Consider the following 113153-nt stretch of genomic DNA (forward strand, 5'->3'; position numbering starts at 1 on the left):
TCACCCCCGGAACCGCCGCCCCGAGACCCGCGACAGTTGGCTTTGCCACTGCCGCTGAGCTGAACCGGACAGCAGTGGGACAAGCCCGAGCATGACGGCGGCGGCAGGTATGGTCTTTTCAGCGGCAACGGCCTGCACAGCCCCTCATCCCCCTGCCGGGACCTTCTCCCCGCGCGGGCGGGGCGAAGGCGGATGTGGCAAGGACGGCGCTCCATCGCCCTTCTCCCCGCAGGCGCGGGGAGAAGGTGGCGGCAGCCGGATGAGGGGCCGCGCACAACGCTTCAACGCATCCTCAATAACTAGCTCAGCGCCTCGATCCCCTTGCGCCTGATGAGATCCAGCAACACCAGCGCCGGCCCCGACGGCGTCTTCACGCCGCGTTCGAGCTGCGACACATAGCCGGTGCTGACATTGAGCCGCCGCGCAAACACCGCCTGGCTCAGCCGCGCCTTCTCGCGCATCGCCCGGATGTCGGGTCCGGAGGGAATATCGATGCGGATCTCCCGCTCCTCCTCCGGCAGATGGCGCAGCGTGATCTGCGCCAGCGTCTCGTCGTCGATGATCCCGCCGCGGTGAAAATCCTGGGCGGTTTCCAGAATGGCCTCGCGCAGTCGCCTTCTCTCGTCGTTACGCATGATCGATCTCCTTGAGCCGTTCTTCCGCCATCGCGCGTTCAAGCCCAGCCGCATCCAGCGCCAGCAGGTTGCGGGCCAGGTCGCGAAGGGTTTCCAGCTCATCCTCCCCGATATTGCCCCGATCGCTCTTCTCGAAGCCATACACGAACCCCGCCCGGTCGCCGCGCCGGATGGCGATCAGCGTCCGATAGCCGCTCGCGCGCCCCTGACCGACGCGCTCGACCCGCTGCTTGATCACGCCGCCGCCGAGATCGGCGTCGATGAGCCCGCGTTCAGCGCGCAGGATCGCCTCGATCAGCGCCGCTTCCGCAATCCCGACGCGCCGAACGAATTTCGCCATCCACCGGGTCATGAAGACGCGCCTGCCGACCTCCGCCGCTCCCGGAACGATAGTTCATTGTGCGACAGTTTCAAGCCGCCGCGTCGCCGCGCGGATGCGTCCGGCAAGCCCCAACGCCTTCACAGCATTCACCCGCGCGCCCGGCAGCATGGGAAAGGTGACGATGGAAATCTCCCAGAGATCCGCTTCGAGGATCCGCCGCACGCCGCTTTTCGCATCCGCTTTGGCCCGCACCGTTTCGAAACCGATCGACAGCCCGTCGAGCGCCTTTGAGCGCATCAATTCGCGCACCTCCCGCGCCCGCGCCACGCCGTCGGACAACAGTCCCTCGACATAAAGCCCGCGCGCATCCTCCCGGATCGTCCGCCACACGCCGATCGGCTCGGCCGGATCATGCTGGTAGAGCATCCGCACGCCGCCCGCCCCGCGCCGCGCCAGCGATTTCAGAAAGGCCCCGTGCTCGACGCTGTCGCGGCCGAGATCGGTCTCGCCAAACAGGCTGGCGTAACCGGAAAACGCGCCGCCTGCATCCAGCATCTTGAGTTCGGGCGAAACGAAGCGTCGCCCGTCGCATCCGCAGATCGCGGTCCTGATCATGACAAACTCCTGGATTTTGAAAAAAGTCCCGCAGACTGCACTGCCACGACAGACCTGTGGTCGAACACCCTGATAAAGGCGGCTTTGATCATCGGGGAAGAAGAAGGTTTCAGCCTTCTTCCTCTTGGACAAGACGATCCCGGCGCGGATGTCGCGAAGCGCCTTAGGACGCGTCCGCCTAAAGCAGGAAGTCGCTCTTGGACAAATCGTCGAGGTCCACGCCGGTCAGCACGATGGTCTCGCTATGGGTGAGCCGGATGACCGTATTCTCGCCGCTTTGCGCCATCAGGCTCTTCAACGCGTCGTAGCTGGCCAGGTCGAAATCGGAGATGTCGATGACATCATGCGCCGAACCCTTGACCTGGAAATCGGATATGGTGTCGCGCGATCCCGCTGTCGCGACGGTGAAGATGAACCGGTCTGCCCCGCCGCCGCCGCTCATCAGATCGCGGCCCAAACCGCCATTGATGCGATCCGCGCCCGATTCCCCGGCGATCGTGTCGGCTCCGGCGCCGCCATAGACGGTGTCTTTGCCGCTGCCGCCGTAAATGGCGTCGCTGCCCGATCCGCCGTCGATGATATCTGCGCCGCTGCCGCCGATCAGCGTATCGTTTCCACCGCGACCTTCTATCTTGTTGTCTGAAGCATCCCCGACGATCACGTCGCTCTTGCCGGTGCCCACCATATCAATCGGCGAAACCGGTTCGGTGATGACCAGGTTGAACGCGTCACTCGCCGTGAGCGCGCCGTCGCTCGCGGTTATGACAATCTCATAGCTGCCGACCTGGCTTTTCGTCGGCGCGCCCGTGATCAGGCCGGTCTCGGCGTCGAAACTCAGCCAGCCCGGCTTTTCGGCGCCATTGACGGTGATAGCGTAGTCGAGATCCCCACCTTCGGGATCACGAAAATGGCCGTCGCCGACGGTGAGCGAAAGAGCCGTGCCCGATGTCAGCGAGAGGTCGGAATTCGGATTGGAAAGGATCGGCGCGGCATTGGCCGTGCTCTCGTCGACGTCGGCGACCGCGACCGTGAAACTCTTCGTGACCGCGAGATTGCCGGCGTCCACGGCCGTGACCTCGATCGTCACCGAACTCGCGGCCTCGTAGTCGAGCGACAGGCCGGCTTTCAGCTTGAGCTCTCCGTTGATCACTTCGAACCTGACGTCGTCGACCGAATAGGTGAAGCTGCTGTCGTCGACATCGCTTGCCGTCACCGCGCCGAGGCTCGCGCCAACGGCATTCTCGGCGACCGTCAGCACATCGCCGCTCGGCGGCGTGACGACGATATCGGTCGGCGCGTCGTTGACCGCCGCCACCTGCACCGTGGAGGAGAGCGCGAACACGGCTGTGTCGGCGCCGCCGCCATCGTCCGAGAGACCGGTGATGCGGATGATGCGATCGTTCGTCGTCGGCTTTTCGCTGGTGTTGGCATAGGCGAGGCCGTCGATCAGGCTTGCGGCCTCCGCTTCGCTGAGCCCGCTGGCGGTGAGCGTGACCGTCGCCACGCCGGAAGCGAGGCTGACCGTATAGCCAATGCCGCTGCTGGTGACGCCGGCGCCCGCTTTGAGGACAATCGTCACGCCGTCGAGCGTCAGCTGTTCCGCATCGCCGTCTTTGAGCCCGCTTACAGTCAGCGTCATCCCGGTGATCGTCTGGCCGCTCTCGATGGTGTCGACGCTCACGTCGTCGAAGATGTCGGCGGCAGCCTGGCCTTCGGTGAAAACGGCGTTCGCGGCTGTGGCGGCGAGCGTCGGAGCGTCGTTCACGCCCGTGACCGTCATTGCATAGGACTGGTCGGTCAGCGTGTTGCCCTGGCCGTCCGACACCGAGAAGCTGAAGCTCGCGGCGCCGGTTTCGCTGCCGTCGTGGCGGAAGGCGATGACGCCCTGGTCGATGTCGTCCTGGGTGAAAGTCCCGCCCTTGCCGAGCACGACGCCGTTCTTGAGCACCGCGCCGTTGGCGACGGCGCCGAGTTTGTAGGTGAGGTTGTCGGCCGTCTGGTCGAGATCGGCATAGAGCAGATCCGCCGCCGTCAGGGTGATCGTGTCGCCCTCGGCCAGGGTCGTCGCCACATTCGCGAGAGCATGAGGCGCCAGCGACACCGTGGTCAAAACGACGTCGTTGCCGTCGCCTCCGGCGTAGCTGATCTGGAAACCGGCGCCGGAGACGGTGAAGACCGCCCCTTCCGCCAGTCCGTCGAAGACGCCGCTCACGGCGTCGTCCTGCCCGTCATTGGCGATGATCGTGAAACTGTCGCCGACGTCGGGCGAAAAGCGCTTCAGAAGGGCGACGTCGAGGACGCCGTCGAGCGAGACGCTGCCGATGACGGTCACTTGGTCGAATTTGCCGACCGCCGTCCCGGCGATCTCGATCTCGAGCACGCCGTCCGCGCCGAAGCTGAGGTTGCCGGTCGTGAGCGCGCCGCAATCGGCGCCCGGCCCGAGCGCGCCCTCGACCGTCACCGCGCCGACCGTGCCGGCGCCGCCGAGCGTGGCGTCGGCCTCGATGACGAAAGCGGTGTTGGCGAGAGCGCCATTGACCAGCAACCGCCCCGAACTCGCCGTCCAGGTCTGCACGTCGCTGTTGGCGCCGGTCAGGGTCCAGGCGGCAGTCCCGGCCGATTCCAGCGTCTCGAAGGAGGAGACCGTCGACATGTCGAACGCACCGCCCGTGTCGCCGCTGAGCCGGAGCGTGTCGACGCCGCCGCCGATGATGTCGCCGATGATCGTTCCCCCCTGGACATCGAGGAGATTGACGCCGCTCTCGAAATAGATCGCCGCGGCCCGGACGCCATCGCCGCCGATGCCGCCAGTGACGACGCTGCCGCCGGCGAGCGTGATGGAGAGGTTCACGCCATAAATACCCTCTCCCCCGGCGCCGGCATAGCCGTTGAACGGAGACCCACTTTCCCAGCCCAGGCCGGCCTTGCCGCCGCTGCCGCCGGCGACGGAGCCCGCGAGGGTGAAGGATACGCCGCTCGTGTCGTTCAGAAAAAGGCCGATGCCGCCGCGGCCGCCGCTGCCGCCATAGTAGGACTGCGAACCGCCGCCGTCGCCGCCTGAAGCTCCCGTCAGGGTCGCCGTGATCGTGCCGAGGTCGCCGCTGCTCGTGATGACGGCGCCATAACCTCCGGCTCCGCCGCCGCCGCCGTCCAGGCCATACATTCCATATTGCCCGGCCGCGCCCTGACTCCCCGTCGCGGAGATCAGATTCTGAACTAGGCCAACATAACCGTGGATGCCGCCGTCACCGCCCGAGTCGCCGCCGCCCTGGCCGCCCTGGACAGCGCCGGCGCCGCCGCCGCCGCCTGAAATCCCATTATACGCCCCGTTCCCGCCAATCCCGGTCGCAGAATTCACTCCGCCGACTGACGGAAATGCCTTCACCCCGCCTGTGCCGCCGCCTGTAATGGTTGTCATGTGAGAGTCTCCTGGCTTCAACCGCAGGGGCCGAGGTCAGGCCAGCAAGAGGTCGACGAAAAAATGCTGCAATATCGGTCAATTTCCGGCGATATCGCGCACAACCTTAGCATGCCGCAGCACCGCTTGAGACTGCAGATTTTTGGTCCAGCTTGGATCCATGCCGACAACAGCAATGGCTTTTCCGGCTCGGGTTACGTGACTGGGCATCGGCCAAGACCGGAGATGATGGCGCCGCCGAGGCAGAGGCGGGCATCGCAAAGCCGGCCTCACCGCGCCGATCGCGGCCCCATCTCCGCCAGGGCTGCCGTCGACAGTTAGAGCTGAGCGGCCCCGCCCCCGTCTCGCTGCACACGCCACCATCCTCTAGATTGAAATGTGTTCATCTGCGCGCCAGAAATATCTGGAGCGACCCTCATGAGGACGATTCTGCCCATGCCAGCCTGCCCTGAAGAAAAGATCTGGGACGAGATCAATACTGGCTGGTCGCGCATGTCGTTCCGCCAGCGTCATCTCTGGGAGGCGATCAAGCGGCCGCCCGAAGAATGGACCCTGTCCAGCTACGGCCCGTGCTGGGTCGTGGCGATCATCGGTGCGACCGTGGTCTATTACAATTCCTATGAAGGCGGCTTCGATCTGTCGCCATGGACGCGCTATGGCGTCATCGACGCCTATCAGGGCCTGCAATATGATCTGGCAGGGGCCGTCGAGCGCCTGCAGACCATGATCGAAAGCGGCGTCGAAGCGGGACCGCATGGCAGCCGCCCCAGTGCAAGAGAATTCCAGCCGCGCCGCGACCGCTAAAGCACTGACGCAGTCACGACGCCGCCAGCGCTCTTGTGGTCGGGATCGGCGCCGCGCGCCCCAAGGCCCGGCTCTCGTCCAGCCAGTCGTCTATCGCCTCGCGCACATTGGCGATCGCCTGCTCCGGCGTCTCGCCATCGCTCATGCAGCCCGGCAGGTCGGGAACCGTCGCCAGAAATCCGCCTCCATCCTCTGCAGAGAGGGGCGTGACGATCACGGTGTCAATCAGCGGCGTCATGGCGTGGTCCTCGCTTCATGGATCAGTGCTGCGACTTTTCAGACGATACCATATCCGCCAACCACAGAAAACCTCACCCCTTCTCCCTCCCCCACCGTCTCGCCAGCCGCTCGATCAGCCCCAGCCCCCACCAGGCGGTCACGCTCACGCTGGCCGCCCCCGTCAGCATCACCTCCGAGGGCGAGAGCGCCGTGGTCACGCCCAGGCGCTGGGCCAGCCACACCCCGGCCGGGCCGCCGAAGATGACGCCGGCGATCAGGCCGGTGCCGAAGCGGGCGGCGGCTTCGCGGGTTCCGCGCGGCAGCATATAGACGAGCGACAGCGCCGCTCCCGCCGAGGCGCCGGCGGCGCGCTCCATCCAGAAGCCGGGGTCCTGGGTCAGGTCAGCCATCGTTAACAGTTTCACCGTATCATCCCCCCAATAGTCCAGGCTGATCATCGGCCTCTCCTCCCGGTCCCGGGCGGGTCCGCAACAGCAAAAAGCCGAGTCTTCAGAATCGCTTGGCTGAGGTCGTTGAGACGCCGAATCCGTTTCAAGGCGCCCAATAAGACTGAGCCTTCACACGCCTCATGAACCGCCTGCCGGCGTCAGTCCGACATCCTCCGGAACACCCTGATTTCATTGCATTCTTCACCCGCCGCGCCTTTCTCGCCGCCGGTTTCGGCCCCGCTGAGGCCTCTCTCATTTTGAGTCAATCGCTCTGGACAAGCCCCTCGAAACGCTTAGCTTTAGGCTTGAAGCATCAAGGAGCCGCCCATGTCCGATTTCCCCGTCATCGATCTCGCCGGTTTCGAGGCCGCCGATCCTGATAAAAAGCGGCAGATGGGGCGGGAGGTGGACCGCATCTGCCGCGCGTCCGGCTTCCTCGCGGTCGTCAACCACGGGATTTCGGACGAAACCATTGCCAATGTCTGGGCCGCCGCCCGCGCCTTTTTCGATCTGCCCTATGAGCTCAAGGATCAGGCGCGCGCGCCCTATCCCGGCTATCCCTACGGCTATCTCGGCCCGGGCGCCGAGGCGCTCGCCCGCTCCAAGGGCGTGGAAAGCCCGCCCGATCTCAAGGAAAGTTTCAATGGCGGCCCGCTCTCGGCGCCCGAAGGGCTGACCGATGAGGAGGCGCTGAATTTCTGCTATGCGCCGACCATCTGGCCGCGCGATCCCCAGGGTTTCCGAGGCGATTGGGAGGCCTATTACACTGATGTCACCGATCTCGCCGCCCGCATCATGCGCGTCTTCGCCGTGGCGCTCGATCTCGATGAAGCCTATTTCGAACCCTTCATCGCCAATCCCATCTCAGCGCTCCGGGCGCTCAATTATCCCGAACTCTCCGCCCCGCCGCCCGAGGGCCAGTTGCGCGCCGGCGCGCATACAGATTACGGCAGCCTGACCATCCTTCTGCCGCAGCCCGGCTCGCGGGGGCTGGAAATCCTCACGCCCGAAGGCGCATGGCGCGAAGTGCCCCCCGTCGACGGCGCCTTCGTCATCAATATCGGCGATCTCATGGCCCGCTGGACCAATGACCGCTGGGTCTCCACGCTGCACCGCGTCGTCAACGTCCCCCCCGACCAAGGCGGCCTCGACCGCCGCCAATCGCTCGCCTTCTTCCATCAGCCCGACTGGTTCGCATCCATCGAAACCCTGCCCTCCTGCCTGGAGGCAGGCGAGACGCCGAAATACGAGCCGGTGCTGTCGGGGCCGTATTTGATGGGGAAGTTTAGGAAGACGGTGGTGTGACGTCGAGTTTATATTTGGTCGGATTTCTTCCCTATGCTTGAAATAGATAGCAGACGCGCGATCGACCCCAAAAGCGTTTCACCAAGTGAGGTGGCAGCGGCAGTCGAAAAGCTTGGACGCCTTACGATCCAGTTCAGCCGCCCTGAGGCATATACGCCTGAGCTTCTCCGCTCGGTCAATGAAGCTTGCCGCATGGTCCGCGATGGCCTGGAAATTCGCTTCTATGGCCACTATGGGCAGAGCTTCGACGCCAAAGTCCTCCGTCACTTGCCGGATGTCTATAACCTCAGCGTCGATTGCCTCACAGTCATCGAGAACGAGGACGAAATCAGCGCCCTGACCAATCTGAAAGAGCTCAGTATCGGCATCTTCGAGCTGAACCGTCCCGATTTTCTGAAAACCCTGCCACTTGAACACTTGCAACGCTTGTCCATTTCCGAAAACAGAAAACGCAACTTCGACCTGTCGCCGCTGGCGGCGTGCAGCCAGCTCAAAGAGCTTTTCATCGAAGGTCATTCAAAAGGCATTGAAGCAATTGCAACCCTGCCGCATCTCAAGGAATTGCGATTGCGAGCCTACGCCAAGAAGCACGGGCTGGCGTTCCTCAAGGACGCGCCCGCACTTGAGGAACTGACGTTGATCTTGGGAGGACGCGACGACATCGACGACCTCTCGAGCAAGACGCTGACTCTGATGCAGATCATCCTCGTGAAAGGCCTCGCGTCCCTCGGCGACCTCTCGCGCCTGCCGGCGCTCAGGGCGCTTCGCATTGAGGACCAGATTCAGTTGAAACATCTGGATTTGAACGGCGCGAACCTCGAACGATTGGACGTGATCAACTGCAAGAACCTGTCGGCGATCGAAGGGCTGGACCGGCAACGACGGCTCCAGGAATTCGTGGCAAGTCGGGTCGCACTCGACCTGAATGGTCTCCGCGACCGCGATTGGCCGGCCTCCACGCGGGCGGTATGGCTTTACTCCGGCAGCATGAAATGGAATGACGCCACAGAGGCAAAGCTCGCGGCGCGAAATCTCGCTGGCGATCGTGGAAGATGGCCGTGATGAGATTTACTCACAACTATTTGATCCTGAACGCTTTTTCCCGAACCTTCGCCCCGATCATGCTTCCGCCGGAAAACACGCCGCAAATCTTGGGATGCGCCGCATAATAGTCCGCCGGCATATAGAGATATCCTACGACTGGGTCAGGCAAAGCAGCCTGCCAGCCATCGAAATCGGCATCCTTCATTGTCGACAATTGGGCTGTGGAGACGCCATTCACGTACAGTTCCTCGAAGGAGCGGTCGCGGCTGCCACAGTCATCGATGACAACGAAAAATGTCGATTCCCGGGCCCGCAGCTGCTGAACTGCGCTTTTCCCCAGCGTCACCGCGACCTTGCGCCATCCATCTGACGACGACGGCGTAAGGCCAGTTATCGTCGATGTCGGCCGGGTCGCGACGGTCTCCCTTGCAGTGACCGCGCCCGGGGCGATGCCGATAGCGCAGGAGGCGACCAGCGACGCGAGCCCCAATCCCATGATGACGAAAACGCGTCGCCGCATCGATGTTCCGTTCCTAAAATGTCGCCCTGTGGAACCCTCGATAGCATCTCTGCCGTGTATGGCAATCCTTTATGCGCTTGGGGGACTGCCAGCGCTCTCGGGTCTTGTCCGATAGGCAAGTCTGCATAAACGAGGCCGGGAAATGTCGAGCAAGAAACCCCCTCTGGCCTGCCGGCCATCTCCCCCACAAGGGGGGAGAGAGCCCGCAGCAAGCGCCAGCCCGGATCGAGCCGCGCCGGCGCCGCAGATTAAGCCCCTCCCCCTCGTGGGGAGGGGTTTGGGGCGGGGTCTTCCATTTCAAAGCAAGGTCGCCCCCCTCAATACCCCACCGCCTCCCGCTTCTCCGCATCCGTCAAAAACCCCGCCGCGCCCAGCCTCGCCCACAGCGCATCCCGCTCGGCCGCCAGCCCCGAAGCCTGGTCGAGATCGTGGCTCAGCCTGATGTCCTCGCCATAGATCTCCGACAGAAACCCTGAAAAGGCCGAGGCCGTGCGGGCGGCGAGCGGCAGCACGGTCAGCCGCCAGAAGGCGCGGTTGGCTTCGGCGTAATTGGCGTAGGTGTTGTCGCCGGGCAGGCCGAGAAGCAGCGGCGGCACGCCGAGCGCCAGCGCGATGTCGCGGGCGGCGCCGTTCTTGGCCTCGAAGAAATCCATCTCGCGCGGCGTCAGCGCCATGGCCTTCCAGTCGAGCCCGCCTTCGAGCAGCATCGGCCGCCCCGCCCGCGCCGGCCCCGAATAGCCCTCGGCAAGCTCCGCCTTGAGGCGCTCATATTGGTCGGGGCTCAAATTGCCGCCCTCGCGCGGCTGATAGACCAGCGCGCCCGAGGGCCGGGCGGAATTTTCGATCAGCGCCGCGTTCCATTCGCCGGCGCGGTTGGAGAGGTCGAGCGCCGTCAGCGCCGCCGACAGCGGCGCAAAGCCGAGGTGATCGTCGAGCGGATGAAAGAGTTTCAGATGCAGCAGCCGCCCCTCGCCTGTTGCCGGATAGCGCCGGGCGCGGCCGCCGGCACTGTAGTCATAGGCCTCCGCCCAGCCGTCTGCGCCCTCGATCACCCTGATGCGATCGGGCCTGAGCAGATGCAGTTCGGCGAGCCGCGTCCCGGCCTTCACCGGCAGCGCATAGCCATTGCCGGAGATCAGCAGATGCCCGTACAGCGCCTCGAAAAACTCCGCCCCCGACTGGCGCGGATTGGGCGCCGCGATCAGCGACAGCGCCGGATGCTCCACCGTTTCCCGCCCTCCGACATGGCAGAGCCAAGCGAGCGAGGCTGCGGCTTCTGCGATCAGCCGCACGCCGCGATGGGCGATCGGGTTCTTCATGAAACCCTCGCGGGCGAGCGCGGCGTAGGATTTCTCCCGCCACACCAGCCTGCCCTCGCCGGCAAAGGCGATCAGGCTTTCGAGCCCCTTGCGTTCCGCCGGCGCGGTCTCTTCCCGGCGTCGCCGCCAAGGCAAGAAAGATGCATTTTTTCGCATGAGATTTACCTTATGTTCAATGCGTCATGGCAGCTTCGCGAGAGGGAAAGGAGGTCCACCGGCCATGGCAAATTTCATCCACGCGCGTCAGGGGCTCAACAAGGGCGACATCGTCGTCGTCCAGTGCTCGCATCAATGCAATGTCTTCCTGATGGACGATCAGAATTTCGAGGCCTACAAAAAACGGGCCAAATTCACCTTCTTCGGCGGCCACGCCAAGCTGTTCCCGGTCAAGCTGCCGGCGCCCGCCTCGGGCCATTGGAACGTGGTGATCGATCTCGGCGGCAAACAGGCCGAAATCAAGCACCAGATCAGCTATATCCGCCAGCCGCAGCCCGCCGCCGCCCAGGCGTGACGGGGGCTCGCTCAGGCCCGGAGGCGCGGTTCCCGGCTTCGGGATCGCGCTCCACGGCGTGTCCGCGTGACGCCGCGCAGACGCCGCCCCGTTCCCCGCCTTATCTCGCCAGGGTCAGCGCGTCTTCGGCGGGCATCGGCCTGCCGAAGCGGTAGCCCTGCCCCGAAGGGCATCCCATCTCCAGAAGCGCCTGCATCTGTTCTGCGGTTTCGATCCCCTCGGCGATCGTGTCGAGTTTCAGGTCGCCGCTCATCGCCACCAGCGCCTTGATGATCGCGGCGTTGGACGACTTGCTTTCGATGCCCGCCACAAAGGCCCGGTCGATCTTCAGCGTCGTCAGGGGAAAGCGCTGCAGCGAGCTCAGCGAGGCGAAACCGGTGCCGAAATCGTCGAAGGCGAGCCCCACGCCCATGTCGCGGATGCCGGCGAATGTCTGGAACGTCCGCTCGTCGTCGCCGAGCGCCACCTGCTCCGTCACTTCGAGCTCCAGCCATTCGGGCTTGAGCCTGTGGCGGCTGAGGGCGTCCTCGATCTTGTCGGTCAGGTTCAGCGCCCGAAACTGCGCCGGAAACAGGTTGACCCCGACCTTGACATTGCCGCCACCGGCATTGAGCCGCGCCGCCATGTCGGCGGCCTGGTCCAGCGTCCACCAGCCGATGTCGAGCGCCAGCGCGCTCTGCTCCAGCGCCGGCAGGAAGGCGGCGGGCGGCAACAGGCCGCGAACCGGATGCTGCCACCGGATCAAGGCTTCGAAGCCGATGATCTCGCCTGTCTTCAGATTGACCTGCGGCTGGTAGAACAGCCGCAGCTGGTTTGCGCCCAAAGCGGTGCGCAGCTCGTCGCAAGTCGATCGCCGCCCCTGCGCTTCGCTGCGCATGGAATGTTCGAAGAAGCGGAAACAGGCGCCCGACGCCGCCTTGGCGCGATAGAGGGCGAAGTCGGCGGAGGCCACCAGTTCGTCGGCGTCCGCGCCATCCCGGGGCGCAAGCGCAACGCCCAGGCTTGCGGAGAGTTCGAGGGCGAGCGGTCCGAGGAAAAACGGTTTGCGGAACGCGTTCAGGATCGCCAACGCCTCCCCTTCCACCGTGATCCGGTCCGATGCGGGCAACAGCGCGGCGAATTCGTCGCCGCCCAGTCGCGCCAGCGAGACGTCGGCGCCCAGCAGATAGGAGAGCCGCACGCTGACCGCCTGCAAAAGGCTGTCGCCGACGGCATGGCCATGGATGTCGTTGACCTCCTTGAAGCCGTCGAGATCGATCAGGATCACGCCCGCCGGCAGGCCGGAGACCAGCCTGTCCTGCAACAACAGCATGAACTGGTGCTTGTTTGCGAGGCCGGTCAACGTATCCTGCGAGGCCAGCCGCAACAGGCGCGTCTCGCGTTCGCGGCGCTCGGAAATGTCCTTGATCACCGCGCCGGCGCAATAGCCCTGTTCGCCTTTCCAGACCGACAGCGTGATCTCGATCGGAAATTCCGAGCCATCCTTGCGGATCGCGAAAACCTCCACCGTCTTGCCGCCGAGATTGGGCTGGTGCCCCGCCGCGACGCGGGCGAAGCCCGCCATATGGGCGCCGCGCATGCGCTCGGGCACGATGAGCGTGATCGGCTGTCCCAGCATCTCGTCGGCCGAATAGCCGAACAGGCTGCAGGCCGACGGATTGACGAATTCTATCCGCCCGTCGCTGTTGATGGAAATCAGCGAAAGATTGCTCGCTTCGACGAAGGCGCGCACATTCCTGAGGATGTAACTTGCAGCCATGCGATCCGATACACCCGTGTAGACCAGTCTCGACATGATCGTATCAAACAACGGTTGCGGACTTCTAAATCGCTAAATTAGGGGCACCAGGCGCCCAGCGCCGCCGGGCTCATGTATGCAGCCGCAGTTTTCCCGTGACGGCGTCGCGCTCCACGCCGGGATTATGCGTCAGCGCCGGCCAGAGTTCGGCATAGCCGTCCGGCGTCGTAAACAGCGCGTTGCACATCACCTCGCCGGTAAATTGCATGCCCGGCGCGAGATATTGCGGCGGCCGGCCGTCGAAATAGAGCACGAAGCACAGATAGCCCCTGCCCGCCATCTCCGTGAGCAGCCCGTCGAGCCCGCCGCCCAGTTGCGCCAGTCCCTTCTGGTGCAGTTCGGCGACGACGAAGCGGATCGCCTTGCGGTCGAGCAGGCCGCGCGCGCCCCTGAGGATCAGCTGTTCGGCGCCTTCTGTGTCGATCTTCACCAGCCGAACGCCGTCGAGGCCGCGGTCGGCGATCACCGCGTCGAGCGTCGTGGTCGTCATCGTCCGGGCTCCGCCGCGCATGCGCTCGTCGCCGTTGAACGCCACCGGGTCCCATAGCGCATTGCCGCCCGAACTCCGGGCGTTGAAGAAGAACTCCGCCTGCCGCTCGGCCTCCGCCAGCGGTCGGTCGACGATATCAGGTGTCTCCAGCCCGTTCAGCCGCGCCTGCAGCCGGATGCGTTCGATATTGGCGGGGTCCGGCTCCACCGACACCACCCGGCCCTCCGGCCCGACCAGCAAGCCGCCCAGCACCGAGAAATAGCCGACATTGGCGCCGATATCGACGAACACGTCGCCGGGCCGGAGTGCGAGCCGCAGCAGATTGGTGACGTCGGGTTCATAGGCGCCGCCGGCGCGCAGAAATTCGAAAATATGGTTCTCGTTGACGTTTTCGTCGTCATGCCGGAAATAGACTTCGGTCACCGGCCGATCCATGCCCCTGATGCGAAATTTGTAGTCGGTTTCCATGCCTCACTCCGGCGCTTGTCTCGTCGGAGAGAAGCATGCGGAGCCTGCCCGGAGCCATCGCCGCATGCGGCAGGGAACATGCCGCCGCCACCGGCGTTAGACGTTTCAGAAATGGCCGGAGTAAACATGCAGCGCGTTCTCATCGTCGAAGACGAAATCTTCGTGGCTCTCGAATTGGAATCCATTCTCGAAGAACTGGGCCACGTGGTCGTGGGCATAGCCGCAGACACCAGGAAGGCCATCGAGCTCGCGGCACTGTCGGTCGACGTCGCTCTGGTCGATTACAATCTTCGCGACGGGGCGACCGGCGCTGCGCTGGGCCAGAGGCTCGCGCGCGAATTCGGCATAAAAGTCATCTTCCAGACCGCCAATCCGACATCGCTCGGCAAGGGCGTGCCGGGCACGATCGGCGTGCTGTCGAAACCCCATGACGCCGACCAGGTGGAAAACGCGATCGACTTCGTGACCGGGCGCAGCCCATCGGCGCCGCGCGCATTCGTCGTCTTCTCTCGCGACGCCTCGGCCTGAGCCCGGTTCAGGTCCGGCTGAAACTCGAGGCCGGGCACTCGATCTCCACCGCGAGCCCTTCCGGCAGCCAGCGGCGCGACAGGCTGCCGCCGAGCTGACCCTCGACGCTCACCGCCGACAGCTTGGTGCCGAAGCCCCGGTGTTGCGGCTCTTCGTCGATCCTCGGTCCGCCCTGCTCCAGCCAGGCGATGCGGCAGACATCTCCTTGCGTCGACAGCGCGATGTTCACCCTGCCCTCGAGCGTCGACAGCGCCCCGTATTTGGCGGCGTTGGTGGCGAGTTCGTGGAACACCAGCGCCAGTGGCGTGGCGGCGCGGTCGTCGATCGCCACGTCGTCGCCGTCGATCTGGATGCGGTTCTCTTCGAGCGCCCGGTAGGGCCGCAGGATTTCCCGCAACAGGTTGCGGATGGTCGGCAGCATCGACAGCGACGCCTCGCTATGCGGCCGCACGAAATCATGGGCGCGGCCCAGCGCCGCCAGCCGCTGCTGCACGTCGGAGGCGAAGGCCTTGCTTTCGGGATACCAGCGGGCGGATTGGCCGATCAGGCCGTTGATGATCGCGAAGATGTTCTTGATCCGGTGGCTCAACTCCTGGCTCAGCAAAGCCAGGTTTTCGCTGGTCTCCTTGGCAGCGTGAATATCGGTGCAGGTGCCGTACCAGCGGTCGATCGTTCCATCTGCCCCGCGCAGCGGCAGGGCGCGACCCAGCACCCAGCGATAGTCGCCGGAATGATGCTTGAGCCGGTATTCGATCTCGTAGGGCTCTCCGCTCGCCAGCGAGCGCCGCCAGGTCGCCCAGGCGCGCTCCTGATCGTCCGGATGGAACAGCGCATTCCAGCCCTCGCCGTCGGTGCTGCCGTCCGCCATGCCGGTGAATTCGTACCAGCGGGCGTTATAATAGTCGTGATATCCATCCGGCAGCGTCGACCACACCATCTGCGGCATGACGTCGGCCAAAAGGCGGAAGCGGCGTTCGCTCTGCCGCGCCTCCTCGATCAGCCGGACGATTTCGAGATCGGCGGAGCGCAGTTCCGAAACATCCCGCGAAATCGACAGCAGATGCGACGGCCGGCCGCTGTCGTCGAGGACGGGCAGCACCTGCACGTCCCAATATTTCATCGTCCCCTTGGCGGTGCCGGTATAGCCGCGAAAGCGCGAGGCCTTGTTGTCGCGCCCGGCGGCGACGGCGTCGGCTGCGGCGCGGCGTTCGTCGCCGTTCCAGAAATCGGGCCAGGGGCAATGCTGGATGGCCTGGAAATCGTCGACCTCCATCACCCGCCTGCCGCCTTCGCTCATGAACAACAGCCGGCCGTCGAGATCGAGGAGTTTGACGCAGTCATTGCTGGCGAACAGCAAGGTGCGCAACAGGGCGGAGGCTTCGAGCCCGGGTGGAAGATCAAGTGCGCCGACGCTGCGTAAACCTTGATCCGGGCCGATAGTCTCGCTCATAAACTTGCACCGCTCGCGATAAATCTAAGGAGATCCACATAGGTCATCCGCCCATGGATTTCACCCCCATCAACGAGCAACGCGTCGTTTTTGTTCAATCGCCAGCAAAAACATTGTCTTCAGGCGACTGGGGCGCGCGCTGGCCGCCCCCTCGCCTGCGGCACAATCTGCGGCGTTTGTGTCGTAGACGCCGCGTGTCCGGCCCGTCACCGAAGCCGCCGATCCTGATCGCCACTCTCGACATGCATCTCGATGATGACAGACGGATGACATGACTTCGGCATCTGCATTTGGACCATTGAGAACATGCCATCTGAAGATATATCGATACTTCGCAGCAAATGGATCGAGATCGATGGCTCCCTTTCCCACCCGGCCCAAGCTCAGTCTTTCGCGCCTGCGTGACATCGGCTGGTCGCTGTGGGACCCGATAGGATTGCTGGGTCCCGAACAGCGATGGAACGAGGGCGACGCGCAAGATTTCGCAGACGAATATGATTCCTATCTGATCGAGGCCGCCGGCCTCCTGCGCCGCGGCGCGCCCGATCAGGAAGTTGTAGACCTGCTCGTCAGCAGAGAGACGGTTCGCATGGGCGCGCCCCTGCGGACCGATACTTATGAACGCGCCCGCTCGACGGTGGCCGCCATCAAGGCGGACAAAGAGCTTTGGACAAACTCAGTATAGGCGTACGCTTTCCGGAAGAAGCGACCTTCAGCCCATGCTTCTCATGATCTCCGCAACACTGTCTTCGACAGAGAGACGGGCGGTGTCGATCCGCAGATCGGCTTTCCAGGGCTCGTAATGCCTGTTCTGGATGACCTCCCACGAGGGCGGCGACAGTCCAACGACAGAGGGCGATCTCGTCTCGGCGCGATGGCGGTGGACCGCAGCATCGGAGCAAACGATTTCAACTCCAAAGAATCTTCTGCCGCACTCGTCAGCGACATCTCGAAAGGCCTTTCGGGTTTCAGGCAAAGGGTTCACGGAGTCCGCAACCACCGTCTGCCCGAGCCGCAGGTTATCCGCCGCCAGTCGATAGAGCGTCACATAGCCGCTTGGGCCGACATCCCTTCCCTCCGCCAGTGGCGCGGATGTGCGGATCGCCTGTTCGACCGTGTCCACCCGCAGATAGACAGCACCTATTCTCCGCGCCAAGGCCTGCGCCACCGTGCTTTTTCCTGATCCAGGCAGTCCGCCGAAAGCAATAAGCATCCTTCATCCTCGCTCTGCGACGCCACTCTGGACTTGGCGTTCGACGTCTCCTCTTGGCGCCAAATGACTATTCGACATCGTCGTTCTGGATGGTATTGGAGTCAACGATACGATGGGAGCCCGAAGGACTCTATGTTTATGAAGTGGGCCTATCTTGCCTTTGTAATTCTGATGATATTCCTTTTCGTTACCGGTCTTTGGAAGCCAGTATGGTACGCCATCATTGTATTTTATCTCGCCTTATCCGGCAAATCGATGTGAAGGACATGAGTTACGGCCGATCGGTCTACTCTTGACGCAAAATCTCCCCCTCACGCCAAACTCCCCCTCGCCGCCTCCTCCACCCGATAATCCGCCGCAATCCGCAGTTCCCTCAGCGGCCGGACAATCTCGATCGAGCGCTGATAGTTGGGATGCGCCTTGTAGGCGGCGAGCTGGGCTTCGCTTTCGAATTCGCCATAGACGATCAGGTCCGCCTCGCCGCCCAGCTGGTCGGTCTTCAGATTGGTCCCGAGCGGACAAGAACACACGATAGAACAGATCATGCGGGCCTCTGGCGATGCGGGCTGGCCGCCATTGGCCCAAAGTGGTCACCTCGCTCTCGGCGAAAGGTAGCGAAAATCCTAAATTTCGCAACAATTTGGTGTCTTGTGGCTCTGCGGTTCCCCCCACTTGATTCCGAATGAGAGATTGAATGAGACGATTTTTCAAGCTCGCAGGCCTTTTCTTGGGCCTCCTGATCGTTGCGGCCTTTTTGTATGGTGGAAAAGGATATTGGGACGCCCTGTCGGATGCTCCGCAACTACGTCGGCATGCGGACGAGTTGATAGCGCAGGGGCGAGGAAGAGAGTCGCTTGGTGCGGAGCATCTGGCGATATTGCTGAAGGTGGAAGATCCAAATTTTGAGAGTCATTTCGGAGTAGATTTTTCCACCGCCGGAGCTGGAGCGACAACAATAACGCAGTCGGCTTCAAAGCGCCTGGCTTTCAAGAAATTCCATCCGGGACTCGGCAAGATTCGTCAAACCGGCTACGCGATGGGGCTGGAAAGCCGGCTTTCCAAAGAACAAATCGTTGCCTTATGGCTCGACACGTTGGAGATGGGCGAAGGCCCGGAAGGATGGATGACAGGCTTCCACAAGGCGAGTTCCGCGATCTATGGGCGGCCGCCCGCTGAGCTGAGCAACACGGAGTTCATTCGACTGGTAGCCGTTCTTATCGCGCCGGGATCGTACAAGCTCAGAGAGAACGATGCTGCGCTTGATGAGCGTGCCGGTCGAATTGAACGCCTGGTGGCAGGATCGTGTGCGCCCGAAGGATGGAGCGATGTATGGCTTGAAGGCTGCCGGAAAGCTTCAGATATCGAACCAGAATAGCATTGCAGCAGCTCTTGGAAGCATGACACTTGGTGAAGAACCCCATGACCGCAGATGGCGCAAAGCAGCCCCCCTCACGCCAAACTCCCCCTCACCGCCTCCTCCACCCGATAATCCGCCGCCATCCGCATCTCCCTCAGCGGCCTGACGATCTCGATCGAGCGCTGATAGTTGGGATGCGCCTTGTAGGCGGCGAGCTGGGCTTCGCTTTCGAATTCGCCATAGACGATCAGATCCGCCTCGCCGCCCAGCTGGTCGGTCTTCAGATTGGTCCCGGGCGGAGAAGAACACACGATAGGACGGATCAAGCGGGTCTCCGGCGATGCTGGCCGGCCGCCATTGGTCCAAAGCCGCCTAATGGTTCGGGTTGGAGCCGGACCCGTCCAACCTGCGACGGGGTCATGAGATTAAAGGCCTTACTCTGACCCCGCCGGTTCAACCGCAAATAATGCCGATATACTCTCCACTTATGAATTTCCTGTCGCCACGCCAATAGACGCTATGAACCCAGAAGCCGTAGGCATCGGCAACTTCATCGTTGGATATCAATACAACCGACACCCTCTCGTCATTGCGAGCGGCTTCAATTTTTTGTCGAGCTTTATCCAACGTATCGTAGACCATGGCGACATGTTCTTTGCCGTCGTACCCGACGAGGATAAAGCGCTTCTGGTGGGCCTCGACACCCCGCAGTCCGATCCCGAGTGGAACGCCGGTGATCGACACGCAGTTTCTTTCACCGTTGCAGGCCTCATATGCATGGCAGGACCAAGGGGGAGGTTCTGGATCCTTAAAAGCGCCAGCAGGAGAGGAGATCAACAGAAACAAAGCAATCCCAGTGAGTCTCTTCAAGAAAGCTCTCATTCGCGGCGCCTGTGAAAACACAACTGTCTGATTGCTACCGAAAAAGGCTCTTGTGTCAACGATAACAGGCTATTCTCCATTGACCGCGAATGACGCAAAGCAGCCCACCCCTCACGCCAAACTCCCCCTCACCGCCTCCTCCACCCGATAATCCGCCGCCATCCTGAGCTCCCTGAGCGGCCGGACGATCTCGATCGAGCGCTGATAGTTGGGATGCGCCTTATAGGCGGCGAGTTGGGCTTCGCTTTCGAATTCACCATAGACGATCAGGTCCGCCTCGCCGCCCAGTTGGTCGGTCTTCAGGTTGGTCCCGATTTCCAGCAGGATCTTGTCGGGGATCTCTGTGAGGATCGACAGCCCTGCCCGGATGCGGTCTAGATCGGCCCTGTCGCGGGCGGAAAAGAAGACGATGTGGCGGATCATTGGGGCCTCCGGCGATGCTGGCCCGCGCTTAGCACGGCCCACGCCCGGCGGGCAATCGCCTCACACCGTATAGGTGATCGCCCGGTAGAAGGCGCGGCCGAGCGCCGAGACCGTGTCCGGCACGCTGCCGGGATTGACGATCGCGCGCGCGCCGTCCCAGTCGCTATGCTTGCCGTGGAAATAGTCCTTGAGCGCCTCGCCGGTGAACAGGCCGGCGATCATGCCGTGAAACAGGATCGTCACGCTCTTGGCTTCGTCCAGCGCATCGTCGGGCGTGTCCTCAATGCCGAATTTGCGGTAATTGTCGCGTCCGGTGATCTGCACCAGGCCGCGGCCGCGATAGCGCCAGCCGTCGCCGCTCTCCTCGGAACCATTGCCCAGCCGGTCGCCATAGCTGCGATTGGCGATTTTTTCGGGCTTGCGCGCATAGTCCTCGGCAATCTCGGGCGGGTAGCGCCTCGGCCAGACCTGGGTCAGCCGCGCGGCGGAGTAATTGAGATTTTCATGCACCGGCTGCATGGTGTGGGCGGATTCGTGGTAGGCGGTCGCCAGAATATAGGCCAGCCAGCGGTCGTCCTCCTGCGCATGGTCGCGCTCCCAGGCGTCGAGCACCGTGTTGAAGCCGTGCCTCTGGTCCGGCGTCGGCGGTTTCTTGAGAACATTGCGCTCCACCTCTTCGAAAAAGAAGATGCGATTGATGCTCATGCCGGCCCCCTTGCGGTCTGTCTGGCGCGATGCGGCGCGCCGCGATTGCGTGATCGGATGAATGCTCAAAAATCTGCCTTTCGTCGAGACCATAGCCCAAGCACCTCTAATTGCAGCATTTAATGTATACAACCTAATTCACCTAGACGTTGCGCACCCTCGGCTCGCCCGCCCCGGTCAGCATCAGCGCCGTCAGCGCCCAGACCAGCGCATCGAGCCGGTCGGGAGAGGCGCCGGTCGACAGCCCGTCGGGGCCGAAATCGCACATCTGGTCTTCGAGCGCCGGAAAGGCGCCGGCATGGGCGACGCGGCCCTGTTCATAGAGCGCGGCTGCCGGTTCGGCGCGGGCCCGTTTGCCGCGCCGGGCCGAGACGGTGGAAATGGGCAGGTTGGCGTCGGCGGCGCGCAGCACCGCCGTCACCATGTCGCCGCCCTGGTTGATCTCGGCGATCACCCGGTCGGCCTGGAAGCGTCTGTAGGCGCGGACGACGGCGTCCGCCCAGCGCGCCGGCGAGGCCCGCTCCACCGAGCAATCGGCCAGCACCACCGCGCGGCCATCCTCGCCGAGCCCGGCCACCACGACGCCGCAGCAACTGTCGCGCGCGGCTTCCGACGCCGGCGGATCGACCGCCACGACAATGCGCCGCATCGGCCCGGGCGCGCGGATGCGGCTCCGTTCGATCAGCGCGCGGCTCCACAGCGCATCGTCGCGATCCTCGATCAGCTCGCCGTCGAGCTCCTGCCGGCCCAGCCGCGTGCCGCCATAGCGCTGTTCCAGCGCCGCGATGAAGCCGGGGGCGAGATTGTCGGCATTGTCGCGCGTCGCCAGCCGGGTCAGGACCGCGCCGGGCTCGGCGATCAGCCGCTTCAAGAGCGGCGTCGCGCGCGGCGTCGTCGTCGCCGCCTGCCGGGGTAGAGAGCCCAGCCGGAGGCCGAATTGCAGCATGTCCCAGGTTTCCTCGGCATGTTTCCATTTGCCGATCTCGTCGGCCCAGGCATAGTCGAATTGCGGCCCGCGCAGGCTTTCGGGATCTTCCGAGGAGAAGAGCTGCGCCGTCGAGCCGTTCGGCCAGACGAGCCGCTTTCGGCTCACCTCGAAGGCCGGCCTGTCGACCCGGGCGATGCGCCAGATCCCGGAGACGCCATCCACCATCACCTCGCGGGCGTCGCCCAGCGTCTCTGCGATCAGCGCAATCCGCACCGGGCTGTCGCCTGTCGCCAGCGCCTGCACCCATTCGGCCCCGGCCCGGGTCTTGCCCGAGCCGCGCCCGCCGAGGATCAGCCAGCTCCGCCAGTCGCCTTTGGGCGGCCGCTGGTCGCGCCTCAGCGCATGCCGCGCTTCGAGCCTGAGCAGCGCCGGAACCGGCAGAGCCAAAAGCCCCTCGGCGGTCAAAGGCGGCAAGGCGACTTGTTCGGCCTCGACCGTGGCGTCTTCCCCACCCTCGGTCGCGATCGTCGCCGGAGCGCTTGCGGGCTCCGCCGCCGATGCCGCGTCCGCTATTGCCGCGCCGCTCCCGGCGGCCAGCACGGTCTCGGCGACGCGCTTGTCCTCGTCGCGCGCGTCCTTCAAATTATGGAGCACCGTTAGCTTTTTGCTCACTCGCTGCAATGTCCTCGTCTTCGCCTTGACGGTTTTGACGGCCTGTCTCGCGGACGCCGCGACAGCCAACCGACGCGTCCTGAGCGACGGTCCCCGATTGGTCCGTCCATACCTGTAAGGGCCCGGCGTCATTCCGCCCGCGCCGCCCCGGTCTCTGCAGCGGCGCAGCTTTGCGCGCCGTCGCGCGTGGACAGGTCGGCATCGTCAGGCCCATCCCGCGCCTCGCCCGGCTCATGCCGCTCGCGCATCTCCGCCGCCAGTTCGCGGGCGCGGGCCTCGATCAGCCGCTCCACCCGCGCCGCCAGCGCCTTATGCGCCCCGGCGCCGAAACTCGCCTCCTCGCGCGCCGCCCGTTCTTCGGCGAGCGCCCGCTGCAGGCTGTCGAGCTTCTCGATGGTGCGGACAATCTGCTGGATCGCCTCGCTCGCCGCCTTGGCGTCGGCCTTGGCGGTCTTGTGGTCCTCGCCCTCGGTCTCCATCAGCTGTTGCGCGCGGGCCCGCATGGCGCGGAACATTTTGAGCTCTTCGCCGAGTTCGGTCACGATCTCGGCGAGCATCCGCGCGAGCTCCCGCGCCTCATCCTCCGCCGCCTTGGTCTCCGGCGCCATCTCCGGGTTCTCACCGCCCAACAGCGCCCGCCCGATCAGAAACTCCGCCTCAAAACCCTCGAAACCGTCGCCCAGATCGCCCGTCATGGAAAATTTTCCCAACAAAAAAGGCGCGAGCCTCACGCCCACGCCTTGTCCTACCAACGATGTTTCCCGGCCTTCGCCGCCTCCGGGAGCCAGTCCCGAGCCGCATTTACCGGATCATGTCATAACCCTACCAAATCACCGTCACGCCGTCAAGGACTTTTTTCCTATTTTTGTACCGACACGCCCAATTGACTATGCGATAATTTTACTAGCTAATGTCTCACAAGTTGCATGGGGGCGCTATGGCATTCGGGAGGAAGTACGATCACACGCCATTGTTGGCGCCGGGGGCACACTATCTTGACCTTCAGGAGATAAAGGCCCTTACGGTCGATCGATTTGACTCATCATATCAACTGCATCGACTTAAGCTATTCCATCAACTTGAGCAGTTTATTCAACTTTTACTCGCAAGTGGCATTCGTGGTGACTTAGCAGTCGACGGAAGTTTCTTTACCGAAAAGCCAGATCCTTCCGATGTAGACGTACTGCTTACCTATGATTTTGATATAAGTGGATCGTTGACGCCCCAGCAGGATGACCTGATTAACCAAATAAACTCAACTTATGTATTTGATAAAATTGACAGTTTCGCGGTTGTAAGATACCCTCGTGACCATCGGTTGTTTGGTTCAACAATTGATGTCGCCAGCATGAATAATCATTACGGCATTGAAAATGGCGAGCAATGGACCAAGGGTTACGTCATTATGAGATTGTGGGAGACAAAAATTGGCTGTCGCATCCGCAATTGAACGGGCAAGGCAAGCTTTTGCCGTTGTGACCCAGATTGAAGAGGAGCTGGTGCGCGATCCGAAGGCGCGCCATCTTCAGGTCAATCTAGCCGCCGCCCGGAAAATGGCTCAACAGGCTCAGGACAGGTTGTTGGTGCTCGCTGAGAATGACCATGTCGAAGTGTGCAACTACCGGCTCGTTCCTGTCGACAGTAGACCCTACGCTCTGGCAGCGGTCTCGTTGTCAATGCTGTATTTCCAAAACTTGTTTACTCAAATTCATGATGCTGTACGAAACGGGGCGAAGCGGATCTCGGTTGTGGGCTCCGAGGCTCAAAGAGAGAGCTTGTTGGAGTTTGGCTATTCCTATAGCGGATCATTGGGAGTTATGCTGTTCGTTCCCAGCGAGAAGACCCTCTTTGATGGTTCGCTCGACACATCCATTACGGCCTTGTTCCAAGTAGTTGAAATTGCCAATCAAGACGACGTCAGGGATGTGGCCAAGACGCTCGGAACACCTGTTATCAAACGAGTCTATGATTGGTCCTCCAGCAACGTCAATGGCGGCTTTTCTACCGATTTAAAGTGGCGTCGGTCGGATGGAAAGTTTTTTGGCGAAATGATTACCCGGGACAGAATGGCGCGGATTGTCGAAATTATCGGAAGAACTTCCGATGTGGAGACAATCGACCATTATGTCACCGGGGTTTTGGTCGGAATGGACGTCAAGAGTGGTAGATTTAGGCTTACAGTTCCAGACGGTGAGGACTTCGCTGGTGTGTTAGCCAGCCAATTTCCACGCGAACTGCGCTTTACTGTCAATCGTCCGTATGAAGCTCACATTGCAGAGAGCAAGACGATTAAGTATGCAACTGAATCAGTTGAAAGAAAATTTGAACTTGTTGACCTTCGAGAGCCACGCGAGAAATCTCTGATTGAGCATTGAGGTAAAGTAATTCTCTGAGACTACCATGGGAAGCAACATGCGGCCGGAATTCTATATTGGATAGTAGACTCAATTCCCCTATCACTTCGCACAAAACAAGCTGGTGCTTTTATCTGCTTAGTTATTCTCTCCGCCGTCGCCGTTTAGTTTGCGCGCTCAATACGAAATAATGCGGACAGCCCTCACCCCGCCTCCGCCACCGTCTCCGGCGCCTTCAACGCCGGCGCCGCCTTCATCTTCTCGCCCAAATCCCTCAACAACCGGCTGGTCGCCGTCGACAGCAGCCGCGGGCGCTCGAACACCGGCAGGCCGGCCTGGGCGGCGTCTTCGGCCTTTTTGCGGGCTTCCTCGGCCACCACGGCCGGGTCGCGCTTTTCGGCTTCCGGGAACGGGTTTTCGACGCCGGGAATGGCGCGGAGCTCGACGCCCTGATGGGCGTAATCCATCAGCATCTTGAAGGTCATGGCGGGCAGCGAGCCGCCGGTCATGTTGTTGGTCGAGGTGTAGTCGTCATTGCCGAACCAGATGGCGGCGGCGTAGTTGCCGGTATAGCCGCAAAACCAGGCGTCGCGATAGGCTTGCGTCGTGCCGGTCTTGCCGGCGGTCAGCACGCCGTCGACGGCCGCCTTCCGCGCCGTGCCGACGTAAGGGATGCGGGTCAGCATCTGGTTCATATAGGCGGCTGCCTGTTCCGACAGCACGCGTTTGGCCGGCGGCGCATCGCGGTTGAAGTCGTAAAGCACCTTGCCGTCGTAATCCATGATCTGCTCGATGCCGTGGCGGCGCGATTCGAAGCCGCCGGTCGGAAACACCGCGTAAGCCGTCGCCTGGTCCATCACGGTCACTTCGGAACTGCCGAGCGGGATGGTCACATCCTTGCGGATCGGGGTCTCGACGCCGAATTTCTTCGCCTCGTCAATGATCTGCTGGATGCCGTTCTTGCCGAACTTCTCCTTGGCGAAGCGCACCGGAATGGTGTTGATCGATTTGGCGATCGCCGTCTGCACATCGATGCGGCCGGCATAGGAATTGCCGTAATTGCCCGGGCACCAGTTGCCCCAGCAGATCGGCGCGTCGGTGATCGCCGTGGTCGGCGTCAGCCCTTTCTCCATGGCCAGCGAATAGGTGTAGATCTTGAAGGACGAGCCCGGCTGCCGCAACGCGCGGGTGGCGCGATTGAACTGCGTTTCGCCATAGTCGCGGCCGCCCACCATGGCGCGCACGGCGCCGCCGTTTTCGATCATCACCAGCGCGCCCTGGCTGACGCGGTAGCTCTCGCCATATTGGCGAAGCCCGGTTTCGACAGCCTGTTCGGCGGCGTGCTGCAGGCCCATGTCGATCGTGGTGCGCACCACCAGCGAATGGTCGGAATAGTTGCGCGCCTGTTTCAACACCTCGTCATAGGCCCAGTCGAGGAAAAAGTCGGGCGCCTCCTGCTTGCCGCGATCGACCACCGTCGCCGGGTTGCGCCGCGCCTCGATCACCTCGCCTTCGGTCATCAGCCCGCCCTGGACGAGATTGGTCAACACTTCATTGGCGCGGGCGCGGGCGGCCGGCAGGTTCACATGCGGCGCATATTTGGCCGGCGCCTTGAACAGGCCGGCCAGCATGGCGCTTTCGGCCAGCGTCAGATCGGTGATTTCCTTGCCGAAATAGAAACGCGCCGCCGCCGCAGCCCCGAATGTGCCGCCGCCCATATAGGCGCGGTCGAGATAGAGCGAGAGGATTTCCTTCTTGGAATAATTGGCCTCGAGCCAGAGCGACAGGAAGGCTTCCTTGATCTTGCGGTCGAAGGTCCGCTCATTGGAGAGAAACAGGTTTTTCGCCAGCTGCTGGGTCAGCGTCGAGCCGCCCTGCACCACGCCGCCGGCGCGGGCGTTTTCGCTCATGGCGCGGATCAGGCCGAGAAAATCGATGCCGAAATGGTCGAAAAACCGCCGGTCCTCGGTCGCCAGCACGGCTTTGACCAGCGCGTCCGGCAATTCGTCGATCGGCACGGAATCCTCATGAATGATGCCGCGATGGCCGATCACATTGCCGTAGCGATCGAGAAAGGTGACGGCGAAATCCTGCTTCTTGCGCCAGTCGCTCTTGGCGATCTCGAAGGCGGGCTTGGCGAGCGCCAGCATGGCCACCATGCCGACCGCGCCCCAGGTGAGCGCCTCGCCGGCCAGCTCCACCGGCAGCCGCTTCCAGCCCTTCACCTTGAATTTGCGGAAGAAAATCGTAACGTCTTCCCACCAGTCGACGAAATTGAACGAGGCGTTCCACAAGGTCGAATCGATCCAGGCGTCGATGCGCAGCAGGATATGCTTCTTGAGGCGCGGTTCTCGTTCTTTCTGCGGGTCGTCGGCCATGGAAACTCACGCGTGCGTCAAAGCGATGGAAAATCAAGCCACGGGCATTTCGGATATTTCTAAACCGGGCGGCTTTCTCTATACCACCGCGATGACCGACACAGAACTGGAAAATACGGCGCCATTTTGGAAGACCAAGACGCTGCGCCAAATGACCGATACGGAATGGGAAAGCCTGTGCGACGGCTGCGGCCGCTGCTGTCTCAACAAGGTGGAGTTCGAAGACACCGGCGAGATCGTCTTCACCAATATCCGCTGCAAGATGCTCGATCCGCATAGCTGTCGTTGCATGGATTACGTCAATCGCCAGAGCCATGTGCCCGATTGCATCCGGCTGACCATCGAGGAAGTCGAAACCCTCACCTGGCTGCCCCCCACCTGCGGCTACCGCATCGTGAAAGAAGGCCGCGACCTCCCCTGGTGGCACCCCCTCATCTCCGGCGACCCCGACACCGTCCACGCCGCCGGCGTCTCCGTCCGCGACCGCACCGTCAACGAGGAGGAGGTCGACTGGGAGGATTACGAGGAGCACGAAGTGGACTGGCCGATGCAGGATGTGGAGGGGACGTGATCAAACATCCTCCACACATTGAAGAGTGATACAAAACCCGAAATATATACCCTTCCAAACCAGGTATTTGCCTGCATATTTATTTTTATTTTTTTCGTGAATTTAACTGCGGGATTTCTAATAGAACGATAGGACTCTCGTATCCATTTGCGCTATGTCACAGAACCAACATTGACCTTTCCGCCAAATTGTTAATAGTTTCCTAATCGCTTTTCAGGAGATGATTATGGCAACACCAGAAATTTCCGTGTCACGCGTCGATTCAACAGAACTCTACGGCGAGTATGTGACATTCCAGATCAGCCTGTCCGAAGCCTCCGACGAGGAGGTGACGATGCGTTTTCGCAGCATCGAAGGCACGGCGACAGGCGATGATTTCAGCAACGGATTGGAAAGCGGAACCGTCGCCATCGCTGCCGGCGAGACGACCGGACTGGTGTCGCTGCGGATGTACAGCGACAGCACCGACGAAGTCGACGAGTCGATCTGGCTGGAGTTGTTCAACGCGCAGAACGCGATATTTTCGGGCGGCGAAGCAACGCTTCGCACCCTCGGCGTCATTCGCGACAACGACGGCAGCGGCTCCAATCTCAGCCTCTTCGTCTCCAGCCCCACATTCGTGGAAGGCGATAGCGGCTCGAAGACAGCGGTGTTCGAGGTCCATCTGTCGCAGCCCTATGGCAGCGACCTGAGTTTCAGCTACACCACAGTGGACGGAACGGCCAAAGCCGGTTCCGATTACACGGCAGAGACCGGCACCGTCACTTTCCTCGCCGGGCAGACGGTCGCGTCGGTCGAGATCGAGGTGAAGGGCGACAAGACGATAGAGGCGAGCGAGTTCTTCTCCCTCGTCGTCACCCCGACCAGCGACATCGCCAGTGGCACGGCGGGCTCCACCGGCATCGCCGCGATCCACGACAATGACACGGGCGCCGCCGGCGCGCCGGAAATTTCCGTGTCACGCGTTGATGCGACCGAGCTCTACGGCGAATATGTCACCTTCCAGATCAGTTTGTCCGAAGCCTCCGACGAGGAGGTGACGATGGATTTCCGCAGCATGGAAGGCACGGCGACCGCCGCCGACTTCAGCAATGGCATGGAAAGTGGAACCGTCACCATCGCAGCCGGCGAGACAACCGGACTGGTGTCCTTTCGGATATATAGCGAAAGCGAAGACGAAGTCGACGAATCCGTCTGGCTGGAGCTCACAAATGCGCAAAACGCCGTGTTCGCCGGCGGAGACACCAGCCTCCGCGCCCTCGGCGTCGTGCGCGACAATGACGGCAGCGGCTCCAATCTCAGCCTCTTCGTCTCCAGCCCCACATTCGTCGAGGGCAACAACGGTAAGAAGGCGGCCGTGTTCGAGGTCCATCTGTCGCGACCTTACGCCAGCGATTTGAGTTTCAGCTACACCACCGTCGACGGAACTGCGACATCCGGATCGGATTACACGGCCGAAACCGGAACCGTCACCTTCCTCGCCGGGCAGACCGTCGCGTCGGTGGAAGTCGACGTCAAGGGCGACAAGACCATCGAGGCGGGCGAATTTTTCTCGCTCGTCGTCACGCCGACCAGCGAGATCAAGAACGATGCGACCGCGTCGACCGGCATCGCCACGATCCTCGACAACGACACCGGAGGGGCGGACACGCCGGAAATCTCCGTCAGCCGCGTGGATGCGAACGAGCTCTACGGCGAATACGTCACGTTCCGCATGTCTCTGTCTGAAGCCGCCGACGAAGATGTCACGATGAATTTTCGCGGCATCGAAGGCACGGCGACCGCCGGAGACTTCAGCGACAGCCTGCAAACGGGAACAGTTACGATCGAGGCGGGAGACACCACCGGATTTGTGTCCTTCCGGATGTATAGCGACAGCGAAGACGAAGTTGACGAGTCCGTCTGGCTGGAGCTTTCAAACGCCAAGAACGCCGTGTTCGCGGGCGGGGAAACCAGCCTCCGCGCCCTCGGGGTCGTGCGCGACGATGACGGCAGCGGCTCCAATCTCGCTTTGTTCGTCTCCAGCCCCACCCTCAAGGAAGGCAATAGCGGCGTCACCAAGGCAGTCTTCGAAGTGCATCTGTCGCGGCCCTATGACGACGACCTGAGCTTCAGCTACAAAACGGCGGATGGAACCGCGAAAGCCGGTTCGGATTACATAGCCGAGACGGGCAAGGTCAAGTTCCTCGCCGGCCAGACGATCGCCACGGTGGAAATCGACGTCAAGGGCGACAGCGCGGTCGAGAAGAACGAAAACTTCTCGCTCGTCATCACCCCGACCAGCGAAGTCAAGAACGGCTCGCCCGCCCATGTCGGCACGGCGACGATCCGCAATGACGACACCATTCACCAGACGATCTACGGAACCGCGCGCAACGACACGCTCTACGGCTATGACGGCAACGACAAGCTCTATGGCCGCGCCGGCAACGATCTGCTCGACGGCGGCGCCGGCGCCGACAAGCTCTATGGCGAAGCCGGGGCGGACAGGATTTATGGCGGAGCCGGAGCCGACAAGCTGAACGGCGGCGACGGCAAGGACATCTTCCTTTTCAAATCCGCCAAAGACTCCACGGTCGCCGCCTCAGGCCGGGATTCGATCCTCGACTTCAACCGGAGAGAGGGCGACCGCATCGACGTCTCGGACATCGACGCCAACTCGAAAACCAAAACCGACGACGACTTCAGTTTCATCGGCGCGAAGGATTTTGCGAAGACGGCGGGCGAATTGCGCGTCGAGAAAAAGTCCGGCGACGCCTACGTCTATGGCGATGTCAACGGCGATGGAAAGGCGGATTTCTCATTGCATATCGATGGCGCCGCCAGCGTCGAAAAGGCATTTTTCATCCTATAACGGTGGGGGCTTTACCCGCCCTTCTCCGCCGTCCTGCTCGGGCCTGTCCCGAGCATCTGCAACGTGTTGATATTGCTCGGTGTCGAGGATCTTCGGCACAAGACCGAGGATGACGTCGAGCAAGGGGCCCCCTCACACCAACCACTCCCCCGCCGCCCTGTCGCTCGCCGTAAAATCCCCCGTCGCCAGATCCACCACGCCGTCGTCAAACACCGCCAGTTCCACGCTTTTCAGCGTGTCGCGCCCCTCGCCGCCGCCGGAGATCACGAGAGTATCGAGGTCGATCACATAGTCGTCATGGTCGCCGGAATAGAGCGCGCGGTCGCGGCCGGCGCCGCCGATCAGCGTGTCGGCGCCGGCGCCGCCTTCGAGACGGTCATTGCCGGCGCGGCCTTCGAGCGTGTTGCGCCCGCCATTGCCGGTCAGGATATCGGCGAAGGCGGAGCCGATCAGGCCTTCGATCGCGCTGTAGCGGTCGCCCTTGGCTTCGCCGGAATTGTGCGCGGCGTCGGAGAGATCGGCGGTCACGCCCTTGGCGGCCAGTTTGTAGCTCGCATAATCGAAGCCGTCGCCGCCGAACAGCCTGTCGGCGCCGAGCCCGCCCGCCAGCCGGTCGGCCCCCTTGCCGCCCAGGAGCTGGTCGGCGCCCTTGAGGCCGTAGATGAAGTCGTCGCCGGCGCCGGTCTTCAGCACGTTTGCCGCGTCGCTGCCGATCACCAGGTCGCGATAGGCCTTGGTGATCTTGCCGCCGTCGGTCGTGTCGTAGTCATCGGGCAGATCGCTCCATTTGTGCACCCAGGCATTGTCGATGCGCTGGCCGTCGGTATAGCTCACGCCCTCCTTGATGATCTTGCCCGAGGCGTCATAGGCCATATAGGCGAGCTGCTGGGTATAGCCGGCCTGGGCGTAGATCGTGTTGACGAAGGCCTGGTTGTCGCCGGCCGGGCTCTGGATGGTCCAGTTGTCCTCATAGCCTTCGAGCGCATGGCCGAGTTCGTGGATGATGGCGGTGAAAGGCGTATCCTTGACGGCGTTTCCATGCCTGTCGACGTAATGGGCGTGGTCCAGCTCGCGCATGTCGATATAGATATCGCCGGAATTGAGATAGGCGCTGAAATCGCCTTCGGAATAATGGACCGTGATGTCCTCGCCCTTGGTCGTCACCCAGTTTTCCAGCATGTCGCGGCCGATCGACGATTCCCGCCAGGCCTCTCTGATCACCGCGACAATGGCCTTCTCGTCGGCGTCGGAAAAGGCGGCGTCGATCTTCACGGCGGCAAGGACTGACTTCAGCGACATGCGATGTTCTCCGGTCCGGCGGCCGGCGCGGCCGCGTCTGGATGGGAGACTATGGCGCCGTCTCCGTTACCGTCAATGCGGCTCCGGCGCCGCAAAACTATTGAGAAGCAGGCGCTTTCGACATACTGCGTCGCACTCTCCGACAGTTTCGCGAAAGTTTGCCCCCATAGGCTGGGACCAAGGTTTGCTTAGTGGGGATTCTGCATGGATAATCTGGCGCGCAAGGAAGATGTGGATCAGCGGATCCGGCAGACGATGGCGGATATCGCCCGCATCGGCGAGCGCAAGCGGCTGATGGAGGTCGCCGACAGCCTGGTCTATTCCATGCCGCCCGAGCGGGGCGTGGAAATGGCGGGGCTGATGAGCTACGCCAATCCCTTTTACCTGCCCGAGATGCCCGATGACGCCGCCGAGCGCATCGCCATTCATCTCGCCACGCTGGCCGAATACGCCATGCGCGCCAAATTGACGGCCAACCGCTCCGGCAAGCGCAATATTCTCTTGGCCTGCGCGCCGAAATCGGCGTCCACCTTCATCCAGGGCGCCCTGCGCGCGGCGCTCGACCTGCCCACCGCCAGCCTGTTCACCGCCACCACCGATCCGATGTCTGGTTCTGCGCTCGGCGCCAATCTGCGCGAGCAGGAGCCGGACGAACTGGCGCTGTTGCGCGCCGGCCTCAATGGCCGCGGCTACGTCACCCAGCATCACGCCCGCTGCTCGCCCTATCTGGCGCGACTGATGGAAACCTATCGCATCCGCCCGATCGTCACCTATCGCAACATCTTCGACACGCTGGTGTCGATGGACGACATGGTGATCGAATGGCGCAAGGGCCTGCCGTCGACGGTCAGCAATTTCTTCAACGACGCCATGCCGCAGAATTACCATCTCCGCGACCGGGAAGCGCGGCTGATGATGCTGGCGCGCCGTTGGGCGCCCTGGCTGACGCAATTCTATGTCAGCTGGCGCAAAAGCGAGGCGATGGGCTTCGTCGAGCCGCTATGGATCAGCTATGACGCCGATTTCCTCGGCGACAAATCGGCGCTCGCCGCCCGCATCGTCGACTATGTCGGCGCATCCGGCGACGCGGCGCTGCGCCTGACCGCCGCCTTCGAAGACCGCTCCGACGCCTCCGCCAAGCGCCTCAACAAGGGCGTGGCCGGCCGCGGCCGCGACATTCCCGACGCTGTCCGCGCCCATGTTCTGGCGGTCGCATCCGCCTATGCCGACGATGTCGATCTCGCGCCGCTGGTCGGCGGCTGAGCTGAACCCGTTTCGAGGATAAACGCATGCACGCACACGCCGCCAATGATGTCGAGAGCCAGATCCGGCCGATGATGACCTGGATGTCGCGCAATCCCAATGGCCGGGAAATGCTCGACGTCGGCAACGAATTCATCCTGCGCTTTCCGCCGCAGCGGGCGCTGGCCGTCGCCACCGCCATGAGCCTCGCCAATCCGTTCTTCCTGCCGAAAGTGCCGGATCAGGCCGCCAACGATCTCGCCGTGCCGCTCGAGGATTTCGCCGAAATCATCATGCGCGCCAAGCTGACGGCCCAGAAGGCGCGGCAGAGCAATGTGCTGATCGCGGCGGCGCCCTTTTCCGGCGCCGACCTCATCCTGAGCGCGCTCACCCGCGCCGCCGGTCTACCCGAAGCCTGCCTCTACGCCACCACGCTCGATGGTCAGGCGGCAACGCTGCAGGGCGCGGAACTGCGCGAACAGGAGCTCGACGAACTGGCGCTGATCCAGAACGGCCTCAACATGCGCGGCTATGCCGCCTCGCATGCGGTGCGCTGCACGCCGTACATGTCCCGGCTGATGTCCACTTACGGCGTCAAGCCGATCGTCACCAGCCGCGCCATCGCCGATACGATCGCCGCGCTCGACGAGGCGGCTCTCGCCGCCCGCACGGCGCATGACGGTCTCTATCCCGCCTATTTCACCGACGGCCTGCCGGGAAATTTCCACCAGCTCACGCGCGACGAGCGGCTGACGCTTCTCGCCTATCGCTGGACGCCCTGGCTTGTGCAGTTCTTCGTCAGCTGGCAGACCTGCGCCCGCGAAGGTTTGGCGCAGCCGCTGTTCCTCGGCTATGAGGAAGACATGCATGGCGATCTCGATCTGCTTGCCGCCCGCATCGCCGATTTCGTCGGCTATGAGGTCGCCGACATCGAAAAGGTGGCGATCGTCTTCGCCGACACCGAAAATCCCGCCGCCGCGCGCCTGAAGACCGACCTTGTCGGCCGCGGCGCCGATCTGCCGGCCGCGGCGCGCGACTTCATTCAGGCCTCGATCGACGATTTCCGCAACGATGTCGATCTGACGCCGCTGGTGGGCGCAGCGCTCGCCTGATTTGATCCAGAACATTGCTTTTGTCGCCTCGGGGCCTTCCTATGGGAGGCCCCGACGTCGTTTCAGGAGTTATCGCCCTTGCCCGACCTGCCGCATGGCTTTGCCGCCTTCCTTCTCGCCAGCCTGCTGATAGAGCTGACGCCCGGGCCGAACATGACCTGGCTCGCGATCCTGACGCTTGCGGAGGGACGTCTGCGCGGGCTGATGGCGGTGGCGGGCGTCGGGCTGGGGCTCGCGCTGCTGGGCGCGCTCGGCGCGCTCGGCGTCTCCGAGATCGTGCAATCCTCGCGGCTGGCCTATGAGATCCTGCGCTGGGCCGGCGCGGCGTTCCTGGTCTATCTCGCCTGGGAAGGCTGGCGCGGCGGCGAGAAGGAGGAAGGCGGCGGCGAGCGCCGCGCCTTCATGCGCGGCTTCATCGCCAATCTCCTCAATCCCAAGGCGGCGGTGTTCTACATCGCCGTCCTGCCGGGCTTCATCACCCCCGATCACGACGTCGCCGCCCAGACCTGGACGCTGACGGCGGCCTATGTCGTGGTGGCGACGTCTGTGCATGCCGGCATCGTGATGCTGGCCTCGGTGCTGCAGCCATTCTTGATGCAGCCGCGCCGGGCCGAGATCGTCCGCAAGATCCTGTCTGCCGGCCTGTTCGGCGTCGCCGTCTGGTTCATCCTGACCAGCAGCCGCGCCTGACGACGTCACATCGCGGCGGCGGGGGCGCGGCGGGAAAACAGCCAGTGATCGAGCGACACCGGTCCCGGGCCGCGCAGGACGATCAGCAGCAGGCAGGCCGCCCAGGTTCCATGCGTCGGCCAGGCGCCGGGATAGACGAAGGTCTGGATCACCAGCGTCATGCCGAGAAGCGCGAGCGCCGCAAAGCGCGTGCCCAGCCCCAGCACCAGAAGCACCGGGAAGAAATGTTCGGCGAAAGCGGCCATATGCGCGGCGAGCCAGGGATCGATCAGCGGCAGCTTGTATTCGTTTTCGAACAGATAGACGGCGCTGTCGGTGACCATGAAGCCGTCGACCTTGGTCTGGCCAGACTGCCAGAACACGGCGGCGATGGACAGGCGCGCGATCAGGGAGACAGGCCAGAGCGGCGCAGCCTCCGCCAGCCGCAAAGCGCGATCATAGAGAGACAGGGCGGATGCGGTCAGGCTCATGGCTGTGGCTCCAGTGGTTCGAGCGCGGTGAAACATCCGGCCTGGATCAGGCCGGTCAGATGCAGGGTCAGGTCGAAATCGGCGACGCTTGCAGCGGCCGTCGCATAGGCCGCGCCCAGCGTCGCCCCCTCTGCCAGCGCGCCGACGAACAGCGCCCCGCCCGGCGGCAACACGCGGGTCTCCACCAGCATATGCGGACGGCAGACCAGCACGTCCTCGCCCCGCCAGTCGGTGATCGGGGCGGGCTCGGCCTCGCCTGAGTTCATCGCCCAGATGGTTCCGATGGGATGCGGGGACCTGATCACGGCGAGCGAGGGATGGGCGCGAAAGCGGATCTCCGCCAGCCGTTCGGGCAGGACTGCCGCGAGCGCCTGCGGATCGAGGGGAGCGGCGTCCTCGGCGTGATAGGCGCGCGAGCGGGCGATCTCCAGCCGCGCGACGTCGGCAAGATAAGGCAGTTCCGCCACCGGTTCGAAACCGGCCAGAAAGTCGGGCAGGTCGTCGCCGTAGTTCAGCAGCAACGGCGAGCGCGGCGGATGGGCCGAGACGAAGACCTCGGCCATGGCGGCGAAGAAGGCGTCGCCGACCAGTTTTTCCACCACCGGAAAGCGGCTGGCGAGCACGTTTTTGAGCCCGATGGCGACATTGTCGCGGTAGACGCGGAAGCGCCGGCCCACCGGCCCGCTCCAGGCGCTGAGACCTGCAGGCGGCGTCTCCTCGGGGGCGAGCAATGCTGAGGCGAAACTCTCGTGGATCTGCATCACCGCCTCATGCCGCCCGCGCCCGGGCGCGGTCGAGGATCACGCTCGCGGCCATCGCTTCGGACCTGAGCGTCGCCCAATCCGGCACGTCATTGTCCCATTCGATCAGCGTCGGCAGCGGCCCGGTCTTCGCGATGGTTTCCCTGTAGAGCGTCCAGACCGGATCTTTCACCGGCGTGTCGTGGCTGTCGATCAGCAGCGCGGCGCCATGTTCGTCCTCGGTTTCCGAATGGCCCGACAGATGGATCTCGCCGACATGGGCGAGCGGAAAGCAGGCGAGATAGGCGCGCGGATCGAGATTGTGATTGGCGGCGGCGACGAAGACATTGTTGATGTCGAGCAGCAGTCCGCAGCCGGTGCGGCGGGCGATTTCCTTGAGGAAATCGGTCTCCTCGATGTCGCTCGCCTCGAACAGCAGATAGGTGGCGGGATTTTCGAGCAGCATCCGGTGGCCCAATGTGTCCTGCACCTGATCGACATGGCGGACGACGCCGTCGAGCGTCGCCTGGTTATAGGGCAAGGGCAGGAGATCGTTGTAGAAATTCTCGCCGTGGCTCGACCAGGCCAAATGTTCGGAAAAGCTTTCCGGCTGATAGCGGTCGCAGAGAATCTTCAGCCGCGCCAGATGATCGCGATCGAGCGGGTCGGCCCCGCCAATCGACAGGCCGACGCCATGCACCGACAGCGCGTAATCCTGCCTGAGTTTCGCAAGCCGCGCATGCGGCGGCCCGCCCGCGCCCATATAATTTTCCGCATGCACCTCGAAGAAACCGAGCGGCTGCGGCTCGCGATCGATCTCGGAAAAATGCTCCGGCTTGAAGCCGACGCCCGGCCGGGCGGGAAGCAACGTCTGTCGCATGATCGGGTGTCCTTTGGAGGTGACTGTGTTTGAATGGGTTGACGGCGTGCACGGCCCCTCATCCCCCTGCCGGGACCTTCTCCCCGCGCCTGCGGGGAGAAGGAGGATGGGGCGCCGTCCTTGCCACATCGCCCTTCTCCCCGTTTTACGGGGAGAAGGTGGCGGCAGCCGGATGAGGGGCGGAGCACGCCCTCGCCTCAGCCAATCTCCCCCTTGAGGGGGAGAAGGTCCCGGCAGGGGGATGAGGGGCTGTGCACGACGCGCACGCCTTCAAAGCGCGATCACATCGGCGCCGGGCCCTGTTCCAGCGAGCCCATGCCGTCGGGCGTCTTCATGGTGACGCAGGTGCCGGCGGGGACGAGCTTCCAGGCGTTCTTCTGGTAGTCGACCTTGGAGGTGCCGGCGCAGGTGGTGCCGGCGCCGGCGGCGCAATCGTTCTGGCCCTTCAGCGCGACGCCGTAGCATTTTTCCTTGCTGGCTGCGGCGGCGGGGGTCGTGGCGGCGGCGGTGAGAGCGGCGGCGACGGAAGCGGCGAGGACGGCGGTGTTGACGAGGTTCATATGGTTCTCCCAGTAAAAAGCGAGGTCAGGTTGATGAGGGTGGAGGCGATCAGGCCGGGGTCAGCGAACCCATGCCGGCAGGCGTCTTCATCGTAACGCAAGTGCCGGCGGGCACCAGCTTGAAAGAGGCCTTGTCGTAATCGACCTTGGAATGGCCGGCGCAGTCATGCTTGCCGGCGGCGCAATCGTTCTGGCCCTTCAGCGCGACGCCGTAGCACTTTTCCTGTTCGGCGGCGGCGGCCGGAACGGCGACGGCGGCGAGCGCGGAGGCGAGCGAGCCGGCGAGGGTCAAAGTCAGCATGGTCTTGTTCATCGATCTGTCTCCGTTGAGCGGCCATTCATCGGCCTGCATCGGGGAATACGGAGACATTTCCGGCGGTGTTACAGGCCTATCAAAATTTTTTCGGCAGAGATCCTTTTCACACCGCCCACACGCAAGCGTGATTGCGCATCGCCCATATTTGAATTTTTTCATGTTCGCGCTGTAATAAAGGCGCTGATGCCTGCGTAACGGGGGAAGAGGCGTGACGATTTCGGCGCGACAACAGCAATGGGCGGCCTGGATGCGGGCGGCGCTTTCGGGCGACGAGCGCGCCTATCACGCCTTTCTCACCGATGTGGCGCCGCATCTGCGCGCTATGGCGCGGAGACGTTGCGACATGCTCGGCGCGGATAAGAGCCTGGCCGAAGACATCGTGCAGGAGGTGCTGCTCAGCGTGCATCTCAAGCGCGGCTCGTGGGATCCGTCGCGGCCGATCGGCCCCTGGCTGGCCGCGATCACGCGCAACAAACTGATCGACGCGCTGCGCCGCAAGGGGCGTCGCGTCGACATCCCGATCGAGGACGTGGCGGAGACGCTCGCCGCCCTCGACGCGGGCGACACCGAGCAGGATCTGGGCGACGCCAGCCGTCTCCTCGACCGGCTCAAGGATCCGCAGCGCGACATCGTGCGCTCCATTTCGCTCGAAGGGCGGGAGGTGCGCGAGACCGCGGCGCGGCTGAACATGACGGAGGGCGCGGTGCGCGTGGCCCTGCACAGGGCGCTCAAAACGCTCGCGGCCCTTTATCGGAGCACGGTGGAATGAAAACCGAAGACCTGATCGCCCTGATGGCGAAAGACGCCAAGTCCGTCAAACCGCTCGGCCCCGCCTTTTCCGGCTGGCTGGCGCTCGGCGCGGCTGCCTCCGCATTGCTGCTTATCGCCACGATCGGGCTGAGGCCCGATCTCGCCGCAATGATCGCCACGCCGCGCGTCGCCTTCAAGATCGCCCTGACGCTGCTGCTCGCCTTTTCCGCCATCCTGCTCGCCCGTCGGATCGGCGAACCCGGCGCCTCGCTCCGCCCGGCCTTCACGCTGATCGGGATCGCGGGGCTCGCGCTTGTCGGCGGGGTGGTCGCCGAACTCGCCGCCCTGCCCCGGCAGAACTGGATGACCAGCCTGATCGGCCGCAATTCGAATTACTGCCTCATCGCCATTCCGACCCTGTCGCTGATGCCGCTCGCAGGCCTGATGCTGGCGCTCCGGCGCGGCGCGCCCGGCCATCCGGCGCTCGCCGGCGCAGGCGCCGGTCTCGCCGCCGGCGCGGCGGCGGCGGCCATCTATGCCTGGCACTGCCCCGACGACAGCCCGCTTTTCGTCGCCTGCTGGTACATGCTGTCGATCCTGACAGTCACCCTCGCGGGCAGCCTGATCGGCGCCCGCGCGCTCAGGTGGTGACGCGCCGGATGGCTTTTCCGACAATCAGAGATTGACGAAACCAGCGCTGCTCCATTAGTACTCAAATCATTCCCTGAGTATAATGGAGGACAACATGGGCGTGTTTACTGTAACGCCGGGTGATTTCGAATATACATTTGCGAGCTTTGTCGCGGCGGTCAACGCCTTCATCTTCGACGAGGCCGACTTCGACAACAAGACGAGCACTTCTTTCAAGTCGGTTATCACCGACGGCCTGTTCGAAGATCTGGGTTTCACCGTCAAGGGCAGCGGCTTCCGCTACAATGGCGACAGCCTGGTCGATGGCGTGATCCGCTCGATCACCCCGACCATCGACGGCGAGGCCGTCTTCCGGATCGCCGGCACACTGGATATGGATGTCTATCGTCCACTGATCATCAAGGAGCTCACCGGCGCCGACCGTCTGGCGCTGGAGCGCAAACTGTTCAGCGAGACCTGGCATTACACCGGAACGGATGTTCAGGATATCGCCACCAGGAACAGCGTCCTGGGCGGCGACGGCTATCGCTTCAACCCCAAGGGCAACGACATCATCAAGCTGATGGGCGGCAATGACGATTTCTATTCCGGCGATGGCAATGACAGGCTCTATGGCGGCTCCGGCAATGACCGGGTGGACGGCGGGGCGGGCCGCGACCTCGTCCATGGCGGAACCGGCAAGGACGCGCTGACCGGCGGGACCGGCGTCGACACATTCCTGTTCAAGACCGGCGACGGCAAGGACACGATCCGCGATTTCGACGCCAAAGGCGGAGACCACGACAAGATCGATCTCTCCGACGTCGGTTCGATCAAGGACTGGGCCGATCTCAAGGCGCATCATCTTTCCCGGGACGGCGCCGATGTGATCATCAATGCCGGTTCGGGCGACGCGTTGCGGCTGGACGATGTCAGGCTCGCCGATCTCGACAGGGGCGATTTCCTGTTCTGAACGCGGCGCTTCGCGGATCATTTTCGGGAGCATCAGCATAAAACGCTAAAATTTCGGGGCTCCCGTTCATCAGACGCTAACCAAAACCGGCTGTAACTCTCGATCGGGGGGATGCATTTGACGTCCCCCCCTGTTGTTACGGAGTGGCGCGTGTTGATGTCTGCAGATTTGGGCCTGACCTATCCTCGAACGACGGCGGCGCGCCCTGCGGTGCTGCTCGTCGAGGGATCGGAATCGCTCGCGCTGCTGCTCAAGACGCGCATCGAGGACGAGGCCGGCGTCGATGTCGTCTGCCGCCATTCGCTCGCCGAGGCGCGCGCGGCGCTGAAGACGCGGCGCTTCACGCTCCTGGTCGCCGCCCGCACCCTGCCCGACGCCCCCGACGGCGAGATCGTGGCGCTTGCGGAAAAGGCCGAGACGCCGTTCATCCTGCTGACCGCCACCTTCGATCCCAAGCTGCGCAGCCGTTTTGCCCGGCAGCATCTGGTCGATTACTTCGTCAAGGACAATGCGCATGCCGCGCAGCTGGTGACGGCGGCGATCGCCAAATTCATCGCCAATCGCGACGTGACGGTGCTGGTGGTGGACGACAGCGCCTCTGGCCGCAGCAAACTCGCCGAAATTCTCAATCGCCAGAACTTCACCGTCCTGCAGACCAGCTGCGCCGAAGACGCCATGCGCCGCATCGACGCCGGCGGCATCGAACTGGTGATCGTCGACTATTACATGCCCGGCATGAACGGCTATGAGCTGATCCGCAAGATCCGCGAGACGCATCCCTCCGACCGCATCCGGCTGATCGGCGTCTCCGCCTCCTCCGACCGCATGCTCGCCGCCGCATTTCTGAAAGCCGGCGCCTCGGATTTCCTCTACCGGCCCTTCGTGACCGAAGAGCTGCAATGCCGGCTCGACGCGCATGTGGAGACGCTCAGCCAGATCAAGCGCCTGCGCCACCTCGCCGAGCATGATCCGCTCACCGGCCTCTACAATCGCCGCGCCTTTTTCGACCATGCCCAGCGCAAGCTGCGCGAACTCAAGGCGTCGGGCCGCCGCGGCTCGGTGTTCATCGTCGACATCGATCATTTCAAGCAGATCAACGACACGCATGGCCACGAGGCCGGCGACAAGGTGCTTATCGGCGCCGCCCGGCTGATCCGCGCCCATGCCGAACTGACCGGCGCGCTCTGCGCCCGTTTCGGCGGCGAGGAATTCGTGGTGCTCTCCACCGACCTGACCGACATCGCCGCCGAAGCCTCGGCGGAGGCGCTGCGCACCCATTTCGCCGCTAGCCGCTTCGACGCCACGGACGAGCCGATCGCCGCGACCATCTCGCTCGGCCTCGCCGAACTCGATCCCGGCGAAACGCTGTCCAACGCGCTCAACGCCGCCGACCAGATGCTCTATCTCGCCAAAAGCGGCGGCCGCAACAGGGTCGTGTCGGACCGGTCGTTTGCGTGACGCGTTTTTCCTTGCGTCGGGCGGCGGCCGGGGCCTATCCTCGCCCCAACCTCCTCAACGCCGCGTCGCCCTCATGCTCGCCGCCTTTCGCGCCCTGTCCGCCACACAACGCTCGGCCCGCGCCGACCGGCATCTCGCCTATTGCCTGACCTTTACGGCCGGCGCGGCCAATGCCGGCGGCTTCATGGCGGTGGGGCAATACACCTCGCATATGTCGGGCATCGTCTCGGCCATGGCCGATCACCTGACGCTCGGACAGGCGGCGCTCGTCGGCGCGGGGCTTTCGGCCTTTCTCGCTTTCGTCGCGGGGGCGGCGACGTCGGCGATCCTGGTCAACTGGGCGCGGCGGCGGCGGCTTCACAGCGAATACGCCCTGCCGCTGATGCTGGAGGCGGCGCTGCTGGGGCTGTTCGCGCTGATCGGCCCTCGGCTGCAGACCTATGCCTGGGCGCTGGTTCCGGCGACGGTGATGCTGCTCTGCTTCATCATGGGGCTGCAGAACGCCATCATCACCAAGCTGTCGCAGGCGCGCATCCGCACCACCCATATCACCGGCCTCGTCACCGACATGGGCATCGAGATCGGCAAGGCGCTCTACTGGAACGCGCCCTCCTCGACCCTGCCGCCGGTCAAAGCCGACCGCGACAAGCTCGGCCTGCTCGCCAGCCTGATCGGCCTGTTCTTCTCAGGCGGCGTGCTCGGCGCCAAGGCTTTCCTGATCACCGGCTTTGCGGCGGCTTACGCGCTTGCGGCGCTGGTGGCGGCGCTGGCGATCGCGCCGGTGATCGAGGATCTCGCCGGAATAACCCGCCGGTTCGGCCGAGGGGGATGACGGGGCGGCGGCTCAGGCCGCCCGGCGGCTTGCGCCAGCGCGGCTCGGCGCTTCCAGCACGAAACGGCCGATGAGCACATCGAGCTTTTCCGCCTCTTCGCTGAGCGCGTGGCTGGACGCGTTGGTCTCTTCCACCATGGCGGCGTTGCGTTGGGTCATCTGGTCCATCTGGTTGACGGCGTCGGTGATCTCGGTGACGGCGGCGGCCTGCTGGCGGGCGTTATCGATGATGGTGGCGATCTCGCCGTCCATGGCGACGATGCGGCCTTCGATCTCGGTCAGGAAACCACCTGACTGCCCGACCAGCTGAACGCCGGCCGTCACCTCTTCCGACGACTTCTGGATCAGCGTCTTGATTTCGCGCGCCGCCTTGGCCGACCTCTGGGCGAGTTCGCGCACCTCCTGGGCCACGACCGCAAAACCCTTGCCGCTTTCCCCTGCCCGCGCCGCCTCGACCCCGGCATTGAGCGCCAGGAGATTGGTCTGGAAGGCGATCTCGTCGATCACGCCGATGATGTTGGAGATTTCCGTCGACGAATTCTCGATGCGCTGCATGGCGCCCATGGCGGCCTGCATCACCTGCCCGGATGTTTCGGTGCTCTTGCGCGTCGCCGTGGCGATGTCGCCGACGCGCTGGGCGCGCGAGGCGGATTCGCTGATCGCCGTGCGGATCTCGTTGATCGAGGCGGCGGCCTCTTCCAGCGCCGCGGCCTGCCGCTGGGTGCGTTCGGCAAGATCGTCGGCGCTGGCGCGCATTTCGTTGACGCCGCCGGTGACGCCGGCCGCAGTGGCCGAGACGCTTTCGAGCGCGCCCCGCAACTGCCGGAGCGACAGATTGAAGGCGGCGCGCAGCGGTTCGAGATCCTCGGCGAAGCGGATGTCGATGCCGCCCGTCAGATCGCCGCGGGCGAGACTATCGAGGCCCTTGCCGAGTTCCCCGATCGCCAGTTGCAGATCGGCGGCGCGGCGGGCGTTTTCAGCCTGCCGGGCTTCGGTGTCACGCAGCTTTTCTTCCGCCGCGCGCTGTCGGTCCTCGTTTTCGAGCCGGGCATGGCGGGCCTGATTGTCGATGCAGGTGACGATGGCCGCGCTCAGCCGACCGATCTCGTCGCGATAGCCGGTCGCCGTCACCTGTACGCCCTCTTCTTCCCGCGCGTAACGCTCGGTGGCGACGACGAGCCGTTTCAGCGGCCGCATCACGGTCAGGGTCATCGAGCCGGACACCAGTAGCGTCACGACGACCGCGCCGATGGTGATCGCCAGTCCATAGGCCATTTCCGCGAATTTCTCGGCGGCGGCGGTTTCTGCCTGGGCGCGGATGCTGCGCAGATCGGCGATCTCGGCCTCATGCAGCGCTTCGATGCGCGCCGTGGCCTTGCCGAACCAATCCGCCCCGGCGAGATCGGCCAGGGGACGGTCGCCGTCGCTCATCAACATCTTCTCGCGGATGGCCTCTAGCCCGCGGCTTTCCGGGGTGTTGGGGAGACCCGTGACGATGCGGATCGCCTCGCCATCCCCCTGCGCGGCATAACGTTTCAACAACGCCTCCTCGGCGCCTGCGAATTTAGAAAAGGCCATAAACAGATCGGCGGGGATTTTACCGGCGTTGATGAAGCCGTTGCCCATGCCGCGCTCCTGGCCGGCGAGTTCCTTGGCTTCCGCCAGATTGAGGAAATTCGACATGCGGCTGGAGATCGTGTCGGCCTTGTCCGGACGTGACATGTCGCCGGCCAGTTCGAGCAGTCCTGCGATCAACCCGGTATAGGCGGTGAAAGCCTCCTTGGGCTTGACATCGAGCGCATCGATCTTCGAGCGTAGGCCGATAAGCCCGGCGACCCCGTCACCGACACCCTTGAGCTTGTTCGTCTCCACGCCGAGCGTTATCGCATTGCTCCCGATGGCCGGCAGCGAGATAGCGGACGCATCGGTCTTGCCGCGCGCCGCAGCCAGCTTGTCGCCATTGTTTTTGCCCTTCGAACCCAGAAAACCGGCCGTCAAACCCCGCTCGATCTGGAGAAAATGCACGAGGCCACTGACCTCTTCGACATGGGCGCTGGCGACGATCATTCGTTGGGCGGCCTGATATTGCGCATATTCTCCGAGCAACATATGTGTGCCGACGACGATGAGAGCGGCGAGAGGCGCGAGCGCGGAGACCCAGAGTCTCATCGTGATGGACGTGTCGGATATGCGCATCGGGTACTCCAGCTCATGCATGATTTATTTTAGTCAATATTCACATACCTCCCTAACAAACACTTTATGGTTGGATGCAAGGAATTATGTTTCGCTCTTTTTAATTTAGATCCTTCGCGTAAAACGGCAGATTCACAGCGACACTCCCTCAAATGACGTAACGTCTGTTGCGCTTGCTCCGGTCTTGCCGCCCCTCAAATGTTAACGCTTAATTCCCATTCGTCGCCGGTAACCCTTCGTTAACCATGAAATGCAACCATTTATCCACCATGGGGGCATGGGCATCGCATTTTAAGGGGTCTCTAATATGCCAGTTATTACAATCGCGAACACCAAAGGCGGAGCAGGCAAGACGACGGCGGCGGTGCTGCTGGCGGTGGAGCTCGCCCATTGCGGCCACAAGGTCACGGTTTTCGACAGCGACGCCCAGGCCTGGTTCTCCGAATGGTACAATGTGGCGCGGCCGGCGGGCCTGCTCACACTCGTCACCCGGGTGACGCCGGCCTCGCTGGAATGTCAGATCCGCGACATGGCGCCGGATGAATATTTCATCATCGATCTCGCCGGCGAGCGCAACCAGCTGACCGCCACCGCGCTGGCCTTCGCCAATCACGTGCTGATCCCGGTGCAGGGTTCGGCGATGGACGCCAAGGGCGCGATGAAGATCCTCGACCTGATCAAGCAGATCAAGGCCGAGACCGGCTACGACATTCCGCATTCGGTACTGCTCTCGCGCGTCAACCCGATGGTGACCACGCATTCGCTCTTGGTCATCAAGGGCCTGCTCGCCCAGCGCAACGTCAATGTGCTGGCCACGCCGATCGTGGAGCGCGGCGCCTATCGCGAAATGTTCGACCATGGCGTGACGATCTACGATCTCGACCCGGCGAAAACCTCCAATCTCGACCGCGCCCAGGCCAACGCCCGCGAATTCGCCGCCGAAATCATGCGGCTGCTGCCGGCCCGCGTCATCCGCACCACCCGCCGCAAGACCTTCTTCGGCTGGGGCCGGGCGGCGTGAGGCGCGCCTATAACTGACACGATCAGCGACGCGCCACGGGCGCGTCGTTTTCGTTTGGGGCGACATCAGGGACGCGGTCGAGAATGGCGAGCGCCAGAGCGGGGTCGCCCCGCCTGGCTCGCATTTTCAACGCTTGCAGCGCATCGCGACGCGCCATGCCGTCGGAGATCAAACCGGAGAGAAGCGCGTCGAGCGTGACGCCGTCTTCGTTTGCGGCGCGCATCGCCTCCTCCATCAGGCGTTCGTCGAGCGGCAGCGGATAGGTGGTGTTCATTCGGGATTGCTCCTGTCGTGATGTCGAACAAGGTAGTCCCGCGCGTTCATTGCGACAAGTCCGAAGGCGCGCAGACTCGGATGGTCGAAATGCTTGTCCTGGCTGACGATGACGGCGGCGCCCGCAGCCAGCGCGCATTCGACGTAAAGATCATCCTTGGGGTCATTGAGAAAAGGACGAAACCGGAACCATGGGCTGGTGAGGGTCGCGCATCCAAAGACCGCATCGAGAACGATGTCCATGTCCTCAGCGTTCATCCACGAATGTTGTCCAAGCAGACCCGGGCGCTTGAGGACATCTTCATATTCAAGCGCAACCGCCGGCGAAACGGCAAACTTTATACCGCCCTCCTTTCATCTCAAGCACATCGCCCCGCACTTGCGTGTTCTGGCGCGACAGTTTGGTGAATTCCAACTCGAAACGCCCGATGGCGCTGATGTTTTCGGAAATATTGCTGTTCAGCGTCTTCATGCCGTCGAGAATGACAGAGAACTGGTGGATCAGGCGCTTCTGAAACTCAAAATCTTCAGACATCGGGCGATCTCGGCGTTGACGAGGAGGATCATACAACGTTGCGATGACCGAGACAACAAGGACAACCGGCGGGGTCAGGCAGGTCAAGCGACGGAAGCTTCTGGCCTAGCCGGAGTGATCATCCGCCGTCTCGCCGCGCCGTCTGACGCATGAGGCCAGGATATCGGCCAGAACGAAGAAGGGGGCGCCGATGAAGAGGATATTGGCGCTCACCGCCTGCCAGAGGGCGATGGGACGCTCGGTGTCTTGCACCAGTGGATTGGGGAAGCACCAGAACAGCCCGGTGATCGCCAGCACGACGGCGGCGTTGACCAGCAGCCTTTCGCCGGCCCGCGGCCAGACGGCAACCAGGTCCCTACGCATGAGCCCGACAAATGTCAGGGCGGCGAGCCCCGCGAGAATGACGAGCGTCAGTCCGGCATAGATCTCGGTCGCCGCAAGATAGGCCCGCGCGCCGGGACCTGCGGTCCGGAAGGTCTCCGGCGACAGTTCCGCGATGAATTTCGGGATATGGGCGGCGCTCCAATCTCCATAGCCGGAATGCGCCAGCGCCAGCGGGAGATCCGGCCCCCGGAGCAACGCCAGAAGACCGAGCGCGACGACCACCAGAAACGCGAAGCTCCAACCGATTGCGCTCAGGAAGGGCGAGGCATAAACCCGCGCCTTGGCGGGGGCGGATGGTGCGGGCGGCTCATTCCGCAGCGCGCGCGGCAGCATCAGCCAAAACGGGGAACGCGGCGTCCCGCCCTTATGGCGCACACGCGCATGCAGATAGGCGAACCAGTCCTGCAATCCCGACAGCACGGCCGCCAGCCAAGTGAACGCCCAGCCATTGAGATAGGCGACGAGAGCGACGATCGCAGCGAGCGCGGCCGAGGCCAGAGCAAAGAAGCGGCGATGGCCCGGCAACCGGATGAAGATCGACAGCGCCATGGCGGGGAGAACGACAAACAAGACCGCAGACAACACAATCGGACGGAATGCAAAGAGCGGGCTGCGCGTCACGATGCCGACCAGCCCGAGGGCGATGACGAAGGACAACACCGCCGGCAGCGACCGACGCGCCAGAGCCGACCAGAGAATGGAATACAAAGGAGCCTCTCACCAATGGAACAAGGCGCTTTTAGACCATTCCCCCTTCGCCATAAAGTTGATCTTCCGTGTTTCGCCCGCCGCCCCTCCCCCTTGCCCCCGCCCCGCATTCGCTCTATCCAGCCGGCTCCCTTTCCCCCGCCCCGGAGGCCTCGACCATGCTCCCCTGGATCACCCTGGATACGGCTCAGATTCCCGGCGGGGATGAGGTGTTGCGGCTCAAGCAGCGGGGGACGGAGTTTTCGATCATGCTCGGGGCCAACGAGCTGATGAACAGCCGGCTCTACGGCTCGGAAGAGGCGCTGGCGACGCTCACGCTCGACAGGCTCGCCGGGCGGCCGAAGCCGAGAGTGCTGATCGGCGGGCTCGGCATGGGGTTTACGCTGCGCGCCGCGCTCGGGCGGTTGGGGCCGGAGGCGATGGTGGAGGTGGCGGAACTCGTGCCGGAGGTGGTCGACTGGGCGCGCGGGCCGATGGCGGCGCTGCATCAGGGCACGCTCGATGATGTCAGGGTGACGATCACCGTGGGCGATGTCGGCGCGGTGATATCAGGCGGCAAGGCCTATGACGCCATCCTGCTCGATGTCGACAACGGCCCGGACGGGCTGAGCCGCACCGCCAATGACGCGCTTTACAATGCCCGCGGGCTGGGGCTCGCCAAGGCGGCGCTTGCGAAAGGCGGCGTGCTCGCCGTCTGGTCCTCGGGCCGCGATCCCGGCTTCACCAAGAGGCTCAATCAGGCAGGGTTCCAGACCGAGGAAAAGATGGTGCGGGCGACCGGCAAATCAGGCGCCAAGCACACGATCTGGCTGGCGGTGAAGCCGTAATGCCAAGTGTCACAGGTCGAAATCGGCGGCGGTGAGATTGGCGAGCTTGACGTTTTCGATAAGGATCTGATCGTCGCCGACCAGGTCGATGATCACATTCTTGCCGCTCTGACGCATGAAATCGCTCTTGAGTTCGGCGAATGTGTCGAACAGGCCTCGGTCGGCGAAGAAGCTCAGATCGATCGAATCGTGCCCGGCGCCGGTCGATTGAAACCCCTTGATGCGATCGCTGCCGTTGTCCGCGGTAAAGACGAAGATATCCTCCACCTTGTCGGCGGCAGATCCGCCGATCAGCACGTCGTCGCCCGCCCCGCCATCCATCGTATCGGCGCCGCCGCGGCCCTTGAGCAGGTTGTCGCCGTCATTGCCGAGCAGGACGTTGGCGCTCGCGTTGCCGACGCCGCGCAGGTTTTCCGAGCCTCTGAGCTTGAGGTTTTCGAGATCGGCTCCCAGGGTCCAGTTGCGGGCGACGAAGATCATATCCTCGCCATCGCCGCCGAAAATCTCGTATTGGCCTTCGCCGACAAAGATCGTGTCGGCGCCGAAGCCGGTGTCGACGCTGCCCGAAATCGCGCCGGCGGTCAGGCGGACCACGTCGTCGCCGGCGCCGAGCGTGAGGCCGCCTTGGATGACGCCGGTGTTGACGATGGTGTCGGCGCCCCCGCTCATGATCACGTCGCCCGCGATCACGCCGCTGTTGCGCAGCGTGTCATCGCCGTCGAGCGCAGTGACGCCGCCGAGGATCTCGCCGGAATTGCGGAAGAGGCTTGTCTCGCCCGTGCCGCTCAGCAGGTTGACCGCAACTTCGGCGCCCGTCGCGACCACGCCCCTGTTGGTGAAATCCGCGCCGGCGCCGATCAGTTCGACAGCGACGTCCAAAGCGCTCATCCGACCGACGTTGATCACCGTCGCATTGCTGCCCGAGATGGACATGGCTTTGCCGTCGCCTGCGGAAACCTCTCCGTGATTGACGACGATATTGTTGTTTCCATCAATATCCATGCCGTCGCTGTCGCCCCGGATCTCGCCGAAATTGGTGAAACTCGAAGAATTGGTGAAGGCGGTGATCGCGTCGGCGCTGACGGACACCACACTGCCGCTGGCGCCGATGACGACATCGTCTGTGCCGCTTCGGGTGCTCGTGCTCACGCCGATCAGCATGCCGACGTTGGACAGAACGATCACATCGCCGTGGATGACGTAGTTGCGGAAGTTCTCGTTGGACTGCGCCAGGATCGCCGTTCCCGATGTCACCAGGCTGCCGGTTTGCGTGACGACGACGCTGTCGCTGGCGGCGAGCGAAACGGCGGTGGAGGACAATGTGCTGATGTTGGTCGTGGCCATATCCGGCTCCTTTGGTTGAGGCATTGGTCAGGAAGGCGCGCCATCGGTCGCGCCTCAGGCGTCAGAAGATGAAATCGCTCGCTCTGAAGTCGGCGAGCGTGACGTTTTCCACCGTCACCTGGTCATCGCCGGGCAGGTCGATGATCACATTCTTGCCGCTCTGGCGCATGGAATTGGTGTTGAGATCGACGAAACTGTCGAAGGCTTCGTTCTCGCCGAAATCGCTGAGATCAATACGGTCGTCGCCCGCCCCCGAGATCTGAAAGCCGCGGATCCTGTCGGCGCCGCAATCGAGGTTGAAGACGAAAGTGTCGCGCGCGCCGTCTTTCGCCGAGCCGCCGATCAGCAGATCGTCGCCGCGGCCGCCATTCAGCGTGTCGGCGCCGGCGAGACCCTTGAGCGTGTTGTCGCCGCGATTGCCGGTGATGAGATTGGCGGCGCTGTTGCCGACGCCCTTGAGCGCGTCGCCGCCGCGCAGGGTCAGGTTCTCGATATCGAGGCCGAGCACCGTATTGCGGATGACCGAGAGCGTATCTGTCCCCTCGCCGCCCGAGACCTCGAAGTCGACGGCGCTCAAAAAGATGACATCGTCGCCGGGCCCGGCTGTCACATCGCCGCCGACCACGCCGGCGAGAAGCTTCAGCGTGTCACTGCCGGCGCCGAGATCGATATCGCCGGTGATGACGCCGGTGTTGATCAGCGTCGCATTGGCGAAGGTTACGACGACGGAGCCGTCGATCACGCCGGAATTGACGATGCGGGCTGTCGCGCCCGTCTCGCCTGAAATCTGCGCCGCCACGCCACTATCCACCGCGATCACACCGGAGTTGGACAGCGACAGGCTCGAACCCGACAGCTGGACGGCGACGCCGCCGGAGGTGATTTCACCGCTGTTGGCGACAGCGCCACCATCGCCGGACAGGAGTATGCCGAAGCTTGCCGAGTTGATCTCGCCGCTGTTGATCACGCCGCTGTTGATGACCGTGTTGCCGTCTCCCGTTACGATGACGCCGCGAGCGCCGGTGATGGCGCCGGCATTGTTGAGCCGCAGGAGATTGGCGTTGCCGGTGATCCCGGCATCCTCTGCCAGAATGCCGCCGCCAGCGCTGATCATGATGTCGTCGCCGGAACTGAAGATCGGGTCGAAGGTGAACTCGTCGAAGGAGCCCAGCGAGACGCCGTCGTCGCCCGCACTTATGATCCGTCCGTCGATCAGCACATTTCGCGCGACAAAGGCGCCGGCAAGCTCCACTGCGTCGAGGGACGTGATCAGCGACGCGCCGGCGGCGACCACCAGCGTGTCAGCGCTGCGCGTGAGACTGACGGCGGTGGTGGAGTTGCTGGTCAGGGTCGTCGAGGCCATCGTCGTTCTAGCTCCAGTCATTTTGCGGGATCGTCCGGCGATTGCCGGTTGCCTTCGGGTTAACAAAAGCTAAATTGAAAACCCGGCGGGCGACAAAGCCCATTCCTGGGTGCATCCGTCTCAAATCTGGGCGGATCTGACGATATCGGGGAGAGCGTGATGGACCAGATGAACCGCATGCCGAGGCCGGAAGCGCTCGCCGAACGCGCCGCGGCGCTTGCCGCCCATCCCGCCTTCTTTCACGTCGCCCGGGCCGGCGCCAAAGGCCTGCTCGCCATGTATGACCAGAACCCGGCGCTGGTGCGGCTGATCGGCAATCACCAGAAATGGCTGCTTACCGGGTTGATCTACGGCGCCTATCTCAAATCCATCGCGCCAGACGCCGCCCGCCCCTTCTGCGCCGCGCAGGTGATCGAGGATGCGCAGGCGGTGAAAATCCTCAGCCGTAACACGGTGCAGCAGACCATGGACGCGCTGTCGGCCTATGGGCTGCTCGGCAAAAGCGAGCATGGCGAGGACGGGCGCGTGACCTTGCTGCAGATTCCCGACCATATCCACGGCTCGACGCGCGGCTGGGTGATCATGCATTGCCAGGCGCTGGACGGGCTCGACGGCGGCGACCGCGCGACCCAAGTTGCGGCGCGGCCGGAGCGCTTCGCCGCGATCCATCGCGGCCTGATGACAGGCCTGACGGCGCCGGGCGGCTGGCGCGATCCGCCGGAGGACGTGGCGCTGTTCTACGACGCCCGCCACGGTTTTCTCATCGCCGAACATCTGGCGGCCGAGGCCGAGGATCTCGGCGAGCGCCATGTGGTGAAAGGCCTGACCCGCAGCGGCGTCGAACGCCGCTACGGCATCGGCCGCTCCACCGTGCACCGGCTGTTCCAGGCGGCGGAGGCGAAAGGCGTGTTTACGCCTCTCGCCGGCGGCGTCGCCGTCTCGAACGGCTTCATGGCCGACTACGCCGGCTGGCAGGCGCGGAAATTCGCAGCGCTGGATCTGGCGGTGGAGGCCGGCCTTTCCGGCGAGGCCTGAGGCCTCACCAGGATTGCAGCGCCCTCAGCGTCGGGGTCTTCTTGAAGACGTGATCGTCCATGCGGGTGAACAGCCGGTCGATCAGGCCGACGGCCTCGACCACGGCGGGGCCCTTGTTGAGCATCACGCATTCGGCGCGGGCGGCCATGGCGGCGTCGGTCATTTCGCCGCGCGAGGGCACGCCGTCCTTGACCAGATCCTCCAGCACCTGGGTGGCCCAGATCACCGGCGTTCCGGCGGCTTCGCAGATCCACAGGATCTCCTCCTGCATTTCGGCCAGCCGCTCGAAGCCGATTTCGGCGGCGAGATCGCCGCGGGCGATCATCACGCCGAAGGGCCGGCGGGCCCGGGCGATCAGCGCCGGCAGATTGCGCACTGCCTCGGGCTGCTCGATCTTGGCGATCAGCGCGAGCGGTCGGGCCGGTTCGCCGGCGCGCGAGAGCGCCGCTTCGAACAGGTCGAGATCGTCGGGACGGCTGACGAAGGAATAGCCGATCATGTCGGCGACGCCGATCACGGTCTTGAGATCGGTCTCGTCTTTCGTGGTGAGCGGCGACAGACCCAGCGCGGTGTCGGGCAGGTTGACGCCCTTTTCCGGCTTCAGCTTGGCGCCGCCGGCCTTGGCCTTGACGACGCGGAGCAGCGCCTCGGTCGCGGACTTTTCCTCCACCACCGCTTCGAGCTTGCCGTCGTCATAGCGGACGCGATGGCCGACCTCGAGCCGGGTGACGATGTCGGGCAGCGACACCGAGGCGGCGAAGCGGGCGCGACCGTCGAGCTCGGGCGGATCGATGGTCAGGCGGAAGAGATCGCCGGGGGCGAGTTTGCCCGCCTTCTTCTCGGACGCCACCGTCTCGACGCGGATCTTCGGGCCGGCGATGTCCATCAGCACCGGAATGTCGCGGCCGAGCGTCTTTCCGGCGGCGCGGACATGGGCGGCGATGGCGCGCCAGACATCCGGGCCGTCATGGGCGCAGTTGATGCGGGCGACATCCATGCCGGCTTTGGCCAGCGCCAGCACGAAATCGGCGTCATCCGCCGCCTCGCCGGGCATGGTGACCATGATGCGGCCACGGCGATAGGCGCGCGGCGGGCCGAACAGCAGATCAGTCGCCGCAATCAAACTGTTCTCGCCGGCGAAGAATTCCTCTTCCGTCGGCGCGGCGTGTTCGGTTGCGCCGCCCGTGAGCGCGGCGAGCGCATGGGCGACCGCATCCAGCGTCGGCAGCACCCGGCTTTCCATCCGCCCGAGCGAGGAAAGGCCGCGCGCCATCAGCTTGCGTTGCAGCGGCCGGAGATCGCGATGGCGCAGCGCGAGATAGGCGGCGAGATTGAAGAGTTCCGGCCTGATCGCGGCGGGGTCGACGCCGAAACCGGCGATCAGAGCGGGGGCGGCGTCCGTCGCCTCGCGTCTCAAAGCCTTGATCTCTTCGAAGAGCGCGGTGTTCGCGCCGTCTTCGGCGGCGATGTCTTGCGGGGTGACGTTCTGGGCGGGGCTGTCGACGTGAGCGTCCATGGCGGGTCTGTCCTCGTGGCGTTTGACGGGCATCCTACAGGCTCGCCGCGAAGCGCCCATGACAGGGATCAAGCGGCGCGGACGGAAAAGCCTCAGGGCGAGGCGCGGCCATGAACCGGATTTTCGAGCTTCGCCATTTGCTTGCCCCGGAATCAGTGCTAACCCTCCGATGAGACTTTCACAGGATCGCCCGCCGTCGATGTTCCGCCTGCCCTTCCTCGTCGCGCTCGCGCTCCTCGCCGCTTTCGGCCTCGGTATCGGCTCGACGGTGATGATGCTCGACGCCTCCTCCGGTTTCGGCGCGATCCGCATCGGCGCCTGGAAGGCCTTTCCGGCGGCGCAGACGGCGGATGCCGATCCTTACGCCCGCTCGCATCGCGCCCGCGCCGGACGGCTGCTCTATGGCGCGGCCGAGGGCCTGAGTTTCACCGCCGAAACCGACGACAGCGGCCAGGGGCTGACGCCCGCCTGCACCTATCTGATCACCGGCCAGACGCCGCCGGCGCGGTTCTGGACGCTCTATCCCGCCGACAGCAAGGGCGAGCCGATCGCGGTGAACGCGGCGCTGCCGGGCGCGCTGAATTCGGTGACGGCGCTGCGCCGCGCCGATGGCGGCTTCACCATCGCCGTCTCGCCGCGGGCGCAGGCCGGCAACTGGCTGGCGGCCCCGGCCGACCGGCCCTACCGGCTGGCGCTGACGCTGTTCGACACGCCGGCGGCGGGCTCTTCCGGCCTGATCGACGTGAAGATGCCGACTGTCGAGAAGGCGAGCTGCCCATGATCCGCGCCTCTCTCTTCTCCCTTTTGGTCGGCGTGGCGGGCGCGGCGCTTCTGCATGTGATCATCGTGCTGGCGCTGCCGGCCTTCACCGGCATCGACGCCTACACCAAGCTGACCAATTACGACGCCGACCAGCGCTTCGTGCGCTTCGGCGCCAAACCCGACGCGATGGGCTTTTCCAACGGCGATCCCTTCCTGCGCACCGCCGCCTGCCTGGTGTCGGTGGCCGAACGGCCGGTGCGGCTGACGGCGTCGGCGGGGCCGGTGTTCTGGTCCTTCGCCGTCTACGATTCCGACTCCAACGAGATCTTCTCGATGAACGACCGCTCGCAGGCCGGCGGCGATCTCGACGCGATCATCGGCTCGCCCGAACAACTCGCACGGCTCCGCCGCGACAACCCCGACGCGGCCTCCGACTATGTGCTGATCGAAATGCCCAGGCCGGAAGGCTATGTGGTGATCCGCGCGCTGGCCCCCACCCCGAGCCAGGACAAGGCGGCAAGGGATTTCCTCGACGGCGCGAGCTGCGAAGGCGGCTGAAGAGCGCGTCTCCCTATACTCGATACGTTGGCAGCGCGACAACAGATGAGTTTAAATCCCGATCTCGTCACTACATATTTTTTCTATTACAATGTAACGACGACGAAACTCAAACTTATAAGCTCAATACTTTTATATTAGAGATATCTATACCAAAAATGATCAGTGTTTATGCAAGATCTATATATTTAAGGTAATAATTCGGCAAGAACCGACAGGCTTTATAGCCCTTCAGAACACATAGCCGAAAACCCTGCCTGAGGACCGTCGTCGTCAGGCTCAGGCGTCGAACCAGCGATGTGGACACGGCCGCGAGGGGGCATCAGGCCCCGGCGTATTCCAGACTGAACCGTCGGCAAGCGACGGCGCGGGTCGGCCGATGCTGATGACGCAGCCACATATTCACCCCTAAACCCGACGCGCCCCGTCAAGGCGCGGCAACCTCGTCATCGCAAGCAGGAACCGACAGAGACCGCCAGCATCTTTCAGTTCCTTCAGAAATTGTCCGATGCGCAGCCAGACGCGAACTGTTTCATCAAATCCGAAAAGGCCTTTCCATGAGCACCTACTACACCACCGACGAGACGACCACGACCGATTATGTCGACGTGACGGGATATGAACTCTCCAACGAAGTGACCGAAACATCCACTTATGAATACGACCGGTGGTATATTGAATTAACAAATTCAAATTATTCATTCCAAATTTACGTTGACAATTCCTATATTTTAACTATGCCCATCACGACATCTGCAGTAAACTTTATAATTCAGCCATTTTATTTTTCAGATAAAGAACACCTAATACTTGTATACACAGATAGAACTGACTCCTACGCATACATTTATGACATAGACGGAAATTTAATCAAAAGCTATACACTCACGGGCGCAAACGATATTTCTAGAGTATCCGTCGACTCGGATACGGGTGACATCGTCATCGAGTATCAAACCTCAGCGATGAGCTCGGAACCCGAATATGCGCTGATCGATTCCGGCTACTCCGCCAACGCAGCCCCCACTCTCGCAACCAGCGCAACCGCCGCCACCGACGCCGACACTGCGCTCTCCGTTGACACCAGCCTGCTCGGCACGGACGCCGACGGCGACACGATCAGCGTCAGCACGGCCTCGGCGAGCAACGCCATCGTGATCGAAGACGGCGAAAACGGACTGCTGGTGATCTATACCGGCTCGCTTGCCGAAGGCGAGACCGCGACCGTAGACGTCACCTACACGCTGAGCGACGGCACGGCTGAGACGACCGGCGGCGCGCTCACCGTTAGCGTCACCGGAACCGGCTCGACCACGCTCAACCTCACTTTCGACCAACTCGTTACGCTCTATGAGAAGGGCTATACGACGCTTGGAGAGATCGGCGGCGTCTATACCGCCATCACCGTCAGCGCCGACAGCGACGACCTGTCTTCTATTTCCACCTATGCGACCGCCTATGGCGCCCTGACCGTCGACCTCACCGAACCGGCGAGCATCACGGTCGCGCTGGCCGAGAGCCTCATCACCGCCGGCATCGCCTTCGCCGATGGCGACAACATCACGATCTCCGACACCGCCGAAAACATCGAGGCGCTCGATGCGGACGACATCGCCGCGCTCGCAACCCTCGGCATATCGGAGATCAAGGCCAGCGATGAAAAGCCGGGTCTGAGCCTCGCCCAGATCAACGCCCTGGCCGATGCCGATATTTCCGCGAGCTATGGCTCGGGCGACTATCTCGCCACGACCTCCAGCGAGACGCAGATCGGCACGACGACATCGAATTACAACACCGATCTGACGGCACTCACCGGCGGCGGCTATGCGGTGTCCTGGACCGCTTACGATACGTCCTCGAGCAGCTATCAACTTTATGTCGAAGTGTTCGACGCCAAAGGCGCGGTCGTCAAGGAGGCCACGGCGATCGCGACGTCCGTCTACTTGTACAGCGGCGGCGCGCTGAGCGCTCTGAGCGATGGCGGCTTCGCCGCCGCCTGGGCGAATGGCAACCGAACGACGGTCACGCTCGCAACCTTTTCGGCCGAGGGCGACCCGGTCATGCAAAAGACGGTCAACGACACGACCGGTCAATATGTCTCCTATGTCTCGACCGAGGAACTCGCCAACGGCAATCTGGTGACCACCTGGACGACCTACGGACAGGATGGCAGCAGCTACGGCGCTTATATGAAAATCGTCGATTCCGACGGCGATGTCGTTTTAGCGGAAACGCGCGTCAATACCACGACATCAAATAGTCAGAACCAGCAGGAAGTCGTTGCGCTCGACGGCGGCGGTTTTGCGATTGTCTGGGTGTCCGATGGACAAGATAGTAGCGGTGCCGGCGTCTATATGAAGGTCTATTCGGCCTCGGGCGTTGAACTTCTCGGCGAAACCAGGGTCAACACGTATACAAACAGCCAGCAAACCTTTCCGGATCTGACGGCGCTGGCGACCGGCGGCTTCGTCGTCAACTGGTCTTCCGCCGTACAGGACGGCTCATACTACGGCGTCTATATGAAGGTCTATGACGCCAGCGGCAATGAGGTGCTGGCGGAAACCCGGGTCAACGACACCACGGCAGGCCCTCAGTATTACAGCGAAATCACCACACTGACCGATGGCGGCTTCGTGGTGACCTGGATGGGCTCCGCATCCGATTCTCACGTCTACGCCAAACAATATGCAGCCGATGGGACGGCGGTGACGACGGAGATCCTCGTCAGCACCGCTAGTTCAGGTGAGTTCGACTATTACCCCGGCATCATCGCGCTGAGCGATGGCGGTTACGCCATCGCGTGGTTCCATTACGAGTCGTCGAATGATGGATATATCCCTCAGCTCCGGATCTTCGACGCCGACGGAAATGCCGTGGGAGATATCCTCTCCGCATCCAGTTCGCATGGCAGCACCGACATCTCCTATAGCGAACTCTCGGATCCCTACCCTGAAATCACCGAACTCGCCAATGGCGACATCGTCGTCGCCTGGACGTCGAACGACGGCGTCTACACCCGGACTTTTGAATCGGATACCGCCAGCGCCAGCCTCGACGACACAGCCGCCGTCATCAACGGCCTGTCGGTATCCGATATCGCCGACCTCGTGGAACTCGGCGTCACGACCATCAACGTCACGGACGCAGGGGCGGTCACGTTCGAGAGCGACATCGCCTCGTCGCTGATCGCCATCGACGACATGATCATCACCGGCGCGACATCGGTGACCGTGTCGGGCGAAGGCGTCGCCATCGACGATTTCGACGCCGACGACATTGCCGCGCTCGACGCACTTGGCGTCACCGCGATGGATGTCAGTGACGACGGCAAGATCACCCTCACCCTCGCCCAGGCAAACGCCTATGTGGCCGCCGGCATCGACTTCGCCAGCGACGACACAGTGACCGTCACGCTCTCGGCGACGGAACTTGCTGCATTCGAGACCGATGATCTCGCCGATTTCAAAAGCGTTGGCGTCGACGTGTTCGATCTCACCGACGCGGCGAGCATCACGGTGACCGATGCCGAGGATCTCATCACCGCCGGCATCGCCTTCGCCGATGGCGACAGCGTGACGATCTCCGACAGCGGCGAAAACCTCGCTGCGCTTTCGACGACGACAATCGCTTCACTCGCCGGGCTCGGCGTCTCGGCGGTCGACGCCAGCGGCGACGGCAAGGTGTCGTTCTCGCTCGAACAACTGACCGCATTCGACGAGGCCTCGATCGCGCTTACCGCGGACGACGCCATTACCCTCTACGACACGGCGGACAACCTGTCCGGGCTCGACGTCGATGACGCGACGATGCTCGAAGGGTTCGGCGTCTACACGATCTCGGTCTCCGACGGCGAAGCGGTCAGCATCAGCGCATCGGTCGCGTCCGCGCTTTCCACGATCTCCGGCCTCGCCATTTCCGGCGCGGCCTCGGTGACCGTCACGGGAACCGGTTCGACCATCGACGATTTCGACGCCGACGACATCGCCGCGCTCGCAACGCTCGGCGTCACCGCCATGGATGTCAGTGACGACGGCGCGGTCACGCTCAGCCTCACCCAGGCAAACGCCTATGTGACCGCCGGCATCGACTTCGCCAGCGACGACACAGTGACCGTCACCCTCTCGGCGACGGACCTCGCCGCAGTCGAGACCGACGATCTCGCCGATCTCAAAAGCGTTGGCGTCGACGTGTTCGATCTCACCGAGGCGGCGAGCATCACGGTGACCGATGCCGGGGACCTCATCGACGCCGGCATCGTCTTCGCCGATGGCGACGATGTGACGGTCTCCGACACAGGCGACAATCTCGCCGGGCTTTCGACCACGACAATCGCCTCGCTCGCCACACTCGGCGTCACCAGCCTGAATGCCAGCGACGACGCCGTCACCCTCACCGTGGCGCAAGCCCAGGCGCTGATCGCCGCCGGCATCGCCTTTGCGACCGGCGACGCGGTCACGATCTCCGACAGCGCCGCAAACATCGAGGCGATGGATGCGGACGACATCACGGCGCTCGCAACCCTCGGCATCTCGGAGATCAAGGCCAGCGACGAGGCCCCTGCCCTCAGCCTCGCCCAGATCAACGCCCTGGCGGATGTGGATATTTCGGCTGGCTATTCCTCGGGCGCCTATGCCGCCGCGTCCTCCAGCGATACGCTGATCGGTTCGACGACGTCGAATTACAACACCGATCTGACGGCACTCACCGGCGGCGGCTATGCGGTGTCCTGGACCGTTTACGATACGTCCATAGCCAGCTATGTCCTCTATGTCGAAGTGTTCGACGCCAGCGGCGCGGTGGTCAAGGAGGCCACGGCGATCGCGACGTCCGTCTACTTGTACAGCGGCGGCGCGCTGAGCGCTCTGAGCGATGGCGGTTTTGCCGCCGCCTGGGCGAATGGCGACCGAACGACGGTCACGTTCGCAACCTTTTCGGCCGAGGGCGACCTCGTCATACAAAAGACGGCCAACGACACGACCGGTCAATATGTTTCCAATGTCTCGACCGAGGAACTCGCCAACGGCAATCTGGTGACCACCTGGACGACCTACGGACAGGATGGCAGCAGCTACGGCGCTTATATGAAAATCGTCGATTCCGACGGCGATGTCGTTTTAGCGGAAACGCGCGTCAATACTACGACATCAAATAGTCAGAACCAGCAGGAAGTCGTTGCGCTCGACGGCGGCGGGTTTGCGGTCGTCTGGGTTTCCGATGGACAAGATAGTAGCTTTGACGGCGTCTATATGAAGGTCTATTCGGCCTCGGGCGCTGAACTTCTCGGCGAAACCAGGGTCAACACGTATACAAACAGCACGCAATCCTTTCCGGATCTGACGGCGCTGGCGACCGGCGGCTTCGTCGTCAGTTGGGCCTCCGCCGTACAGGACGGCTCAAGCTACGGCGTCTATATGAAGGTCTATGACGCCAGCGGCAATGAGGTGCTGGCGGAAACCCGGGTCAACGACACCACGGCAGGCGCTCAGTATTACAGCGAAATCACCACACTGACCGATGGCGGCTTCGTGGTGACCTGGATGGACAACTCATCCGGCCCTGGCGTCTACGCCAAACAATACGCCGCCGATGGAACGGCGGTGACGACGGAGATCCTCGTCAGCAGCAGTTCGTCGATCCAGAACTTATACCCCGCCGCCCTCGCGCTGAGCGATGGCGGTTACGCCATCGCCTGGTTCCATTACGAGTCGTCGATTTCTGGATATATCCCTCAGTTGCGGATCTTCGACGCCGACGGAAATGCCGTGGGAGATATCCTCTCCGCATCCAGCTCGCATGCCAGCAACGACATCTACTATGGCGACACCTCGAATGTCTACCCTGAAATCACCGAACTCGCCAATGGCGACATCGTCGTCGCCTGGACGTCAAGCAGCGGCGTCTACACGCGGACTTTTGAACCGGATACCGCCAGCGCCAGCCTCGACGACACGGCCGCCGTCATCAACGACCTGTCCCAATCCGACATCGCCGACCTCGTGGAACTCGGCGTCACGACCATCAACGTCGCGGACGCAGGGGCAGTCACGCTCGAGAGCGACATCGCCTCGTCGCTGATCGCCATCGACGACATGATCATCACCGGCGCGACATCGGTGACCGTGTCGGGCGAAGGCGTCGCCATCGACGATTTCGACGCCGACGACATTGCCGCGCTCGACGCACTTGGCGTCACCGCGATGGATGTCAGTGACGACGGCAAGATCACCCTCACCCTCGCCCAGGCAAACGCCTATGTGACCGCCGGCATCGACTTCGCCAGCGACGACACAGTGACCGTCACGCTCTCGGCGACACAGCTTGCCGCGCTCGACGCGGACGATCTCACAGATCTCGACGATCTCGGCGTCGACGTGTTCGATCTGTCCGAAGCGGCGAGCATCACGGTGGCCGATGCCGAGGACCTCATCGACGCCGGCATCGCCTTCGCCGATGGCGACAGCGTGACGATCTCCGACAGCGGCGAAAACCTCGCCGCGCTGACGACCACCAAAATCGCCTCACTCGCCACGCTCGGCGTCACCAGCCTCGACGCCAGCGGCGACGGCGCTGTGACCTTCACCTACGCCAAGTATTCCGCCCTCGTCACCGCCCAGATCGCGCTGACCGCCGACGACACGGTGACCGTCACCGCCACCGCCGACGAGATCTCGGCGCTGTCCACCACGGAGATCGCCGCGCTCGGAACCTACGGCGTCGACATCATCGACATCGACAGCAACACGCTGACGCTGACCGACGACCAATATGCCGCGTTCATCAGCGCCGGCATCAGCTTCGACGCAGGCGACGCGATCAACCGCTCTGTCGTCGTCAGCAACCCGGATGACGCCACCGACGCCGACACCGCGCTCACGGTCGCAACCAGCCTGCTCGGCACGGACGCGGACAAGGACACGATCAGCGTCAGCGCCGCATCGGTCACCAGCGACAACGCCATCGTGATCGCAGACGGCGACGATGGTCTGCTGGTCATCTATACCGGCTCGCTCGACGAAGGCGAAACTGCGGAGGTGGATATCAGCTACACGCTGAGCGACGGCACGGCTGAGACGACCGGCGGCGAACTCACCGTCACCGTCACCGGAACCGGCTCGACCACGCTCAACCTAACCTTCGACCAGGCCGTCACGCTGTATAACGCGGACTTCACCACGCTCGCATCGATCGGCGGCCCCTATACCGACGTCAGCCTGACCGCCGACAGCGACGATCTCTCTTACGTCTCGACCTACGGAACCGCGTATAACGTCTCTTCGGTCGATCTGAGCGACGACAAGGCGAGCATCACGGTGGCGCTGGCCGAGAGCCTCATCACCGCCGGCATCGCCTTCGACGACAGCGACACAATCACCGTCGCCGACACCGCCGAAAATCTCGCCGCGCTCACGACCACGACAATCGCCTCGCTCGCCACGCTCGGCGTCACCAGCCTCGACGCCAGCGACGACGCCGTCACCCTCACCGTGGCGCAGGCCGAGGCGCTGATCGCCGCCGGCATCGACTTTGACGACAGCGACACGGTCACGATCTCCGACACCGCCGAAAACATCGAGGCGATGGATGTGGACGACATCACAGCGCTCGCAACCCTCGGCATCTCGGAGATCAAGGCCAGCGACGAGGCCCCGGCCCTCAGCCTCGCCCAGATCAACGCCCTGGCGGATGTGCATATATCCACGAGCTACGCCTCGGGCGCCTATGCCGCCGCGTCGTCTAGCGAAACGCTGATCGGTTCGACGACGTCGAACGGCAACACCGATCTGACGGCGCTCACCGGCGGCGGCTATGCGGTGTCCTGGACGGCCTACAACACGTCCAACTACAGCTACGACCTTTATGTCGAAGTGTTCGACGCCGACGGCGCGGTCGTCAAGGCAGCCACGGCGGTCGCCACATCGGCCTGGTCCAACTCTGGCGGCGCGCTGATCGCGCTCAGCGACGGCGGTTTTGCCGCGACCTGGGCGAATCGCAGCCAGACGACGGTCACTCTGGCGACGTTCTCGGCTGACGGCGATCTCGTGATGGAGCAGGCGATCAACGACACGGCCGGTTCATCTGTATCCTATGTTTCGACAGAAGAACTCGCCAACGGCAATCTGGTCATCACCTGGTCAACCTCAGGTACCGATGGCGACGCCTTCGGCGCGTATATGAAAATCGTCGAGTCCGACGGCGATGTCGTTTTAGCGGAAACGCGCGTCAACACCTATACATCAGGTAGTCAGGCTCAGCAGGAGGTCGTCGCGCTCGACGGCGGCGGGTTTGCGATCGTCTGGACCTCGAATGGACAGGACGGCAGCGGGAACGGCGTCTACATGAAGGTCTATTCGGCTTCTGGCGCTGAAATTCTTGGCGAAACCAGGGTCAATACGTCTACCAATGGGGCGCAAGAAAATGCCGATATAACCGCGCTCGCGAATGGCGGCTTCGTCGTCAGCTGGACCTCCGGCAACGAGGCCAACGTCTACATGAAAGTGTATGACTCGCTCGGCAATGAGGTTCTCGACGAGGAGACGCCGGCCAGCGACACCAACGGGAACTATCAGCCCTATAGCGAGATCACCACACTGACCGATGGCGGTTTCGTGATTACATGGATGGAATTCTCGTCCAACTATGAAATCTATGCGAAACAATACGCTGCTGACGGAACAGAGGTGACGTCGAAGACCCTAGTCAGCAGCGGCAGCTCGTCAAATGAAGAGTACTACCCCGGCGTCATCGCACTGGCCAATGGCGGTTACGCCATCGCCTGGTTCCACGTAGATAGTGCGCGGCGATACCTCATCCAGCTGCGGATCTTCGACGCGGACGGAAATGCCGTGGGAGATGTCCTCTCCACGTCAGCCTTGAATGGCTCCTCCGAAATTTACAATAATGAAAACACGAACCGATACCCGGAAATCACCGAACTCGCCAATGGCGACATCGTCGTCGCCTGGACGTCGAGCAACGGCGTCTACACCCGGACCTTTGAACCGGACACCGAAAGCGCCAGCCTCGACGATGAGGCGGCCGTCATCAACGGCCTGTCCCAATCCGACATCGCCGACCTCGTGGAACTCGGCGTCACGACCATCAACGTCACGGATGCAAAGGCGATCACGCTCTCGGCCGATCTCGCCTCGTCGCTGATCGCCATCGACGACATGGCCATCGCCGGCGCGACATCGGTGACGGTGTCGGGCGAGGGCGTCGCCATCGACGATTTCGACGCCGAGGACATCGCCGACCTCGCAACGCTCGGCGTCACCGTCATGGATGTGACAGACGACGGCGAGATCACGCTCAGCCTCGCACAGGCCCAGGCTTATGTGACCGCCGGCATCGACTTCGCCAGCGACGATGTGGTGACCGTCATCCTGACCGCGACTGAGTTTGCCGCGCTCGACACGGACGAGCTCACAGACCTCGACGATTTGGGCGTCGACGTGTTTGATCTCTCGGACGACGCGGCGACGCTGACGCTGACGGAAGCCGCAGCGCTCTCGGCCAAGGGCTTTTCATTCGCCGACGGCGACACGGTTACGATTTATGACAGCGGCGAAAACCTCACCGCGCTCTCGACGACGACGATCGGCACGCTCGGAACGCTCGGCGCCGCCAGCCTCGACGCCAGCGACGACAAAGTGTCGTTCTCGCTCGCGCAGCTCACCGCGCTCGACGCCGCCGACATCGCGCTCACCGCTGAGGATACGGTGACGCTGTCGATCGAGGCCAGCGATCTGTCGGCTCTGACCACGGCCCAAGCGACCTCGGTCGCCGGCCTCGCCGTCGACACGATCTCGGTCTCCGACGGCGAGGCGGTCAGCTTCGACGCCGACATCGCGGCGCTGCTCTCCGCCAAGACCGGCCTCGCCATTGCCGGCGCGGCCTCGGTGACCGTCACCGGAACCGGTTCGGAGATCGACGATTTCGACGCCGAGGACATCGCCGACCTCGCAACGCTCGGCGTCAGCGCCATGGATGTGACAGACGACGGCGAGATCACCCTCAGCCTCACCCAGGCCCAGGCCTATATCGCGGCGGGCATCGTCTTCGTCAGCGGCGACACAGTGACTGTCACCCTGACCGCGACTGAGCTTGCCGGGCTCGACACGGACGACCTCGCCGATCTCGACGCTCTCGGCGTCGATGTGTTCGATCTGTCCGACGCGGTGAGCATCACGGTCGCCCAGGCCGAGGACATCATCGACGCCGGCATCGTCTTCGCCGCCGACGACAGCGTGACGGTCTATGACAGCGGCGAAAACCTCGCTGCGCTCACGACCACGACGATCGGCGATCTCGGGACACTCGGCGTCTCCGTCATCGACGCCAGCGACAACGCGGCGACATTCTCGCTCGCGCAACTGACCGCGATCGACGCCGCCGACATCGCGCTCACCGCTGCGGACGCCGTCACCCTCGACGACACGGCGGCCAACTTGTCCGAACTCGACGCCGACGATGTGACGATGCTCGCCGGTTTCGGCGTCAACCAGATCACGGTCTCCGACAAGGGCGCCGTCAGCCTGACTGCCGCCGTGGCGTCTGAGCTTGCCGCGATTTCCGGCCTCGCTATTTCCGACGCAAGCTCGGTGACCGTGACGGGAACCAGCTCGGCGATCGCGGCTTTCGACGCCGACGACATCGCCGCACTCGATGCTCTCGGCGTCACCACTATGGATGTGACCGGCAACGCCATCACCTTGACGCTGGCCCAGGCCAACGCCTACATCTCCGCAGGCATCGCCTTCTCCAGCGGCGATGTGGTGACGCTGACGCTCTCGGCTGCCGAGCTGGCAGGCCTCGACGCGGGTGAGATCGCCAATCTGGACGGTATCGGCGTCGACATCATCGACATGACCGGCGACATCGCCGCGCTGACGCTGGTCCAGGCCGCCGCGCTGACCACGGCGAGCATCTCATTCGCCGGCAGCGACACGATCACGATCTATGACAGCGGCGCCAATCTCGCCGCGCTGACCACCGCGACGATCGGCGATCTCGACACGCTCGGCGTCTCCGTCATCGACGCCAGCGACAACGCGGCGACATTCTCGCTCGCGCAACTCAGCGCGCTCGACGACGCCTCGATCGCCCTCACCGCCGCCGACGCCGTCACCCTAAACGACACGGCGACGACCCTCTCGGGTCTGAGCGCGGACGACGCCACGATGCTCGCCGACCTCGGCGTCAACCAGATCACGGTCTCCGACAAGGGCGCCGTCAGCCTGACTGCCGCCGTCGCGTCCGGGCTTGCCGCGATCTCCGGCCTCGCCATTTCCGACGCGGCCTCGGTGACCGTGACCGGAAGCAGTTCGGCGATCGGCGCGTTCGACGCCGACGACATCGCCGCGCTCGATGCTCTGGGCGTCACGACGATGGATGTGACCGGCGACGCCATCACGCTCACCCTCGCCCTGGCCAACGTCTATGCGAGTTTCGCCATCGCCTTCGTCAGCGACGACGTGGTGACCGTCACGCTCACGGCCACGGAGATGGAAAACCTCGATGCCGAGGAGATCGCCAGCCTCTATGCGATCGGCGTGGACGTTTTTGACGAAACGGGCAACCCGGTCACGCTCAGCTTCGCGCAGGCCGAGGCCATGATTGCCGGCTCCATCGCGGCTGCGGACGGCGACGTGGTGACGGTGACGCTGACGACCGCGCAACTGGCCGATCTCGACGCCGACGATATCGACGACCTCGACGACATCCGTGTAGACATCCTGGATGTGATCAACAACGACGCCACGCTGTCGCTGGTCCAGGCTGCGGCACTGACCACGGCGGGCATCTCTTTCGCCGACAGCGACACGATCACGGTCTATGACAGCGGTGCCAATCTCGCTGCGCTGACGACAGCGGCGATCGGCGATCTCAAGGATCTCGGCGTCACCAGTCTGGATTCCTCCACCGAGGCCGTGGCCTTCTCGCTGGCGCAGCTCAGCGCGCTCGACGACGCCTCGATCGCGCTCACCGCGTCGGATCTCGTCTCGCTGACCGACATGGCGGCCAATCTGTCGGAACTCGACGCGGATGACGCCACGATGCTCGCCGATCTCGGCGTCGACGTGATCATCGTCTCCGACGAAGGCGCCGTCAAACTCGACGCATCGGCGGCCGCCACGCTCTCCGAGACATCCGGCCTCGCCATCATTGGCGCGGTATCGGTGACCGTGACCGGAACCAGTTCCGAGATCGGCGATTTCGACGCCGACGACATCGCTGCGCTCGCCGATCTCGGCGTCACCGCCATGGATGTCGCCGACGACGCCATCACATTGTCGCTCACCCAGGCGGAGGCCTATATCGCCGCCGGAATCGCCTTCGACAGCGACGACGCGGTGACCGTCTCCGTCTCGCTGACCGAGGCGCAATCGCTCGACAATGCCGACGAGCTCTCTGAAGCCGGCGTCGACTTTATCGAAATCGACGCCTCGGCCGCCGAGATCAAGGCTCTCACCGTCGAAGACATCGCCGCATTGGGCGCTGCGGGCGTCGACAGGATCGATATCGACGAAGACAAGGTCGTGTTGACCGCAGCGCAGATCGCCGCCTTTGCCGGCGCCGGCATTTCGTTCGACGACAGCGACACCATCACCGAATATGTGGCGATGACGCTGGTCAACGACACGACGTCCGCGTCCGAGCATAAACAGGCGAAGATCAATGTCATCGACAATGACAGCGCGCTCGACGGCCTGAGCCTGACGCTCACCGGCGCGACAGTCACCTCCGGCGACGGCGCGGTCGTTGTCAAAAGCGACGGCACGCTGTCGGTCACATATAACGGCGACGATATCGACGGCGACGAGACGGCGAAGGTTGTCGTGACCTATACCGCCACCGACGGCGAAACCAGTTCGACGGCGAAACTGACCGTGACATTCACGGCCACGGCGGAGGCCGGCGACGACATCTACGGCACCGAGAAGAAAGACACGCTGACGGGCACCAGCTCCGCAGAGCGGATCTATGGCCTCGCGGACGATGACACGCTGTCGGGCTTTGGCGGCAATGACACCCTCTATGGCGGGGCCGGCGACGACACGCTGTATGGCGGGGCCGGCAATGACAATCTGTTCGGCGGAGCCGACAACGACCTGCTCATGGGCGGCGACGGCAATGACACGCTCGACGGCAGCACGGGCAAGGACAAGATCTATGGCGGGGCCGGAAAGGACAAGATCTATGGCGGCACCGGCGACGATCTCGTCTCTGGCGACGCCGGAAACGACACGCTGACCGGCGGCGCCGGCGACGATACGCTGTCCGGCGGAAAGGGCGCCGACACCTTCGTGTTCATCGAGGAAATCGGAACCAACAAGGAAATCGTCACCGACTTCACCGCCACCGGCTCCAGCCATGACGTCATCGATCTTACCGATTTCGACATCGGCTCGTTCAAGGAGCTGAAGGCGCTGATGGATGACAGCGGCAAGAATGTCGCCATCGAATTCGAGGGCGGCGGAACCATCGTCCTGAAGAATCTCGAGATCGACGATCTGACCAAGAACGATTTCCTGCTCTGACCTGAGAGCGGGACGCCATACAAAACGCCGCCTCGCGAAGCCGGGGCGGCGTTTGCTTTAGACGGCGCCTCGGCTTAGCGAGGCGGCGCGTTTCGTCGCCATCCTGGTTCGCTGCCAAGACGGCGGTTTATTCAACAAGCACCCCCCCCAAAAAGCCACCACAATATTCATGTTAAAATATATAAATTCATAACCTAGATTTCATCCAGAACACAAAACCACAAGCATTATTTAGCATTAATTCGCGATAGCCACATCAGCGGATAATAGTTTATTAATATTTTTAATACACTTTTGGAGCGGGTAGAGTTTAACTAAAGCCCATTCTGGAGATTTTGACCTCGCTTTCCACCTATCTTTCTTTGCGAACCCACGGCGAAACATCAGACTTCGATGTGTGCTGAACAGATTTCCGGAAACAGTGGCAGAGGTCAGCCGATCCATCTTCTCGTCAATCTCGCTGGTACGGCACGGCGATGCGCCATGCCACAGCAACTCCAAAAGGCCCTTGCATGGACTCCTACTTCTCAGCTGATGCGACAACCGCGACGTCGATGGATCTTACCGCCTATGATGTCACTGACACGACTTTTGCCGTGGGGACTGACACATCCGGCCTTTGGCAAATCGTCAACAGTGAAGATTACACAACGATCTTTTACGACTCCAAACAAATTTTCCGCGTCTATTCCGGATATAACGATCCAATCAACATCACCGACATCGTGATCGACGGCAAACATTATTGTGCGACGGCCACGCAATCAGGGACGCAGGTCTACACCACCATCTTCTCTACAGATGAATCCAGCCCAACCCTGGCATTTAAAACGGTCTCGAACACGGCCAGCATTACTGCAATTTACAAGGACACCGAGACCGGCGACATTGTTTTCGAGACGGTGAACACCGATGGGGAGACCGTTTATACCGCCTTCGACTCGGGATACAGCCCCTCCACCACGGAAGACGGCGACGACATCGTCGGCACGGAAGACAGCGACTCGCTGACGGGAACGAACTCCGCAGAGCAGATCTATGGCCTCGCAGACAATGACACGCTGTCGGGCCTCGGCGGCGATGACACGCTCTATGGCGGCCGCGGCAATGACACTCTGTATGGCGGAGCCGGCAATGACAGCCTGTTCGGCGGAGCCGACAACGACCTTCTCAAGGGTGGCGATGGCAATGACACGCTCGACGGCGGCACGGGCAAGGACAAGATCTATGGCGGCGCCGGCAAGGACAAGATCTATGGCGGCACCGGCGACGATCTCATCTCTGGCGACGCCGGAAACGACACGCTGACCGGCGGCGCCGGCGACGATACGCTGTCCGGCGGCAAGGGCGCCGACACTTTCGTGTTCGTCGACCAGACCGGACCTCACCGGGAGGTCGTCACCGACTTCACCGCCACCGGCTCCAGCCATGACGTCATCGATCTCACCGATTTCGACATCGGCTCGTTCAAGGAGCTGAAGGCGCTGATGGATGACAGCGGCAAGAATGTCGCCATCGAATTCGAGGGCGGCGGAACCATCGTCCTGAAGAATCTCGAGATCGACGATCTGACCAAGAACGATTTCCTGCTCTGACCTGAGAGCGGGACGCCATACCAAACGCCGCCTCGCGAAGCCGGGGCGGCGTTTGCATTTCATCTCGCGCCAGGGCCTCTCCTTGCGCGCTCAGCCTCTCGCCAGAGGGAAACTTCGACCAAAAGAAGAGGCGCATGGAATGAAATTCGGCTCGGGTGACGCCCCCAATAATGATCACATGAAAAGCCGCTTTTTCGTTGAAGATTAACCGATCATTAGCTATAAGCGTTCAAGCTAAATCGAATTCAACCAGTTTATACAAGCGCTATACATTCTCTTCGGCGGAACTTGCGTCCCTAGGTTTTTTTAGGCCTTTTCACCAAGCCGTTTGGATGACCTAAGCCTTTTCATCCTTTCCCCCGGTTGCTGCATAGGCAAGCACCCACAGGGGACGCTTGAAGGCTTGGCGCGATCTCGTTTTTGGTGATCTCTCGGGCCCATCCTGAAAGGGCAACGGCGCGAGGTTCGAAGCGGCGTCTCTGCCGCCGGAGCTGCGCAGCGCGCCCCCTCTCGACCGCCCAAAAACCGGGTGCGCCCTAAGCCCCCTCTTTCGCCTCAGCTATTTTGCTGATCCTTATTTTTATATATTCCTAATATACCATTCGTAAACTAAGTTTGCGGTACGTTTGGCTGTGACATGAGCCAAGACGCGACCGACACCAGCCGTCGACTTTCACACATGGCGAACGCCGGCGTTGCGCGCCGGCGGATGCGACGTCGCACACAGATGCGGGTCCGGAATGTGAGAAGGTCTTCGGCATGAGAACTGGTTGAAATCGACGCCGGAGAGGCAGTTGCGCCTGCCCGGGGAAACGCCGCGCCCAAGCGTCGGCGAAAGTGAGGATGGGAATGCTCGACGGGTTGTTTGCGAAACACGCCAAGGCGAAGCTCGCGGCTTTGGATGCGCTGGGCGCGAATGTGATGCTGGCCGACGCCCAGCTGAACATCACCTATATGAACGACAGCGTGCGCGAGCTGCTACAGGAAGCGGAGAGCGACCTCAAGAAGGAATTGCCGCGCTTTGCGATGTCGACGCTGATCGGCTCGTCCATCGACGTGTTTCACAAAAATCCGAGCCACCAGCGCAACATGCTGGCGGCGCTGAAGAAGCCGCACAACGCCACGATCTGGGTCGGCAAACACGCTTTTGACCTGAAGGTCGCCCCGCTGATCGACGGCGGCAAGACCTTCGGTTTCGTGGTGGAATGGGCCAACGCCAAGGAACGCCTGCTCAATCTCGACTACGCCAACCAGATGGCCGCCATCAACCGGGTGCAGGCGGTGATCGAATTCACGCCCGACGGCAAGGTGGTGAGCGCCAACCAGAATTTCTGCGACGCGTTGGGCTACAGACTGGAAGAGATCATCGGCCAGAACCACAGCCTGTTCGTCGACAAGGACTATGCCTCCTCCCCATCCTATACGGAATTCTGGACCGCTCTCCGGCGCGGCGAAGCGCAGATCGCCGAATTCACCCGCGTCGGCAAGGGCGGCAAGAAGGTGGTGATCAACGCCTCCTATAACCCGATCAAGGATGGGCAGGGCCGCGTGATCAAGGTGGTGAAATACGCCAGCGACGTGACCGAGCGCGTGCGCGCCGTCGAGGAGATCGGCGAAGGGCTGGGACGCCTCGCCGAGGGCGACGTGTCCTTCGAACTGAGCAAGCCTTTCGCGCCGGATTTCGAAAGCCTGCGCGTCAACCTCAACAACGCGCTGAAGCGACTGTCGGAAACGCTCGGCGCCGTGGCGCAGTCGACCTCGGAAATCGACGGCGGCACGCAGGAGATCTCGCGCAACGCCAATGATCTCGCCCGCCGCACCGAACAGCAGGCCGCCTCGCTCGAAGAAACCGCCGCCGCGCTCGACGAAATCACCGCCAATGTCGGCAATTCCTCCAAGCGCGCCGAGGAAGCCCGCCGCGCCGCAGGCGAAGCCAATGACAGCGCCGCCCGCTCCGGCAAGGTGGTGGCGGACGCCGTCGGCGCCATGGCCCGCATCGAGGCCTCGTCCAACCAGATCTCCAACATCATCGGGGTGATCGACGAGATCGCCTTCCAGACCAACCTGCTCGCGCTCAACGCGGGCGTCGAGGCGGCGCGCGCCGGCGAAGCCGGCAAGGGCTTTGCGGTCGTGGCGCAGGAAGTGCGCGAACTCGCCCAGCGCTCGGCGCAGGCCGCCAAGGAAATCAAGGATCTGATCCGCAACTCGTCCGAAGAGGTCAAGACCGGGGTGCGGCTGGTCAGCGAAACAGGCGAAGCCCTGAAGACCATCGAGACCAATATCGTGGCCGTGAACGACCATATGAACGCGATCGCCAACGCCTCGCGCGAGCAATCGGTCGGCCTCTCCGAAGTCAACACCGCCGTCAACCAGATGGACCAGACCACGCAGCAGAACGCCGCCATGGTGGAGGAATCCAACGCCGCGAGCGCGACGCTGGCCAGCGAGACGGAACGTCTGCGCTCGCTGATTTCCCGGTTCAAACTGTCCGGCTCGGCCATGGCCGCCCCCCGCGCCGCAAGCCACGCGTCCCGCCCCGTCGCCTCGCCGGCCCGCGCGCTGACCGCCAAGGTGGCGAAAAGCATCGGCGGCGGAGCCGCCCAGCAGCAATGGGACGAGTTCTGAGACAGCGGATCGATCTCTTGCATGACCAGGGGCTCGCGGCGACGCGGGCCTTTTTTATGAGAGCCTGCGCCCCGCCTCCGCGTGCAGAGACCATGCGCGGTCGAGCGGGTTTCCGAGGCGCATCGGCTGCTGGTCGACGGTCTGGCGGGGCCTGAACCGTCGCCCTCGACTGCGGCAAACGGGCGCCCTTGACATCCGCTTTGTTCGAGCGCATTTCAGGCTCGACGGATGCGTCCGTCATTTTCAAAGGAACCCTCGTCATGGACCCCGACAGTCGATCGTCGACATCGCTGATACCGCGCGCGCGCTGACGGGACCGCTCCCGACGGCGTCAGGCGCGCCCGAAGGAGAAGACAATGCTCAGGACCTATTTCCGGGCGGATGACCGCCTGCGCGCCGCAGCTCTTACCGCCGACGCCGCGCCCTCTGCCGAAACCGCTATCGCCACCGATGCTCCGCCCGCCGTGATCTGGTATGATCTCGTTGAGCCCTCGCTCGCCGAAAGCCGGCATGTCGAAGCCTCGCTCGGCGTGACGCTGCCGAGCCGAGACGAGATGGAGGATATCGAGCTTTCCGCTCGCCTCTATCAGGAAAACGGCGCGGAATTCATGACCATGACGGCGCTGACCAATCTCGACGGCGACGAGCCGGTGAAGACGCCGGTGACCTTCATCCTCACCGATTGCGCGCTGGCGACGCTGCGCTATGGCGAAAGCCGGCCCTTCGCCGCCTTTGCCGCTCGCGCCGTGCGCGGCAACGGCCAGTCCTTCCAGAACGCCGAAGTGGTGATGCTCGGCCTGATCGAGGCGATGGTCGACCGCATGGCCGACGTGCTGGAGCGGATCGGCAACGAGATCGACGGCATTTCGCGCAGCATCTTCCGGGCCAAGGCCGCCCGCTCCAACAAGAAGCAGCAGGACCTGCAGTCGCTGATCGAGCAGTTGGGGCAGAAGGGCGATTTTCTCTCCGGCATCCGCGAAAGCCTGGTGTCGGTGACGCGGCTGGTCGCCTATCACGCCGCCACCGAAAATCCGGGCCGCAAGAGCGGCAAGGAAGCGCGGCAGATGATCAAGCTGCTCGGCCGCGACGCCACCTCGCTCGGCGACCACGCCGCCTTCCTCTCCGGCAAGATCAACTTCCTGCTGGACGCCACGCTGGGGCTGATCAATCTCGAGCAGAACCAGATCATCAAGATCTTCACCGTCGCCTCGGTGGTGTTTTTGCCGCCAACGCTGGTGGCCTCGGTCTATGGCATGAACTTCCAGCTGATGCCGGAGCTGCAATGGCATCTCGGCTATCCCTGGGCGATCCTGCTGATGATCGCCTCGGCGGCGCTGCCGTTTCTGTATTTCAAGCGGCGGGGGTGGTTGTAATCCCCTGCCCGCTTGCTCAAAAATCCTCGGGGACGGCTCCGTCGTGAGTTGAGAGTTGTCCTTGAGGAGGGCTGCGTTGATGAAAATCCTGGAAGGCGGCTGCCTGTGCGGCCATATTCGCTTCAGGGCGACCGGCGAGCCCGGCTTTCCGCACAGCTGCTCCTGCTCGATGTGCCGGAAACACACCGGCGCGCTGACGGCAGCCTGGGTGGAATATCCCAAGGACCATGTCGAATGGACTGGCCCCGGCGGCGCGCCCAAAAGCTACCGTTCCTCCCCCGGTTCCAGTCGCGCCTTCTGCGGCGAATGCGGCAGCTCGATCGGCGCCATCGACGACGCGCCCGTCATCGCGCTCCTCACCGGCGCCTTCGACAAGCCCCATCTCGCGCCGCTGATCCCGCAATCGCATAGCTATGTCGGCGGACGGCCAAAATGGTGGACGGTGACGGTGGAGAAGACGGGGAAGTGATGTGGGGGATGGCTTGAGAGGTTCAGGGGGCTGAGGCTTTGGGTCAGCTCGCAGGCGGCATGATGTCTACGACGCCGGATAAACTGGTTCAGGGCCTGCCCGGCCCCTCATCCGGCTGCCGCCACCTTCCCCCGCGATTAGCGGGGCGAAGGAGGATGTGGCAAGGCCGGCGCTCCATCGCGCTTCTCCCCGTTTTACGGGGATAAGCTCCCGGCAGGGAGATGAGGGGCGGAGCACGCCGTCAAGTTCTTGGACACAGCCCTCTCAATCCTCCAGCGCGCCGCCCGGCTTGCGGGGCTTGTTGGACAGCGCGGTCGAGGCGATTTTCATCAGATTGTCGCCGCGGCGGACGAAGCGGGCGGCGACGCGGGTGACGATGGCGCCGTCGACGGGGGCGAGGATGGCCACGTCGTTTTCGGGGAAGCCCGGGGTGGTGATGATGGTGGCGAGGTGGTCGCCCGCTCTCACCTGATCGCCGAAAGTCTTTTCGAACAGCACCGTGCCGGCTTTCGGCGCATCGATCATCTGCACATAGTCGAGGCCGGCGACGGGGCCGGAGAAGGCTTCGCGGCGGATGGGTTCGCCCGAGACGACGCCGCGGCGTTGCAGGAAGGCCATCAGGCCCTCGGCGTCGTGGGCGGCGAGATCGGGACGAACGTCGCGCAGGCCGCGGAACTCCATGGTGAGCGAAATGCGGCCGTCATGCCAGGCGGCGCGGGCGCCGAGATCGCCGGCCTTCCAGGCATGGGTGACGGCTTCCTCAAACGCGGTCGAGCCGCCATCGGAGAGCAGCACCGCGTCGAGGCCGAAGCTTTCGGCGAGATCGAGCGCCTCGGGCCAAAAGGCGGCTTCGAGATAGGCGTAGAGCTGGCTTTCGTCGTCGCAATGCAGATCCAGCACCAGATCGGCGCCGAGGGCGAGATGCAGGAGGCGGCGCTTGAGCTGGTCGGCGGCGGAGAGCGCCTCGATCCCGTCGAGCAGAGTTTCGCGCGCCTCGAGCGCGATCAACGGATAGTCGCGGTTGAAATTGGCGCGGCTGGCGATCTCGAAGCGGCCCTGCAATTCGCCATGCAGCCACTGGCCGGCGCCGATGGGATTGCATTTGGGGACGATGACGATATCGCCGAGAAGACGGCCCTCTCCTTCGGCGGCGCGCAACGCGGGGATGAAGGCGTGCAGGGCGGCGACGCCGGGCAATTCGCCGGCATGCAGCGCGGCCTGGATATAGACGCGCGGCGCCTTGGGATCAGAGCCCTTAAAGGTGAGAACGGGAACGCGCCATTCTCCGGCGACGTCGTCGGCGATCACGATTTCGGATGTCTGCATGGTGTGGCTCCCGTCTCGATGGGGCCTATGTGCCGCGTTTTCGCCGCGCTGTCCATGGCGTGGCGCGGGCAAAGCGCGGAAGGCTCACAAGCGGGCGGCGACTGCGCCGCAGGTCTCGATCCCTGGCGCGGAGGCCAGGATTTCGCAAGCCGCACGATCGGATTCGGCGCGCTCAGGCGCGGCCTCGGCCGGTCGTTGAAATCCGCTCAGTGCTTCTTGGCCTTGGAGCCGCTTCTGCGCTTGCGCGGGTGATCGTCCGCATCGGTCCAGCGCTCGTAGCGCACGCCGGTGAAGAGCAGGATGCGCGCTTCAACGGGTTGGTCCCGCATGCGTTTCGGCTGTTTGGCCAGCCAGGTGTCCAGTCTTATCACTTCTGCCATTCTCTTCTCCATCAACTGGATCGAGACGGATGAACTGGGAATGATCTCATCCTGCCGTATCAGGCAGGCGCTTTCCGTCGCCGCGAAGCGTCGGACATATGCGCCTTTCTCCTTTCATCAGCCGCTGCGGGCGTTGTCGAGACGTCCGAAGCGCTTTTTAGTTCCACGAGATACACGATGGATCGCGAAGGTTAACGCGACCTTATGATTTGCGATCACAACATGGCATAGTTAACACCGGCTTAACATGAGCACAAATGAATTCAACGGCTTGGATTTTCACAAGCCCGTCAGCGCCCGGCCCTGCTCCGAGCTTTCGACGACGGCGCCCCGAAGATGCGAAACGACCGGCGCGGGGGCGCGCCGGTCGTGGTCTTCGCGGATAAGTGACGTCAGTGCTGGGCGCTGGCCGGTTGCGCCGGGACGGCGGGCTGCTGGGCGCTCCAGAAGGAATATTCCTCTTCGAACACCGCATCGGCGGCGCGAGAGATTTCGAGGTCGAACACATCCCAATAGGCTTCGAAGAAATTGAAACCGTAATTGGCCTGGATGATGGCGCTGATGAAGGCCGTGGCGGCGCTTTCGTGCAGGCTCTCGCCGCGCATGGCCGAAACGCAGGTGACCACAGCCTTGCGGTAGGAGGCGCAGCGTTCGCCGGACCATTTGTCCAGCAGGAATTCGCCCGCTTCACGCGTGGTGCGGATCCTGGCGATCTCCTTGCCCGAGCGCCGATCATGAAGAACAACGCCCATTTTCCACAAACCGCTGATCATGGAGCGACCCCATTGGATGTTTCCGGACAGATTAGTTATTTAAGCTTGTCCGAAAATGCTCCCGAAAATGATCAGGAGCGGGCAGACTCCGCCGCAGCGTCGCCATAGGCCCAGAAGGGGAAATCCGCGCTGATCAGTTCTTCGGCGGCGCGGGAGATCTCGGCGTCGAAATTTTCCCAGAACGTGTCGAAGAGGTTGATCTCGTAGCGCGCTTCGACGACCGCGCTGACGAAGGTCGCGGCGGCGGCGGAATGCGGGATCTGACCCTTGAGCGCCTGGGCGCAGGCGCGCACGGCGCGCAAATAGGCGTCCTTGCGCTCGCGGCCCCAGCCGGACAGCAGAAACTCGGCGGCCGAGCGGGTGTCGGCGATGCTGACGGTCTGGCCGTCGAGGCCGGCGCCGCCCAGAAGAACTCCACTTTGCCACATGTGTTTCATCATCATCACAATCTCTCAGTTCGCAATTGCGACATCCCTAGCGCGCCAAGCTTGCGCGGGCTGAGACAGCGCCAGTGCGAGATCTTGTAATGCCGGGTTTTCGAGCGCCTGCGGGCCGATGGTTAACGGCCTGTAAACTGTTTGCCGGTAGCATTTTCGAAATGGGACAGTATTGCGTAGAGGGCGCCCAGGTGTCTGACGGATTTCGTGATTTGGAGGGTCCGCCGCTGACGCGGACCAAGGATGTCGTGCTGATGGCCACCGTGTCGAGCTTCGAGGCCATGCCGCATCCCGGGCGCAACGACGTCAGGCAGTTTTCCGAACTGTTCGAGCCGGTGTTCCGCGCCTCCAGCCTGGAAGCGCAGCGCAACGCCGCAGCCGCGCTGGCGCGCTCGCCGCATGTGCCGCGCAGCGTCGCCTGGTTTATCGCCACCCAGCCGATCGCGGTGGCCGCGCTGTTTCTCGCCGCCTCACCCACGCTCGACGACGAGCTGCTGATCGCCGCCGCCCGGCTGAAGGGCCGCGACCACGCCAAGGCGATCGCCGCCCGGCCCAATCTCTCCGTCAAGGTGGTGGATGCGCTGGTGGCGCTGCATCAGGGCCTGCCGGATCGCGCCGCCAAGCCGCAGGCGGAGCCCGTCTCCGCCGACGCCGCCCCCCGCCCGACGCGCGGCGAGCGCGAGGAAGACCTGCGCCGGACGCTGAAATCACTCGTGGCGCGCGACGCGCTGACCCGCGAGGAAGACAGCGAGGACGCCGGCGCCGCGCGCGAGGAAGCGCTTTTGATGCGCTTTGCCCGGCTGCGCGAGGCCAAGGCCTTTTCCCGCATGCTCGCCCATTGCCTGGGTTCGAGCATCTGGCTGACCAACCGCATCATGCTCGACCTCTCGGGCCTGCAGCTCGCCACCGCTCTGAAGGCGCTCGGCCTGCATGACGCCGAGACGCGCTTCGCGCTCACGCAATTCTATCCGCATCTCGCAGAAACGACCACCGCCGGCGCCCGCGCCGAAACCGTGGTCGCCACTCTCGACGCCGAGGAATGCGCCGACCGGGTCGGCGTCTGGATCCGCGCCGACGCCTTTACCGAAGGCCAGGCGGAGGAGAGCGCCGCCAACGCCAACAGCGAAACGCCCCGGCGGTTCAAAGTGGCTGAGAAGCGCGCGGCGGGGTGAGGCTTCGACCATGTCTCCGTGACGACGGCTGAGGAGGTCGCGACGGATCGCAAACCCGACGAAATCGTCCCCGCATATCGCGTCATAGCGCCAGATATAAAGCGTAACGAGGCGTCAGCCGTCGCTATCGGGCGAGGCTATCAGCGCGGCTGGAAGACGTCGCGGCTTCGGCCTCGGCCGAACGATTCACCGTCCTCCACAAACGCAAACGCCGCCCATGGCGCAGGGATTGCCATGGACGGCGCGGTCAGAAATGAAGTCCGAAGGCTTCCGTCTTCCCTTACCCGCGATCTGCGACAGTTTTGCGATGCAAAGGTAAAAAGCCGACAGAAACCGCGCGCCCGGGCCGCCGCCTCGCGGCGGCGCGACAGACGCGGAACGGGGATCAGAAGATGCGCAGGCGGCGGTGTTCGATCTCGTCGCGCGCCTCGCGCGACGACGCGATCACCGAGGAGGCGAAAGTTGCGATGAACATCGCTGAAATCAGGCTGGCGAACAGGGCAAGCACGAATGTCATGGTCTCATCCTCGTCAAAAAGGATCTCGTCCGGCGTGAAGCGCGTCGGGGTGGGGATTTTTCGGAATTTCGTCGGGGCCGGGTTCGCCTGGAGGCGCGTCCCGGAACGTCTCTGAAGTCTGGACCGACAATGACAGACTCAGATTTCCATCGCGTTGAAAAACATGGTTAACGACGGGTGAATTTTTGAAAAACACCCTCTTGCGGTTGTCGTCCGGCAAGTTTTTTTTGATCGGCGTCAAGTACAGAAGTTGCAATTTCGCAACATCACCCGATATCCCCCGGCAAGGTGTTTAGAGGTTGCTAATCTATTGATCTAGAGCAACGAAAGGCGGCGACAGGGGCAGATAGTGCGGCTGTGACACACGAAGCGGGCCCGCCCTGGGGCGTCTGGCGCTGGCCCCTCGCAACGGAAGGAAAAAGACCATGTCTCACGCTCGCGCCGCCTCGCTTCTGGCCGCAGTCGCCGCCGCCGCTCTCCTCGCCGCCATGCCGGCCAAGGCCGCCGATCTCAGCGCCGCTCCCGACGTCGCGCCGGAAGCCCAGGCCGACGTCGCCGCCGCCTTCAGCCCCTGGCAGGTCCGCCTGCGCGCCATCGGCGTGCTGCCGACCGACTCCGGCGAAGTGGACGGCATTTCCGGCTCCGATCTCAGCTATACTGACAGCGTGATCCCGGAACTCGACATTTCCTACTATTTCACCAAGAACATCTCGGCTGAACTGATCCTCGGCACCACCCAGTCCTCGATCCATGGCGACGGCTCGATCGGCGGCCTCGGCAAGCTTGGCAAGACCTGGATCCTGCCGCCGACGCTGACGGCGCAGTATCACTTCACCAATTTCGGCGCTTTCCAGCCCTATGTCGGCGCGGGCGTGAACTACACGATCTTCTACAATCAGGACGCCTCGGGCGCCGCAACCGACCTCAAGGTCAAGAACGCCTTCGGCGTCGCGCTGCAAGCCGGCTTCGACTACATGATCGACGAACACTGGGGCGTGAACGCCGACGTGAAGAAGATCTTCCTGCGTCCGGACTTCGAGGCCACCGTCGGGGGCGCCGACGTCAAGGGCACCGCGAAACTCGATCCCTGGCTGATCGGCGGCGGCGTCACCTACCGCTTCTGATTTTTACCGACGGAACATGCGAATGCGGGGCCGAAAGGCTCCGCGTTTTTTGGTTCAGCCGGCGCGTTATACTGAAATTGCAAAAACAGTATAACCAGCGAACATCCGGCCTTCGCAGCCCTTTACAGCCAGCCGGTCGCAATCGCCCGCGCCCATTGCGGGCGCCCCTTGGCGGCGGCGATGCCGGCGGCGGAGGTCCAGTCATAGGCGATGCGGCGGAACTCGACGCTCCAGCCCTGGGCGGCCTTCTCGATCACCGCATAGGCGGCGTGCGGCGCGCCGGCCTCGACCTTGTGCGGATAGGGCGCATCGTCGTCATAGCCGGGGCAGCCGACCGAGCCGGGATTGACGATCATCCGCCCATCGGTCAGACGCACAATGCGGGCGAGATGGGTGTGGCCGCAGAGGATCAGCGACTGCGGCACGCCCTCGGCGAAGGCCTCCACCTCGGCCAAGGACCGGGCATGCACGACGCCATCGGGCGAGACCGTCTCCAGCCAGTAGACATTGTCTTCCTGCGGCGTGGCGTGGCAGAGGAAGACCTCGTCTTTCCAGACGCGGGAAAACGGCAGGCTCGCCAGCCAGGCGTGATGGGCCGGGGTCAGTTCATGCCAGCAATCGGCTTCCCATTGATGCAGCGTGGCGGGATCGCCGCGCAGATAGCGGTCGTGATTGCCCGAGACCGACACCATGTCGCGGGCGAGAATGAGATCGGCCGTGCGCGCCGCCTCGAGCGGGCCCGAGAGATGATCGCCGAGATTGAGGATGTCGGCGATCCCCAGCGCATCGATATCGGCGAGCACCGCCTCGAGCGCCAGCGCATTGCCGTGAATGTCGGCGATAACGGCGAAGCGCATCACGAACCGCGATAGGTGGAGTAGCCGAAGGGCGAGAGCAGCAGCGGCACATGATAATGCTGCTTGGGATCGGAGACGCCGAAGCGGATGGGGATGATGTCGAGGAACAGCATGTCCGGCAGTTTCTGGCCGGTCAGTTTGAGATAGGCGCCGGCGTGAAACACCAGTTCATACTGGCCGCGGGTGAACTGCTCCTCCGGCAGGATCGGCCCGCCATCGACGCGGCCGTCGGCATTGGTGCGGACGGTCTTCAGATATTCGCGCACCTCGTCCTGGATCCGGAAGACATCGATCATGACGCCCTTGGCGGGTGCGCCGAGCGCGGTGTCCAGAACATGGGTGGTAAGGCCTGCCATCAAGAAATCTCCGGGATGATAAAGGGCGTTTGATAGAAATATTCCTCAAGGTTACCGCCCGGCCCCAGCCTGTCAACCACGAGAAAGTCGCAAACCCCAGCGAGCGCCATCAGAGGGTGGTGCCAGAGGCCGGCGGGATAATTGACGCCCTGATCGCCGCGGGCCAGAAATACCTGCGGTTCGCCCGGCTGACCGCCTTCATCCGCCGCCACCACCACCAGCCAGGATTTTCCCGAGAGCGGCTGGAAACTCTGGCTGCCGAACGGATGCCGCTCCATCATATCGACCGCATAGGGCAGTTGCCGCGGCTGGCCGCGAAAGATGTTGAGGATCACCTCCGCCCCTTCTCCCAAAGCTTCCGCCCGGCCGAGCCCATGATGCCGCTCGGTGTTTCCGCCATTGATGAGGCGCATTTTGGCGGGAGTGGCTTCGATGACCTGACCATAGGGCGCGAAGGCCTCGGCAGTGAGCGGGCGGATGGGGAGAATCTGGGGCAATGGGAGGGTCCTTAGGGGTGGAAGCATCATTTCAGGGATTTCGTCGCGCTCTGATGGTTGACGGCGTGCTCCGCCCCTCATCCGGCTGCCGCCACCTTCTCCCCGCGCCTGCGGGGAGAAGGGCGATTGTGGCAACGCCGGCGCGCCATCCCCCTTCTCCCCGTGTTACGGGGAGAAGGTCCCGGCAGGGGGATGAGGGGCCGGGCACGCCGTCAGCGCTCATATCGGCCGGGCTTCCCCAAGAATGCGCGATCTTAAGGCGGGAGGAATATCGCCCGGCGTAATGAGATGAATGGATGTTCCTTCGAGAAGCCGCTCCAGAGCATCCTGAAGACCGCCGAGCGTGAGAAGCGTAGAGCCGGCGAGGTCGTCCACCAGAATGTCGAGGTCGCTGTCCTCGCGGTCCTCGCCCCGCGCCACCGAGCCGAAGACGCGCGGATTGGCGGCGTTGAAGCGGCGGACTGTTTCGTAAATAGCTTGGCGGTTGGCGTTCAGGCGGTCGGACGGTTTCATCGGGCGATCCCTTTCGAGGCGATGATAGCGCGGGCCGCGAGTGTTTTGAAGGGCTTGGCAAATCTCCCCTGCCGCCTCACAACGGCCAAGCGACATCCCTTATGTGCAACCGGCTCGCATGATCTCTATTTTTGTGAGGAGATCCGGCAGTTCCAGACGCGCAGTACGCCAGATGACGGCAAGGTCGAGGTCGTAATATTCATGAGCGATGATGTTTCTGAGCCCGCGGATTTGGGCCCAGGGAATATCGGGATGAGATGCCGTCACCTCCAGATAACGCATGTTCAGACGGTTCGCGCATTCTCCCAGCAGCATGAAAGCCATCGTCACCGCCATCTGTGTTCTGGCGTCTGAGGAAAACTCCTCGAATGTGACGTGATCGGTGAAGGTGATGGCTTTCCGGGCGGCCTCAGCCATCCGATCGATCGTGTCGAGCAGGCGATCGTCGGATGCGGTCATAGCCGTTCCGCGTCGGCAAGAACCCGCGCCTTCATCGCCGAACGCAGACCGCCCGAGGTCACGACATCGACGCGGCAACTCAGGAGGGCCTGAAGCTCTTCGCGCAAGCCGCCGAGATCGAACAGGGTCATGTCGTCCGTGGCGTCCACCAGAATATCCAAATCGCTGTCCTCGCGGTCCTCGCCCCGCGCCACCGAGCCGAAGACGCGCGGATTGGCGGCGTTGAAGCGGCGGACGGCGTCGCGGATGGCTTGGCGGTTGGCGTTCAGACGGTCGGACGGTTTCATCGGGCGATCCCTTTCGCGGCGATGATAGCGCGGGGAGAGAGGGTTTTGAAGGGGCTGGGATTCCAGGCCGATGGGAGGAATGGCGATCAGTCTTTACTTCACGCCTTGACTGATGACAGGTTTTTCCATGCAGAGGCGAGCGGAAAGGGAGTGCGCCATGGGCGGATGGCTTGCAAGACACTGGGTCGCCGGCGCGGGTTTCATGGCCACGGCGCTGGTGGCGCTCTTGCCCGCGGTCAGCCTCGGCTGGCCTCCGGCTCTGTCCGCGCTCTATCTCGCTTTGCCCGCCTACATGCTCCATCAGGTGGAGGAGCATGCGGGCGACCGGTTCCGGAGCTTCGTCAACACCGTGGTCTGCGGCGGGCGCGAGGGGCTGACGACGGCGGATGTGCTGTGGATCAATATCGGCGGGGTCTGGGTCGTCGATCTCGCCGCCTTCTACGCCGCGCGTTTCATAGATCCCGGCTGGGGGCTGACGGCTGTTTATCTGATGCTGATCAACGGACTCAGCCATCTGGGCGGGGCGGTGAAATTCCCAGGCTATAATCCGGGGCTGGTCACCAGCGTCGTCCTGTTCCTGCCGCTGTCGATCGCGGCGCTTGCCGTCGTACCGGCCAGCTTGGGGCAGCATGTGCTGGGCTTGGCGGCGTCGGTGGTGATCCATGCTGTGATCGTCGTCAATCTCAGGCAACGGCTGGCGCGGATTTAGAGGCGGGCGCTTGAGACGCGCCCCCTCCCAGCCCCATAAACTCGACGTCCTCCCCTGCCCCAACGCAGAAACGCCAGCCGCGAGGGCTGGCGTTTCGAAAAGTCGTATCCGTGTCGCCGATCAGGCGGCGGCGGAGGCTTCGAGGGCGACTTCCGAGATGGTCTTCAGCACCTGGGAAGCGATCTGGTAGGGGCAGCCCTGGGAGTTCGGGCGGCGATCTTCCAGATAGCCCTTATAGTCGTTCTTGACGAAGGAGTGCGGCACGCGGATGGAGGCGCCGCGGTCGGCCACGCCCCAGGAGAACTTGTTCCACGGAGCGGTTTCGTGCTTGCCGGTCAGGCGCAGATGGTTGTCCGGACCGTAGACGTCGATGTGTTCCTTCCAGTTCTTGGCGAAAGCGGCCATGAGCGCTTCGAAATAGGCCTTGCCGCCCGTTTCGCGCATGAACTTGGTGGAGAAGTTGCAATGCATGCCCGAACCGTTCCAGTCGGTGTCGCCGAGCGGCTTGCAATGGAATTCCACGTCGACCGCATACTTTTCGCAGAGGCGGAGCAGCAGGTAGCGGGCGAGCCAGATTTCGTCGGCGGCCTTCTTGGAGCCCTTGCCGAAAATCTGGAATTCCCACTGGCCCTTGGCCACTTCGGCGTTGATGCCTTCATGGTTGATGCCGGCGGCGAGGCAGAGGTCGAGATGCTCTTCGACGATCTCGCGGGCGATGTCGCCAACGTTGGAGTAGCCGACGCCGGTGTAGTACGGACCCTGCGGAGCGGGGTAGCCGTTTTCCGGGAAGCCGAGCGGACGGCCGTTCTGATAGAGGAAATATTCCTGCTCGAAGCCGAACCAGGTGTCGGCGTCGTCGAGGATCGTGGCGCGGCTGTTGGACGGATGCGGGGTCACGCCGTCGGGCATCATGACTTCGCACATCACGAGCGCGCCATTGGTGCGGGCCGGATCGGGATAGAGGGCGACGGGCTTCAGCACGCAATCCGAGGAATGACCTTCGGCCTGCTGCGTGGAGGAGCCGTCGAAGCCCCAGAGCGGGAGCTGTTCAAGCGTCGGGAATTCCGCGAATTCCTTGATCTGCGTCTTGCCGCGCAGATTCGGAACCGGCTTGTAGCCATCCAACCAGATATACTCGAGCTTATACTTTGTCATGTCCATCTCTCGTAAAGTGACTGCGCGCATCCTGGCGCAACCGTAGTTCTGATCCGCCGGCTCGCCCGGGGCTCGAAAACAGTGATGCAGGTTCCGTGCCAGTTTCGAGCCGCATACTCGCGAACCGCGAAATTGCGACGTTTCGACGCCATTCGATTAAGCTTTTTACGCGATACTGGCGGAACTTACGGCCTTCACGCGGTGTTTCTGCTCAAAATTTAGCGGAAATTGAGAGGTCGATTAGAAAAGCGCCGCCACAAGCCCACGAACCGGTCAGACTCTGATAATTTTTTGGGCGATTTGCTGTTTTTATGTGCAAACATGTGAAGTTTCTGTTACAACCAAGATCCGGGCTCCCTGGAGCCATTGGAGGAAAGCGAGGCAGTAGCATGACAACGGGCATGATCCGGGAATCGGCGACGATCTACCAATTCCCCAAGAGAAACATCAGGGATCAACGCTTTGGCGCCAATCTTCCCAAGGTCGTGATCATGGAAAGCGGCGCAAGCTGGTACCATGAGGACGCCATCCGCGAAGCCGACGAGACGCGCAAACAGTAACCGGCGCTTGCCGTGACGGGCGCGCCCGCGCATGTTCGCGGGCGGCGACAGCGCGACTTTGCCCGTCAACGTCGAAAGCGGGCCAGACCATGGCGGACCAGACGATCGACGAGATCGTCGTAAGCGAGGCCGCTGGCGGCGAAAGCGCGGGCATACATGCTGATGTCGGTGAAACCCGGCATGGTGTTGACCTCGTTGATCACGAAGGAGCCGTCGGCGCGCAGGAAGAAATCCACCCGCGCCATGCCGTCGCAACCGAGCGACCGGAACGCCGCGCGCGCCGTATGGCGCATGACATCCTCGACATCGCCGGGAAGAGACGCGGGCGCGATCAGGGTTGCGCCCTGGGGATCGAGATATTTGGCGTCATAGGTGTAGAAGCCGTGGCTTTCAGCGGGCGCGATTTCGCCGGGGCGCGATACGACGATGTCGCCCTCCTCCGTTTCCAGCACGCTGAACTCGATTTCGCGGCCTGCGACGAATTCTTCCACCAGCACGATCTCATCATGGCGGAAGGCTTCCGCGAGCGCCGCCTGAAACGCTTCATCACTCGCAGCCTTGCCGACGCCGACGGACGAGCCCTGGCGGGCCGGCTTGACGAAAACAGGCGATCCCAGCTGCTGCGCCACGCTGGCGAAATCCGGCTGATCGCCGCGCCGGACAGTGAGATCGCGAGCGACCGGCAGGCGGCTTTCGCGCAACAGGCGCTTGGCGACGGATTTGTCGATGGCGACAGCCGAACCCAACAGCCCGCAGCCGATCAGCGGCAGGCCGACGACATCGGCGAGGCCCTGCATCGAGCCGTCCTCGCCATGCAGGCCATGCAGGACGGGAAACAGCGCCTGAAGCGGCGCAAGCTCGACCGCGCCCTCGGCGTCCAGCGCGAGCAGCCGTCCGCCGCCGCCCGGCGGCAGGCAGAGTTCGGGGCCCGTCTCCGGCGCCGTCAGCGTCTCGCCGCCCTGATCTTCGCCCAGCCGGAAACGGCCGTCGCGGGCCACGAAGATCGGCACGGGCCGATGGCCTGAGCGCATCAGCGCCCTCGCCACATTGGTCCCCGATCGCAGCGACACCTCATGCTCGCTGGAGCGGCCGCCATAGAGCACGCCGATCCGCAATTTGCCCTGTTTCCCCGTCATCTCAATGTCCCTTCGCTTGCGCCTTGGTTCGTATACCCGTATACGAGATTCATCAAGGCGAGATGCGGCGAAACTGAGGAGGCCAGGCCTTGCGACGAACAAAACCCCTTTCACCGACGCCGAATGCTGCTTCCAGCATCATCGCGCCGCGCACCGCCGCCGACGACATCGCCGACCGGCTGCGCGAGGAGATCCTGTCGGGCGCGCTCGCCGGCGGCGAGATCATCCGCCAGGACGAGCTCGCGGCGCGCTACGGCGTTTCCCGCATGCCGGCCCGCGACGCCCTGAGGCGGCTGGAAGCCGAGGCGCTGATCCAGATTCATCCGACGCGCGGCGCGGTGGTTGCGCCTTTCGATCCAGACGCGATCCGCGAGATCTATGCGCTCCGGGCGCTGCTGGAAGGCGAAGCGTTGGCGCTGTCGTGCCCGCGGCTGACCGAGAACGATCTGGAGCAAGCCGAGACCGCGCTGGCGCGGCTGGAGGCCGAGCGCGACCCGGCCCGGATCGGCGCGCTCAACAGCCGGTTTCATCTCTCGCTCTTCGCCGCCTGCGGCAATCTCCGGCTTGTCGATCTCATCGCCCGCGAACATGCGGCCGCCGAACGCTATGTGCGCCGGCTGCTGACCGGGCTCGACCATCAGGATCAGTCGCAGGCCGAACACCGGGCCATGCTCGACGCCTGCCGGCGGGGCGATGGCGACGCGGCGGTGGCGACACTCCGGCGGCATCTCGAAGACGGCGGGCGCCGGCTGCTGGCGGCGGTCCTGGAAGGCGACGCATGACAGGCGAGCCGGTGATCATCGTCGCCTATGATCCGGCCTGGCCGGAGATTTTCGAAGCGCTGCGGCGGCGGATCGCGGCGGCGCTCGGGCCGGTCGCCAAAGCCGTGGAGCATGTCGGCAGCACCGCCGTGCCGGGGCTCGCCGCCAAGCCCATCATCGACATCGACGTGGTGATCGCCGATGAAACCGCCCTGCCGGCGGCGATCAACGGTCTCGCGGCGATCGGCTATGCGCATCAGGGCGAGAAGGGCGTGGCCGGACGGCACGCCTTTGCGGCGCCGGCTGGGCTTGCCCAGCATCACCTCTATGTCTGCGCAGAGGGCTCGCCGGAACTCCGCCGGCATCTCGCTTTCCGCGACCGGCTCAGGGCGGAGCCGGATCTCGCCGCCGCCTATGGCGCGCTGAAGCAAAGGCTGGCGGCGGAGTATGGCAGGGATCGCGACGGTTACACCCAGGCGAAGACGGCGTTCATCGAGGCGGCGTTGGCGGCGGAGATCCGGCCTTCCGGGGAGGCTGGAAACCCGTCCGACGGCTGAAACTCTAGTCGAGAGCCGCCGGAGCGACGTTCTCTCTGACACTTCTGATGATCGCCGCAAGCGTCTCGATCTGGCAGCAGAAATGCCGCATGGTGCGGCAATGCCGGACGGAGACGCGGCGCTGATCGTCCATTTCCTCATAGGCGGAGCCGCCGGTGAAGATGATGCTGCCGCTGTCGACGACCTGCGCCAGTTGCCGCAGATGCTGCATGGCCATGTCCTTGGCGTCCATGCTTCCGCCCAGCACGATGATGCGAATGCCGTTGACCTTGGCGAGACGGGCCATCTCGTAGACCGGCAGCTGCGCGCCGATATACAGCGCCTCGAACCCGTGGCTTTGCGCCAGACGGCAGGCGGCGATCGCGCCGAGTTCGTGCAATTCTCCATAGGGCGTGGCCACCAGCATTTTCAGCCGCGGCTGCGTCGAAGGCGGCGGATGCGCCGCCGCCGGCTGCAACGCGGCCGCCAACGACGTGGAGACGAGATGTTCGGCCGAGACGCTGATGTCGCCCGCCGCCCAGAGATCGCCCATCCGACGCATCAGCGGCAGCGCATAGAGAAGAATAAAGTCGCCGATATCAAAATTGGCGGCGCAGGATCGCATCGTGCGATGCAAGGCGTCGATGTCGAGCGTCCGCGCCCGCTGCAACGTCTCCTCGATCTCGGCGGGGCCGCCGCGCTGCCGCGTCTCGATGTCCGCGAGCGCGGCGTCGAGCTGTTCGATGTCCCATTCGTCCGGGACGACCTGATGAGACGATGTCGCGGACAGTCGACGGACCATGACGCGGCGCGTGAGTTCGTCGATGGAGACCCGCTCATCGGCGGCGTCGCTGTCCTCCGGCTCGAGACCGCTGACGAGCGCCGGCGAAGCCCCGTCCATCCAGGCGGAGAACACGGCGCTCCAGTGCGGCAGCGGGGCGCCGGAGACGTCGGCGCAGTTTCCTGCCGCCGGCTTTCTCTCGTCGGCGTCGGTCGAAAACGTGGACGTCATGCGAGCAGGCCCAGCCGGATCGATGTGGAAATGAGATGCATGCGATTGGCGCAATTCAATTTGGCCATGCTGGATCGAATATATTCGTTCACCGTATGCTCCGATAAATCCAGGATCATGCCGATCTCGACCGAGGTCTTGCCCTCGCTGATCCATCTCGTCACTTCGAGCTCCCGCGCGGTCAGCGGTTCGAAACTGCGCCTCAAGGCGGGCGACGCGGCCACGACCTGCTGCAGCAAAGTCCATTGAAACGGCGTGCGCCCGCTCTTCGATATCCAGACCAGCAGCTTGCGGCGCGGCAGATTGGCGGGAAACACCGGCACCAGCGAAATCAGCGCCTCTCCCCGGACAAAGGCGACCGCAGGCGCGCCGTTGCGCATGTCGGCCGCGTTGAACGCGTCGAGCGCCACGGCGACCTCCGGCCGGTCGAGGCAATCGGCGATATCGGACCAGTCTCCCTGCACAAAGGCCGTGCTGTCGTTCATCAGCGCCGTAAGCAGACTGTCGTGGTCTGAGAAAACCGGAATGTCGATCAGCGCCGCAGACGCGTCCGCTCCCTGCGCGGTGAGGATTTTGACGCGCTGCGAGAATTGCTCGAAGCTGCAATTGAGGTCCTGAGTGCCGAGCTTGCAGGCCAGTGTCGTTCCTCCCCTTCGCACGACCCCCTAAAATCGGGGGGTTTACGAAAACACCAAATCAGACGAACTTCGATGAAGAATAAGGGTCGGGAACACTGGTTTTACCCAGCATGCGGCGGCACTTTCCCGACCCTTATTCAAACACTGGGCCCATAGACTGGTCATATTACATTCCGTGCGAGAGCAAGTGCGGCGGCGTCTGTCTCGCATTACGGGGATAGTTTCGGAATATTCAGGCCAGTAATTAATATTAGCAAATTAGTTTCATCTTCACAATAAAGATTCGCGACCTGAGATTGCACCCCGACCACCCATAAAGGCGTCGGAGAAATGTTTGATAGTGAAGATGATTTTCTCACTGCTCCGTTTTTTGACATCAGCCGGCGCGCCATGCGCGCCTGCAGGTCAACCGGACATTTTTCGCCGAAATCACCAGATCACGGATGTTTCCTCGGTGTGGGCCTGCTGATTCGGCGATATGTCGGCAGATGTCCGACTGATGCGCCGGCGACCAGTTTCGACCGAAGCGTTCCCAGGTTGCGCCACGAAAACGACGACCGGCGAAGGATGCCGGCTGGACAAAATCAGGAAATTGGGATTGGGATGACGCGCGCTTTCCTTATCTCATCCCCCGGCGAAAGACTTTCCATGCAATCGGATTCATCGCTCAAGCCCGTGCTGGCTGCCGCCCTCGGCGTCGGCCTGTTCTCCTTTCTGGACGCGATGATGAAGCTGATCGCCAGCGCCTATCCGCTCGCCCAGACCACCGGCATGCGCTATGCGGCGGGCGCGATGGCCGCGATCGTCTATTATGCGCTGACCGTGGGGCGGCCGCCGTCCTGGGCGGCGATCGCGCGCAGCCTGCCGCGAGCGGCCTGCATTCTGCTGGCGGGAACCTGCTTCTTCTTTGCCCTCGCCCGGTTGCCGCTGGTCGATGCGGTGGCGCTGAGCTTCCTGTCGCCCCTGTTTCTCGGCGTGTTTTCCTGGGCGCTGCTCGGCGAGAAGCTGAGGCTTTCCACCATCGCGGCCATGCTGATGGGGCTCGCCGGCGTGTTCGTGATCGCTCAGGGCCATCGATTGGACGAGAACAAGGCCTTCGAAATGCTGGGCTTTGTCGCGGCCATCGCCACGGCGGGCTTTTATGCGCTGTCCATGGTGCTGACGCGCAAGCAGGGCGCCACCGACCCGCTGCCGACGCTGGTGATGCTGCCGGTGACGATCGGGGCGCTGGTCACAGCCGGGCCGATGATCATGGTCTGGCGACCGGTCGAAGACTGGCACTGGCTGGTGCTGGCGGCGGTGGGCGTGACCGGCACCACGGCGCATCTCTGCATTTCCTGGGCCTACACCCATTCCCGCGTCGGCCGTCTCGGGCTTCTCGAATATACCGGCCTCGTCTGGGGCGCGATCCTCGGTTACCTGATGTTCCGCGAAAGCCCCTCGGCCTTCACCATCGCCGGCTCGGTGATCATCGTCGCCGCCTGCCTGCCGGCCTTCCGCAAGGAAACGGCCTGAGACGCGCGCCTCAGAAGATCCGGGCGCGGCCATACAGCGCGTAATTGCGGCTGTCGCCGGCGATGGATGCGCGCGCGCCGTAAAATACCGGCGAACCGTCGCGATTGAGCATCGAGGTTTCGAGCGCCGTCATGGCGTGGCCGAGCAATTCGGGCGGGGCGCCAGCGCCACTGGAAGCGGCGCAGCCGTAATGACCCGTCAGCACGGGGGCGGTGGCGATGGAATGCCGCAGCGTTCCGACGATCTCGCCGATCGCCTCATGCAGGCGGCGGGTGACGCCCGCGACATAGGTTTCCTCGGTGCCGAACACGATGAAGGCCAGTTGCGGCTGGCCGAGCCAGTAGCCGCCTTCCCTGCCCTTCAGCAATTTGCGGACGAAGCCGCCGAAACGGGCGAGGAAATAGGCGCGCGCCTTGGCGAGTTCCGGCCGATCGAACTGTTCGAAGCCGGAGATGCGGCAGAGGATCAGCGTATAGCCGTCGATCCCGCGATCGCCGTGGAAGATCTCGCCCATGCGCCGGTTGAAGGCGCGGCGATTGCCGAGCGCGGTCGGGCTGTCGGTGAATTTCGCGCGTTCGGACTGGTCGATCGTGTGGCGGATGGCCTTCACCGTCTCGATGCGCTCATGCACCGAGCGCATCATCCGGTTTGTGGCGACCTTCTGGGCCGCGGTCGCCTGGCTGACATGATCGATGGCGCGACGGATGGCCGAGGAATCGCGCGGATCGGCGCGGGAAAACTGCTCGCTCGCCTGATTAAGCACCATGGCGTAGGCGCTCAGCGCCTCCTGCCCGTTGGACAGCGCATCCTGAAAGCCCTGCAATTCCTCGGCGAACAGCGAAGCGGAACTGTCGAGCGCGGAATGGCCGAAATGATGCGGCAGGAAATCACGCGCCAGCCGCTCGACATCGGCAACAGTCACATGCTTGCCGAGCGCGATGAACTGATGGCGAAGCTCCGGATTGTCGCCCGACAGCACCTCATGCATCAATTCGAAACTGACCGGCGTCACCTCGAGCCCCATGCGCATGAGCTGGATGATCACCTGCTGGGCGAAATCTTGCCGACTGGGCATTGTGTTCATGGCTGCGATCCTCGGATTCTTTCCGAATCATAAGGGCTCGCGGAAAATGCTTGCTTAAGGGGAGTGGTTAAATGGGGGTTAATATGGTTTGCGGAATATCGGATCAGGCGGTTTTCTGCCGTCGACCGCCAAAACAGGCGTCGCGCACCGACAAATGGCGCGGCGGCACATTATGATGCGCTCTATACAATCAAATGTTGCACAGCGATGCGCAACAGATCATAGATAGGATAGGCGCCCGACTGAGCGAGAGCGACGATCGTGCAATCTGTCGAACACAATGCGGCGATGAGGAAACACAGCCCCCGGTGGGAGCGAATAGGCGCGCTGTTGGCCAGCCTCTGCTTCGCATTCGCCTTGGGATCGTTTTCCTATGATCTCTACAGGGCGGGATATGAGAGCTTCAGGCTGCATGAGTTTTCCGTCCGGACGAATGCGCCGCTTGCGCCGGTCGACTGCATGCAGGCGCGCGGCAAAGAAGGCGCCGACTTCATCTCCGCCTATGCCAGGTCTTACAAGGATAAAAACGCACTGAAAGAAGCATGCTGGTATCCGGTCGACCGGTTGCTGGAGCTTTATCCGGACGAGGCGTCTCAGGACGTCAACGCCGTTGTTCTCGACCATTACAAGCGCATGAGTTTCGATGTCCGCGCATTCAAGACCAAGCCTCCGCCGCGCTTCATTCTGCTGGGAATACCGTTGGCTTTCTGTGTCGCTGCGGTTGGATTTGTGATCCTGCTGACCGGACCGAAAAAGACCGTCGCACCGACGTCGGAAAACGACGAGAAGCCCGGGGTGGACCGACGGATGCTGGCCACAGAACTGACGCGTCTTCGCCGGGATCTGGAGCGCTAGACGGCTGGCGCGCGCCTGTGCGAGCCGATTGAGGCTCACCGGCTTTGAGCGGCGTGCTTCGCCCCTCATCCGGCTGCCGCCACCTTCTCCCCGCGCCTGCGGGGAGAAGGGCGATGGAGCGCCGTCCTTGCCACATCCACCTTCTCCCCGTTTTACGGGGAGAAGGTGGCGGCAGCCGGATGAGGGGCGGCGCACGCCCTCTCCACCTGCGCCAAGCGATGGCGCACACCCTTCTCAGCCGCCCCTTAGAACGCCGCAGGCGCCCAGAAATCCGAGGCCTGCAGGCGGGCGACCGATTCCAGATGCATCAGGTCGACCGCGTCTCCCGGGCCGGCGGCGCCGTCGGCGTCGAAGGAGAGGATGCGGGTGTCGACGTCGAAGATCAGCTGTTCGGTGGAGTTCAGCTGGCCGCTGGTGATGGTGAAGTCGCCGTCATGGTCGACGACGATCAGGGCGGCGGCGATGTCATAGGCGCCTTGATGGGTGTCCGGCAGATAGCGCAGGATCTCTGCCCCGAGCGCGATCAGGTCCTGGCCCTGGCGGAAATCGGTGATGCGGTCGAGCCCGTCGCCGCTGTGGAAGATGAAGATGTCGGAACCCGCGCCGCCGGTCAGCACATCGTCGCCCAGCCCGCCGCTGATCATGTCGCGATCGGAGCCGCCGTCGATCACATCGACGCCCGAGCCGCCCTGAATGTCGTCCTGATGGGCGCCGCCGAAAATCGTGTCGTTGCCCGAGCCGCCGAAGACATCATCCTCGCCCTTGCCGGCGGTGATGCGGTCGTTGCCGGAACCGCCATAGATGATGTCGTCGCCGGCGCTGGTGGCGACCACGTCATGGCCCGAGCGGGCGTTGATGCGGTAATCGGTCGAGAATTCGAAGCGCGGATTGATCACGAAACTGTCGGAACCCAGCGTCAGATTGGTGAAGCCGGCTTTCGTCGCGTCTTCGCCGAATTTGAAGATGCTGTTGAATTCGAAACTGTCAAGGCGCTTGATCAGGATTGCATTGGCTGCCGGCGTCATGGCGTGTCCCCCTCGGACCGGCGGCGCGCCCTCCGCGCCGCTCATGTGAGGGTTATGCCGGATTTCCGCCGCGCCTGATGTTCCCGGAGGAACAGGGCTCGCGGGCATTTTCAGCCGCCCCCAAAAATGACGCGTTGGCATGACGCACTCGCAACAAATCACCTCTTGAAACGTTATGCGCCGCAGCACATTTCTGATCGGCGGCGATCAAATGCCGGCTGCATATGGCAGCAGGCGGACGCGACGGGTTAGAATGACGAGCGACACCATGAGGGCGGAGCTGAAGACGCGCTGGTTCCGGCCGGCGGCATTGGCGATCCTATTGATCGGATTGGCGTTTCGTTTGCCGGAGATCGGGTCGCGCTCCCTGTGGATCGACGAGCTCTACAGCCAGTGGTTCGCTAGCCTGAGCTTTGTCGAACTCTGGCGCGACGCGCCGCAATACGAGACCCATCCCCCGGTCTATTACACGCTGCTGAAGGCCTGGTCGGCAGTGTTCGGTGACAATGAGGCGGGGCTGCGCTCGCTGTCGCTGGTCGCGAGCCTCGCGACGATTGCGGCGGTTGCGGTCTCGGGCCGGTTCATCGCGCCGTCGTCCCGGCTGGAGGCGGCGGGGCTCGTCGCGGCGCTGTTCGTCGCCGTCAACGCTGCCAATATCCGCGATGCGCAGAACGTCCGGCCCTATGCGCTGCAGACGCTGCTTCTGACGCTCGCCATTCTCGCCGCGCTCGCGCTGGTGGAACGGCTGGCGCGCCAGACCGAGAGCGCGCCGCGCGGCGACTGGATCGGGCCGGCGCTGATGATGGGGCTGACGGCGGGGGCGGCGCTTCTGTTTCACAACACCTCCTTCTTCGTCGCCTTCGGGCTCTGGGCCGGGCTTGCGGCGACGCTGCCGCTCGTTCCCGCCGGGCGGCGGCTGATGGCCTTCGGCGTGCTGACCGGCGCGGGCGTGCTGGCGCTCTTGGTCTGGGCGCCCTATGCGCCGATCCTCTTCGCCCAATCCAAGGCCTTCATGAACCTCGCCTTCTGGCTGACGCCAAAACCCCGGGATCTCTGGAGCGCCTGGGAGCTGGTGATCGGCGGGAATTGGCCCGCGCTCTGTCTCGCCGCCGCGCTTTTGCTCCTCGGCGTGATCCGCCTGGCGCAGGCGGCGCCGCGGCAGGCGATCGTGGCGGGGGTGACGCTGGTTCTGCCGCTCTATGCGCTGCTGGCGGTGAGTTTTTGGGTGAAGCCGATCTATATCCAGCGATTGTTCGACTGGATGGTTCCGCTGGCGCTGCTCGTCGCGGCCTATGGCGTCGTCTCGCTGCCGGGCCGGCTCTGGATCAAGGCTGTGCTCGCTGCGCTGGTGATCGGCCTGTCCGTGCAGAAGGTGGTCGAGGATTTCGAAAGACCGATCGACGACTGGAAGATGATCGCGCAAGTCATCGCCGACAACGCCGAGCCCGGCGACGTGGTGATCGCCGCGCCCGCCGAGGGCAGCGTGGCGGTGGAGTATTACGCCCGGCGCCACGCCGATTTCCCGCCGGTCGTCTATGCGCCCGGCCCCTATCCGCAACGCGGGCTCGACCGCACCTATATGAGCAATCTCGGCGCGCCTGAGATCGCGCCCGAGGACCGGGCGATCGTGGAGGCGGCTCTCAGGAGCCACAAGCGCGTCTGGCTCGTGCAGGTGTCGATTTCGCTTTACGACCCCAAATCCATCATCCGCTCCACCATCGCCGGCGAGCGCAGCTTCGTGCGATATTACGGCAATTCGCTGGCCAAGGTGGAACTCTTCGACTGACGCGACCTTTCTCCTGCATTCACGGAAAGACTGCTGACCCATGAGCGATTTCGACCTGATCCCGAGAAGCCAGACCAGCGCGGACGCCGCGCTCGCCCCGCCACTCGCCCGCGCAGCCGAGAGGGTGGCCGCGCCTGCGCCCCTGCCGCGCGCAGCGGTCGAGCTGACCGTGGTGATCCCCAGCTATTGCGAGCGCGACAACATCGCCGAGCTCTTCCGCCGCCTCGACGCTGCGCTTGACGGCGTGGCCTGGGAGGCGGTGGTGGTGGACGACGACAGTCCCGACGGCACCGCCGAACTCGCCAAATCGATCGGCCGGCGCGATCCGAGGCTGCGCTGCATCCGCCGCGTCGGGCGACGCGGGCTGTCTGGGGCGGTGATCGAGGGCATGCTGTCGTCGTCCGCGCCCGTGGTGGCGGTAATCGACGCCGATCTCCAGCATGACGAGACGCTGCTGCCGAACATGCTCAAGGAGATCCGCGCCGGCGCCGACATCGCCATCGCCAGCCGCTACGCCGAGGGCGGCTCGGCGACCGAAGGCTTCTCCGGCATCCGCCGCTGGGGCAGCGAGATGGCGACCAAGCTGGCGCGCCGGCTGATGGGCGTCTCCGTCACCGACCCGATGTCGGGCTTCTTCATGCTGAGGCGCGAGATCGTCGAGGCGCATGCGGGAGATCTCTCCAATCAGGGCTACAAGCTGCTCGCCGATCTCCTGTGGAGCGCCGGCCGCGACAAGCGCATCGTCGAACTGACCTATCGTTTCAGGGCGCGCCAGCATGGCGAAAGCAAGCTCGATGCGCTGGTGACGCTGGATTATCTCGGGCTGATCTTCTCCAAACTTCTCGGCGGCGCGCTGCCGGTGCGCTTCCTGATGTTCGCCGCCGTCGGCGCCTCGGGGGTCGCGGTGCATCTGATGATGCTGCAATTCGGCCTTGGTCATCTCGGCCTCGCCTTCGGCTGGGCGCAGGCGCTCGCGGTCATCACCGCCATGACCTGGAATTTCGTGCTCAACAACCGCCTGACCTATCGCGACGCGCGGCTGACCGGCTGGGGCTTCATGACCGGGCTCATCAAATTCTATCTCGCCTGCTCGATCGGCTCGATCGGCAATGTCGGGGTGGCGAGCTGGATCTACTCCTTCCACGCCACCGCCTGGCTGGCCGGATTGACCGGCGCGGTGATGGGCGCGGTGTTCAATTACGCGGTGAGCTCGGCGCTGATCTGGAAAAAGTGAGGGTTGGCGGGTGGGGTTTGCCCCCTCTGGTCTGGGACACCAGGATCGACGGCGGCCGGTTCGGAATCGGCAAGCATAGGCGGCTGTGGCCACCCCCCTCTGGTCTGCCGACCATCTCCCCCTCAAGGGGGGAGATTTGATGGGGCGCTGGCTTCCCCAAATCTCGACATCCGTGGCTGGGCGATGGTTTAGCCGCTTGCCAATCTCCCCCCTTGAGGGGGAGATGTCCGGCAGGACAGAGGGGGGTGGCCGCACACTCCGGCGCTTCACCCCACCGCCTCGATTTCAATCTCTTTCCCCGCCATCACCACCACATCGCCCTCGCCTTTGCCGATCAGCAGGCGGGCGATGGGGGAGACATAGGAGATCGTGCCCGATTTGGGGTCGGCCTCGTCCTCGCCGACGATGCGGTAGGTTTCGACGCGGCCGTCCTCGCGGCGGAAGGTGACGGAGGAGCCGAAGGCGATCACGTCGGGATCGGCGGGCGGCGGCATCAGTTGGGCGCTGGCGATGCGTTCGGAATAGTAGCGGATGTCGCGCAGCGGGATCGCCTGCTGGCGGCGGCGTTCGTTGACGTCCTCGATGTCCTGGGCCGCCTGCCAGGCCGCGCGGGCGTCGGCCAGCGCCGTCTCCAGCGCTTTCAGCCCGGTCTCGGTGACGAGATTGGCGTGCGGCGAGATCTCGCGCGGCGGCAGCAGCGTTTCCGACGCCGTCTCGGCGCTCTCTTCCTTGAGGAAGGCGACGCTCATGGGATGTCCTTTCACATAATCTGCGGCAGCGTTGAGTGGCATGCTCTTGGCGGAGGCGAAGGGGTGCTCGTTATGGCCTGATCGGCGTGCACAGCCCCTCATCCGGCTGCCGCCACCTTCTCCCCGCGCTTGCGGGGAGAAGGGCGATCGTGGCGATGTCGGCGCTCCATCTGCCTTCTCCCCGCAGGCGCGGGGAGAAGGTCCCGGCAGGGGGATGAGGGGCGGAGCACGCCGTCAACAGCCGAAAAGCAAATCACGCCGCCTGTTCATCAGCGCGCGGCAATGACAGGCGGATGCAGAACCGCCCTTACGCCTTCACGCCCAGCAATCGCAGCCGCATCACGCCGCCGTCGGGATGCATGGCGAAGCGGACATGAGTGACGGGGCCGATGGCTTCGACATCAGAACCGGCGAAGTCATGGATATGATCCATGGCCAGCTTCTTTTTCGTCAGGATCGGCGTCCAGTTTTCCGACGCCGCGATTTCTTCCGGCGTCAGCGTGTCGCCGAGATCGGGGAGATAGGCGCCGAGCAGTTCGCATGTGTCGGGGAAATTGCCCTTGTAGAAATGCGTGTCGACGGTGACCTTCTGGATCACGCCGGCATGGCCGAGGCGGATGATCGCCCAGTCATGACCGGGACCGCGGCGGCGCTTGGTTTCCCAACCGTCGCCCATATTCTTGCCGCGGCCGGGCTCGAGCATCTTGTCGGGATGGCCGTAATGGGCGTCCGACCAGGCGAGCGATTTGGCGCCGTGGAAGATGTAAGCGAGATCGATCTCCTGCTCGGCGCCGACCTTGGACCAGTCGAAGGCCGCCGTCCCATAGACCCGCAGCCGCGCCACGCCGCCATCGGGGAAGATGTGCAGGCGGAGATGCGTCCAGACGCGGGTCTTGTCGGCGTTTTCGAAGAAGTGATGCGCCGACGGTCCGAGCGGGCTTTTCGCCACCAGTTCGGTCCATTGGGCGTCGTCATTGGGATCGGGCTCGCCATCGGGCGAAAAGGCGGCTTCGATGGCGGCAAAGGGCGGATAGTTGCCGGTGAACCAATGGGTGTCGACGTCGAAACCCTGGATGCGACCGGCCATAGCCAGCTTGATCACCGCGTGGTCGTGGCCGGGAACGCGCTTGCGGCGGCTTTCCCAGCCGTCCATCCACTTGCCATTGTCGTCATAGAGATCGGGATCCCAGAGCGGCGGCTCGTCGGCGAGCATGCGGCTGAGAGGCGCGAAGAATTCGTCGGTGGAGAAGACCGCCGTCGCGCCCAGCCGGGCCGAGGCGAGATTGACGGCGCCCGCGGCGAAAGCGGGCATGTCGAGCGTTCCATAGGAGACTGGCAAGGCGTTCCTCTTTTTTCTGTCTGGCTTGCTGCTTCGGCTAGCTATAGCGCGGGCAGAGAGGGATGGGAAAGACAGAATGCCTTCAAGCGGCCAACATTGGCGCGCCGACTGCGGACAATAGCCCTGTCTCCTTAGTCGGCGCGGATAGGTGGTGCTGTACGTTTATGTATTCATAAAGAATACAAATCACCTGCATTTGCGTGCATTTGATCAGACTCGCACCAGCAAGGATTACCATACTGGGCTTCTCGCCAAAAAGGACCAGTCATGTCATCCGTCAGCCCAGCCTCATTTGCAAACGGGTATTCATTGGAAGGCTTGAAAGGCTGGACTTTTCCGGCTGATGCGCAGCCGTCCTTTTATGACACGGAAAACATCTTCGAAAAACTGCGCTTGCAGGAAGAGGCAGCTCGCAAAGCTCTCGCAGAGGCCGAGCCGACCCCTGTTTGGGGCAAAATCACCTTGCCGAGCGGGGAGCTGGTGACGGTTTATGAAGGTGGCGGGGTTCAATCGGAAAATGAGCTCGACATCGATTGGGACTTGAACGACGAGATATCGCGGACGCAGGCGATCCTGGCGAAATATGGCGGCGAACTGAAGCTCGAAAGCGCCTCGACGACAACGGATATGAGCGCATCCGATCTGCTATCGACTATTCTGGATAGTCCGGCGCTTTCGGCGCGCATGTTGGGTGTGTCTGGAAACCAAAGTCTGGCGGATGCGCTGCTTGCGGATGACGGGCTCTGATCATTGCTCGAAGATCCCCGGCGCACTATCTCGCGGCCAGTCTACGTTTGGGTGCACTGCGATCTTGTGCAACTGCTTCGGCTACCCATGGCGCGGGCAGAGAAGGATGGAAGAGACAGGATGCCTTCAAGCGACCGAAATTGGCGCGACTGCGGACAATGGTCTCCCTTCCTCGCAAGGCGCGGTAGGGTGCGAGAGCTGTTTTTGTATTCATATAAGATAGATAATATATGTCATTGCGAGTTTTCCGCTAGATTCACGCCAGCAGAGATTGCTTGGTCTCTACTCAGAAGGAGCACTCATGTCATCCGTCAGCCCAGCCTCATTTGAAAACGGGTATTCGTTGAAGGGGCTGAAGACCTGGACCGCCCCAGTCGATGCGCAGCCGTCCTTTTTTGACACGGAAAATGTCTTCGAGCAGATGCGCCAGCTGGGGGAAGAGGTAGAAAAGGTTTTTGCGGAAGCCGTTCCGACCCCTGCTTGGGGTAAAATCACCCTGCCGAGCGGGGAACTGGTGACCATCTATCAAGGCGGCGGGGTTGCATCGACGCACGACCTGCACATCGATTGGGACCTCGATGGCGAGGTGGCGCGATCACAGGCGATTCTTGCGAAATATGGCGGCACTCTGCGTCTCGAAAACCCGGCGCCGACAGCAACAGATGTCGGCACAGCCGACCTGTTTTCGACAATTCTCGACAGCCCCACACTGACATCTCTGATGCTGGGCGCGTCAGGCAACCAAAGTCTGGCGGATGCGCTGCTTGCGAATGACCGGGTCTGATGACCGGCGTAAATTCACGCGGTCATTTTCCACCAGTCGCCGGGCATTTCAGTTTTTAACGTGGGGCACGCCCTACCGCCACATCACAACGCTTGATATAGGTCTCGCAGGGCCACAACGTCAAGAGCCGATCCAGAAATCAAACCAATCGATCGGGGGAAGGACGTCAAAAACCTCACCATTCCATCGCCTCCAGCCTCAGCCGCGCGATCTTCTCCACCTCATGGGCCGCCGTGTCGAATTCGGTCTGGCGGGAATTGTGGATGCGGCGCTCGAAGGCGGCGAGGATGTCGTCCTTGGTCAGGCCCTTGACGGCGATGATGAAGGGAAAGCCGAATTTGGACTGGTAGCGGGTGTTGAGATCGGTGAAGCGGGCGAATTCGGTTTCGGTCAGGCGGTCGAGGCCGGCGCCTTTCTGCTCGGCGCGCGAGTCTTCGGTGAGCTGGCCGGCGACAGCCAGCTTGCCCGCGAGATCGGGGTGGGCGCGCAGCACGCCCAGCCGCTCCTCGTCGCCGGCGGCGCGGAATTCGGCGGCGAGCGACGCATGCACCGTCTGCGCCGACAACGGCGACGGCGCGCCCGAAGCGTCGAAGGCGCGTTCGGCGATCCACGGCGAATGTTCGAACACCCCGCCGAAACGGGCCACGAAAGCGTTCCGATCCATGATCCTCTCCCTCTTCAACCGCAAATCATCCTGAAGAGCATATAGGGCCGCCCGAGGCGAGAACAAGCGCAAACCAAGCCTCTTATCCCTAGCGATTCGTCAGTAGAACTTACAGGTCAGTTCAGCGGGTGTTTAATTTAACATTTATAAACTTTAGCTCCGCATTTTGAACGGAATTTTTAGGGCAAAGAGGGCTCGCATGAAAAATTTTTCGGTTCTTTTCCGCATTTCCATGCTGACCGGCTTCTGCCTCGTCATCCTCGCCGCAGCGCTTTTCTACCGAAACGAAGAGAGTTACGGCGACGTGGTGGCCGAGCGCAGGGCGATGCTGGCGCAGATGAACGAGAACGCCGTATCGATCTTCAAGCGTTATCATGCCCTTGAAACGGAAGGTAAAATCACCAAGGACGCCGCCCAGGCCGACGCGATCGCCCAGATCATGGCGATGCGCTACGGCGCCGACGGCTATTTCTGGATCAACGATCTCGACGCCCGGATGATCGCGCATCCGACCAAGCCCAAACTCAACGGCACCGATGTCTCCGGGCTCAAGGATCCCGACGGCGTCTATATTTTCCGCGAATTCGTGCGGACGGCGAGAGACAATGGCCAGGGTTTCGTCGATTATATGTGGCCGAAGCCGGGCTCGGAGGCGCCGGTCGGCAAGAATTCGCATGTGATGCTGTTTCAGCCCTGGGGCTGGATCGTCGGCACCGGCGTTTACAATGACGACATCGAGGCCATTCACTGGAACGGCGTGGCCAAGACCGCCGGGATCCTCGCGGCTGCGGGCCTGCTGACCATCCTGTTCTCGGTGATGATCGGTCGGTCGATTTCCGTCCCGCTCAGTGCGCTCAAACAAGCGATGACGAAGATCGCCGCCGGCGACGCCTCCGAAGAGGCCGCCCATACCGATCGTCGCGACGAGATCGGCCAGATGGCCGGCGCGCTTGTGGAACTGCGGCGCTCGGTGATCGAACGCCGGACGCTGGAAGACGGCCGCGCCGCCCAGCAGCAGGCGCTCGAAGACGCCCGCGCCCGCCAGGAAGCCGCAGACCGGGCCCAGGTCGACAAGCAGCAGGCGGTGATGGCCGAATTCGAACGCGCGCTGGCGCTGATGTCGTCGGGCGATCTCACCGTGCGGCTGACCGGTCTGCCCGCCGATTACGCCCGGCTGGAGCAGGATTTCAACCGCGCCATCGGCAATCTCGCCCAGGCGCTCAACGACATCGCCTCCTCCACCCATACGGTGACGCGCACGGCGGCGGAGATCGACGCGGCGGTGGCGCAGCTGTCGTCGCGCACCGAGGGTCAGGCCGCCAATCTGGAAGAGACCGCCGCCGCGATCGAGGAAATCAGCCGCACCATCCAGTCGTCGGCCAAAAGCATCGATCAGGCCAAAAACATGGCGGCGGCGGCCAAGACGGATGCGGCGACCTCCAGCGGCATCGTCGGCTCGGCGATCTCCGCCATGAGCCGCATCGAGGAATCCTCGCGCAAGATCGGCGAGATCATCGGCGTGATCGACGAAATCGCCTTCCAGACCAATCTCTTGGCGCTGAACGCCGGCGTCGAGGCGGCGCGCGCCGGCGAAGCCGGCAAGGGTTTCGCCGTCGTCGCCCAGGAAGTGCGGGAACTGGCGCAGCGTTCGGCCAACGCCGCCAAGGAGATCAAGGCGCTGATCACCGCCTCCGGCCAGCAGGTCGGCGAAGGCGTGCATCTGGTGGAGGAAACCGGCAAGTCGCTGTCCGGCATCGACCGGCGCGTGGCGACGATCGATGCGAGCATCGGCGACGTCGCGACGCTTGCCCGCGAGCAATCCTCCGGCATTTCCGAAATCAACGGCGCGATCAGCCAGATCGACCACATGACGCAGCAAAACGCCGCGATGGTGGAGGAAACCACCGCCGCGACGGCGACACTGCGTCAGGAAACCGAAAATCTCGCCCGGCTGCTGGGCCGGTTCAAGGTCGAGGAGGAGCGTCGTCGCGCCGCGGCGTGACGACCCGGCAGTCCGTCACTTGTTCTGCAGCAGCCACATCTTGCCGGCCATGGTGATTTCATGGGCGGCAGTGTCGGCGTCGGCGCCTTCGGCGGTGGGCTTGATGAAGCCGTAGTCGCGCAGTTGCGTGATCACGGTGGTGGTGACGGTCTTGATCGGCTGCGGGCGTTCCTTGAAGCGGTCGCGCTTCAGATAGGTCACTTCGGCGTTGAGATGCGTCCACTTGTTGCCCTCGCCGAGATGAAGGCCGCCCTCCTTGACGAGTTTCAGGGCCTTGATCTGCGTCGGGGTGAGTTCGATGGTCATGATGTTCCTTGGTGCGAAAACTGATGGCGTCGGCGAAAGCCTGGAAGGCGACCGGCCGCGCCCGGGAACGCGCGGAGACGTTCCACGAGGGCCAAGGGCGGCGGCGGGCCACGCGCCGTCAGGCGCGGGCTCGGACGCCGGCAGGCCCCTTATGACCTCATGAAGGCCGCATGGCAAGCCCGCCGCAGCGCAAAGGCCGGGCTTTCCCGCTCCCTCGAGCCGATCGCGCGCGCAAGGGCGCCCCGTTTTGCATAGATCGAAGCCTTTGACACCCCGCCTGGTTTTATAATCTATCCCTTTCGTGATTCATGATAGATGGGCAGAACGCACGAATGGCGAATGTGTTGAAGCGGACGATCGATGACGGCGGCAACGTCTTTCTCGAAAGCATTCTCTGGAAAAAAACGGATTCCGACACGATCGCCGCATGGGATGGCGAGCCCATTCAGATCTATTTCAAGAATACCGCCGCCGACAGCTGGACCTGGACGGACAAGACGTTCTTCAAATCGGTCTTCGACCAATGGACCGACGTGACCAGGCTCAGCTACCGGCAGACCAGCGACGCCAAGCAGGCCGACATGATCGAAACGATCGTGCCGCAGAAATTTTTTGGCGCTGGCAATGGCGGCGTCGTGCTGGGTGCGCATGAGACGCCGTATTCCGAGATGAAGAACGGCGTTTCCCGCGGCTGGTACTGGGACCAGATGCTCGAGGGCGGCGCGCGCGAAGGCTCGCTGATCTATTCGACCGTGCTGCACGAACTCGGCCATGCGCTGGGGCTCGCCCATCCGCATGACAAAGGCGGCGGCTCCTCGCAGTTTCCCGGCACCCGCTACGATCATTCCGTCTACACGATCATGTCCTATAACGATGGCTACCGGTTCCTGGCGAACGGCAAGATCGAGTTGCTCGAAGGCCGGCTGGGCGGGGTGGATCAGTCCTACGGTCTGCGCATCGATCCCGGCGCCTTCGACATCGAGGCGATCCAGGCGATCTACGGCGTCAAGCAGGCGGCGCGCGGCGACAATGTCTATCGCCTCTCCGACGAGAACGGCTACTGGACCACGCCCTGGGACACAGGCGGCACGGACACGCTGCGCTATGACGGCGACGGCCGCGCCGTGCTCGACCTGCGGCCGGCCTCGCTGAAACAGGGCGCCGTCGACGCTGGCGGCGGGCTCTCTTATGTCGAGGACGTCTATGGCGGCGTCACCATGGCGTCCGACCGCACGGTCAAAACCGCCGTGATCGAGCGCGCTATCGGCGGGGACGGCGACGACAAGATCATCGGCAATGACGCCGACAACCGGATTTCGGGTCGCGGCGGCGACGACACCATCGACGGCGGCGCAGGCGATGTCGATCTGGTCAATTATCGCGGCCATTATGCCGAATACTGGGTGCGCATCTTCGTCGGCGGCACGCTGGTCGATCACGAGAAGGGCTCGGCGAAGGTCGACGACGGCTTCGACCGCCTGAAGAATGTCGAATATCTCCACTTCGCCGACGGCTATGTGTCGCTGGTCAGCGGCCGCAATGATGCCGGCGCGCGCGCCGCTGGGCTGACCTTCGACGTCGACGGCGTCGAGGCCGGCAAGATGTTCTCGCTGCTGGTGGGCTTCACCGCCGGTCAGGACACGATCGCGCTGAAAGACGCGTTGTTCGACGGACTGGACAAGGGACGGCTGGACGCCGATCAGTTCGTGCTCGGCGACCACGCGATGGACGCCGACGACCGGCTGATCTTCGACCGCGACGCGCGCGCGCTCTACTACGACGTCGATGGCGCGGGCGGCGCCGAACAGGTGCTGGTCGCCGGTTTCGGCGACATGGTGGATGTGAGCGCCCGCGACATTCTGGTGGTCTGATCGGGGCTCTCGCCCACGCGGCTCGGCGCGCCGTCCCGTCCGGCGCGTCTTTTTCTGGGTGAATCGGTCGGCGACGCTTTCAGCGCCTTTCAAATCCTTTGACACAGCCGAAGGTTTCTAAATTATCTCCTCGAAAGGCAACCGATTCATGGCCCGGGGGGAAACATGGCGAGTGTGATCAGGCGCAACGTCGACGACGGCGGCAATGCATTTCTCGAAGGCATCCTGTGGAAGGGCGTCAATTCTTCGACAATCTACGCCTGGAGCAGCGATACGCCGCTGAAACTCTATTTCCAGGACACCGCCATCAACACATGGACGGCGGCGCAGAAGACATTCTACCAGAATGTGCTCGGCGAATGGACCTCGGTGACCAGGCTCAGCTTCCAGGTGACCAATGACGCCTCTCAGGCCGATCTCGTCGAAAAGATCGTGACGCAAAGCGCCTGGGGCGGCAACGGCATCGTCTATGCCGATCACGAAGTGCCTGAAGACGCCTGGTGGTATGGCAGTTCCACAGGCCGGTTCTGGAACAAGCTGGTCGAGCCCAGCGATCTCAAGGCCGGTTCCTTTTCCTACGAGACGCTGCTGCACGAACTCGGCCATGCTTTGGGCCTTGCGCATCCGCATGACAATGGCGGCGGCTCGAGCGTCTATTCCGACAAGACCTATGACCACATCACCTATACGATCATGTCGTATAACGACAATTACAGCTTCAACGCCGATGGCTCGATCAGGCTGAAAGCGGGAGAACTCGGCCCACACAGCCAGACCTATGGCTTCCGCATCGACCCCGCCGCTTTCGACATCGAGGCGATCCAGGCGATCTATGGCGTCAAGCAGTCCAATACCGGCAACAATGTCTATACGCTGTCGGACAAAAACGGCTACTGGACAACGCCCTGGGACACCGGCGGCACGGACACGCTGCGCTATGACGGCGACCGGCGCGCCTTTCTCGATCTGCGTCCCGCCTCGCTGAAGGAAGGCGCGAGCGACGCCGGCGGCGGGATCAGCTATGTCTCCGGCGTCTATGCCGGCATCACCATGGCCTCCAACCGCACGGTGAAGACGGCGGTGATCGAAAACGCCGTGGGCGGCGACGGAAATGATGTAATCACCGGCAACGGCGCGAAGAACATTCTCACCGGCAATGGCGGCGACGACAAGATCAATGGCGGCGGCGGCGCGAACGACCAGGTGGTCTATCACGCCAATCTCGACGATTACTCCATCCGCTATCCCGGCTCGGCCGTCGTCCTGACACAAACGTCAGGGACAGGCGCTTTCGACGACGGTACGGATCGGGTGACCAATATCGAATTTTTCAAGTTCAAGGACGGCGTCTACGAATATGCGCGGGCCAACGACATGGCGCGCGCCGGCGGCCACGCCTATCTTCTCGACGGCAGCCTGACCGACAAGATCGCGGCGCTGATCATCGGCTTCGCGGCCGGCGAAGACATGCTGCAGCTCGACGGCTCCGTGTTCACGGCGCTTGAAAACGGCGCAGTCAGCGACGATGTCTTCACGCTGGGTTCCGCGGCGAAGGACGCCGATGACCGTCTGATCTACAATGCCGGCCGCGATGCACTTTATTACGACGCCGACGGCGCAGGCGGGGCCCACAAGCTGCTCATCGCCCGTTTCACCGGCGACGTCGACCTCGGCGCCGGCGACATTCTGGTGGTGTGAGCCGCCGCTCTGCCGACCACGCGCCGGGACGGCCTGTCCCGGTGCGTTTTTTATTTCAGTCTCATTATTTCGGCTCCGGTCTTGCGGGCCTGTCCTGGCGACCTATATCCGACAGGCCCTTTCCTGCCCGCCGTTTTTCTTCGTCGCGGGCGCATTCATGACATCAGCCGATCAGGAGGTTATCCATGCCGATCGCCAAAGGTTACGCCGCCACCGATGCGACGAGCCCGCTCACGCCCTTCACTTTCGAGCGTCGGGCCCCCAATGACGACGACGTCGTCATCGCCATCAAATATTCCGGCATCTGCCATTCAGACATCCACCAGGCCCGCAACGAATGGGGCAACTCCATCTTCCCGATGGTGCCCGGCCACGAAATCGCCGGCGTGGTGACCGAGGTCGGCGCCAAGGTGACCAAGTTCAAGGTCGGCGACCATGTCGGCGTCGGCTGCTTCGTCGATTCCTGCACGCAATGCGCGACCCGCGACCTCGACAGTGAGCAATATCTGCCGGGCCTGATCGGCACCTACAACGGCTATGAAGCCGACGGCAAGACGCCGACCTATGGCGGCTATTCCGACACGATCGTGGTGAAGGAAGGCTATGTGCTCTCCATCCCCGAAAACCTGCCGCTCGACGCGGCCGCGCCGCTGCTCTGCGCCGGCATCACGCTCTATTCGCCGCTCAAGCACTGGAACGCCGGCCCCGGCAAGAAGGTCGCGATCGTCGGTATGGGCGGCTTGGGCCATATGGGCGTCAAGCTCGGCTCCGCCATGGGCGCCGACATCACCGTGCTCAGCCAGACGCTGTCGAAGAAGGAAGACGGGCTGAAGCTCGGCGCCAAGGAATACTACGCCACGTCCGACGCCGAAACCTTCCAGAAACTCGCCGGAACCTTCGACCTGATCCTCTGCACCGTCAGCGCCGACATCGACTGGAACGCCTATCTGTCGCTCTTGAAGGTCGACGGGGCCATGGTGCTGCTCGGCGTGCCGGAAAAGCCGGTGCCGGTGCACGCCTTCTCGCTGATCGGCGGCCGCCGCACTTTGGCCGGCTCGATGATCGGCTCGATCAAGGAAACCCAGGAAATGCTGGATTTCTGCGGCCAGCACGACATCGTCTCCGAAATCGAGACGATCTCCATCGACCAGGTCAACGAAGCCTATGAGCGCGTGCTGAAGAGCGACGTGCGCTACCGCTTCGTCATCGACATCGCCACGCTCAAGTAAGGCGACCGGGGGCGCGGCGGCGATAAGGCGGCGCGCTCCACTTTTCTCAGCCGGCGTCGATCGGACGCACGGAGAGCCGCAACCCCATCGCCTTCAGGATGGCGCACAGGCCGCGAAGCTCGGGATTGCCCTTGTCGGACAGGGTCCGGTAGAGCTGGGTCGGATTGAGATCGGCCGCCTGCGCGACGGCGGGGACGCCGCCGAAAGCCGATGTCATCTGCCTGAGTGCGATCATCAGTTCGGCCTGATCGCCGTCTGCGAAAATCTGGTCGAGCGTTTCGGCGGCGAGCGCCGGATCTTCCCTGAAGATGTCCGCCATCGCGTCGTCGTGACTGCGGTCTTTCATGACCTACTCCTCATCATTGGCTCCGGCTCTTCCAGTCTCGCCAACAGGCGCAGGCGCGGTCGATATCCGTTTCCTGACTACGCTTGTCGCCGCCGCAGAGGAGCAGGACCAGTGTATCGCCGGCGCGAGCATAATAGAGGCGATAACCGGGACCCAGGTCGATCCTCAATTCATGCACGCCATCTCAAAGCGCTTTGTGGTCCCCGAAATTTCCGAGCTCGAGACGGTTGATACGCCTGATGATCGCCGCCTTGGCCCTGACGTCGCGCAGGTCTCGAAGCCATTCGGCAACAAGATCCGCCCCGCCTTTGGTCAGATAATGGCGTATGACAAACATATATCACCTTCGTTTAAAAACGAAAAGCATGATCCGGAGATATGACAACTATGAACTGACAAAGTCTTTCGGTCGAGGCGCCAATCCGCGCCGGGAGACTGAGGCTCCAAGGCCGGGTCGGCCAGGATCGGATGGGTCCGCCTAAAATGCGGATGTAATTTCGATATATAAAACGTGCTGATGGTGCTTTGTAGCTGCTTCGGCAGCTAAGAACAGTGGACAACGAGAGGTATTTTCGAAATGCGGAGTACCACTCATCGGGCGAGTGGATATAATAACAGAGACATGCTGCGTTTCATATTGAGGTGTGCTGAATGACCAAGAAGCGTGAATGGGCGACTTTCGAAGATCGAGTAAGGGATATTGCAAGCTATATTTGGTCTAGGCCCTGCACACCGAAGCGCGTCGGCGGTGTGAACATCGACGGGGTGACCGTCCTTGACGCGGAAATTGAGTGTTTTGTTGAGATTACCGTCGAGCGCAGCTTGAACAAAGTGCGCGAAGATGTTGTGAAATTGCAGACTGCAAAATCCGCTGCCTTTATCAAGGGAGTTCTTGCACGGTGTTTCTGTGTCGTAAATGGGCCAGTTACTCCTGCAATGAAAGATGCCGGCAAAGACCACAACATTCACGTAGTTTCTTTTGAAGAATTCAGCAAACAGTTTTTCGATTTCAACACTTATGGAAGCGCTCGCTCCTCCGCACCTTTCGGTAGCTCAATCAACCCCTTAACGGGGCAAGCCGATGAGACGAAGTATGTGCCGGTGAGATACTTGGTGGACGGGAAGAAGGGAGATATTTCTTCGAAGGATGTCGCAGACCTTTTGAGAAGTGGCCGCAATGTAATACTACTTGGGGAGTATGGGAGCGGGAAAAGTCGCTGCATCCGTGAAGTTTTTAGTATTATTAGCGGGACTGCTACGGACGATTTTTGCTACCCGATCGCAATAGATCTTAGAAAGTCTTGGGGACTTCGCCAGAGTGGCGAACTCATCAGGCGTCACTTTGCGGATCTGGGTTTGGATGGGCTCGAAAGCAGCGCGATCAAAGCATTCCGCGCAAATTCTCTTGTTTTTCTGCTTGATGGGTTTGACGAAATTGGCTCGCAAGCGTGGAGCAACGATAACAGCAAGCTGAAGCTCATCAGGGCGAAATCCCTCGAAGGCGTCAAAGACATTGTGCAATCAAACGGTGGCGGCACATTAGTTGCAGGCCGAGAACACTATTTCCCTAGTATGGAAGAGATGTATTCGGCGTTAGGCATGTCACCGAACAACACCGTTGTGGTCAGGTCTAAAAATGAGTTCAGCGATAGCGAACTTCTCGAATACTTTCAAAATCGGGATATTGATGTCGATATACCGGATTGGCTCCCTCGGCGGCCTCTTATTTGTCAAACCATCAGTGAACTGGCAACAGACCAGCTCGAAAGCATGTTTGGTGAACGTGGTAACGAGATCTCTTTTTGGAACCACTTCATCAATGTCCTGTGTCAAAGAGATGCCAACATCCACGTATCTTTTGACGCCGCCACAATTTTGCGAATTTTTATACACCTCGCCCGCTTAACTCGAGCAAAGCCCTCGAACGTCGGCCCGATATCGCTTGCTGAACTCCAAGGTGCGTTCGAGGCTGCGACCGGGGCAGCGCCTGTTGAGGAAGCGTCGATTATGCTCCAACGCTTACCAAGCCTCGGCCGAGTTGGACCGGAATCGAATGATCGGCAATTTGTCGACATCTACATCCTTGACGGGCTTCGTGCAAAAGACGTCGCCCTCATAGGCGTCAACGGCGACCAAGAGATCATCGAAGCTACAAGCAACCACTGGACCAATCCATTGGACGACCTCGGCCAGCGAATCTTGGCGTCTGATCAAAATTTGAGCGAAAAGACGAAACTCCAGATCGCGAGCCGCGCAGCAAAGAACGGAAACAAGGTTCTCGCAAGTGATATCGTTGGCGCCCTATCACGAAGAGCGGAAACCCCAATGGATTTCGAGGGGCTTACGCTTAGCGGAGGAGAGTTCCTGTTTCTGCCGCTGGATGAAAGGCCTTTACGGAACCTGACAATCACAGATGGATACATTGGCGAACTTGCATTTCCAGCGAAAGGCTGCGTCAACGTCAGGATTGACGGGTGTATTTCACCTAAAGTGACTGGGATTTCGTCACAAACAGCACTTCCCTCTTGGGTGTCAAAGCTCGAAGCTGAAGAGTTTGACTCAGTTGCCAGTGTGTCGCGCATTCGCAAGATTGGCCTCAAGCCAGCACACGAAATTCTGATCACCATCATCCGCAAGACTTTTTTCCAGAAAGGCGCAGGCAGGAAGGAAGAGGCCCTGCTACGCGGGTTGGGAACGATTGCCGGTCGCGGCCTGTCCACTCGGATTCTCAATTTGATGCTGAAAGAGGGCTTGCTTACCACATTCAAAGGGGACGAGGGGAGCGTTTACTCGCCAGTTCGATCCCATACTAGACGCATGCAATCGATTCTTGATCAACTGTCGGCTAGTACCGATTCCATTTGGCAACAGGTTGACGAGTTTTAGACGATTGTGAACCGCGATTGAATCCTGGTCTAATTTAACGACCTTAAACTATGAGTTTTTTTGCAATGGTGGCCACAGCAGGCGTCTGCGGCCGGAGTTACCCCCCTCTGCCCTGCCGGGCATCTCCCCCTCAAGGGGGGAGATTGGATGGGGCGCCGGCGTGCCCAATCTCGACGGCAGTGGCTGGGCGATGGGGGAGCTTCTAGCCGATCTCCCCCCTTGAGGGGGAGATGGTCGGCAGACCAGAGGGGGGTGGCCGCAGTCGCGGCAGCACGTCATGATGACAGCCCGTCATCCTCCTTGATCTCGAAGCGCGCTTCCGCCAGGGCGGATCCGGTCGCAGGGTCGAGGCGCTGGAGAAAGAAGACGGGCACTGCGAAACTCCGAACGCACCGCCGGCAAAGCGACGGAATGGCTGTCACACGCCGCTGCTAGACAGGCGCGCGGTCATGATGACCCGCTTTTTTCAAGGAGCAAAGCCATGACGGACTGTCCCAATACATCTTCCCCGGTTATTCGCGACATCATCGCGGAACGCGTGTCGCGGCGTTCTTTCCTGTCGGGCGTGGCGACCTTCGGCGCGGTGGCGGCCAGCGGCGGTTTCGTCGGCTCGCTGTTTGCCGGCGAGAGTTTTGCGGCGTCCGCCGCCTCCTCTCTCGGCTTTACCGAATTGAAGCGCGTCTATGACAAGGACATGGCGGTGGCGCCGGGCTACACGGCCGAGGTCTTGGCCCGTTGGGGCGATCCGATGGCCAAAGACGTCGCAGAGTTCGCCGGCGCGGTTCCCACCGCCGTCGAGCAGCTCCTGCGCTTCGGCTATAATTGCGACTATATCGCCTTCATGCCGCTGCCGAAGGGATCGAACTCGGCCGATCACGGCCTGCTCTGCGTCAACAATGAATATATCTCGCCCAATGTGATCTTCGCCGGCATGACCGAAGACGACGCCGGCCAGAAGATGACCAAGGACCAGGTGGATTTCGGCATGGCCGCCATGGGCCATTCGATCGTCGAGGTGAAGATGGACGGCGAGCGCTGGGCGATCGTCACGGACAGCCCCTATAACCGCCGCCTGACGGTGGAAACCGAGATGCATCTCTCCGGGCCCGTCGCCGGCCATGACCTCGTCAAGACCAAGGCCGATCCGGAGGGCCGCGTCGTCAAGGGCACCAATTACAATTGCGGCGGCGGCGTGACGCCCTGGGGCACGGTGCTGACCTGCGAGGAAGGCGCCTCCGACACATTCGGCGGCAAGACCTCCGCCTCGCCCATCGCCGCCGTGCTCGACCGCTACGGCTTCGACGGCTCCGACATCTATGGCCGCGCCCGCTTCCACGACCGTTTCGACATGGACAAGGAGCCCAACGAGCCCAACCGCTTCGACTGGGTGGTGGAGATCGATCCCTATGATCCCCAATCCACGCCGATCAAGCGCACCGCGCTCGGCCGCATGAGCCACGAAGCCTCGACCGTGGTGCGCAACAAGGACGGCCGCATCGTGGTCTATATGGGCGACGAC

Annotated in this window: 102 protein-coding genes and 3 pseudogenes (1 of these 105 running past the window's edge); 48 read left to right on the forward strand and 57 right to left on the reverse strand. The window is 63.0% G+C overall.

Annotation, left to right across the window (positions count from 1 at the left end):
* Positions 1–299: 299 nt before the first annotated feature.
* The 4 genes from E8Q41_RS14610 to E8Q41_RS14625 form a co-directional block, all read right to left on the reverse strand.
* The gene (locus E8Q41_RS14610; protein ID WP_137156288.1) at positions 300–635 is read right to left on the reverse strand and encodes a helix-turn-helix domain-containing protein; all 336 of its coding nucleotides are present in this window, start codon (positions 633–635) and stop codon (positions 300–302) included.
* Positions 628–987, reverse strand: coding sequence for a type II toxin-antitoxin system RelE/ParE family toxin (locus E8Q41_RS14615; RefSeq protein ID WP_137156289.1), 360 nt, complete (start codon positions 985–987; stop codon positions 628–630). The genes E8Q41_RS14610 and E8Q41_RS14615 overlap by 8 nt, the downstream gene beginning before the upstream one ends.
* 42 nt (positions 988–1029) lie before the next feature.
* Entirely contained in the window at positions 1030–1572 is a 543-nt protein-coding gene (locus E8Q41_RS14620; protein WP_137156290.1) for an HK97 family phage prohead protease, read from the reverse strand.
* A gap of 178 nt (positions 1573–1750) precedes the next feature.
* On the reverse strand, positions 1751–4990 hold the full coding sequence (locus tag E8Q41_RS14625) for a cadherin-like domain-containing protein (RefSeq protein ID WP_137156291.1): 3240 nt from the start codon (positions 4988–4990) through the stop codon (positions 1751–1753).
* 417 nt (positions 4991–5407) lie between these two features.
* Between E8Q41_RS14625 and E8Q41_RS14630 the strand changes: the two genes are divergently transcribed.
* The gene (locus E8Q41_RS14630) at positions 5408–5794 is read left to right on the forward strand and encodes a hypothetical protein (RefSeq protein WP_246660197.1); all 387 of its coding nucleotides are present in this window, start codon (positions 5408–5410) and stop codon (positions 5792–5794) included.
* Positions 5795–5807: 13 nt separating this feature from the next.
* Here E8Q41_RS14630 and E8Q41_RS14635 read toward each other — a convergent pair whose 3' ends face one another.
* Entirely contained in the window at positions 5808–6032 is a 225-nt protein-coding gene (locus E8Q41_RS14635; protein WP_137156292.1) for a type II toxin-antitoxin system HicB family antitoxin, read from the reverse strand.
* Between the two features lie 73 nt (positions 6033–6105).
* On the reverse strand, positions 6106–6423 hold the full coding sequence (locus E8Q41_RS14640; RefSeq protein WP_137156293.1) for a DUF6107 family protein: 318 nt from the start codon (positions 6421–6423) through the stop codon (positions 6106–6108).
* A gap of 366 nt (positions 6424–6789) precedes the next feature.
* Here E8Q41_RS14640 and E8Q41_RS14645 point away from each other — a divergent pair, with 366 nt between their 5' ends.
* A complete protein-coding gene (locus E8Q41_RS14645) occupies positions 6790–7767 on the forward strand; it encodes a 2-oxoglutarate and iron-dependent oxygenase domain-containing protein (protein ID WP_137156294.1) in 978 nt (325 codons plus the stop codon).
* A 33-nt stretch (positions 7768–7800) separates the two neighbouring features.
* On the forward strand, positions 7801–8829 hold the full coding sequence (locus E8Q41_RS14650) for a leucine-rich repeat domain-containing protein (RefSeq protein ID WP_137156295.1): 1029 nt from the start codon (positions 7801–7803) through the stop codon (positions 8827–8829).
* Positions 8830–8845: 16 nt separating this feature from the next.
* Here the strand turns inward: E8Q41_RS14650 and E8Q41_RS14655 are convergent, their stop codons facing one another.
* On the reverse strand, positions 8846–9331 hold the full coding sequence (locus E8Q41_RS14655) for a hypothetical protein (RefSeq protein WP_137156296.1): 486 nt from the start codon (positions 9329–9331) through the stop codon (positions 8846–8848).
* Between the two features lie 317 nt (positions 9332–9648).
* Positions 9649–10806 carry a phage portal protein gene (locus E8Q41_RS14660; RefSeq protein WP_137156297.1) on the reverse strand — a complete coding sequence of 386 codons (1158 nt, stop codon included), beginning with the start codon at positions 10804–10806 and terminating at the stop codon, positions 9649–9651.
* Positions 10807–10870: 64 nt separating this feature from the next.
* On the opposite strand from E8Q41_RS14660, the gene E8Q41_RS14665 reads away from it, so the two are divergent.
* Complete coding sequence (locus tag E8Q41_RS14665; protein ID WP_137156298.1) at positions 10871–11161, forward strand: DUF1883 domain-containing protein; 291 nt, start codon at positions 10871–10873, stop codon at positions 11159–11161.
* A gap of 100 nt (positions 11162–11261) precedes the next feature.
* Here the strand turns inward: E8Q41_RS14665 and E8Q41_RS14670 are convergent, their stop codons facing one another.
* Both E8Q41_RS14670 and E8Q41_RS14675 read right to left on the reverse strand, forming a co-directional pair.
* Positions 11262–12956 carry a bifunctional diguanylate cyclase/phosphodiesterase gene (locus tag E8Q41_RS14670; RefSeq protein ID WP_246660198.1) on the reverse strand — a complete coding sequence of 565 codons (1695 nt, stop codon included), beginning with the start codon at positions 12954–12956 and terminating at the stop codon, positions 11262–11264.
* A gap of 73 nt (positions 12957–13029) precedes the next feature.
* Positions 13030–13917 carry an FkbM family methyltransferase gene (locus E8Q41_RS14675; RefSeq protein WP_137156299.1) on the reverse strand — a complete coding sequence of 296 codons (888 nt, stop codon included), beginning with the start codon at positions 13915–13917 and terminating at the stop codon, positions 13030–13032.
* 126 nt (positions 13918–14043) lie between these two features.
* On the opposite strand from E8Q41_RS14675, the gene E8Q41_RS25590 reads away from it, so the two are divergent.
* The gene (locus tag E8Q41_RS25590) at positions 14044–14445 is read left to right on the forward strand and encodes a response regulator (protein ID WP_170976489.1); all 402 of its coding nucleotides are present in this window, start codon (positions 14044–14046) and stop codon (positions 14443–14445) included.
* Between the two features lie 7 nt (positions 14446–14452).
* Here the strand turns inward: E8Q41_RS25590 and E8Q41_RS14685 are convergent, their stop codons facing one another.
* On the reverse strand, positions 14453–15895 hold the full coding sequence (locus E8Q41_RS14685) for a PAS domain-containing protein (protein WP_137156301.1): 1443 nt from the start codon (positions 15893–15895) through the stop codon (positions 14453–14455).
* 53 nt (positions 15896–15948) lie between these two features.
* Between E8Q41_RS14685 and E8Q41_RS14690 the strand changes: the two genes are divergently transcribed.
* Positions 15949–16170 carry a hypothetical protein gene (locus tag E8Q41_RS14690; RefSeq protein ID WP_137156302.1) on the forward strand — a complete coding sequence of 74 codons (222 nt, stop codon included), beginning with the start codon at positions 15949–15951 and terminating at the stop codon, positions 16168–16170.
* A gap of 80 nt (positions 16171–16250) precedes the next feature.
* Positions 16251–16580, forward strand: a complete 330-nt coding sequence (locus tag E8Q41_RS14695) for a hypothetical protein (protein WP_137156303.1) — start codon at positions 16251–16253, stop codon at positions 16578–16580.
* 27 nt (positions 16581–16607) lie between these two features.
* On the opposite strand, the gene E8Q41_RS14700 is transcribed toward E8Q41_RS14695, so the two are convergent.
* Together E8Q41_RS14700 and E8Q41_RS14705 are read right to left on the reverse strand one after the other, a co-directional pair.
* The gene (locus E8Q41_RS14700) at positions 16608–17108 is read right to left on the reverse strand and encodes an AAA family ATPase (RefSeq protein WP_137156304.1); all 501 of its coding nucleotides are present in this window, start codon (positions 17106–17108) and stop codon (positions 16608–16610) included.
* 311 nt (positions 17109–17419) lie between these two features.
* Positions 17420–17623, reverse strand: a pseudogene (locus E8Q41_RS14705) (Dabb family protein); the annotation flags it as partial.
* Positions 17624–17802: 179 nt separating this feature from the next.
* Between E8Q41_RS14705 and E8Q41_RS14710 the strand changes: the two are divergent.
* The gene (locus E8Q41_RS14710) at positions 17803–18483 is read left to right on the forward strand and encodes a transglycosylase domain-containing protein (RefSeq protein ID WP_246660199.1); all 681 of its coding nucleotides are present in this window, start codon (positions 17803–17805) and stop codon (positions 18481–18483) included.
* A gap of 74 nt (positions 18484–18557) precedes the next feature.
* Here E8Q41_RS14710 and E8Q41_RS14715 read toward each other — a convergent pair.
* The 6 genes and pseudogenes from E8Q41_RS14715 to E8Q41_RS25595 form a co-directional block, all read right to left on the reverse strand.
* Positions 18558–18758 (reverse strand): annotated as a pseudogene (locus E8Q41_RS14715) (Dabb family protein); the annotation flags it as partial.
* Positions 18759–18918: 160 nt separating this feature from the next.
* Positions 18919–19335, reverse strand: a complete 417-nt coding sequence (locus E8Q41_RS14720) for a hypothetical protein (protein WP_137156307.1) — start codon at positions 19333–19335, stop codon at positions 18919–18921.
* Positions 19336–19458: 123 nt separating this feature from the next.
* Positions 19459–19770: a Dabb family protein gene (locus E8Q41_RS14725; protein ID WP_137156308.1), complete on the reverse strand. Its 312-nt coding sequence runs from the start codon at positions 19768–19770 to the stop codon at positions 19459–19461.
* A gap of 60 nt (positions 19771–19830) precedes the next feature.
* Positions 19831–20475, reverse strand: coding sequence for a hypothetical protein (locus tag E8Q41_RS14730; RefSeq protein WP_137156309.1), 645 nt, complete (start codon positions 20473–20475; stop codon positions 19831–19833).
* Between the two features lie 142 nt (positions 20476–20617).
* Positions 20618–21829, reverse strand: a complete 1212-nt coding sequence (locus E8Q41_RS14735) for a terminase family protein (RefSeq protein WP_246660203.1) — start codon at positions 21827–21829, stop codon at positions 20618–20620.
* Between the two features lie 374 nt (positions 21830–22203).
* Positions 22204–22770, reverse strand: coding sequence for a hypothetical protein (locus E8Q41_RS25595; protein WP_170976490.1), 567 nt, complete (start codon positions 22768–22770; stop codon positions 22204–22206).
* Positions 22771–23012: 242 nt separating this feature from the next.
* Between E8Q41_RS25595 and E8Q41_RS14745 the strand changes: the two genes are divergently transcribed.
* Complete coding sequence (locus E8Q41_RS14745; protein WP_137156311.1) at positions 23013–23525, forward strand: hypothetical protein; 513 nt, start codon at positions 23013–23015, stop codon at positions 23523–23525.
* Positions 23503–24450 (forward strand): hypothetical protein, encoded by a 948-nt coding sequence (locus E8Q41_RS14750; RefSeq protein WP_137156312.1) that lies wholly within the window; start codon positions 23503–23505, stop codon positions 24448–24450. Before E8Q41_RS14745 ends, E8Q41_RS14750 begins: the two co-directional genes overlap by 23 nt.
* Positions 24451–24632: 182 nt before the next feature.
* Here the strand turns inward: E8Q41_RS14750 and E8Q41_RS14755 are convergent, their stop codons facing one another.
* A complete protein-coding gene (locus E8Q41_RS14755; RefSeq protein WP_137156313.1) occupies positions 24633–26807 on the reverse strand; it encodes a PBP1A family penicillin-binding protein in 2175 nt (724 codons plus the stop codon).
* A gap of 91 nt (positions 26808–26898) precedes the next feature.
* On the opposite strand from E8Q41_RS14755, the gene E8Q41_RS14760 reads away from it, so the two are divergent.
* Together E8Q41_RS14760 and E8Q41_RS14765 are read left to right on the forward strand one after the other, a co-directional pair.
* Positions 26899–27378 carry a YcgN family cysteine cluster protein gene (locus E8Q41_RS14760; RefSeq protein ID WP_137156394.1) on the forward strand — a complete coding sequence of 160 codons (480 nt, stop codon included), beginning with the start codon at positions 26899–26901 and terminating at the stop codon, positions 27376–27378.
* Positions 27379–27604: 226 nt separating this feature from the next.
* On the forward strand, positions 27605–30232 hold the full coding sequence (locus E8Q41_RS14765) for a Calx-beta domain-containing protein (RefSeq protein ID WP_170976491.1): 2628 nt from the start codon (positions 27605–27607) through the stop codon (positions 30230–30232).
* A 132-nt stretch (positions 30233–30364) separates the two neighbouring features.
* On the opposite strand, the gene E8Q41_RS14770 is transcribed toward E8Q41_RS14765, so the two are convergent.
* Positions 30365–31531, reverse strand: a complete 1167-nt coding sequence (locus tag E8Q41_RS14770; RefSeq protein WP_137156315.1) for a calcium-binding protein — start codon at positions 31529–31531, stop codon at positions 30365–30367.
* A gap of 204 nt (positions 31532–31735) precedes the next feature.
* Between E8Q41_RS14770 and E8Q41_RS14775 the strand changes: the two genes are divergently transcribed.
* From E8Q41_RS14775 to E8Q41_RS14785, 3 genes are all read left to right on the forward strand, one after another.
* On the forward strand, positions 31736–32794 hold the full coding sequence (locus tag E8Q41_RS14775) for a hypothetical protein (protein ID WP_137156316.1): 1059 nt from the start codon (positions 31736–31738) through the stop codon (positions 32792–32794).
* 26 nt (positions 32795–32820) lie between these two features.
* The gene (locus E8Q41_RS14780) at positions 32821–33885 is read left to right on the forward strand and encodes a hypothetical protein (protein ID WP_137156317.1); all 1065 of its coding nucleotides are present in this window, start codon (positions 32821–32823) and stop codon (positions 33883–33885) included.
* A gap of 78 nt (positions 33886–33963) precedes the next feature.
* Positions 33964–34575, forward strand: coding sequence for a LysE family translocator (locus E8Q41_RS14785; RefSeq protein ID WP_246660200.1), 612 nt, complete (start codon positions 33964–33966; stop codon positions 34573–34575).
* Positions 34576–34580: 5 nt separating this feature from the next.
* Here E8Q41_RS14785 and E8Q41_RS14790 read toward each other — a convergent pair whose 3' ends face one another.
* The 5 genes from E8Q41_RS14790 to E8Q41_RS14810 all read right to left on the reverse strand — a co-directional run bounded on the left by E8Q41_RS14790 (position 34581) and on the right by E8Q41_RS14810 (position 37538).
* Positions 34581–35045, reverse strand: coding sequence for a DoxX family protein (locus E8Q41_RS14790; RefSeq protein ID WP_137156318.1), 465 nt, complete (start codon positions 35043–35045; stop codon positions 34581–34583).
* A complete protein-coding gene (locus tag E8Q41_RS14795) occupies positions 35042–35806 on the reverse strand; it encodes a DNA-binding domain-containing protein (RefSeq protein ID WP_137156319.1) in 765 nt (254 codons plus the stop codon). Before E8Q41_RS14795 ends, E8Q41_RS14790 begins: the two co-directional genes overlap by 4 nt.
* 7 nt (positions 35807–35813) lie before the next feature.
* Positions 35814–36665, reverse strand: a complete 852-nt coding sequence (locus E8Q41_RS14800; RefSeq protein ID WP_137156320.1) for a DUF692 domain-containing protein — start codon at positions 36663–36665, stop codon at positions 35814–35816.
* A 281-nt stretch (positions 36666–36946) separates the two neighbouring features.
* A complete protein-coding gene (locus E8Q41_RS14805; RefSeq protein ID WP_137156321.1) occupies positions 36947–37225 on the reverse strand; it encodes a DUF2282 domain-containing protein in 279 nt (92 codons plus the stop codon).
* Positions 37226–37274: 49 nt separating this feature from the next.
* Positions 37275–37538, reverse strand: a complete 264-nt coding sequence (locus E8Q41_RS14810) for a DUF2282 domain-containing protein (RefSeq protein ID WP_137156322.1) — start codon at positions 37536–37538, stop codon at positions 37275–37277.
* A 211-nt stretch (positions 37539–37749) separates the two neighbouring features.
* On the opposite strand from E8Q41_RS14810, the gene E8Q41_RS14815 reads away from it, so the two are divergent.
* The 5 genes from E8Q41_RS14815 to E8Q41_RS14835 all read left to right on the forward strand — a co-directional run bounded on the left by E8Q41_RS14815 (position 37750) and on the right by E8Q41_RS14835 (position 42184).
* Complete coding sequence (locus E8Q41_RS14815) at positions 37750–38310, forward strand: sigma-70 family RNA polymerase sigma factor (protein ID WP_137156323.1); 561 nt, start codon at positions 37750–37752, stop codon at positions 38308–38310.
* Positions 38307–38942, forward strand: coding sequence for a DUF1109 domain-containing protein (locus E8Q41_RS14820; protein WP_137156324.1), 636 nt, complete (start codon positions 38307–38309; stop codon positions 38940–38942). Before E8Q41_RS14815 ends, E8Q41_RS14820 begins: the two co-directional genes overlap by 4 nt.
* A gap of 94 nt (positions 38943–39036) precedes the next feature.
* Complete coding sequence (locus E8Q41_RS14825; RefSeq protein ID WP_137156325.1) at positions 39037–39894, forward strand: hypothetical protein; 858 nt, start codon at positions 39037–39039, stop codon at positions 39892–39894.
* A gap of 156 nt (positions 39895–40050) precedes the next feature.
* Positions 40051–41352, forward strand: a complete 1302-nt coding sequence (locus E8Q41_RS14830) for a diguanylate cyclase (protein ID WP_170976492.1) — start codon at positions 40051–40053, stop codon at positions 41350–41352.
* Between the two features lie 73 nt (positions 41353–41425).
* A complete protein-coding gene (locus tag E8Q41_RS14835) occupies positions 41426–42184 on the forward strand; it encodes a YoaK family protein (protein WP_137156327.1) in 759 nt (252 codons plus the stop codon).
* A gap of 12 nt (positions 42185–42196) precedes the next feature.
* Here the strand turns inward: E8Q41_RS14835 and E8Q41_RS14840 are convergent, their stop codons facing one another.
* Positions 42197–44380, reverse strand: a complete 2184-nt coding sequence (locus E8Q41_RS14840; protein ID WP_170976493.1) for a methyl-accepting chemotaxis protein — start codon at positions 44378–44380, stop codon at positions 42197–42199.
* A 307-nt stretch (positions 44381–44687) separates the two neighbouring features.
* Between E8Q41_RS14840 and E8Q41_RS14845 the strand changes: the two genes are divergently transcribed.
* Positions 44688–45401 carry a ParA family protein gene (locus tag E8Q41_RS14845; protein WP_137156329.1) on the forward strand — a complete coding sequence of 238 codons (714 nt, stop codon included), beginning with the start codon at positions 44688–44690 and terminating at the stop codon, positions 45399–45401.
* 22 nt (positions 45402–45423) lie between these two features.
* Here the strand turns inward: E8Q41_RS14845 and E8Q41_RS14850 are convergent, their stop codons facing one another.
* Genes E8Q41_RS14850 through E8Q41_RS14865 form a run of 4 tightly spaced genes read right to left on the reverse strand, consistent with a single transcriptional unit; the run spans position 45424 to position 47301 of the window.
* Positions 45424–45675, reverse strand: coding sequence for a hypothetical protein (locus E8Q41_RS14850; protein ID WP_137156330.1), 252 nt, complete (start codon positions 45673–45675; stop codon positions 45424–45426).
* Complete coding sequence (locus E8Q41_RS14855) at positions 45672–46016, reverse strand: PIN domain-containing protein (protein ID WP_137156331.1); 345 nt, start codon at positions 46014–46016, stop codon at positions 45672–45674. Before E8Q41_RS14855 ends, E8Q41_RS14850 begins: the two co-directional genes overlap by 4 nt.
* Entirely contained in the window at positions 45982–46296 is a 315-nt protein-coding gene (locus E8Q41_RS14860) for a hypothetical protein (RefSeq protein WP_137156332.1), read from the reverse strand. Before E8Q41_RS14860 ends, E8Q41_RS14855 begins: the two co-directional genes overlap by 35 nt.
* Positions 46297–46314: 18 nt before the next feature.
* Complete coding sequence (locus E8Q41_RS14865) at positions 46315–47301, reverse strand: hypothetical protein (protein ID WP_137156333.1); 987 nt, start codon at positions 47299–47301, stop codon at positions 46315–46317.
* Between the two features lie 158 nt (positions 47302–47459).
* Here E8Q41_RS14865 and E8Q41_RS14870 point away from each other — a divergent pair, with 158 nt between their 5' ends.
* Positions 47460–48128 (forward strand): hypothetical protein, encoded by a 669-nt coding sequence (locus tag E8Q41_RS14870; RefSeq protein ID WP_137156334.1) that lies wholly within the window; start codon positions 47460–47462, stop codon positions 48126–48128.
* Positions 48129–48137: 9 nt separating this feature from the next.
* On the opposite strand, the gene E8Q41_RS14875 is transcribed toward E8Q41_RS14870, so the two are convergent.
* On the reverse strand, positions 48138–49472 hold the full coding sequence (locus tag E8Q41_RS14875) for a calcium-binding protein (protein ID WP_137156335.1): 1335 nt from the start codon (positions 49470–49472) through the stop codon (positions 48138–48140).
* A 61-nt stretch (positions 49473–49533) separates the two neighbouring features.
* On the reverse strand, positions 49534–50835 hold the full coding sequence (locus tag E8Q41_RS14880) for a hypothetical protein (protein WP_137156336.1): 1302 nt from the start codon (positions 50833–50835) through the stop codon (positions 49534–49536).
* A gap of 159 nt (positions 50836–50994) precedes the next feature.
* Here E8Q41_RS14880 and E8Q41_RS14885 point away from each other — a divergent pair, with 159 nt between their 5' ends.
* Positions 50995–51870, forward strand: a complete 876-nt coding sequence (locus tag E8Q41_RS14885) for a hypothetical protein (RefSeq protein ID WP_137156337.1) — start codon at positions 50995–50997, stop codon at positions 51868–51870.
* 4 nt (positions 51871–51874) lie between these two features.
* Here E8Q41_RS14885 and E8Q41_RS14890 read toward each other — a convergent pair whose 3' ends face one another.
* On the reverse strand, positions 51875–53386 hold the full coding sequence (locus E8Q41_RS14890; RefSeq protein ID WP_137156338.1) for a pyruvate kinase: 1512 nt from the start codon (positions 53384–53386) through the stop codon (positions 51875–51877).
* 199 nt (positions 53387–53585) lie between these two features.
* Here E8Q41_RS14890 and E8Q41_RS14895 point away from each other — a divergent pair, with 199 nt between their 5' ends.
* From E8Q41_RS14895 to E8Q41_RS14925, 7 genes are all read left to right on the forward strand, one after another.
* Entirely contained in the window at positions 53586–54167 is a 582-nt protein-coding gene (locus E8Q41_RS14895) for a DUF1214 domain-containing protein (protein ID WP_137156396.1), read from the forward strand.
* Positions 54164–54706: a DUF1254 domain-containing protein gene (locus E8Q41_RS14900; RefSeq protein ID WP_137156339.1), complete on the forward strand. Its 543-nt coding sequence runs from the start codon at positions 54164–54166 to the stop codon at positions 54704–54706. Before E8Q41_RS14895 ends, E8Q41_RS14900 begins: the two co-directional genes overlap by 4 nt.
* A 965-nt stretch (positions 54707–55671) precedes the next feature.
* Positions 55672–68247 (forward strand): calcium-binding protein, encoded by a 12576-nt coding sequence (locus tag E8Q41_RS14905; RefSeq protein ID WP_137156340.1) that lies wholly within the window; start codon positions 55672–55674, stop codon positions 68245–68247.
* Positions 68248–68843: 596 nt separating this feature from the next.
* Positions 68844–69842 (forward strand): calcium-binding protein, encoded by a 999-nt coding sequence (locus tag E8Q41_RS14910; RefSeq protein ID WP_205910391.1) that lies wholly within the window; start codon positions 68844–68846, stop codon positions 69840–69842.
* 849 nt (positions 69843–70691) lie between these two features.
* The gene (locus E8Q41_RS14915; RefSeq protein ID WP_137156342.1) at positions 70692–72467 is read left to right on the forward strand and encodes a methyl-accepting chemotaxis protein; all 1776 of its coding nucleotides are present in this window, start codon (positions 70692–70694) and stop codon (positions 72465–72467) included.
* A gap of 356 nt (positions 72468–72823) precedes the next feature.
* Positions 72824–73840 (forward strand): magnesium transporter CorA family protein, encoded by a 1017-nt coding sequence (locus E8Q41_RS14920; RefSeq protein ID WP_137156343.1) that lies wholly within the window; start codon positions 72824–72826, stop codon positions 73838–73840.
* 76 nt (positions 73841–73916) lie between these two features.
* Positions 73917–74309: a GFA family protein gene (locus tag E8Q41_RS14925; protein WP_205910392.1), complete on the forward strand. Its 393-nt coding sequence runs from the start codon at positions 73917–73919 to the stop codon at positions 74307–74309.
* Between the two features lie 264 nt (positions 74310–74573).
* Here the strand turns inward: E8Q41_RS14925 and E8Q41_RS14930 are convergent, their stop codons facing one another.
* The 4 genes from E8Q41_RS14930 to E8Q41_RS14940 all read right to left on the reverse strand — a co-directional run bounded on the left by E8Q41_RS14930 (position 74574) and on the right by E8Q41_RS14940 (position 77231).
* Positions 74574–75635, reverse strand: coding sequence for a succinylglutamate desuccinylase/aspartoacylase family protein (locus E8Q41_RS14930; RefSeq protein WP_137156345.1), 1062 nt, complete (start codon positions 75633–75635; stop codon positions 74574–74576).
* A 206-nt stretch (positions 75636–75841) separates the two neighbouring features.
* Positions 75842–76015 (reverse strand): hypothetical protein, encoded by a 174-nt coding sequence (locus E8Q41_RS25600; protein WP_170976495.1) that lies wholly within the window; start codon positions 76013–76015, stop codon positions 75842–75844.
* A gap of 392 nt (positions 76016–76407) precedes the next feature.
* The gene (locus E8Q41_RS14935; RefSeq protein WP_137156346.1) at positions 76408–76788 is read right to left on the reverse strand and encodes a DUF982 domain-containing protein; all 381 of its coding nucleotides are present in this window, start codon (positions 76786–76788) and stop codon (positions 76408–76410) included.
* 71 nt (positions 76789–76859) lie between these two features.
* Positions 76860–77231 carry a DUF982 domain-containing protein gene (locus E8Q41_RS14940; RefSeq protein WP_137156347.1) on the reverse strand — a complete coding sequence of 124 codons (372 nt, stop codon included), beginning with the start codon at positions 77229–77231 and terminating at the stop codon, positions 76860–76862.
* A gap of 185 nt (positions 77232–77416) precedes the next feature.
* Between E8Q41_RS14940 and E8Q41_RS14945 the strand changes: the two genes are divergently transcribed.
* The gene (locus E8Q41_RS14945; protein WP_246660201.1) at positions 77417–78397 is read left to right on the forward strand and encodes a DUF2336 domain-containing protein; all 981 of its coding nucleotides are present in this window, start codon (positions 77417–77419) and stop codon (positions 78395–78397) included.
* Between the two features lie 385 nt (positions 78398–78782).
* Here the strand turns inward: E8Q41_RS14945 and E8Q41_RS26135 are convergent, their stop codons facing one another.
* Positions 78783–78914, reverse strand: a complete 132-nt coding sequence (locus E8Q41_RS26135; RefSeq protein ID WP_281405308.1) for a hypothetical protein — start codon at positions 78912–78914, stop codon at positions 78783–78785.
* A gap of 425 nt (positions 78915–79339) precedes the next feature.
* On the opposite strand from E8Q41_RS26135, the gene E8Q41_RS14950 reads away from it, so the two are divergent.
* On the forward strand, positions 79340–80038 hold the full coding sequence (locus tag E8Q41_RS14950; protein ID WP_137156349.1) for an OmpW family protein: 699 nt from the start codon (positions 79340–79342) through the stop codon (positions 80036–80038).
* Positions 80039–80160: 122 nt separating this feature from the next.
* Here E8Q41_RS14950 and E8Q41_RS14955 read toward each other — a convergent pair whose 3' ends face one another.
* From E8Q41_RS14955 to E8Q41_RS14980, 6 genes are all read right to left on the reverse strand, one after another.
* Positions 80161–80895, reverse strand: coding sequence for a metallophosphoesterase family protein (locus E8Q41_RS14955; protein ID WP_137156350.1), 735 nt, complete (start codon positions 80893–80895; stop codon positions 80161–80163).
* The gene (gene uraH, locus E8Q41_RS14960) at positions 80895–81251 is read right to left on the reverse strand and encodes a hydroxyisourate hydrolase (RefSeq protein ID WP_137156351.1); all 357 of its coding nucleotides are present in this window, start codon (positions 81249–81251) and stop codon (positions 80895–80897) included. The genes E8Q41_RS14955 and uraH overlap by 1 nt, the downstream gene beginning before the upstream one ends.
* Positions 81251–81748 (reverse strand): ureidoglycolate lyase, encoded by a 498-nt coding sequence (locus E8Q41_RS14965; RefSeq protein WP_137156352.1) that lies wholly within the window; start codon positions 81746–81748, stop codon positions 81251–81253. Before E8Q41_RS14965 ends, uraH begins: the two co-directional genes overlap by 1 nt.
* Before the next feature lie 219 nt (positions 81749–81967).
* On the reverse strand, positions 81968–82261 hold the full coding sequence (locus E8Q41_RS14970; protein WP_137156353.1) for a nucleotidyltransferase family protein: 294 nt from the start codon (positions 82259–82261) through the stop codon (positions 81968–81970).
* 99 nt (positions 82262–82360) lie between these two features.
* Positions 82361–82720: a HepT-like ribonuclease domain-containing protein gene (locus E8Q41_RS14975; RefSeq protein ID WP_137156354.1), complete on the reverse strand. Its 360-nt coding sequence runs from the start codon at positions 82718–82720 to the stop codon at positions 82361–82363.
* A complete protein-coding gene (locus tag E8Q41_RS14980) occupies positions 82717–83007 on the reverse strand; it encodes a nucleotidyltransferase family protein (RefSeq protein ID WP_137156355.1) in 291 nt (96 codons plus the stop codon). The genes E8Q41_RS14975 and E8Q41_RS14980 overlap by 4 nt, the downstream gene beginning before the upstream one ends.
* Positions 83008–83164: 157 nt before the next feature.
* Between E8Q41_RS14980 and E8Q41_RS14985 the strand changes: the two genes are divergently transcribed.
* Positions 83165–83716: an HXXEE domain-containing protein gene (locus E8Q41_RS14985; protein ID WP_137156356.1), complete on the forward strand. Its 552-nt coding sequence runs from the start codon at positions 83165–83167 to the stop codon at positions 83714–83716.
* A 120-nt stretch (positions 83717–83836) separates the two neighbouring features.
* Here the strand turns inward: E8Q41_RS14985 and E8Q41_RS14990 are convergent, their stop codons facing one another.
* Complete coding sequence (locus tag E8Q41_RS14990) at positions 83837–84871, reverse strand: glutamine synthetase beta-grasp domain-containing protein (RefSeq protein WP_137156357.1); 1035 nt, start codon at positions 84869–84871, stop codon at positions 83837–83839.
* Between the two features lie 389 nt (positions 84872–85260).
* Here E8Q41_RS14990 and E8Q41_RS14995 point away from each other — a divergent pair, with 389 nt between their 5' ends.
* Positions 85261–85431 (forward strand): DUF2735 domain-containing protein, encoded by a 171-nt coding sequence (locus E8Q41_RS14995; protein WP_137156358.1) that lies wholly within the window; start codon positions 85261–85263, stop codon positions 85429–85431.
* Positions 85432–85496: 65 nt separating this feature from the next.
* Here E8Q41_RS14995 and E8Q41_RS15000 read toward each other — a convergent pair whose 3' ends face one another.
* A complete protein-coding gene (locus E8Q41_RS15000; RefSeq protein WP_137156359.1) occupies positions 85497–86567 on the reverse strand; it encodes a D-alanine--D-alanine ligase family protein in 1071 nt (356 codons plus the stop codon).
* 89 nt (positions 86568–86656) lie between these two features.
* On the opposite strand from E8Q41_RS15000, the gene E8Q41_RS15005 reads away from it, so the two are divergent.
* Both E8Q41_RS15005 and E8Q41_RS15010 read left to right on the forward strand, forming a co-directional pair.
* Positions 86657–87349, forward strand: a complete 693-nt coding sequence (locus tag E8Q41_RS15005; protein WP_246660202.1) for a GntR family transcriptional regulator — start codon at positions 86657–86659, stop codon at positions 87347–87349.
* On the forward strand, positions 87346–87885 hold the full coding sequence (locus tag E8Q41_RS15010; RefSeq protein WP_137156360.1) for a GrpB family protein: 540 nt from the start codon (positions 87346–87348) through the stop codon (positions 87883–87885). Before E8Q41_RS15005 ends, E8Q41_RS15010 begins: the two co-directional genes overlap by 4 nt.
* Before the next feature lie 4 nt (positions 87886–87889).
* Here the strand turns inward: E8Q41_RS15010 and E8Q41_RS15015 are convergent, their stop codons facing one another.
* Both E8Q41_RS15015 and E8Q41_RS15020 read right to left on the reverse strand, forming a co-directional pair.
* Positions 87890–88876, reverse strand: coding sequence for a B12-binding domain-containing protein (locus tag E8Q41_RS15015; RefSeq protein WP_137156361.1), 987 nt, complete (start codon positions 88874–88876; stop codon positions 87890–87892).
* Positions 88873–89535, reverse strand: coding sequence for a helix-turn-helix transcriptional regulator (locus tag E8Q41_RS15020; RefSeq protein ID WP_137156362.1), 663 nt, complete (start codon positions 89533–89535; stop codon positions 88873–88875). The genes E8Q41_RS15015 and E8Q41_RS15020 overlap by 4 nt, the downstream gene beginning before the upstream one ends.
* Before the next feature lie 627 nt (positions 89536–90162).
* Here E8Q41_RS15020 and E8Q41_RS15025 point away from each other — a divergent pair.
* On the forward strand, positions 90163–91029 hold the full coding sequence (locus E8Q41_RS15025; protein ID WP_170976496.1) for a DMT family transporter: 867 nt from the start codon (positions 90163–90165) through the stop codon (positions 91027–91029).
* Positions 91030–91039: 10 nt separating this feature from the next.
* On the opposite strand, the gene E8Q41_RS15030 is transcribed toward E8Q41_RS15025, so the two are convergent.
* Positions 91040–92113 carry a hypothetical protein gene (locus tag E8Q41_RS15030; RefSeq protein ID WP_137156364.1) on the reverse strand — a complete coding sequence of 358 codons (1074 nt, stop codon included), beginning with the start codon at positions 92111–92113 and terminating at the stop codon, positions 91040–91042.
* Between the two features lie 459 nt (positions 92114–92572).
* Here E8Q41_RS15030 and E8Q41_RS15035 point away from each other — a divergent pair, with 459 nt between their 5' ends.
* Complete coding sequence (locus tag E8Q41_RS15035) at positions 92573–92968, forward strand: hypothetical protein (protein WP_137156365.1); 396 nt, start codon at positions 92573–92575, stop codon at positions 92966–92968.
* 245 nt (positions 92969–93213) lie between these two features.
* Here the strand turns inward: E8Q41_RS15035 and E8Q41_RS15040 are convergent, their stop codons facing one another.
* The gene (locus E8Q41_RS15040) at positions 93214–93993 is read right to left on the reverse strand and encodes a hypothetical protein (protein ID WP_170976497.1); all 780 of its coding nucleotides are present in this window, start codon (positions 93991–93993) and stop codon (positions 93214–93216) included.
* Positions 93994–94246: 253 nt separating this feature from the next.
* Between E8Q41_RS15040 and E8Q41_RS15045 the strand changes: the two genes are divergently transcribed.
* Entirely contained in the window at positions 94247–95779 is a 1533-nt protein-coding gene (locus E8Q41_RS15045) for a glycosyltransferase family 39 protein (RefSeq protein WP_170976498.1), read from the forward strand.
* A gap of 40 nt (positions 95780–95819) precedes the next feature.
* A complete protein-coding gene (locus tag E8Q41_RS15050; RefSeq protein WP_137156368.1) occupies positions 95820–97013 on the forward strand; it encodes a glycosyltransferase family 2 protein in 1194 nt (397 codons plus the stop codon).
* 266 nt (positions 97014–97279) lie between these two features.
* Here E8Q41_RS15050 and greA read toward each other — a convergent pair whose 3' ends face one another.
* Both greA and alc read right to left on the reverse strand, forming a co-directional pair.
* Positions 97280–97762 carry a transcription elongation factor GreA gene (gene greA / locus E8Q41_RS15060; protein WP_137156369.1) on the reverse strand — a complete coding sequence of 161 codons (483 nt, stop codon included), beginning with the start codon at positions 97760–97762 and terminating at the stop codon, positions 97280–97282.
* A 307-nt stretch (positions 97763–98069) separates the two neighbouring features.
* Positions 98070–99074, reverse strand: coding sequence for an allantoicase (gene alc, locus E8Q41_RS15065; RefSeq protein ID WP_137156370.1), 1005 nt, complete (start codon positions 99072–99074; stop codon positions 98070–98072).
* A gap of 294 nt (positions 99075–99368) precedes the next feature.
* Here alc and E8Q41_RS15070 point away from each other — a divergent pair, with 294 nt between their 5' ends.
* Both E8Q41_RS15070 and E8Q41_RS15075 read left to right on the forward strand, forming a co-directional pair.
* Positions 99369–99848 (forward strand): hypothetical protein, encoded by a 480-nt coding sequence (locus E8Q41_RS15070; protein WP_137156371.1) that lies wholly within the window; start codon positions 99369–99371, stop codon positions 99846–99848.
* 301 nt (positions 99849–100149) lie between these two features.
* A complete protein-coding gene (locus tag E8Q41_RS15075; protein WP_137156372.1) occupies positions 100150–100632 on the forward strand; it encodes a hypothetical protein in 483 nt (160 codons plus the stop codon).
* A 175-nt stretch (positions 100633–100807) separates the two neighbouring features.
* Here the strand turns inward: E8Q41_RS15075 and uraD are convergent, their stop codons facing one another.
* Positions 100808–101299, reverse strand: coding sequence for a 2-oxo-4-hydroxy-4-carboxy-5-ureidoimidazoline decarboxylase (gene uraD / locus E8Q41_RS15080; protein ID WP_137156398.1), 492 nt, complete (start codon positions 101297–101299; stop codon positions 100808–100810).
* Positions 101300–101495: 196 nt separating this feature from the next.
* Between uraD and E8Q41_RS15085 the strand changes: the two genes are divergently transcribed.
* Entirely contained in the window at positions 101496–103298 is a 1803-nt protein-coding gene (locus E8Q41_RS15085) for a methyl-accepting chemotaxis protein (RefSeq protein ID WP_137156373.1), read from the forward strand.
* A 15-nt stretch (positions 103299–103313) separates the two neighbouring features.
* Here E8Q41_RS15085 and E8Q41_RS15090 read toward each other — a convergent pair whose 3' ends face one another.
* On the reverse strand, positions 103314–103604 hold the full coding sequence (locus E8Q41_RS15090; protein ID WP_137156374.1) for a hypothetical protein: 291 nt from the start codon (positions 103602–103604) through the stop codon (positions 103314–103316).
* Between the two features lie 332 nt (positions 103605–103936).
* Here E8Q41_RS15090 and E8Q41_RS15095 point away from each other — a divergent pair, with 332 nt between their 5' ends.
* The 3 genes from E8Q41_RS15095 (at position 103937) to E8Q41_RS15105 (ending at position 108402) form a co-directional block, all read left to right on the forward strand.
* Positions 103937–105475: a M10 family metallopeptidase C-terminal domain-containing protein gene (locus tag E8Q41_RS15095; RefSeq protein ID WP_170976499.1), complete on the forward strand. Its 1539-nt coding sequence runs from the start codon at positions 103937–103939 to the stop codon at positions 105473–105475.
* A 165-nt stretch (positions 105476–105640) separates the two neighbouring features.
* Complete coding sequence (locus E8Q41_RS15100) at positions 105641–107173, forward strand: M10 family metallopeptidase (protein ID WP_137156376.1); 1533 nt, start codon at positions 105641–105643, stop codon at positions 107171–107173.
* A 185-nt stretch (positions 107174–107358) separates the two neighbouring features.
* Positions 107359–108402, forward strand: a complete 1044-nt coding sequence (locus E8Q41_RS15105; protein ID WP_137156377.1) for an NAD(P)-dependent alcohol dehydrogenase — start codon at positions 107359–107361, stop codon at positions 108400–108402.
* A 46-nt stretch (positions 108403–108448) separates the two neighbouring features.
* Here the strand turns inward: E8Q41_RS15105 and E8Q41_RS15110 are convergent, their stop codons facing one another.
* Both E8Q41_RS15110 and E8Q41_RS15115 read right to left on the reverse strand, forming a co-directional pair.
* Positions 108449–108748 (reverse strand): addiction module antidote protein, encoded by a 300-nt coding sequence (locus tag E8Q41_RS15110; protein WP_137156378.1) that lies wholly within the window; start codon positions 108746–108748, stop codon positions 108449–108451.
* Positions 108749–108761: 13 nt separating this feature from the next.
* Positions 108762–109085, reverse strand: a pseudogene (locus tag E8Q41_RS15115) (type II toxin-antitoxin system RelE/ParE family toxin).
* A 314-nt stretch (positions 109086–109399) separates the two neighbouring features.
* On the opposite strand from E8Q41_RS15115, the gene E8Q41_RS15120 reads away from it, so the two are divergent.
* Together E8Q41_RS15120 and E8Q41_RS15130 are read left to right on the forward strand one after the other, a co-directional pair.
* Complete coding sequence (locus tag E8Q41_RS15120; RefSeq protein ID WP_137156379.1) at positions 109400–111634, forward strand: NACHT domain-containing protein; 2235 nt, start codon at positions 109400–109402, stop codon at positions 111632–111634.
* 481 nt (positions 111635–112115) lie between these two features.
* A protein-coding gene (locus E8Q41_RS15130; protein ID WP_137156381.1) for a PhoX family phosphatase crosses the window boundary here: on the forward strand, positions 112116–113153 show its 5' portion. The gene runs 873 nt beyond the window's last position; only the first 1038 of its 1911 coding nucleotides appear in the window; the start codon lies at positions 112116–112118; the stop codon falls past the right edge of the window.

The sequence above is a fragment of the Rhizobium sp. FKL33 genome, from assembly GCF_005222915.1.
In the GTDB taxonomy this organism is placed as follows: Bacteria; Pseudomonadota; Alphaproteobacteria; order Rhizobiales; family Rhizobiaceae; genus Rhizobium_E.

What these genes read in the sequence shown, in the direction of transcription:
- E8Q41_RS14610 (WP_137156288.1), bottom strand. Translation starts at nt 635, where the DNA reads ATGCGTAACGACGAGAGAAGGCGACTGCGCGAGGCCATTCTGGAAACC.
- E8Q41_RS14615 (WP_137156289.1), bottom strand. Translation starts at nt 987, where the DNA reads ATGACCCGGTGGATGGCGAAATTCGTTCGGCGCGTCGGGATTGCGGAA.
- E8Q41_RS14620 (WP_137156290.1), bottom strand. Translation starts at nt 1,572, where the DNA reads ATGATCAGGACCGCGATCTGCGGATGCGACGGGCGACGCTTCGTTTCG.
- E8Q41_RS14625 (WP_137156291.1), bottom strand. Translation starts at nt 4,990, where the DNA reads ATGACAACCATTACAGGCGGCGGCACAGGCGGGGTGAAGGCATTTCCG.
- E8Q41_RS14630 (WP_246660197.1), top strand. Translation starts at nt 5,408, where the DNA reads ATGAGGACGATTCTGCCCATGCCAGCCTGCCCTGAAGAAAAGATCTGG.
- E8Q41_RS14635 (WP_137156292.1), bottom strand. Translation starts at nt 6,032, where the DNA reads ATGACGCCGCTGATTGACACCGTGATCGTCACGCCCCTCTCTGCAGAG.
- E8Q41_RS14640 (WP_137156293.1), bottom strand. Translation starts at nt 6,423, where the DNA reads ATGGCTGACCTGACCCAGGACCCCGGCTTCTGGATGGAGCGCGCCGCC.
- E8Q41_RS14645 (WP_137156294.1), top strand. Translation starts at nt 6,790, where the DNA reads ATGTCCGATTTCCCCGTCATCGATCTCGCCGGTTTCGAGGCCGCCGAT.
- E8Q41_RS14650 (WP_137156295.1), top strand. Translation starts at nt 7,801, where the DNA reads ATGCTTGAAATAGATAGCAGACGCGCGATCGACCCCAAAAGCGTTTCA.
- E8Q41_RS14655 (WP_137156296.1), bottom strand. Translation starts at nt 9,331, where the DNA reads ATGCGGCGACGCGTTTTCGTCATCATGGGATTGGGGCTCGCGTCGCTG.
- E8Q41_RS14660 (WP_137156297.1), bottom strand. Translation starts at nt 10,806, where the DNA reads ATGCGAAAAAATGCATCTTTCTTGCCTTGGCGGCGACGCCGGGAAGAG.
- E8Q41_RS14665 (WP_137156298.1), top strand. Translation starts at nt 10,871, where the DNA reads ATGGCAAATTTCATCCACGCGCGTCAGGGGCTCAACAAGGGCGACATC.
- E8Q41_RS14670 (WP_246660198.1), bottom strand. Translation starts at nt 12,956, where the DNA reads ATGTCGAGACTGGTCTACACGGGTGTATCGGATCGCATGGCTGCAAGT.
- E8Q41_RS14675 (WP_137156299.1), bottom strand. Translation starts at nt 13,917, where the DNA reads ATGGAAACCGACTACAAATTTCGCATCAGGGGCATGGATCGGCCGGTG.
- E8Q41_RS25590 (WP_170976489.1), top strand. Translation starts at nt 14,044, where the DNA reads ATGCAGCGCGTTCTCATCGTCGAAGACGAAATCTTCGTGGCTCTCGAA.
- E8Q41_RS14685 (WP_137156301.1), bottom strand. Translation starts at nt 15,895, where the DNA reads ATGAGCGAGACTATCGGCCCGGATCAAGGTTTACGCAGCGTCGGCGCA.
- E8Q41_RS14690 (WP_137156302.1), top strand. Translation starts at nt 15,949, where the DNA reads ATGGATTTCACCCCCATCAACGAGCAACGCGTCGTTTTTGTTCAATCG.
- E8Q41_RS14695 (WP_137156303.1), top strand. Translation starts at nt 16,251, where the DNA reads ATGGCTCCCTTTCCCACCCGGCCCAAGCTCAGTCTTTCGCGCCTGCGT.
- E8Q41_RS14700 (WP_137156304.1), bottom strand. Translation starts at nt 17,108, where the DNA reads ATGCTTATTGCTTTCGGCGGACTGCCTGGATCAGGAAAAAGCACGGTG.
- E8Q41_RS14710 (WP_246660199.1), top strand. Translation starts at nt 17,803, where the DNA reads ATGAGACGATTTTTCAAGCTCGCAGGCCTTTTCTTGGGCCTCCTGATC.
- E8Q41_RS14725 (WP_137156308.1), bottom strand. Translation starts at nt 19,770, where the DNA reads ATGATCCGCCACATCGTCTTCTTTTCCGCCCGCGACAGGGCCGATCTA.
- E8Q41_RS14730 (WP_137156309.1), bottom strand. Translation starts at nt 20,475, where the DNA reads ATGAGCATCAATCGCATCTTCTTTTTCGAAGAGGTGGAGCGCAATGTT.
- E8Q41_RS25595 (WP_170976490.1), bottom strand. Translation starts at nt 22,770, where the DNA reads ATGACGGGCGATCTGGGCGACGGTTTCGAGGGTTTTGAGGCGGAGTTT.
- E8Q41_RS14745 (WP_137156311.1), top strand. Translation starts at nt 23,013, where the DNA reads ATGGCATTCGGGAGGAAGTACGATCACACGCCATTGTTGGCGCCGGGG.
- E8Q41_RS14755 (WP_137156313.1), bottom strand. Translation starts at nt 26,807, where the DNA reads ATGGCCGACGACCCGCAGAAAGAACGAGAACCGCGCCTCAAGAAGCAT.
- E8Q41_RS14760 (WP_137156394.1), top strand. Translation starts at nt 26,899, where the DNA reads ATGACCGACACAGAACTGGAAAATACGGCGCCATTTTGGAAGACCAAG.
- E8Q41_RS14765 (WP_170976491.1), top strand. Translation starts at nt 27,605, where the DNA reads ATGGCAACACCAGAAATTTCCGTGTCACGCGTCGATTCAACAGAACTC.
- E8Q41_RS14770 (WP_137156315.1), bottom strand. Translation starts at nt 31,531, where the DNA reads ATGTCGCTGAAGTCAGTCCTTGCCGCCGTGAAGATCGACGCCGCCTTT.
- E8Q41_RS14775 (WP_137156316.1), top strand. Translation starts at nt 31,736, where the DNA reads ATGGATAATCTGGCGCGCAAGGAAGATGTGGATCAGCGGATCCGGCAG.
- E8Q41_RS14780 (WP_137156317.1), top strand. Translation starts at nt 32,821, where the DNA reads ATGCACGCACACGCCGCCAATGATGTCGAGAGCCAGATCCGGCCGATG.
- E8Q41_RS14790 (WP_137156318.1), bottom strand. Translation starts at nt 35,045, where the DNA reads ATGAGCCTGACCGCATCCGCCCTGTCTCTCTATGATCGCGCTTTGCGG.
- E8Q41_RS14795 (WP_137156319.1), bottom strand. Translation starts at nt 35,806, where the DNA reads ATGCAGATCCACGAGAGTTTCGCCTCAGCATTGCTCGCCCCCGAGGAG.
- E8Q41_RS14800 (WP_137156320.1), bottom strand. Translation starts at nt 36,665, where the DNA reads ATGCGACAGACGTTGCTTCCCGCCCGGCCGGGCGTCGGCTTCAAGCCG.
- E8Q41_RS14805 (WP_137156321.1), bottom strand. Translation starts at nt 37,225, where the DNA reads ATGAACCTCGTCAACACCGCCGTCCTCGCCGCTTCCGTCGCCGCCGCT.
- E8Q41_RS14810 (WP_137156322.1), bottom strand. Translation starts at nt 37,538, where the DNA reads ATGAACAAGACCATGCTGACTTTGACCCTCGCCGGCTCGCTCGCCTCC.
- E8Q41_RS14820 (WP_137156324.1), top strand. Translation starts at nt 38,307, where the DNA reads ATGAAAACCGAAGACCTGATCGCCCTGATGGCGAAAGACGCCAAGTCC.
- E8Q41_RS14825 (WP_137156325.1), top strand. Translation starts at nt 39,037, where the DNA reads ATGGGCGTGTTTACTGTAACGCCGGGTGATTTCGAATATACATTTGCG.
- E8Q41_RS14830 (WP_170976492.1), top strand. Translation starts at nt 40,051, where the DNA reads ATGTCTGCAGATTTGGGCCTGACCTATCCTCGAACGACGGCGGCGCGC.
- E8Q41_RS14835 (WP_137156327.1), top strand. Translation starts at nt 41,426, where the DNA reads ATGCTCGCCGCCTTTCGCGCCCTGTCCGCCACACAACGCTCGGCCCGC.
- E8Q41_RS14840 (WP_170976493.1), bottom strand. Translation starts at nt 44,380, where the DNA reads ATGCGCATATCCGACACGTCCATCACGATGAGACTCTGGGTCTCCGCG.
- E8Q41_RS14845 (WP_137156329.1), top strand. Translation starts at nt 44,688, where the DNA reads ATGCCAGTTATTACAATCGCGAACACCAAAGGCGGAGCAGGCAAGACG.
- E8Q41_RS14850 (WP_137156330.1), bottom strand. Translation starts at nt 45,675, where the DNA reads ATGAACACCACCTATCCGCTGCCGCTCGACGAACGCCTGATGGAGGAG.
- E8Q41_RS14870 (WP_137156334.1), top strand. Translation starts at nt 47,460, where the DNA reads ATGCTCCCCTGGATCACCCTGGATACGGCTCAGATTCCCGGCGGGGAT.
- E8Q41_RS14875 (WP_137156335.1), bottom strand. Translation starts at nt 49,472, where the DNA reads ATGGCCACGACCAACATCAGCACATTGTCCTCCACCGCCGTTTCGCTC.
- E8Q41_RS14880 (WP_137156336.1), bottom strand. Translation starts at nt 50,835, where the DNA reads ATGGCCTCGACGACCCTGACCAGCAACTCCACCACCGCCGTCAGTCTC.
- E8Q41_RS14885 (WP_137156337.1), top strand. Translation starts at nt 50,995, where the DNA reads ATGGACCAGATGAACCGCATGCCGAGGCCGGAAGCGCTCGCCGAACGC.
- E8Q41_RS14890 (WP_137156338.1), bottom strand. Translation starts at nt 53,386, where the DNA reads ATGGACGCTCACGTCGACAGCCCCGCCCAGAACGTCACCCCGCAAGAC.
- E8Q41_RS14895 (WP_137156396.1), top strand. Translation starts at nt 53,586, where the DNA reads ATGTTCCGCCTGCCCTTCCTCGTCGCGCTCGCGCTCCTCGCCGCTTTC.
- E8Q41_RS14900 (WP_137156339.1), top strand. Translation starts at nt 54,164, where the DNA reads ATGATCCGCGCCTCTCTCTTCTCCCTTTTGGTCGGCGTGGCGGGCGCG.
- E8Q41_RS14905 (WP_137156340.1), top strand. Translation starts at nt 55,672, where the DNA reads ATGAGCTCGGAACCCGAATATGCGCTGATCGATTCCGGCTACTCCGCC.
- E8Q41_RS14915 (WP_137156342.1), top strand. Translation starts at nt 70,692, where the DNA reads ATGCTCGACGGGTTGTTTGCGAAACACGCCAAGGCGAAGCTCGCGGCT.
- E8Q41_RS14920 (WP_137156343.1), top strand. Translation starts at nt 72,824, where the DNA reads ATGCTCAGGACCTATTTCCGGGCGGATGACCGCCTGCGCGCCGCAGCT.
- E8Q41_RS14930 (WP_137156345.1), bottom strand. Translation starts at nt 75,635, where the DNA reads ATGCAGACATCCGAAATCGTGATCGCCGACGACGTCGCCGGAGAATGG.
- E8Q41_RS25600 (WP_170976495.1), bottom strand. Translation starts at nt 76,015, where the DNA reads ATGGCAGAAGTGATAAGACTGGACACCTGGCTGGCCAAACAGCCGAAA.
- E8Q41_RS14935 (WP_137156346.1), bottom strand. Translation starts at nt 76,788, where the DNA reads ATGATCAGCGGTTTGTGGAAAATGGGCGTTGTTCTTCATGATCGGCGC.
- E8Q41_RS14940 (WP_137156347.1), bottom strand. Translation starts at nt 77,231, where the DNA reads ATGATGATGAAACACATGTGGCAAAGTGGAGTTCTTCTGGGCGGCGCC.
- E8Q41_RS26135 (WP_281405308.1), bottom strand. Translation starts at nt 78,914, where the DNA reads ATGACATTCGTGCTTGCCCTGTTCGCCAGCCTGATTTCAGCGATGTTC.
- E8Q41_RS14950 (WP_137156349.1), top strand. Translation starts at nt 79,340, where the DNA reads ATGTCTCACGCTCGCGCCGCCTCGCTTCTGGCCGCAGTCGCCGCCGCC.
- E8Q41_RS14955 (WP_137156350.1), bottom strand. Translation starts at nt 80,895, where the DNA reads ATGCGCTTCGCCGTTATCGCCGACATTCACGGCAATGCGCTGGCGCTC.
- uraH (WP_137156351.1), bottom strand. Translation starts at nt 81,251, where the DNA reads ATGGCAGGCCTTACCACCCATGTTCTGGACACCGCGCTCGGCGCACCC.
- E8Q41_RS14970 (WP_137156353.1), bottom strand. Translation starts at nt 82,261, where the DNA reads ATGAAACCGTCCGACCGCCTGAACGCCAACCGCCAAGCTATTTACGAA.
- E8Q41_RS14975 (WP_137156354.1), bottom strand. Translation starts at nt 82,720, where the DNA reads ATGACCGCATCCGACGATCGCCTGCTCGACACGATCGATCGGATGGCT.
- E8Q41_RS14980 (WP_137156355.1), bottom strand. Translation starts at nt 83,007, where the DNA reads ATGAAACCGTCCGACCGTCTGAACGCCAACCGCCAAGCCATCCGCGAC.
- E8Q41_RS14985 (WP_137156356.1), top strand. Translation starts at nt 83,165, where the DNA reads ATGGGCGGATGGCTTGCAAGACACTGGGTCGCCGGCGCGGGTTTCATG.
- E8Q41_RS14990 (WP_137156357.1), bottom strand. Translation starts at nt 84,871, where the DNA reads ATGACAAAGTATAAGCTCGAGTATATCTGGTTGGATGGCTACAAGCCG.
- E8Q41_RS14995 (WP_137156358.1), top strand. Translation starts at nt 85,261, where the DNA reads ATGACAACGGGCATGATCCGGGAATCGGCGACGATCTACCAATTCCCC.
- E8Q41_RS15000 (WP_137156359.1), bottom strand. Translation starts at nt 86,567, where the DNA reads ATGACGGGGAAACAGGGCAAATTGCGGATCGGCGTGCTCTATGGCGGC.
- E8Q41_RS15010 (WP_137156360.1), top strand. Translation starts at nt 87,346, where the DNA reads ATGACAGGCGAGCCGGTGATCATCGTCGCCTATGATCCGGCCTGGCCG.
- E8Q41_RS15015 (WP_137156361.1), bottom strand. Translation starts at nt 88,876, where the DNA reads ATGACGTCCACGTTTTCGACCGACGCCGACGAGAGAAAGCCGGCGGCA.
- E8Q41_RS15025 (WP_170976496.1), top strand. Translation starts at nt 90,163, where the DNA reads ATGCAATCGGATTCATCGCTCAAGCCCGTGCTGGCTGCCGCCCTCGGC.
- E8Q41_RS15030 (WP_137156364.1), bottom strand. Translation starts at nt 92,113, where the DNA reads ATGAACACAATGCCCAGTCGGCAAGATTTCGCCCAGCAGGTGATCATC.
- E8Q41_RS15035 (WP_137156365.1), top strand. Translation starts at nt 92,573, where the DNA reads ATGCAGGCGCGCGGCAAAGAAGGCGCCGACTTCATCTCCGCCTATGCC.
- E8Q41_RS15040 (WP_170976497.1), bottom strand. Translation starts at nt 93,993, where the DNA reads ATGACGCCGGCAGCCAATGCAATCCTGATCAAGCGCCTTGACAGTTTC.
- E8Q41_RS15045 (WP_170976498.1), top strand. Translation starts at nt 94,247, where the DNA reads ATGACGAGCGACACCATGAGGGCGGAGCTGAAGACGCGCTGGTTCCGG.
- E8Q41_RS15050 (WP_137156368.1), top strand. Translation starts at nt 95,820, where the DNA reads ATGAGCGATTTCGACCTGATCCCGAGAAGCCAGACCAGCGCGGACGCC.
- greA (WP_137156369.1), bottom strand. Translation starts at nt 97,762, where the DNA reads ATGAGCGTCGCCTTCCTCAAGGAAGAGAGCGCCGAGACGGCGTCGGAA.
- alc (WP_137156370.1), bottom strand. Translation starts at nt 99,074, where the DNA reads ATGCCCGCTTTCGCCGCGGGCGCCGTCAATCTCGCCTCGGCCCGGCTG.
- E8Q41_RS15070 (WP_137156371.1), top strand. Translation starts at nt 99,369, where the DNA reads ATGTCATCCGTCAGCCCAGCCTCATTTGCAAACGGGTATTCATTGGAA.
- E8Q41_RS15075 (WP_137156372.1), top strand. Translation starts at nt 100,150, where the DNA reads ATGTCATCCGTCAGCCCAGCCTCATTTGAAAACGGGTATTCGTTGAAG.
- E8Q41_RS15085 (WP_137156373.1), top strand. Translation starts at nt 101,496, where the DNA reads ATGAAAAATTTTTCGGTTCTTTTCCGCATTTCCATGCTGACCGGCTTC.
- E8Q41_RS15090 (WP_137156374.1), bottom strand. Translation starts at nt 103,604, where the DNA reads ATGACCATCGAACTCACCCCGACGCAGATCAAGGCCCTGAAACTCGTC.
- E8Q41_RS15095 (WP_170976499.1), top strand. Translation starts at nt 103,937, where the DNA reads ATGGCGAATGTGTTGAAGCGGACGATCGATGACGGCGGCAACGTCTTT.
- E8Q41_RS15100 (WP_137156376.1), top strand. Translation starts at nt 105,641, where the DNA reads ATGGCGAGTGTGATCAGGCGCAACGTCGACGACGGCGGCAATGCATTT.
- E8Q41_RS15105 (WP_137156377.1), top strand. Translation starts at nt 107,359, where the DNA reads ATGCCGATCGCCAAAGGTTACGCCGCCACCGATGCGACGAGCCCGCTC.
- E8Q41_RS15110 (WP_137156378.1), bottom strand. Translation starts at nt 108,748, where the DNA reads ATGAAAGACCGCAGTCACGACGACGCGATGGCGGACATCTTCAGGGAA.
- E8Q41_RS15120 (WP_137156379.1), top strand. Translation starts at nt 109,400, where the DNA reads ATGACCAAGAAGCGTGAATGGGCGACTTTCGAAGATCGAGTAAGGGAT.